Annotated in this window: 89 protein-coding genes (2 of these 89 cut by a window edge); 14 read left to right on the top strand and 75 right to left on the bottom strand. The window is 42.2% G+C overall.

Annotated elements, in window-relative coordinates; translation table 11 throughout:
• Positions 1 to 843 carry the 3' portion of a zinc-binding alcohol dehydrogenase family protein gene (locus AB4027_RS05205; protein ID WP_368646280.1) on the top strand. Its footprint begins 186 nt before the window's first position, so 843 of the gene's 1,029 nt are visible here — the last part of the coding sequence; its start codon lies off the left edge, out of view; its stop codon occupies positions 841 to 843.
• A gap of 277 nt (positions 844 to 1,120) precedes the next feature.
• Here the strand turns inward: AB4027_RS05205 and AB4027_RS05200 are convergent, their stop codons facing one another.
• The 8 genes from AB4027_RS05200 to AB4027_RS05165 all read right to left on the bottom strand — a co-directional run bounded on the left by AB4027_RS05200 (position 1,121) and on the right by AB4027_RS05165 (position 8,379).
• Positions 1,121 to 2,089 carry a permease prefix domain 1-containing protein gene (locus AB4027_RS05200; protein ID WP_368646279.1) on the bottom strand — a complete coding sequence of 323 codons (969 nt, stop codon included), beginning with the start codon at positions 2,087 to 2,089 and terminating at the stop codon, positions 1,121 to 1,123.
• Positions 2,086 to 2,418 (bottom strand): PadR family transcriptional regulator, encoded by a 333-nt coding sequence (locus tag AB4027_RS05195; RefSeq protein ID WP_368646278.1) that lies wholly within the window; start codon positions 2,416 to 2,418, stop codon positions 2,086 to 2,088. Before AB4027_RS05195 ends, AB4027_RS05200 begins: the two co-directional genes overlap by 4 nt.
• 261 nt (positions 2,419 to 2,679) lie before the next feature.
• On the bottom strand, positions 2,680 to 3,183 hold the full coding sequence (locus AB4027_RS05190; protein WP_368646277.1) for a hypothetical protein: 504 nt from the start codon (positions 3,181 to 3,183) through the stop codon (positions 2,680 to 2,682).
• A 457-nt stretch (positions 3,184 to 3,640) separates the two neighbouring features.
• Entirely contained in the window at positions 3,641 to 5,236 is a 1,596-nt protein-coding gene (locus AB4027_RS05185; protein WP_368646276.1) for an ABC transporter permease, read from the bottom strand.
• Positions 5,237 to 6,136 carry an ATP-binding cassette domain-containing protein gene (locus AB4027_RS05180; RefSeq protein WP_368646275.1) on the bottom strand — a complete coding sequence of 300 codons (900 nt, stop codon included), beginning with the start codon at positions 6,134 to 6,136 and terminating at the stop codon, positions 5,237 to 5,239. It lies immediately after the preceding gene.
• A 38-nt stretch (positions 6,137 to 6,174) separates the two neighbouring features.
• Entirely contained in the window at positions 6,175 to 7,035 is an 861-nt protein-coding gene (locus AB4027_RS05175) for an SDR family NAD(P)-dependent oxidoreductase (protein WP_368646274.1), read from the bottom strand.
• 3 nt (positions 7,036 to 7,038) lie between these two features.
• Positions 7,039 to 7,725: a TetR/AcrR family transcriptional regulator gene (locus AB4027_RS05170; protein WP_368646273.1), complete on the bottom strand. Its 687-nt coding sequence runs from the start codon at positions 7,723 to 7,725 to the stop codon at positions 7,039 to 7,041.
• A gap of 117 nt (positions 7,726 to 7,842) precedes the next feature.
• Positions 7,843 to 8,379 (bottom strand): ABC transporter ATP-binding protein, encoded by a 537-nt coding sequence (locus AB4027_RS05165; protein ID WP_368646272.1) that lies wholly within the window; start codon positions 8,377 to 8,379, stop codon positions 7,843 to 7,845.
• A 381-nt stretch (positions 8,380 to 8,760) separates the two neighbouring features.
• On the opposite strand from AB4027_RS05165, the gene AB4027_RS05160 reads away from it, so the two are divergent.
• Both AB4027_RS05160 and AB4027_RS05155 read left to right on the top strand, forming a co-directional pair.
• Positions 8,761 to 9,633: a competence protein ComK gene (locus tag AB4027_RS05160; protein WP_368646271.1), complete on the top strand. Its 873-nt coding sequence runs from the start codon at positions 8,761 to 8,763 to the stop codon at positions 9,631 to 9,633.
• Positions 9,634 to 9,825: 192 nt separating this feature from the next.
• Positions 9,826 to 10,347 carry a hypothetical protein gene (locus tag AB4027_RS05155; RefSeq protein WP_368646270.1) on the top strand — a complete coding sequence of 174 codons (522 nt, stop codon included), beginning with the start codon at positions 9,826 to 9,828 and terminating at the stop codon, positions 10,345 to 10,347.
• A gap of 68 nt (positions 10,348 to 10,415) precedes the next feature.
• Here the strand turns inward: AB4027_RS05155 and AB4027_RS05150 are convergent, their stop codons facing one another.
• The 6 genes from AB4027_RS05150 to AB4027_RS05125 all read right to left on the bottom strand — a co-directional run bounded on the left by AB4027_RS05150 (position 10,416) and on the right by AB4027_RS05125 (position 16,154).
• A complete protein-coding gene (locus tag AB4027_RS05150) occupies positions 10,416 to 10,964 on the bottom strand; it encodes a cysteine hydrolase family protein (protein WP_368646269.1) in 549 nt (182 codons plus the stop codon).
• An 18-nt stretch (positions 10,965 to 10,982) separates the two neighbouring features.
• Positions 10,983 to 11,393: a GtrA family protein gene (locus tag AB4027_RS05145; protein WP_091487897.1), complete on the bottom strand. Its 411-nt coding sequence runs from the start codon at positions 11,391 to 11,393 to the stop codon at positions 10,983 to 10,985.
• A 58-nt stretch (positions 11,394 to 11,451) separates the two neighbouring features.
• Entirely contained in the window at positions 11,452 to 12,561 is a 1,110-nt protein-coding gene (locus AB4027_RS05140) for an NADH-dependent flavin oxidoreductase (protein WP_368646268.1), read from the bottom strand.
• Between the two features lie 117 nt (positions 12,562 to 12,678).
• On the bottom strand, positions 12,679 to 13,164 hold the full coding sequence (locus tag AB4027_RS05135) for a hypothetical protein (RefSeq protein ID WP_091487894.1): 486 nt from the start codon (positions 13,162 to 13,164) through the stop codon (positions 12,679 to 12,681).
• A 600-nt stretch (positions 13,165 to 13,764) separates the two neighbouring features.
• Entirely contained in the window at positions 13,765 to 14,502 is a 738-nt protein-coding gene (locus AB4027_RS05130) for an SDR family NAD(P)-dependent oxidoreductase (protein WP_368646267.1), read from the bottom strand.
• 299 nt (positions 14,503 to 14,801) lie between these two features.
• On the bottom strand, positions 14,802 to 16,154 hold the full coding sequence (locus AB4027_RS05125) for a diguanylate cyclase (RefSeq protein WP_368646266.1): 1,353 nt from the start codon (positions 16,152 to 16,154) through the stop codon (positions 14,802 to 14,804).
• A 666-nt stretch (positions 16,155 to 16,820) separates the two neighbouring features.
• Here AB4027_RS05125 and AB4027_RS05120 point away from each other — a divergent pair.
• Together AB4027_RS05120 and AB4027_RS05115 are read left to right on the top strand one after the other, a co-directional pair.
• Positions 16,821 to 18,587: a DUF4153 domain-containing protein gene (locus tag AB4027_RS05120; RefSeq protein WP_368646265.1), complete on the top strand. Its 1,767-nt coding sequence runs from the start codon at positions 16,821 to 16,823 to the stop codon at positions 18,585 to 18,587.
• Positions 18,588 to 18,667: 80 nt separating this feature from the next.
• Positions 18,668 to 19,480 (top strand): aldo/keto reductase, encoded by an 813-nt coding sequence (locus tag AB4027_RS05115; RefSeq protein WP_368646264.1) that lies wholly within the window; start codon positions 18,668 to 18,670, stop codon positions 19,478 to 19,480.
• A gap of 378 nt (positions 19,481 to 19,858) precedes the next feature.
• On the opposite strand, the gene AB4027_RS05110 is transcribed toward AB4027_RS05115, so the two are convergent.
• Positions 19,859 to 20,539 carry an N-acetylmannosamine-6-phosphate 2-epimerase gene (locus AB4027_RS05110; RefSeq protein WP_368646263.1) on the bottom strand — a complete coding sequence of 227 codons (681 nt, stop codon included), beginning with the start codon at positions 20,537 to 20,539 and terminating at the stop codon, positions 19,859 to 19,861.
• A 177-nt stretch (positions 20,540 to 20,716) separates the two neighbouring features.
• Between AB4027_RS05110 and AB4027_RS05105 the strand changes: the two genes are divergently transcribed.
• Positions 20,717 to 21,433, top strand: coding sequence for a GntR family transcriptional regulator (locus AB4027_RS05105; protein WP_368646262.1), 717 nt, complete (start codon positions 20,717 to 20,719; stop codon positions 21,431 to 21,433).
• A 59-nt stretch (positions 21,434 to 21,492) separates the two neighbouring features.
• Here AB4027_RS05105 and AB4027_RS05100 read toward each other — a convergent pair whose 3' ends face one another.
• The 10 genes from AB4027_RS05100 to AB4027_RS05055 all read right to left on the bottom strand — a co-directional run bounded on the left by AB4027_RS05100 (position 21,493) and on the right by AB4027_RS05055 (position 35,240).
• Entirely contained in the window at positions 21,493 to 22,566 is a 1,074-nt protein-coding gene (locus tag AB4027_RS05100) for a glycosyltransferase (RefSeq protein ID WP_368646261.1), read from the bottom strand.
• 175 nt (positions 22,567 to 22,741) lie between these two features.
• Positions 22,742 to 23,890, bottom strand: coding sequence for a plasmid pRiA4b ORF-3 family protein (locus AB4027_RS05095; protein ID WP_368646260.1), 1,149 nt, complete (start codon positions 23,888 to 23,890; stop codon positions 22,742 to 22,744).
• Positions 23,891 to 23,988: 98 nt separating this feature from the next.
• Positions 23,989 to 24,681 carry a nuclease-related domain-containing protein gene (locus AB4027_RS05090; protein WP_368646259.1) on the bottom strand — a complete coding sequence of 231 codons (693 nt, stop codon included), beginning with the start codon at positions 24,679 to 24,681 and terminating at the stop codon, positions 23,989 to 23,991.
• 118 nt (positions 24,682 to 24,799) lie between these two features.
• Complete coding sequence (locus AB4027_RS05085) at positions 24,800 to 25,351, bottom strand: GNAT family N-acetyltransferase (protein WP_368646258.1); 552 nt, start codon at positions 25,349 to 25,351, stop codon at positions 24,800 to 24,802.
• 583 nt (positions 25,352 to 25,934) lie between these two features.
• Entirely contained in the window at positions 25,935 to 28,619 is a 2,685-nt protein-coding gene (locus AB4027_RS05080; protein ID WP_368646257.1) for an HAD-IC family P-type ATPase, read from the bottom strand.
• Positions 28,620 to 28,747: 128 nt separating this feature from the next.
• Positions 28,748 to 29,596 carry an aldo/keto reductase gene (locus AB4027_RS05075; protein WP_368646256.1) on the bottom strand — a complete coding sequence of 283 codons (849 nt, stop codon included), beginning with the start codon at positions 29,594 to 29,596 and terminating at the stop codon, positions 28,748 to 28,750.
• Between the two features lie 71 nt (positions 29,597 to 29,667).
• Positions 29,668 to 31,074 carry a M24 family metallopeptidase gene (locus tag AB4027_RS05070; RefSeq protein ID WP_368646255.1) on the bottom strand — a complete coding sequence of 469 codons (1,407 nt, stop codon included), beginning with the start codon at positions 31,072 to 31,074 and terminating at the stop codon, positions 29,668 to 29,670.
• 91 nt (positions 31,075 to 31,165) lie between these two features.
• Positions 31,166 to 32,413, bottom strand: coding sequence for an MFS transporter (locus AB4027_RS05065; RefSeq protein ID WP_368646254.1), 1,248 nt, complete (start codon positions 32,411 to 32,413; stop codon positions 31,166 to 31,168).
• A gap of 110 nt (positions 32,414 to 32,523) precedes the next feature.
• The gene (locus AB4027_RS05060; protein ID WP_368646253.1) at positions 32,524 to 33,381 is read right to left on the bottom strand and encodes a metallophosphoesterase; all 858 of its coding nucleotides are present in this window, start codon (positions 33,379 to 33,381) and stop codon (positions 32,524 to 32,526) included.
• 818 nt (positions 33,382 to 34,199) lie between these two features.
• On the bottom strand, positions 34,200 to 35,240 hold the full coding sequence (locus tag AB4027_RS05055) for a hypothetical protein (protein WP_368646252.1): 1,041 nt from the start codon (positions 35,238 to 35,240) through the stop codon (positions 34,200 to 34,202).
• 282 nt (positions 35,241 to 35,522) lie between these two features.
• Here AB4027_RS05055 and AB4027_RS05050 point away from each other — a divergent pair, with 282 nt between their 5' ends.
• Complete coding sequence (locus AB4027_RS05050; RefSeq protein WP_368646251.1) at positions 35,523 to 36,221, top strand: SDR family oxidoreductase; 699 nt, start codon at positions 35,523 to 35,525, stop codon at positions 36,219 to 36,221.
• A gap of 194 nt (positions 36,222 to 36,415) precedes the next feature.
• Here AB4027_RS05050 and AB4027_RS05045 read toward each other — a convergent pair whose 3' ends face one another.
• The 10 genes from AB4027_RS05045 to AB4027_RS05000 all read right to left on the bottom strand — a co-directional run bounded on the left by AB4027_RS05045 (position 36,416) and on the right by AB4027_RS05000 (position 55,540).
• Entirely contained in the window at positions 36,416 to 38,713 is a 2,298-nt protein-coding gene (locus AB4027_RS05045) for a glycoside hydrolase family 65 protein (RefSeq protein WP_368646250.1), read from the bottom strand.
• A 143-nt stretch (positions 38,714 to 38,856) separates the two neighbouring features.
• Positions 38,857 to 39,753 carry a nuclease-related domain-containing protein gene (locus AB4027_RS05040; protein WP_368646249.1) on the bottom strand — a complete coding sequence of 299 codons (897 nt, stop codon included), beginning with the start codon at positions 39,751 to 39,753 and terminating at the stop codon, positions 38,857 to 38,859.
• Between the two features lie 450 nt (positions 39,754 to 40,203).
• A complete protein-coding gene (locus AB4027_RS05035) occupies positions 40,204 to 42,525 on the bottom strand; it encodes a TIM-barrel domain-containing protein (RefSeq protein WP_368646248.1) in 2,322 nt (773 codons plus the stop codon).
• A gap of 200 nt (positions 42,526 to 42,725) precedes the next feature.
• Complete coding sequence (locus AB4027_RS05030; RefSeq protein WP_368646247.1) at positions 42,726 to 44,465, bottom strand: beta-galactosidase family protein; 1,740 nt, start codon at positions 44,463 to 44,465, stop codon at positions 42,726 to 42,728.
• Positions 44,466 to 44,497: 32 nt separating this feature from the next.
• Positions 44,498 to 46,381 carry a beta-N-acetylhexosaminidase gene (locus AB4027_RS05025; protein WP_368646246.1) on the bottom strand — a complete coding sequence of 628 codons (1,884 nt, stop codon included), beginning with the start codon at positions 46,379 to 46,381 and terminating at the stop codon, positions 44,498 to 44,500.
• A gap of 322 nt (positions 46,382 to 46,703) precedes the next feature.
• Entirely contained in the window at positions 46,704 to 47,537 is an 834-nt protein-coding gene (locus AB4027_RS05020; RefSeq protein ID WP_368646245.1) for a carbohydrate ABC transporter permease, read from the bottom strand.
• Positions 47,534 to 48,409 (bottom strand): carbohydrate ABC transporter permease, encoded by an 876-nt coding sequence (locus AB4027_RS05015; protein ID WP_368646405.1) that lies wholly within the window; start codon positions 48,407 to 48,409, stop codon positions 47,534 to 47,536. The genes AB4027_RS05020 and AB4027_RS05015 overlap by 4 nt, the downstream gene beginning before the upstream one ends.
• A gap of 116 nt (positions 48,410 to 48,525) precedes the next feature.
• Positions 48,526 to 49,833 (bottom strand): ABC transporter substrate-binding protein, encoded by a 1,308-nt coding sequence (locus AB4027_RS05010; protein ID WP_368646244.1) that lies wholly within the window; start codon positions 49,831 to 49,833, stop codon positions 48,526 to 48,528.
• A 34-nt stretch (positions 49,834 to 49,867) separates the two neighbouring features.
• Entirely contained in the window at positions 49,868 to 52,921 is a 3,054-nt protein-coding gene (locus AB4027_RS05005) for a glycoside hydrolase family 2 TIM barrel-domain containing protein (protein ID WP_368646243.1), read from the bottom strand.
• Between the two features lie 285 nt (positions 52,922 to 53,206).
• Complete coding sequence (locus tag AB4027_RS05000; RefSeq protein WP_368646242.1) at positions 53,207 to 55,540, bottom strand: TIM-barrel domain-containing protein; 2,334 nt, start codon at positions 55,538 to 55,540, stop codon at positions 53,207 to 53,209.
• A 364-nt stretch (positions 55,541 to 55,904) separates the two neighbouring features.
• Between AB4027_RS05000 and AB4027_RS04995 the strand changes: the two genes are divergently transcribed.
• Positions 55,905 to 57,092 (top strand): hypothetical protein, encoded by a 1,188-nt coding sequence (locus tag AB4027_RS04995; protein WP_368646241.1) that lies wholly within the window; start codon positions 55,905 to 55,907, stop codon positions 57,090 to 57,092.
• Positions 57,093 to 57,182: 90 nt separating this feature from the next.
• On the opposite strand, the gene AB4027_RS04990 is transcribed toward AB4027_RS04995, so the two are convergent.
• From AB4027_RS04990 to AB4027_RS04950, 9 genes are read right to left on the bottom strand one after another with little or no spacing between them, the layout of a single operon-like run.
• On the bottom strand, positions 57,183 to 58,889 hold the full coding sequence (locus tag AB4027_RS04990; protein ID WP_368646240.1) for a phospho-sugar mutase: 1,707 nt from the start codon (positions 58,887 to 58,889) through the stop codon (positions 57,183 to 57,185).
• Positions 58,889 to 59,956, bottom strand: coding sequence for a glycoside hydrolase family 130 protein (locus AB4027_RS04985; protein ID WP_368646239.1), 1,068 nt, complete (start codon positions 59,954 to 59,956; stop codon positions 58,889 to 58,891). The genes AB4027_RS04990 and AB4027_RS04985 overlap by 1 nt, the downstream gene beginning before the upstream one ends.
• Before the next feature lie 18 nt (positions 59,957 to 59,974).
• Positions 59,975 to 60,886, bottom strand: coding sequence for a DUF1861 family protein (locus AB4027_RS04980; protein ID WP_368646238.1), 912 nt, complete (start codon positions 60,884 to 60,886; stop codon positions 59,975 to 59,977).
• A 5-nt stretch (positions 60,887 to 60,891) separates the two neighbouring features.
• Positions 60,892 to 62,445, bottom strand: coding sequence for an alpha-amylase family glycosyl hydrolase (locus AB4027_RS04975; protein ID WP_368646237.1), 1,554 nt, complete (start codon positions 62,443 to 62,445; stop codon positions 60,892 to 60,894).
• Between the two features lie 11 nt (positions 62,446 to 62,456).
• A complete protein-coding gene (locus AB4027_RS04970; protein ID WP_368646236.1) occupies positions 62,457 to 63,290 on the bottom strand; it encodes a carbohydrate ABC transporter permease in 834 nt (277 codons plus the stop codon).
• Complete coding sequence (locus AB4027_RS04965; protein ID WP_368646235.1) at positions 63,277 to 64,158, bottom strand: carbohydrate ABC transporter permease; 882 nt, start codon at positions 64,156 to 64,158, stop codon at positions 63,277 to 63,279. The genes AB4027_RS04970 and AB4027_RS04965 overlap by 14 nt, the downstream gene beginning before the upstream one ends.
• Positions 64,155 to 65,672, bottom strand: coding sequence for an extracellular solute-binding protein (locus AB4027_RS04960; protein WP_368646234.1), 1,518 nt, complete (start codon positions 65,670 to 65,672; stop codon positions 64,155 to 64,157). The genes AB4027_RS04965 and AB4027_RS04960 overlap by 4 nt, the downstream gene beginning before the upstream one ends.
• Before the next feature lie 50 nt (positions 65,673 to 65,722).
• Positions 65,723 to 66,682 (bottom strand): phosphotransferase, encoded by a 960-nt coding sequence (locus AB4027_RS04955; RefSeq protein ID WP_368646233.1) that lies wholly within the window; start codon positions 66,680 to 66,682, stop codon positions 65,723 to 65,725.
• 49 nt (positions 66,683 to 66,731) lie between these two features.
• Positions 66,732 to 67,754: a LacI family DNA-binding transcriptional regulator gene (locus AB4027_RS04950; RefSeq protein ID WP_368646232.1), complete on the bottom strand. Its 1,023-nt coding sequence runs from the start codon at positions 67,752 to 67,754 to the stop codon at positions 66,732 to 66,734.
• Positions 67,755 to 67,900: 146 nt separating this feature from the next.
• Between AB4027_RS04950 and AB4027_RS04945 the strand changes: the two genes are divergently transcribed.
• Positions 67,901 to 68,116, top strand: a complete 216-nt coding sequence (locus AB4027_RS04945) for a hypothetical protein (RefSeq protein WP_368646231.1) — start codon at positions 67,901 to 67,903, stop codon at positions 68,114 to 68,116.
• 68 nt (positions 68,117 to 68,184) lie between these two features.
• Here AB4027_RS04945 and nhaC read toward each other — a convergent pair whose 3' ends face one another.
• The 8 genes from nhaC to AB4027_RS04905 all read right to left on the bottom strand — a co-directional run bounded on the left by nhaC (position 68,185) and on the right by AB4027_RS04905 (position 82,213).
• Positions 68,185 to 69,606 carry a Na+/H+ antiporter NhaC gene (gene nhaC, locus AB4027_RS04940; protein WP_368646230.1) on the bottom strand — a complete coding sequence of 474 codons (1,422 nt, stop codon included), beginning with the start codon at positions 69,604 to 69,606 and terminating at the stop codon, positions 68,185 to 68,187.
• A 955-nt stretch (positions 69,607 to 70,561) separates the two neighbouring features.
• Positions 70,562 to 71,869 (bottom strand): TIGR02679 family protein, encoded by a 1,308-nt coding sequence (locus tag AB4027_RS04935; RefSeq protein WP_368646229.1) that lies wholly within the window; start codon positions 71,867 to 71,869, stop codon positions 70,562 to 70,564.
• A gap of 7 nt (positions 71,870 to 71,876) precedes the next feature.
• The gene (locus AB4027_RS04930) at positions 71,877 to 76,007 is read right to left on the bottom strand and encodes a TIGR02680 family protein (protein WP_368646228.1); all 4,131 of its coding nucleotides are present in this window, start codon (positions 76,005 to 76,007) and stop codon (positions 71,877 to 71,879) included.
• Positions 76,004 to 77,173: a TIGR02678 family protein gene (locus AB4027_RS04925; protein ID WP_368646227.1), complete on the bottom strand. Its 1,170-nt coding sequence runs from the start codon at positions 77,171 to 77,173 to the stop codon at positions 76,004 to 76,006. Before AB4027_RS04925 ends, AB4027_RS04930 begins: the two co-directional genes overlap by 4 nt.
• Positions 77,166 to 78,665 carry a TIGR02677 family protein gene (locus tag AB4027_RS04920; protein WP_368646226.1) on the bottom strand — a complete coding sequence of 500 codons (1,500 nt, stop codon included), beginning with the start codon at positions 78,663 to 78,665 and terminating at the stop codon, positions 77,166 to 77,168. The genes AB4027_RS04925 and AB4027_RS04920 overlap by 8 nt, the downstream gene beginning before the upstream one ends.
• A 1,035-nt stretch (positions 78,666 to 79,700) precedes the next feature.
• Positions 79,701 to 79,955, bottom strand: a complete 255-nt coding sequence (locus tag AB4027_RS04915; RefSeq protein WP_368646225.1) for a hypothetical protein — start codon at positions 79,953 to 79,955, stop codon at positions 79,701 to 79,703.
• 97 nt (positions 79,956 to 80,052) lie between these two features.
• Positions 80,053 to 81,489 (bottom strand): amidase family protein, encoded by a 1,437-nt coding sequence (locus AB4027_RS04910; RefSeq protein ID WP_368646224.1) that lies wholly within the window; start codon positions 81,487 to 81,489, stop codon positions 80,053 to 80,055.
• Between the two features lie 28 nt (positions 81,490 to 81,517).
• Complete coding sequence (locus tag AB4027_RS04905; RefSeq protein WP_368646223.1) at positions 81,518 to 82,213, bottom strand: nuclease-related domain-containing protein; 696 nt, start codon at positions 82,211 to 82,213, stop codon at positions 81,518 to 81,520.
• A 379-nt stretch (positions 82,214 to 82,592) separates the two neighbouring features.
• Between AB4027_RS04905 and AB4027_RS04900 the strand changes: the two genes are divergently transcribed.
• Positions 82,593 to 83,165, top strand: a complete 573-nt coding sequence (locus tag AB4027_RS04900) for a TetR/AcrR family transcriptional regulator (protein ID WP_368646222.1) — start codon at positions 82,593 to 82,595, stop codon at positions 83,163 to 83,165.
• 27 nt (positions 83,166 to 83,192) lie between these two features.
• Complete coding sequence (locus tag AB4027_RS04895; RefSeq protein ID WP_368646221.1) at positions 83,193 to 84,644, top strand: MATE family efflux transporter; 1,452 nt, start codon at positions 83,193 to 83,195, stop codon at positions 84,642 to 84,644.
• A gap of 224 nt (positions 84,645 to 84,868) precedes the next feature.
• On the opposite strand, the gene AB4027_RS04890 is transcribed toward AB4027_RS04895, so the two are convergent.
• From AB4027_RS04890 to AB4027_RS04860, 7 genes are all read right to left on the bottom strand, one after another.
• Positions 84,869 to 85,138: a barstar family protein gene (locus tag AB4027_RS04890; protein ID WP_368646220.1), complete on the bottom strand. Its 270-nt coding sequence runs from the start codon at positions 85,136 to 85,138 to the stop codon at positions 84,869 to 84,871.
• Positions 85,139 to 85,630 (bottom strand): ribonuclease domain-containing protein, encoded by a 492-nt coding sequence (locus AB4027_RS04885; protein WP_368646219.1) that lies wholly within the window; start codon positions 85,628 to 85,630, stop codon positions 85,139 to 85,141.
• A 117-nt stretch (positions 85,631 to 85,747) separates the two neighbouring features.
• Entirely contained in the window at positions 85,748 to 87,007 is a 1,260-nt protein-coding gene (locus AB4027_RS04880; RefSeq protein WP_368646218.1) for a hypothetical protein, read from the bottom strand.
• A gap of 669 nt (positions 87,008 to 87,676) precedes the next feature.
• Positions 87,677 to 87,907 carry an AbrB family transcriptional regulator gene (locus tag AB4027_RS04875; RefSeq protein WP_368646217.1) on the bottom strand — a complete coding sequence of 77 codons (231 nt, stop codon included), beginning with the start codon at positions 87,905 to 87,907 and terminating at the stop codon, positions 87,677 to 87,679.
• Positions 87,908 to 88,978: 1,071 nt separating this feature from the next.
• A complete protein-coding gene (gene istB, locus AB4027_RS04870; protein ID WP_368646216.1) occupies positions 88,979 to 89,707 on the bottom strand; it encodes an IS21-like element helper ATPase IstB in 729 nt (242 codons plus the stop codon).
• Between the two features lie 3 nt (positions 89,708 to 89,710).
• The gene (istA, locus tag AB4027_RS04865) at positions 89,711 to 91,132 is read right to left on the bottom strand and encodes an IS21 family transposase (protein ID WP_368646215.1); all 1,422 of its coding nucleotides are present in this window, start codon (positions 91,130 to 91,132) and stop codon (positions 89,711 to 89,713) included.
• A 1,153-nt stretch (positions 91,133 to 92,285) separates the two neighbouring features.
• The gene (locus tag AB4027_RS04860; RefSeq protein WP_368646404.1) at positions 92,286 to 93,401 is read right to left on the bottom strand and encodes a glycoside hydrolase family 5 protein; all 1,116 of its coding nucleotides are present in this window, start codon (positions 93,399 to 93,401) and stop codon (positions 92,286 to 92,288) included.
• A 482-nt stretch (positions 93,402 to 93,883) separates the two neighbouring features.
• Here AB4027_RS04860 and AB4027_RS04855 point away from each other — a divergent pair, with 482 nt between their 5' ends.
• The gene (locus AB4027_RS04855) at positions 93,884 to 94,963 is read left to right on the top strand and encodes an IS30 family transposase (RefSeq protein ID WP_368646214.1); all 1,080 of its coding nucleotides are present in this window, start codon (positions 93,884 to 93,886) and stop codon (positions 94,961 to 94,963) included.
• Between the two features lie 244 nt (positions 94,964 to 95,207).
• Here the strand turns inward: AB4027_RS04855 and alsE are convergent, their stop codons facing one another.
• The 9 genes from alsE to AB4027_RS04810 form a co-directional block, all read right to left on the bottom strand.
• Entirely contained in the window at positions 95,208 to 95,897 is a 690-nt protein-coding gene (gene alsE / locus AB4027_RS04850) for a D-allulose 6-phosphate 3-epimerase (protein WP_368646213.1), read from the bottom strand.
• Between the two features lie 145 nt (positions 95,898 to 96,042).
• The gene (locus AB4027_RS04845) at positions 96,043 to 97,146 is read right to left on the bottom strand and encodes a PTS fructose transporter subunit IIC (protein WP_368646212.1); all 1,104 of its coding nucleotides are present in this window, start codon (positions 97,144 to 97,146) and stop codon (positions 96,043 to 96,045) included.
• Positions 97,147 to 97,161: 15 nt separating this feature from the next.
• Positions 97,162 to 97,488: a PTS fructose transporter subunit IIB gene (locus tag AB4027_RS04840; protein ID WP_368646211.1), complete on the bottom strand. Its 327-nt coding sequence runs from the start codon at positions 97,486 to 97,488 to the stop codon at positions 97,162 to 97,164.
• A gap of 21 nt (positions 97,489 to 97,509) precedes the next feature.
• Positions 97,510 to 97,962 (bottom strand): PTS sugar transporter subunit IIA, encoded by a 453-nt coding sequence (locus tag AB4027_RS04835; RefSeq protein ID WP_368646210.1) that lies wholly within the window; start codon positions 97,960 to 97,962, stop codon positions 97,510 to 97,512.
• 27 nt (positions 97,963 to 97,989) lie between these two features.
• On the bottom strand, positions 97,990 to 98,421 hold the full coding sequence (locus AB4027_RS04830; RefSeq protein ID WP_368646209.1) for a PTS sugar transporter subunit IIA: 432 nt from the start codon (positions 98,419 to 98,421) through the stop codon (positions 97,990 to 97,992).
• On the bottom strand, positions 98,399 to 99,901 hold the full coding sequence (locus tag AB4027_RS04825; protein WP_368646208.1) for a transcription antiterminator: 1,503 nt from the start codon (positions 99,899 to 99,901) through the stop codon (positions 98,399 to 98,401). The genes AB4027_RS04830 and AB4027_RS04825 overlap by 23 nt, the downstream gene beginning before the upstream one ends.
• Before the next feature lie 374 nt (positions 99,902 to 100,275).
• Positions 100,276 to 101,715, bottom strand: coding sequence for a 6-phospho-beta-glucosidase (locus AB4027_RS04820; RefSeq protein WP_368646403.1), 1,440 nt, complete (start codon positions 101,713 to 101,715; stop codon positions 100,276 to 100,278).
• 37 nt (positions 101,716 to 101,752) lie between these two features.
• On the bottom strand, positions 101,753 to 102,661 hold the full coding sequence (locus tag AB4027_RS04815; RefSeq protein ID WP_368646207.1) for an ROK family protein: 909 nt from the start codon (positions 102,659 to 102,661) through the stop codon (positions 101,753 to 101,755).
• A gap of 164 nt (positions 102,662 to 102,825) precedes the next feature.
• The gene (locus AB4027_RS04810; protein WP_368646206.1) at positions 102,826 to 103,086 is read right to left on the bottom strand and encodes a DUF4282 domain-containing protein; all 261 of its coding nucleotides are present in this window, start codon (positions 103,084 to 103,086) and stop codon (positions 102,826 to 102,828) included.
• A gap of 551 nt (positions 103,087 to 103,637) precedes the next feature.
• Here AB4027_RS04810 and AB4027_RS04805 point away from each other — a divergent pair.
• Positions 103,638 to 104,851 (top strand): IS3 family transposase gene (locus tag AB4027_RS04805; RefSeq protein WP_245746652.1). Its coding sequence is split into 2 segments (ribosomal slippage): positions 103,638 to 103,923 and positions 103,923 to 104,851, totalling 1,215 coding nucleotides; the frame shifts between segments, so codons are not numbered across the junction.
• Between the two features lie 120 nt (positions 104,852 to 104,971).
• On the opposite strand, the gene AB4027_RS04800 is transcribed toward AB4027_RS04805, so the two are convergent.
• The 7 genes from AB4027_RS04800 to AB4027_RS04770 all read right to left on the bottom strand — a co-directional run bounded on the left by AB4027_RS04800 (position 104,972) and on the right by AB4027_RS04770 (position 113,845).
• A complete protein-coding gene (locus AB4027_RS04800; protein WP_368646205.1) occupies positions 104,972 to 105,757 on the bottom strand; it encodes a hypothetical protein in 786 nt (261 codons plus the stop codon).
• A 43-nt stretch (positions 105,758 to 105,800) separates the two neighbouring features.
• Entirely contained in the window at positions 105,801 to 106,889 is a 1,089-nt protein-coding gene (locus AB4027_RS04795) for an SAP domain-containing protein (protein WP_368646204.1), read from the bottom strand.
• A 694-nt stretch (positions 106,890 to 107,583) separates the two neighbouring features.
• Entirely contained in the window at positions 107,584 to 109,290 is a 1,707-nt protein-coding gene (locus AB4027_RS04790; protein ID WP_368646203.1) for a class I mannose-6-phosphate isomerase, read from the bottom strand.
• Between the two features lie 4 nt (positions 109,291 to 109,294).
• Positions 109,295 to 109,792: a PTS sugar transporter subunit IIA gene (locus AB4027_RS04785; protein ID WP_368646202.1), complete on the bottom strand. Its 498-nt coding sequence runs from the start codon at positions 109,790 to 109,792 to the stop codon at positions 109,295 to 109,297.
• A 2-nt stretch (positions 109,793 to 109,794) separates the two neighbouring features.
• Positions 109,795 to 110,850: a PTS fructose transporter subunit IIC gene (locus AB4027_RS04780; protein ID WP_368646201.1), complete on the bottom strand. Its 1,056-nt coding sequence runs from the start codon at positions 110,848 to 110,850 to the stop codon at positions 109,795 to 109,797.
• A gap of 12 nt (positions 110,851 to 110,862) precedes the next feature.
• Positions 110,863 to 111,180 carry a PTS fructose transporter subunit IIB gene (locus AB4027_RS04775; protein ID WP_368646200.1) on the bottom strand — a complete coding sequence of 106 codons (318 nt, stop codon included), beginning with the start codon at positions 111,178 to 111,180 and terminating at the stop codon, positions 110,863 to 110,865.
• A 1-nt stretch (position 111,181) separates the two neighbouring features.
• The gene (locus tag AB4027_RS04770) at positions 111,182 to 113,845 is read right to left on the bottom strand and encodes a hypothetical protein (RefSeq protein ID WP_368646199.1); all 2,664 of its coding nucleotides are present in this window, start codon (positions 113,843 to 113,845) and stop codon (positions 111,182 to 111,184) included.
• Positions 113,846 to 114,041: 196 nt separating this feature from the next.
• Here AB4027_RS04770 and AB4027_RS04765 point away from each other — a divergent pair, with 196 nt between their 5' ends.
• Positions 114,042 to 115,343: the 5' portion of a transcription antiterminator gene (locus tag AB4027_RS04765; protein WP_368646198.1), read on the top strand. Its footprint extends 627 nt past the window's final position; the window shows 1,302 of its 1,929 coding nt (coding positions 1–1,302); the start codon lies at positions 114,042 to 114,044; its stop codon lies off the right edge, out of view.

Raw genomic sequence — 115,343 nt, 5'->3', positions numbered from 1 at the left:
TCCTTTACTATATTAGGACGGGATATTTCCGGAAAAGTCGTTGAGGTCGGTGAAGAAGTTAAACTGTTCAAAAAAGGGGATGACGTGTTTTACCCTGGTTCGAGTAATGTTCAAGGTGCACAGGCCGATTATCACCTCATCGATGAACGCATGGTAGCCCTTAAGCCGAAGAATCTGACCTATAGCGAAGCGGCAGCACTGCCTCTCACGTCCCTCACCTCTTATGAAGTGATGCATGACCGTCTGGATCTGTTTTCACTATCCGAAAATCCCAGTGACGTCACTTTGCTGATCGTTGGAGCAGCCGGTGGTGTAGGCTCAGTCGCCTGCCAGATCGCTTTAAATTACGGTTTCAATGTCATAGGCACGGCTTCCCGTGAAGAAAGCAGAAGTTACATCAAGGAATTGGGCGTTAAACACATCATCGACCATACACAACCATACAAAAATCAGCTCGAAGAATTGGGCATCAAGCAAGTGGACGCTGTTTTCCTCGCGGCCAAAGCTGATGAAAATATCCGCGAAGTCGGTAAAGTCATTGCGCCGCAGGGTCGTGTCTGTTCCCTTCTGCCGCTTCAGAATCCGTTGCCTGGAAGTTTCTTCGGAAAGAGTATCACGTTCAGTTATGAACTGATGTATACACGTTCCGTTTACGAAACACAGGACTGGATCAAGCAGCACGAATACCTGACCGAGCTGAAAAATCAGGTCGAGCAGGGATTTATCGTGTCTAATCTGGAAACACTGTTCAGCGAAATGAATGAAGAGACGATCAGAAAAGCTTATGAACAGTTGCAGACAGAACACACAATAGGCAAGATCGTACTGGCACATGACAGCTGAATACCCATTACTTCCAGACACACGAAAAGCCACTGAACGGTATCACTCCGTTCCGTGGCTTTTTTTTATCCAACTTATGCAAAGGAATGAACGTAAAGCAGCAGACAAAGAGACACATCAGGAAGCTTGCGAGCGAACAGCCCACATCCAGCAAAAGCGTTGTATGAAATGTGTCCTGAAAACGTTCGGTGCTGCAGAACGCAGAGACAATAAAGATAAAAAAGCGAGAAATATATGCTCCCGCTTTCTTTTGATCACGTCTATTTTAACAAATCATCTAGTTCTTGTCCCAGTTCCCCGCTAATGACTTGATCGTACTTTCCAAAGCCCCTGCCAGAACGAAAATGATCCACGACCACGCCCATGTCCCCTGAGTGAAACTGAAGACAAAATAGATGACCACGATGATAGGCCAGTAAATCTCGTCGATCATATAATCCACTTTCTTGTTTCGCTTATGTTTGACCGTTTCTTCTTCGATCACTTCCACAAATTTACCGTTCTGCTTGATGCTTTCATATGCACTCCATATATTGCCGCTATAGGTAAAGAAGATGATCCCGACACCGATAAGCAGCAGAGAAAAAGCAACTCCGACAAGGACCGGCAGTACAGAGGTCAACGCGCCGACCAGTATAGGGGTGATCGACATGATGCACAGCGACACCCCGGCTACGATACTGAAAATAAACGACCGCTTATAGTCTTTCTGTTCAGAGACGAACTGTTCTTTATCACCTGGGAGAATGATATAAGGCGAAGAAAAGCGTTCAAGTTCTCCTGCTTTCATTCCTTCAATAATAAACAGGCCGATGCCGATCACTGAAAAGCCGACTAGAAAGAGCAGACCGATATAAAGCGCCCCAGGCAGCACAGACTGGAAAGCCAGAAACAGCAACAGTCCGGCTATTCCTGTCAGACAGGCTAAAACGCCCAGTCCGATGTTCCATCCCATCTTTCCTTTTGCCTGAATATACTGCCTCAAGTCAGATTCACTCATCGTCTCATATTGTTTAGTGACCTGTTCATCAACGCGGTTTATTCCGAATTCTTCCAGCAGCTCATCGATGTCACCAAACTCAGCGATCACCGTGCCGATCGCTTCATGTTCGGATGCGCCGCTTTCTTTTAATGCCGTGTATTTATCCTCCAGATTCGCCAGGATATCCGCTTTTAATTGAGCTGTCTCTTCTGTCACCGGAACCCCTCTGAACATCTGCTCGATATATTCTCTGATCGTATTCATTTATTTTCCCCTCCAACTAATTTATCGACCACTTCTTTGGTGATGCGCCATTCCTGTCTTTTTTCCTTTAAATAGTTTCTTCCTTTTTCAGTTATAGAATAGTACGTCCGTTTTTTTCCCTGTGTAACAGTCCCGGGATAAGAGGTGATGTAGCCATTCTTTTTCAAGCGTGCAAAGGCGGAATACATCGTTGTTTCCTTGATGATATAGGCATCATCCGTGAGTTCCCTGATTTGTCTGGACAGGTCATACCCGTAGGAATCCCCTTTTGTTAATAAGGACAGGAGAAACGTATCATTATAGCCTCTGATGACATCACTGCTGATCACTGGTTCTCTCCTCCTTCTCATAGACTCTTGTCGTATGTAAACGTGTTTATTTTAACTCGGGACAAAAAGTACTTCATCTGTCGTTGTACTCAGTTTATCACTATCCTGCGAAAATTACTACACTTAACGTAGTAAACTTTAAAATTGCTTACTGCTGATCTTAAATAGGTGGGATTCGGCTGAGACCGAATCCAGACCTTATCAGATCTTGTCTTGCTGAGTATGTCATAGGGCATTGTGAGGAACGCCTCATTCGTGCTGCTAAATACCAGTTTTGATGCGAGTACGTCGAATGATCGCCTCATTGACATTGCTCAAACCATTTTCTGTGCGAGTACGTCGAATGATCGTCTCATTGACATTGCTCAAACTAGTTTCGAGGTGAGTACGTCGAATGATTGCCTCATTGGCATTGCTCAAATCCTTTTCTGTGCGAGTACGTCGAATGATCGCTTCATCGGCATTACTCAAATCTTTTTCGATGCGAGTACGTCGAATGATCGCTTCATTGGCATTGCTCAAATCTTTTTTGATGCGAGTACGTCGAATGATCGCTTCATTGGCATTGCTCAAATCTTTTTTGATGCGAGTACGTCGAATGATCGCCTCATTGGCATTACTCAAATCTTTTGCGATGCGAGTACGTCGAATGAACGTTTCATTAGCATTACTCAAATCTTTTGCGATGCGAGTACGTCGAATGAACGTTTCATTAGCATTACTCAAACTAGTTTCGAGGTGAGCAGGTCTATTGTAATGCTGCATTAAATATTCCGCGTCTAAAGTCTGTCTTATTCAGCAACTAGAAAGAACTGATCACTACCTACCTGTCGAAGTCGCTTGTCTTCGGTAAGTTAAGCAAGCATATCGAAACGTACTTACCGAACTTGGCAGGTGTTCGGTAGTTAGAAAGCCCTGATCTACTCGTACCTACCGAAGGGGATATCTATTCGGTAGGTTAAAAGTAGTGTTCAACATGTACCTACCGAAGTGCCTAAATATTCGGTAGGTTGAGAGACCTTTTCGCAATGTACGTGTCGAATAGGGGCAAGTTCGGTAAGTACTGTAAAAATCGCTCGCCGAACGTGTCGAAGTTAGTCACAAAATAATTTCCAATGCCTCTTTATAAGCAATCGGACAATCAATATTCAGAAAAAAACAGACGTTGAGCTGATCGCCCAACGTCTGTCCAATCATCTAAATCAGTTATCCAGTTTTCCAGTTAATATATGTCGCGTCGTCTGAATCCGATGAATCCGATCACCGATAGGACGATCGCTGCGCCGGTCAGTGACAAAAAGACCGTCCAGCTCCAGTCTTCGATCGGTATTTCCGGCACGTAGTGAAAAGCTGACAAGTTACTGAGCCATTCCGGGAAATCGAACAACTCACCGAAATACAGATTGATAAACACAAAGCCCAGATACAGCCAGGCCATAGAAGTCAGTTTTGGCAACCAGCCGACCAGCAGCGTGCCCAGACCGATCATCACGAATATGGCCGGAACATAACCCATACCTGCGAGCAGAACGTCGACGAAATCAACATCAAAGTCCATCGCCACCGCGGCGCCTCCAAAGGTAAGCGACGTCACCAGCTGCATGAAGACGGCAATGAGTGCACTCAGGATGAAGAAGGTGCCTAAAATGACATAGCGCGAATGGGTCCCGGCGATCAGTTTGTCCAGCCGTCCTTTCTTCTCTTCGCCATGCACGCGGTAAAGAAACTGTACTGCAGGAATCGAAGAGATGATTCCTAAAACACCAAGGATCATAGCCATGAACTGTTCGGACATACTAATGCCTTCCTGACCGGCGATGATCTCACTGACGACTTCATTCCCTTCCAGCAGACTATCCACGTCACCGATCACCGAGCCGTAAGAAATCCCCAGCAAGGCCATCGATGCTGTCCAGACGATCAGCGGCGTTTTGATGAGGTCAAAGACGAAGCCAACAGGGTTTTTTAAGAAGGCAGAAGCGTGACGTTTTCCGTCCCTGTCCGGCAGCAGTCCTGAGCCCATGTCGCGTTTCTGTTTCAAATATAAAGCTAAAACGATCAACAGCAGGCTGATGCCTAGGCTGATAAATACCGGATACCAGTAGTTGTTGACGAACGGTTCAGTGTTATAGAGCAGCCCTAGTGGTGAGAACCAGCTGAGAAACGGCATGCTGCCGTCACCGATGATCCGGATGACGTACGATATACCCAAGACGCCAAAGGCCAGCATCATGACTCCTCTTGCATTGGACGATAGCTGAGCGGTAACCAGCGTCACAGCCCCGAAGAAAATCCCGAGACTGGCATAAATCGTTCCAGTGAGAAGCGCTCCTTCCACCGTCATGCTGCTGTCTCCAAAAGTGAGTAGAACACCCGCCGAAATGATCAGAACGAGGATATTCGTGGTGACCAGCAATAGAATAGCTGCTGTTGTGTGCGCCACTCTTCCCGTGGGTTGAGCCTGGATCAGTTCGAGGATACCGTCCTCTTCTTCAGATCGGGTATTTCTGACGACCAGTAATATCGACATAATAGCTAATAATACAAAGGTCATGATCGTCATCATATGCGTATACATCGCACCGATCGTATAATTGTTCTCACCCACAGCACGTCCAAACAATGCTTCCATCGCCGGGTTCTGCATCGCAAAAGCCATGGCTTCCCTCTCTGCTGGATCACCGTAGACTTCTACAAAGGCAAAGACACCTACAAAGACGAAAAAGGCAGCACCTAAGAGCCATAAAAAGATTTTCAACCAGTCTTTCTTTAAAGAAAAACGAAACAGCCGTCCCGTCTGCGCGAATGCTTGAGCCACTTAGACCCCTCCTCTCGTCGATTCATAATGACGCATGAACAGGTCTTCGAGTTTAGGAGGTGCACTCTCAAGTTTAGTGACGCGATACGGTTCGATATAGCTTAAAAATTCAGGCATCTTTTCACTGTCCAGCTGGAAAATGATTTCGCCTTTTTCACGCACGACATCGTGAGCAAAAGCCTGTTTTTCAAGCGCCGGTACGTCTTCTTCTGTTCTCAAGATGATCTGCGTCCGGGTCAAGTGTCTCAGTTCATCCAGAGAACCGGCTTCCACGATCTCGCCCTGGCGGATGATCGCAACGGTGTCACAGAGCTGTTCGACTTCTGACAAGATATGACTGGATAAAAGAACACTGGCGCCCCGCTTTTGTGCCTGGCGGGCTTGTTCCTGGAAGACACGCTCCTGCAGAGGATCCAGTCCGGCTGTCGGTTCATCAAAAATGTAGACATCGGCATCGGCCGCAAACGCTGCGATCAGCGCCACTTTCTGACGGTTCCCTTTTGAGTAGCTGCGGCATTTTTTCGTCGGGTCGAATTCAAAATGGCGGATCAGTTCTTCCTTGCGCTGCTTGTCCACTTTCTGTCCACGCATGCTGAGGAACAGATCAATGACTTCTCCGCCAGTCAGATTCGGCCATAAATTGACATCCCCGGGTACATAGGCGACACGTTTATGGATATCTACAGCCTCATCCCAGACATCTTTTCCAAAAATCGACGCGTCACCGCCGTCTGCTTTGATCAATCCAAGCAGTATTCTTATCGTCGTGGACTTGCCTGCCCCGTTCGGTCCGATAAAGCCGACGATTTCACCTTTAGTTACATCAAAACTTACATCCGACAAGGCTTGTGTTTTCCCGAAAGCCTTCTTCAGTCCTTTGATCTCGATCACTTTTTCCATTCGTCCATCACTCCTCCAGCTGATTCTTGCATCTTTTTTTAAATATACTTCAATGTCAGGTCCATGACCTGGCTGATATTATCCTTATCCTGGCTATACTTGGATGACGGGACTGTTTGCCTTTTTTCATCGAAGTATTTCCCCGACACAGTGTTCATTTCAGGCGAAAGGGCCAGATACGTATACGTTTCAGCCATCTCTTCCGGTGAAATCGAGAATCTGCTCTTCACTGCATACATACGTTTCATGATTGCTGACAGATCAGGATACCTGTCCAGATCGACTTTAACGTTCGTCACGCGTATGGCGTTGACTGTAATGGGTGTGTCCTTCAATTTATCAGCCAGCCAGTACGTGTACATGACTTGAGCCAGTTTCGACTGATAATAAGCTTTCTCCACGCTATACTTGCTCTCCCTGAGTTCAGGATCCTCCAGATCGACTTTTAAAAAAGGATGCATGACCAGTCCCTGAGACGACACAGTGAGTACGCGTCCCTGTTCGCTCCGCTTAAGTTCATCCATCAATAAGTCCGTCAGCAATACTGGGCCGATATGATTCGTTGCCCAGACCATTTCGACATCTTCTTTTGAAAACTTCGGCTTTTTTCTGCTGATATCGAAATCGGCGGCATTATGGATCAGGATATCCAGGACGGGATGTCTCAGTTTGACTGTCTCTGCGGCCTTTTTGATGGATGCCTGTGAACTCATATCGATGAGCAGCAATTCGACCTCTTCGCTGCCGCTCTTCGCTCTAATATCTTCCAGTGCCGTGCGGCCTCTTTCTTCATTCCGGCAGCCGATAATGACCGTGACTCCTGCCTCAACCAACTGGATCGCAGCTGCTTTACCGATACCTGAATTTCCACCTGTAATCAGACATACTTTCTTTTTCATGGGTCATTCACTCCCGTCTTCACTCAACGTCTTGAGGTTTTTTTCATCCTTAGAGTTTTTGTAATAGATTTTTTTCAGATGATCCAGATGTTCATAAAACTCATCATAGAAAGGCTTCAGGTTTTCATTCGTATAGTCCTGGAAATCTGCCTGTTTAAAACGCTGTTCCAGTTCGGTCCGGAAACCTTCGATCGTCCAGCGTATGAATTTAAGTGACGTTTCTTTAGGGATGTCTTCTCTGAATTTTGAAAAGTCGATATTTCGGGTCAGCAGACTGCCCCAGATTTCTTCAGCCTTCTGCCGCTTCTCAACGAGATCCTCCGGCAAAACATAGTTCTCCGAGTGCATCAGGATATGCGCCATAAAGCTGAGCGCCTGTTCGTAACGGGCATAGACTTGCCACTTCAATACACTCATTTCCTCTATACGATTGAAAAAATCCGTTTCATCAAAATCGATCCGACTCAAATATTCCCTGTAGGCAATCTCAAAAGCTTCGTTGATCAGATAATTAAAAAGTGTTTCTTTGTTGCCGAAATAATAGAACAGTGTCCCTTTACCTATGCCTGCATCTTTAGCTATCTGATTTGTCGACGCCTGTTTATAACCTTTTTCACTGAACTCTTTAAAAGCCGCATTCAGGATCCTTTCCTGTTTCTCCTTTTCCAGAGATTGAAAAGCATCATCCATAATCTCCCCCCTCGCTGATACATCTTCGACCAGTGCGGTCAGTTTACCTTAAAAAAAATCGACCACTCTGTTTATACGCTTACAGTACCATATCTGACCAGAGTGGTCAATCATCTTCTACCACCGGCGGATCATTTCAAGAATATAATTCCGTGACTGCGGATCGATCCCGACAGTCGGCTCATCCATGATCAGCACGCGCGGTTCATGCAGCAGCGTCACCCCGATATTGATGCGCCGCTTCATGCCCCCGGAATAAGTCTCGACCCGGTCCTTGCTTCTTTCGGTCAAACCGATCATATCCAGGACTTCTTTGATGCGCTTTTCTAACCTTGCACCCTTTAACCCGTAAATACGCCCGAAAAACTTCATATTCTCATACGCCGTCAGTTCCTCATACAAAGCGATCTCCTGGGGTACCACACCTAATACACGTCTTAATTCCTGCGGTTTATCCAGGACATCGACCCCGTTATATCGGACCTCGCCGGAAGTCGGCAGAAGCAACGTCGACATCATGGAAATCGTCGTGGACTTCCCGGCACCATTCGGACCGAGCAGACCAACAGATTCCCCTTCTTCCAAATACAGGCTGACATTGGAGACCGCTTCAAAGGACTTGAATTTTTTTGTCAATGCTTTCGTTTCCAGCATAAGTGACCCTTCTTTCCTGATCTATAGAGTAAGTATACAAAAAATCGAGACGGCTACCTACTGTTATTACTCCCTATTTTTCGGTTCGTCAAAGTGACCTAAGCCTTGGACGCACAACGATTTACGATAAGGAGAATCCCTATGTTCAATGACGGATCGACTAGTTTTATTTTTGGAAGAACTACCGTATGAACTTCGGAAAACAGAACTATCTTTTAATATAAGTAAATATAACTTTTTATCACCAACTTTTAATGCAAATAGACTGTAATCATCATTTAGTGAAACATGTGATATGATAAACTATTTCTATCGGTTAGTCGTCGCAGTCATTTGTAAGCGCTAACTTAATTTGAGATGTTCAATGAAGGAGTCCACGTTATGGTCCAGTTTCAAAAAGATGATGCAATCCATATTTATAAAGATTTAACGGCCTTTTATACAAATAGTCTTCTGCACGACGAATCTCCGCCATATGCCATACATAGCAACACTTATAAATCCAGACGCACGCTGGAAATCAATACAGAGACACTGACCCGTTCACTGAACGAAGCTATCGAGCAGTCTCAGCTGCTTATTTCAAGGCATTCCTTTTATATTTATGATTTATCGTCTAATACAGAAAGTGAATACAATACCCTTGTTTTCCAGTTGTCGGGTGAAATATTGAAATCCAAAGAAACCACATCTCAGATCATGAAAAGGTATTTTGATTATCGGGAAGTCGACTATGCCTTTATCAAACATTTCGGCAAAACTTTAGGCATAACTCAGCGGTGTCCCTATGTCGTTGGAGAAACCATGTTTGCACCGGATAAAGGCACGGCTAAGAATCATTCCAGCTGGATCGCTTTTCATCATGTCCTTTACTATGAAGAACGTGCATCCAGTCAGTTGACCTGCTTAAAAATCAGAGAGCTTCATGAACTGACTCTCCCCTTTCCAAGAAAGAAAGTGGATGATATGTTTATGAAAACATCCAGACTTTACCATACGACCAAGGCTCTATCGACAGATCTTCAGAACATGTTTGCTCCTTTTTATGAAGAAAACCGGTATGAGGATCTTAATATTGTAAAAAAAGAGCTGACCTCCCTGACTGCCGGTCAGACACCTCTTTCGCTGGTGAAAGTTTTTGACTATATGTCGTTACATAGAGCAAACGAGATACTGCAGACGGTTTTAGGCGAAGACAATCCCTATCTGGATGAGATAAAAGCACTGTTTCCTTATTCCATAATTTTTAAATAAATGAACCAGATCAAAGGATAAATGTTTTATTCCTTATTACTTCTTAACTAAAAGCTATCTCTGACGATAATAAGAGTAAGACATTATATTTGAAATCAGTTTCTATATTCGATAGGATAAAATAGCGGTAGTTTTACCTGTCGCTTCAACAAACGTTATTTTTCGTTATTTTTATTGAGAGGGGGATATGTCTTGAGCTTTTATGACCGATTAAAATACTTTGTGAAAAATCATTCCACTCAATCGATCGATTTTTTAGGCATGAATACGGTAAAAAGATCCAGTGATGTCTTATCTATTCAAAGCAAACATTATCTCCAGGCCAGCGAGTTGACTGCTGATCAGGAAACAATAGATAAAATAGTTAAAGTGATTATAAAAAAAGATAGAACGCATCGGTATTACATCGGAAAAAAAGATAACAATATAAAAGAAGCAAATAAGGAAATTTATAAGTATGAAAGTCTCTGTACGCATAACGTAACGATCACCCCGAATTCTGAAGGGAATTTTGATCTCTATTTAGAAGGGATCCCGCTGGGGCAGATACCGGAAAAGTTCAATCCGGATGTCAGACATTATCTGCAGACGACCATCTTAATGGCCTTTGCCTATGTAAAAGGTGGTCCCTATAAATATTACGATACAGAATCCCAGCGTGTTCAGGAAAAAAATGAACCGTTCGATTTAAGTATCTATATACAGTTCAGCTAAAAAAAGAGCCGCTGCTTTCTCCTGAATATCGGGATGAGAAAGCAGAGGTTCTTTTTTAACGTCTTTGACTAGATGACTTTAGCTCCGAGTGTTTCCTGGAAATGGCCAAGTGCCCACTCGTGACCCATCTGATTGAAACTGGCAACAGCATCTTTATGAACGACAATGGAGAAACCTTTATTATAAGCATCCACAGCGGTGTGCAGCACGCAAATATCAGTACACACACCGACAAGATGTACTTCAGTGATATCACGTTCTCTCAACTTCGTCTCCAGATCCGTGCCATGAAAAGCACTATAGCGCGTCTTGTCCGTATAGTAAACGGTTTTGGCCTCTTTTATTTCCTGATAATAGGCTTCCAGCTCGCCATAGAGATGGCGTCCTGCTGTTCCGTCAATATTGTGCGGCGGAAACAGGCCGGTTTCAGGATGATACGGATCATTTTCCGTATGCTTGTCTATCGTAAAGGCCACAAACTCTCCTGCTTCAAAAAATTCTTTTGTCAAGGCAAGCACTTTATCATGAACAGCCTGTCCCGGCTCCCCGCAAGTCAGCGCCCCTTCTTCAGCAACGAAATCGTTGGTGTAGTCAATGTTGATCAATGCTTTCTTCATGCATCTCTTCCTTTCCGGTTAGTGGTGATGTTTAAAAATGAGCTTTCGGCTTATGAGGTAGCTCGTGGAAGCAATGATAATCTCGACAATGATCTTTGCCCAGGTCGGATTCAAACTTATAAAACTGACCAGCACGAACAGACCAAGCATATTCAGCAATGATGCAGTGATCCTTACGGAAACGAACAGGCTAAATTCTCTGAATAGTTTCTTTCTAGATCGGGTTTTTGTTTTAAAAACGAAGCGTTTGTTTACGATATAGGAAAAGAGGATCGCTGTGATCACAGATACGGCGTTGGCTATCAGATACTGCCAGCCGACCCATTCATTCAACACATAAAAAACAGTGATAGCTATGACTGCCGTAGCCAGACCAAACAGGAAGTAATCGATAAACTGTTCAAACTTGATATACAGTTTTTTTATCATACATTCACATCCTTGAGGTCAGCTTTTCGAGCAAAATCTTAATCTTGCACTTAAATCCTTATCTTAAACGATCCGGCATCATGCCCTGCATGAATCCCCAGACACCATTTGTCAGAGCAAGAACATCCCGCTCTTCTTCTGCGACATTATATCTGATCATCTCTTCTTTTTCAGCCATTACTTTTGATACCCAGTTCGGGTCTGACAAGAGGACACGTCCTAAGGCAACAAACTCACTGTGTTTCAAGGCTGCTTCAGCATCTTCCCCTGTTCTGATATCTCCCACTGAAATAAACGGAATTCGCCCATCGATCTGTTCGTTAAGGTAAGCGACCATTGGTTTGTCCTGATAGGCATCCAGCTCAGATACCTGGCTGTAGTTTCTTAGCGAGACATGCAGATAGTCGAGTGGTTTCTGACACAGCTGCTCGACAAGATACAGTGTTTCATTGAAACGGATACCTGGTGTTTCGATCTCCTCTGGTGAGAACCGGTAGCCGACGATAAAGGGTTCTGTGGCCGCCTCGTCAACACCTGCAGTAACGGCATCCACCAGCTTGTCGATGAAGGTGAACCGTTTTTCCATACTGCCGCCCCACTGATCCGAGCGTCTGTTTGAGTGAGGTGAAAAGAACTGCTGAATAAGATACGTATTCGCACCGTGCAGTTCGACACCATCGAACCCAGCTTTGACTGCTCGAATGGCTGCTTCTTTATAGTCGTCAATGATCTGATAGATTTCTTTTTCTTCCAATTCTCTCGGTACTTCTGAATTAGGACGGAGCGCTTTGACAGAACTAGGCGCTACCGGCTGCAGCCCTTTAAGAACAGACGATTGAGTGATACGGCCACCATGATAAAGCTGCAGAAAAGCTTTTGTGCCGTTGACTTTGATGGAAGACGCTAGATCACTTAGACCGGCGATATGTTTGTCGTCATAGACACCGAGCTCCCCTTCCCAGCCTTTTCCGTTCTCAGACACATTTGCCGCCGCAGTGATCACAGCACCGACTTCTTTACTTCGCATATGATAATACCGTTTTTCGTCTTCTGTGATCACACCATCGTAAAAACTCATTTTAGTCGTCATCGGTGCCATCACGAAGCGATTTTTCAAAGTCAGTCCATTTTTAAACGTAAAGGACTGAGCATATTTTTTATTAGTCATCATTTTCCTCCTTCTTCTCTTCAGTTCCATTGTACCGATTGGTTAAATGAAAAACAATTTTTAAGCAAAAAAAACAGCCAGATGGGGGTATCCATCTGGCTGAGGTAAGGGAACACATTAAGAATGAGCAGCACGCAACTGCGGGTACATATCTTTAACATTTTTCATTGGATCGATCACAATATAAAGCGTTTCGTTCATGACTGCAGAAGTCTGGTGCGCATTGTCATGACCATCAGTGTCGAGAGCTTTATACGGGAAATAAATCGTGTCTTTTTCAACATCCATGCGTTTTTCGCCATTTTTGGTGTCACGATAGAGGATGTCCATTTTTTCGATATCCTGGAACTGTGTCACACGGGCAAACATACCGGCTTCCAGTCCGCCTTTATTGATATCATCGGAATTCACGTGATCTGCTTCTTTTAAAATTTCGATTTTCAGAGATTCGCAGGGATGGATTTCTTCAAATTCTCCATCGCCGATCCGACCGAAGCTCGTCGTTACCTGTTTGATCCATAAGTCACCGATTTGGTCGCGTTTAACAGTCCAAGTTTCGCCATTTCTAAATACAAAGCGTAAAGCACACATAATTTTTTTCATTTTTTATCTCTCCTAATTTGTTCTATGTGAATAGTTTAACAAATAATATTAGAAAAATAAAGCTTTATTTACTGATGTTATCATAATTTTTTATAAATATTGTGTTTGTGTGAACATGATGTTCATAAATAGTGATACGGTGCTTATTTTCTGAAAATAAGTTATCTAGATAGTCAGAAATTCATAGGATAATCTGCAGGAAAAGCAATTATTATTTCATCAAGTGTTTCAGTTCCTGCTGCAAGATCGTTAATTGATGCTTAAAGAGATATTGCGACTAGTTTTGCTCCTCTTGTCTTCAGAAAGGTGTTCCAATAGCCGGATTGCGACTGGTTTTGCTCCTCATGTCTCCAGAAAGTTGTTCCAATAGCCGGATTAAGACTAGTTTTGCTCCTCATGACTCCAGAAAGTTGTTCCAATATACGGATTAGAACCAGTTTTGCTTCTCATGACTCCAGAAAGTTGTTCCAATAGCCGGATTAAGACTAGTTTTGCTCCTCCTCCCTCCAGAAAGTTGTTCTAATCACATTTATTGACCGTAGAGTACTATAAGGATAGAGGCTGGACACGCGTCCAGCCTCACCCTATTTAAAACAAACATTATCTTCCTGTGACCCAGCCGCCGTCCATCGTAACGGTGGATCCGTGCATGTAACTGGAATCGTCGGAAGCTAAAAAGACAGCCAGAGCGGCAACTTCTTCCGGTTTTCCAGCACGCTTAGCCGGGATGTCTTTCAACCGTTCATCTTCGATCCCTTCAGTCATCGGTGTATCAATAAAGCCGGGAGCGATCAGATTGGCTTTGATCCCTTTTTCTCCAAAGTCATAAGCCAGCTGTTTGGTGAACCCTTCTATTGCATGCTTGGATGTGACGTAAGCGGATCCGCCGGGGCCAGCCACGTGTGTTGCCTGGGACCCGACATTGATGATCGTGCCGCTCCCTCTTTCTAGAAAGTGAGGAATGACAGCCCTGGAAGCGAGATATGGAGCCTTGACGTTTACCGCCATCAGTTTGTCGTATTCATCTTCTTCCACTTCTACTGCCGTCTTGTACTTGTCATGGATGCCGGCACCGTTATACAGGATATCGATGTGATCATACGTTTCGATGGCTTTGTCAATTACCTGCTTCACTTCAGTGGCATCGGTAGCATCTGCTCTAACGAATATGGCTTCCATATTTTTCTCAGTGATCTCGTTAACGATACGATTCCCATCTTCCTCATCACGTCCAGTGACGACGACTTTTGCCCCTTCGTCAGCATAGGCTTTTGCAGTCGCTTCACCGATTCCGGATGTGCCGCCAAAAACGACGGCTACTTTATCTTTCAACTTCATTCTATTGCTCCTTTCGATAATTTTTCTACATATATAGATTACCTAGAAAGGAGTGACTTTTCAAAAAATAGAACTGAAAAGACCTCATCAGAAGAACTGACGAGGTCAATGGTTTAAATTTTTCCAACAATCACTTTGAGATGATCTTGCTTTTCGACGATGTCGCTGACAAAAGTCGTCGATACCCTGCTGGTCAATGTCATAACTGAATAAAAAACACAGTCGACCCAGGTCCACTCAGTTAAATAGGGCGAAAACCTATTCAGCGAATAAGTTAAGTCCGTGATTTTAAGTGTGTCTTAAGAGTCCTGTTCCGATAATCGGTAAGACACAGGTTTCCCGCCCTTCTTGATCGTTTTATGTCTGTACATTTTTTTATCGACGATATCATAAAGCTGTTCAAAAGGAAGCCACTGACTGACTAGGGTCTGTCCGACAGATATGGACGGGCTGATCATATTACCATTTAATAGAATAGGTTTTTCGATATGCTGGATAACACGGTCTTTAATTGATTCTAGTGTTTGAACATCGATATCCTTTATAAGAATCATCATTTCATCTCCACCGATACGTCCGATCAGATCTTCTTTCTTCAAGCAATGTATGAGACGCTCAGCTGCAATAGTCAATACTTGATCTCCAATCAAATGACCATGTGTATCATTGATGCTCTTAAAATCATTAAAATCGATCAGAAGCAGACCGTTATGTTTGGAAGAGCGCTTCAGCACCTTTTTAGCGGAGATTTCAAAGGTCTTTTTATTCAACAGGCGAGTCAGTGCATCCATCCTAGACAATTCTCGTTTCTTATAATACTGAAGAACGAAAATAAAGACAAGAAAGAATATAATAAGGATAAAGAAGTAGAAAACAACGGTCTCTATACTATGGACCGAGCGATTATTATTCCATCCGGTTGAAGGAACGAGCGCGATCGTCCATTTATTTTCCGGTAAAAGAATAGAAGCTGTCACAGCATCTGCTTCAAAGACATCTGCATCTCCAAAAATCACAGGCTGAGCTCCTTTTGATTCTATTTCGATTGCGTAGTTAAACGCATGTGATTCATCCGGTAATAAACTACTACTGATCAGGTCATCAAAATCGATCGTCACATTGGCAAAACCCCAGACCACTTCTGTACTGATTTTTTCAATAAAGACGGGCTTCCTGTTAAAAATCTTCGTCCCGCCTTGAAGCGCTTGTATCGGTCCCTGAGCGACAGCTTTTCTTTTATCTATTGCTTCTTCTAAAAAGCGTTTCCTGTCAGGGTCTTCCATTAGGTTGAAACCAATAACTTCTTCATTACCTTCAAGAGGATAAACAAAGTGAATAATACCATCTTTAGCCAGACTGACACTATCTACAAGAGGATTGCGCTCGACAATAAATGCACCATATTCACGGAGTTCACTTTCAGATATATCCGGGTTCTGGCTCACGAGCATTTCAAAAAAGTCAGCATAAAACAAACTGCTGTCCAGACGAGCTTGAATGTCATCGCGGATGATATTCAAGCGTTCACTTGTATTTGTTCGCTGTTCTTCATACAACTTATTATTGTACTCAATATGTAAATCATTAACGGGAACATATAAAATAAGCGCTGCCAGAAAGGCTATAAAGAAAGATATGACCCATTTTTTCACATTACTCCCCCGCTTTATGTTGTTTATAGGTATAGTCATTATACACTATTTATCTAATAAATGTATATTAAAATAGTGTTTTTTCACAAGTTAATACGAATTTGTATTAAAAGTTATGTGAGTTGTGAATATAATCGTTTAAAGTTACACTTAGTACAACCTTAACAACATTAAGAAAAGAGCTGGACTAATGACTAAATATTCCATACATGATCAAGTGAAAAAATATAAACCCCTGGCTCTTTTCCTCTCGCCGGTGCTCCTTCCAGTTACGAAAAGGACAGATAAGTTGGAGAGATTGGACATCACGTCCAATCTCTTTCATTTATATAAAAGACTTGTTTAAACGTTTCTGTCATATTTATAAAAGACCAAACGACATGCATTAAGCGGTCATCTTTTGCTCAGATAGTCCTGATGTGAAGGGTACGCAATCTCATTTTTCGTGACGTTCGACATCCCTTTTCTATCGCAAAGGGCACGCATTAAATTTTCTCAACCTTTCACCACTCCTGAAATCTACTCATTTCCTATCAAGAAGGGTTTTAAAACTGATCATTCTTAATTTCTGTTTCTCATATTTATTCCCGCCGATTTAATTGCTAAATCCGTCATATAGTCGTAAAATTAGGTTAATATAAAGGTTCACAATTGGAGGAGATCAACATGTCTGTAAAAAGCTGGTTTATGAAAAGGAAGACGCAGTGGCTGGTAACCTTCTCGCGTTTTCCGCTCGCAACAAGTCTGCTTGCCCTTATCGTGCTGTTCACCATCATGACGATATACTCAGAAGGTGATTCGGATTATATGAATCAGGCCTTGAGTGCTGGCTTAGGCGTTCTCATACTCGTTTCGATTCAGCTTTTTTCTGAAATCAAACCACTCAATAAACTCGTCACCTGGATAATCAAAGGAAGCAGCCTTATTCTACCGCTCTTATACTACTTTTATCTGCGTCAGGCACCGAGGGGCTACAACCAGTCGGGTCAGATCCGGACAATGGTTCTCTACTTTACCTTAGCCGTTCTTTTAATAACTGTACCGACGCTCCACCGCAGGCTTTCATTCAGTGACTCACTTATCCTGACCATTAAAGCCTTTTTCTCCAGTTTACTGATCTCCGTTATTCTCTTCATCGGTATCAGTGCCATCTTCAGTGCCTATACGACACTTATTTATGAACTGGATTATCGCTGGTTCGCGTATAGTGCAGCCATCGTTTTTCAGTTCATTGCGCCGGTTTATTTCCTGTCGCGGCTTCCACTTTTCAAAGAGACCGAACATACCGAAGCTCTCGATGAAGCAAAGAGTATCCCCTCTCTGCTTGAAATACTGATCGCCTATATTATTATCCCGGTCCTGCTTGTTTTCAGTGCCATACTCATTGCCTATATACTGACCAATATTTCCGGAGACTTCTGGCAGGACAACTTGATGGAACCCATGCTGATCAGTTATACGATCGTTGGTATCGTGACGCTGTTCCTCGCTGAAAATGTGGACAAGAAAATCGCTCGTCTATTCAGCCGTTTCTATCCTTATCTGCTTCTGGTCATAGCAATTTTCCAGACCGTTTCATCCAGTCTGAAAACGGCCGACTTCGGGCTGACGCACGGCCGCTATTTCGTTTTACTGTTTGGGATTTTCTCCATAGTCAGTGTGCTTATTTACAGCTTCCTGACTTCTAAAAAGTTCTTTATCCCCTTTTTTCTTATCGGCTTAGGTGTCCTATCCATTCTGCCGGTGATCGATGCTGTATCGATCGGGGTAAGGAATCAGGTCAACACGATCAATGATTTGGTCGCTCCTTATATTGAGGACGACAGTGTCGCAACGCCTTTGGACAGTGAACTGACCAATGAAGAAAAGGCGCGTTTCAGTTACAGTATGAATTATCTGAACCAGCAGGAACAGCTCGATCGTCTGGACTGGCTGCCTGAAGGCTTCAGTTATTATCAAGATTTTGAGACTGTCTTCGGCTTTGATTCCAGCTATCATTACTACTATGCTGACGAGCGTGAAATGCCTGGTCCATCCGGTCCGCGCTATGCCTTCATTTCGCTGGATACGACGGAGCCGATTGTCTTTTCAACTGAAGGTATCGACGAAGTGGTAGAAGTCGCCACTTTTCAGGTGAGTGACCGTGATATCCAGCTGAATCAGGAGCCTTACCGGATAGAAATGAACACAGAAAATGAAAATCTGACCATTGCTCTATTGGAAAATGATACAGTGCTGCTGGAACAGGACCTGTCTGAGCTGATCGATACTGCCTGGGAGCAAAGCGGCACGAATCCGGAACGGCCTCTTTCAGAGATGCAGCTGACCACAGAGGATGAAAATTACCGTCTGACGATCATCGTTAAACGCCTTGAGATTCAGGAAAATGAATTTATGGATGGCGAATTTATCCTCCTGATCAGTTATGACTAATTTTATAAACAAAAAGTAAGCATTTTCATAAGATTTGCGTTATAATTATTAAGGATCAAAATTTAGGAGGAATAATTTATATGAAGAAAGACACATTTACATTTCACAACGGCGTTAAGATTCCAAGCATCGGATTCGGTACTTGGCAGATCCCGAACGAAGAAGCTTACGACTCAGTGACTATGGCTTTAAAAAACGGCTATACGCACATTGATACAGCTCTAGCTTATAAGAATGAAGAAAATGTGGGTAAAGCGATTCGTGAATTCGCTACGCCTAGAGAAGACATTTTCATTACAAGCAAGCTCCCCGCTGAAATCAAAGGGTACGACGAAACACTTGAAGCCTTCAATGAAACGATCACCAATTTAGGCGTCGACTATCTTGACCTATATCTTATCCATGCCCCATGGCCTTGGAGCGATCAGGGTAAAGACTGTACAGAAGGAAATGTTCAGTCCTGGAAAGCAATGGAGAAATTATACAACGACGGCAAGATCAAAGCGATCGGTGTATCAAACTTCCAGATCGAACACCTGCAGCCGATTTTAGATGAATGTGATATTGTCCCAATGGCCAATCAGATTCCATTCTATGTTGGTAAAGATCAGGAAGAACTGCTGTCATTCTGTAAAGACCATGACATAGTAGTCGAAGCTTATTCTCCACTGGCGACAGGTCAGGTCCTGGATATGCCTGAACTGAAAGAGATGGCTGAGAAATACGATGTAACAGTTGCACAATTGTCAATCCGTTACTGTCTGGAAAAAGATACGCTTCCTCTTCCAAAATCAACACACGAAAGCCGTATCATCGAAAACAAACAGCTGGATTTTGAAATTTCTGATAAAGATATCAAAATACTTGAACAGATCAGAGATGTCCGCGACTAAGTATTAAGTCATAGATACCTATAAAACCCGTTAACTGACTGAGTATTTCTCAGCGTTAACGGGTTTTTCCATTCTATCTAACGACTTGAATGGTTTATCGGTTTAAATCAAACGGCTTTTGCGTAATATTTAACACACGATATTACTCATCTATCCTACCTGTAAATATCCATGCGGTGTCTCCTTCTCCCCTATCGTCTTTGACCCTTACATCGGATATTCAATTAAAAAGTTTAGAAACATATCATTAGGGAAACTGTATATATTTTTATATAATAGGTAAAAGGAAGCGTCTATTGCTTTATGTTGGCTAAAAGACCCCTGCACCATCGCCTTCATGTGATTTCTGTAAGAGATCTGCTATTCTTTAGTATATGTTCAGCTGTTCATCGTATCGACGAATCGTTTGGTGATCACCTGTGGACGGGTGATGGCACTGCCAACAACGACAGAATAGACACCATGATCCAAACAAGCTTTTGCTTTTTCGGGTGTATCCACGTTTCCTTCAGCAATGACCGGTATCGACACTTTTTCAAGATATTCTTTCAGCATCGCGTAATCATCTTCAAAAATAGACTGACCTTTGGTATAACTTGTATACCCGACAAGCGTTGTAGACACCACATCACAGCCCAGTCGCTCAGCTTCCACACCTTCCTCCACTGTCGACGTATCCGCCATGATCAGGACATCTTCATATTTCTCACGAATAGCACGAATAAATTCTTCTAGCGTCTCACCTTCAGGCCTTTCCTGCTTAGTCGCATCCACGGCGATCATGTCACACCCCGCATCCATCAGTTCATCCACTTCTTTCATTGTAACCGTAATGTATACCTTGACATCCGGATAATGGCGTTTCACCAGACCAATGATCGGTAGAGAGGTCTGTTTCTTGATTTCAGAAATGTCTTCCTTTGAATTTGCACGTATCCCCACAGCGCCCCCTTCCGTTGCCGCTTTAGCCATACGTCCCATGATGAATGAACTATGTAATGGTTCATCCGACAACGCCTGACATGAAACAATCAATCCATCTTTAACTTTTCTTAACATATTAGCCCCTCCAAGTGCTTGATTTTTACTTTTAATAAGTATATCATAACAAATATATGTCATGTTATTTAATTAATATGTCAAATGTATACTTATCATGTAATGGTACATTGTTCTATTCGCTGATGTGTTATACTCAAAAAAGTGAGTCAACTATAAAAGAAAGTTTGGTGCGTTATGAAAAAATATGAAGAAATATATACCGACATTAAAGGTAAAATTATTAATGGGGATTACACTGCCACTGAACAGCTTCCTTATGAAAAGGACTTATGCGAAGCTTACAACACGAGCAAGATGACAGTCAAGCGCGCATTGGATCTACTGGTTGACGAGGGATTGATCATCAAACGCCGCGGGTCGGGAACGTTTGTCAAAGACTTGAGTCAAAAAGAAATCAAGCGCATCACTCAATCCAATCAGCTCAGCGGATTCACTGCTTATCACCGCAAGAGCGGCCGTAAAGTCACAAATAAGATCCTGGCCTTTGAAGTCATACAGGCTGACGACATCGTGCAGGACAAGCTGAATCTGAAACCAGGAAGCTTCGTTTACAACATTCACCGTGTACGGTATGTGGACGGCAAACCTATTTTGATAGAAAAAACAGCAATGCCTATCGAACGCGTCCCGGGATTAGAAAGAACCCATTTAGAGACCTCTATCTATCATTATATCAAAGATGAGCTCGGATTAAACATACAAAGTGCACATCGTCGTGTTACGGTGAAGAAAGCCGACGAAGAAGAGGCGCTTCATCTGGAAATCGATAAAGATGATCCGATCGGTGTCACAGAACAAATCACCTATCTGGATACGGGTGATACAATAGAATACGGTGTCACGAAGCACCGTGCTGATTCTTTCGCCTCAGAGAATATCGTAAGTAATTAATTGAAAATAAATTGAGTGTGCGTCTTCCTTCTATAGCATGGGAAGATGCGCACTCATTTTTATTTTTCATGAGACTTGAAGATCAGTAATTTCTGGATACGGTAACTGATCATAAAGAGGATGGCATCAACAAATACTTTAAGTATCACTTCTTTTATCCCAGTCAGCTGGAACAGCCAGTAGACACTCACCCCTGAAATAAGCGCCTGGACAGCAACAAGTCCATAATAACTAAAAAGTGTCTGATTCCACCGTTTCTTGCTTTCAAAGACCCACTTGTGGCTGATCGAAAAATTAAAGAGACTGGACACGGCCCGTGCCAGTATAGTCGCTGTAATAATTTCTCGCCCCACCGTCATAAACCCGAGTATAAACAGAAAAAGTTGAAAGAATGAAATATCGATCAAAAATGAAGTGAAAGATACACTCATGAATTTAAAAAAGTTCTTAAATAGCAGCACATATATTTCAATAGAATCTTTCACTGGATTAAAGTGACTTTCCTCGTTATCTTTGATATAAACGGTAGCAATCGGGACTTCTTTCAACCTAAGACCTTTATGAACGGCGACGATCAGCATATTGGTTTCGTAACTGTACCGCTCTCCCTCTATCGCGGTGAAGTCCGGCAATACATCAGTCGATATCCCTCGGAGGCCCGTCTGGGTGTCGTTCAGTCCTTTACCATATAAAAGTCTGAACAGATGTCTGGTGATGGTATTCCCCATCCGACTCGTCCATGGCACATTCTCTTCCTGAAAATGTCTGACTCCAAGTAGAAGGCTGGAAGATTTTTCCTCTAATTCACTGCAAAGTTTAAGTACATCACTTACTTTATGCTGCCCGTCACCATCGACCGTGATGACACCATGCTGTGTCGCTAAATCGGAATCATTTAATATGTAATTGAACGCATTCTTGAGTGCCCGGCCTTTGCCCATGTTGACGGCATGAGTCAGCACGGTCACTTCCGGCAGTTCATCAAGCTTTTCAAAGATCTGGGTCTTTTCATTGGAACTTCCGTCATTGACAATAATGATAGACTTAAAATCTTCACAGATAAGCTGTTTAACGTATGGGGTGAACGCGTCATTGGGATCTAATACAGGAATAACGATAATACAATTTTTCATAGACATTCCTCACTGAGTCATATTTATGATAAATTCATAGATTCATCATACTAAAGTCACTTTCTATCATACCATATATACAGTTTTTTATAATCTGATACATATCATTATAAGAAAATCCTTATGCTGCCGGGATGAAAAGATATCATTCACAGCAGCATAAGGATGCTTTAGTTTATATATGCATGGTTTTCAGGTCATGATTAAAGTGATTCACGTCGTTGAACAGATTCAAGCGGGAAAGATAATCATTTGCCCATTCTTTTATAACACTGTGTTCGTCATGTGTCGGATCGTTGATGACTTCCAGAAAATAGGCATAGCCCGGGGGTCCTCCTATGTTTTCTGGGACTGGATCTCCAGACATCAAGCTGAGCTTAGGAAACACCTGTCTGTTCTCAGAATAAAATGTTCTGACCCGGACAGCGTGTATCCAGTCGTCACCGAAGTCGTACACATAGGTGAAGACCCCGTTTGTTTCCGGTGTGATGATGTCTGCCAGTTTCAGCTGACTCCCCGCATAAGCCTCTTCTTCTCCGCCCATCTGATAACGTTCCATATTCACTTTCTGCTGGGCGCCGATAATGGTCGAGCCATCTTCCATAATAAACTGATGCAGATGCGCATCCTGCCACATAAACACCTTCTGGATGACCCGGTGCAGATCTTCGAAGGTAAGCTGCATGGGCATCTGGATGATACGGATCACATCAGGTAGACCGCCCATTTTCAATCGGACCTCGATTTCAGCCATATCGACGTGATAGTTTACTGGTCCAATGACTTTTTCATATTCACTGATGAACTGTTTGAATGGCCGGTATTCCTGCTTAAGCGACCGGTTCAAATGACTTATCTGATACTGCCAGTAGCTTTGAATCGTATATTCATTTTCCTGATAATGATCCAGCTGTCTGATCAGATTCACTGCTGACGAATTGCGTCCGATCTTCTTGAGATCCGTCGCTTTGCTGACAGTCAGATTCGGTCCCTTTGAATAGGTGAGATACTCTTGGATACTTTTATGAGTAAAGCCCAGTTTCCCCAGCAGATCATAGACCGCTTCTTCAAACCAGTCGTAAAAATCGAGTAATTCTTCTGCATCCGTATTCAGAAAAAGCAAAGTCAGCCCCGACAGATCATGTGTCAGAACGAGTAGATCCTCCTGATTTATCTTGACACTGTTTATATGCCACTCAAATAGTTCCTCTTCTTCGGGTGAACCACTGTCTGCCAGGATCTCGATATTTTCTATAGACCCTCCAGCCATCTTCTCGGCTTTTTTAAAAGCCTGCAGGACTTTCCTGGTTGCAAAAATGTGCATGATTCCTCCTCCATCCCTCATCGCTTTGTAAAATAAGTATACCATTGATTGCATCGATACACTAAAATTTACTCAGTAGTAAGGCAATGAAGACTCACCTAATTTTTTATCTGTTTCTGTTTGACCCTGGCAATATGCTGGTCTCTGATTTCACCGGACACTTGAGCCAAAGGTTTGAGATTAACATAGATGTTGTCCATATCTTTTTCCGTCAAAAGGACGGGTAAAGTGGCATAGTCCCGGGTCAGTTTTTTCCTGAGTTGATGTCGCTTAAGGATGGGCACCGAGGCCTGCCAAAGCTCTTCCGACTTTAAAGTAGCATTCTCTCCAAAAATGATGATGGAATGAAAGTAAACATCTTCTATCCCCATATAGGCTTTCAGTGCACGGATGTGTCCTTTGTTTTGCATGATCGGATTATAGAAGGAATGTTTTGTTTTATTCGGAAAAGTCTGGGTCCAGTATCTGCGCTTTTCTGACCCGTAGATCCAGCCGCCGTAGTTTTTGGATTCAAAAACGTAGATACCTGTTTTGGCAATAAAAAGCAGATCGATTTCAGAAGTGGTCCCGTCCTTTTTCGGAACATACACATTCGGCAGGACTTTTGCGTTATCATCCAGTTTCATAAGTTCCTGGTATAGACGGTATTCTCCCAGCCTGCCTTTATCAAAATAAACCTCAATATAACTGTGCTGACTGATTTCCTTGTAGCCCGACTGATCGTATTTCTTTTTTGATGACTTTAAAATCAGGATCCCTAAAAGCACCAGACCTATAACTATCCCGTCCATCTCTTCCCTCCTCAAAATACTGTCTACTGTTATTATTGTGATTTTAAATAAAAACTGACGTAAAAAGTTGATACAAAAATGAAAAGGATAGGATCCGCGTCCTATCCTCCCGGCATTATTAGTCTGACACTTTTTGCCACTCATCTTCCAATAAACCATAAATGACCATCGTGAGATACTTTCCACCGATCAGTTCATCATCCCGACGCGTGCCTTCCTGCACAAAACCAAGCCGTTCTGGGATCCTCCGACTTTTAACATTTTCCTCTGCCGCCCAGATTTCCACCTTATGCAAGTCTAATTCAAAGAAGGCATAGTCCAGCATATATTTGACCGCCCGAGTCATGATGCCTTTCCCGGTATAGGCACTACCCAGCCAGTACCCGATCTCAGCCGACTTAATGGACCAGTTGATCTCTTTCAAGCTGATATCTCCGGCTACTTCACCTTTATAGAGGATCACAAAATGCATCGCTTGCTTTTGTACGAATTGCAGCAGCTGACGGCGCGTGACTTTATCAACATCTTCCGGTGACTGCACCTCATCCACCCATGTCATCCACTGTTTCAGCTGATCCCGAGATGCGTCGATCAACTCGAACACTTTTTGGGAATCCTGATACTCTTTCAGTTTCAATGCTATTTCTTCATCGATTTGTTGTGTGAACATACCTGTCGCCTCTTTCTACATTACTATTATATCAAGTATAGCATCAGAACAGCGGGAAAGGGACGCTTTTGTCTTTTATAAGGAGATTTAAACACTGGTTCATTGCTCGTTTAGTGTGGGTAAAGCGAAAAAGATATCGGGTTCGGTCGTTTCCTGATCCACTTTTGCTGGTACATGTCGAAGTTGCTGAAGTTCGGTCGTTAGGACAGAGGACTAGGTTTGTAATAGCCGAAGTTCCGGAAGTTCGGTCATTAGGATATGGTTGCCCGGTTGTACACGCCGAAGTTGCCCCGACTTCGGTTGATAGAAAAGAACGAACCCAACCTAATTACCGAACCTGGCCTACTTCGGTAATTAGGAGAGACTTGAATAAATCTAACGACCGAACCTCCCCCAACTTCGGTCGATACGATGAGAATCCCTCAACGTATCTACCGAAATCAGCCAAGTTCGGCAGGTACGGTCAAGAACTTAATCTGTAACTGTCGAAGTTGTCTTAAAAACCATTAACGTGTTAACTACGCCCATTCATCCCGTAAAAAAAGAGAGTTCGTGAGTAACGAACTCTCTCCTCTCCATTCAGTTATTCATCTTTATGCAGGACTTTCAGCCGGATCAGTTTGTCTGCTTCAGTAACGATCAAGACAATGAGACCGACACCCACCGCGATCATCCATTCCAGCAGGTCCAGACCTTCTGTATAGAAGTAACGCTGCATGAACGGGACATAAGTCAGGATCAGCTGCAGCACGAGCATGATCCCTATAATGACAATGGCCATCTTATTGCTGAAGAAGTCTTTTGAGAAAGCCGGTTTACGTGTACGGATATTGAACAGATAGAATATCTTACTCATGACCATGATATTCACGACTGTCGTACTAGCCGTTGCCTGATCGACTCCATATGAGGAGGTGAGCCAATTATAAGCAAGCAAACTCAGCCCTGCCATCAGAATCGAGACATAAGCAATCTCGAAAGCCTGACGCTTACCTATAAAGGGCTTTGTCGTGTCTCTTGGGGGACGTTCCATCGTTCCCTCTTCTGCCGGTTCGAATATAAAGGCAAACTGGATCGTGATGGCCGAAACCATATTGATCCACAGCATTTGTGTGGCTTGAAGCGGCAAATCGTTCTGCAGCAGCAGGGTGATCGCAATGATCAGCCCTTCGGCAAAACTGGTCGGCAAAAGATACAAAATACTCTTTTTGATGTTGTCATAAATGCGTCGACCTTCATGGATGGCCGTTTCCATGGTGGAGAAGTCATCATTCGCCAGCACCATATTCGCTGAATCTTTCGATACATCCGTCCCTTTCTGTCCCATTGCGACACCGATATCGGACGTTTTCAGAGCCGGTGCATCGTTCACACCGTCGCCGACCATGGCAATGACTTTTCCGCTTCGCTTATAGGCTTTGACGATTTTCAGCTTATTGTCCGGTGTCGTACGGGCAAAGACGTGATAATCATTGATTTTTTCAGTCAACTCGTCTTCGCTCATCTCTTCCAGCTCAAGACCTGTGATGGCATTGACCTCATCTGCCAGTCCAAGCTGTTCGGCAATGGCTTTTGCTGTACTTGGGTGGTCACCCGTGATCATTTTCACTGCCACGCCGGCTTTACGCATGGTTCTAATGGAATCGATCACTTCATCCCGCGGCGGATCCATGATGCCGACGATGCCTAAGAAGGTGACGCCGTCTTCCATGTCCGGATGATCGATATCTTTCTTCTTCTGATCCAGTTTCTTGACACCAACAGCGACCACCCGCTGCCCTTTGGACGACAACTCTTCCACTTTATCCTGCCAGTGTGACAAGTCGAAATCCGGATCCGACCCTTCTGACATTTCAAAAATCTTGTCCGGCGATCCTTTGACATAGATTTTCTGATCCCCAGTCTCTTTATGCTGTGAGAGTGAGGCAATGTAACGGTAGTCTGAATCAAAAGGAATACGGTCGATTTCTTCGTAATCCGACTCTTCCGTTCCATGACTTTTCTGATACAGCGTCAGGAAGGACCCGTCAGTCGGTTCGCCGTTGATGACCCACTTATCTTCTTCCTGTTCCAGAGTCGTTTCATTGGCTTCATAGCCTGACTGGATCAGTTCCTTCAAGATGTCCAGTTCATCGATATCAACTGGTTCGTCATCTTTCAGTATATACCCTTCTGGAGAATAACCGACACCTGTCACTTCATACGTGTCTGCTGCCGTCACGATCGTCTGCACGGCCATTTCATTACGTGTCAGGGTGCCAGTCTTGTCTGTCGCAATAACATCCACTGAACCGAGCGTTTCAGCTGCAGGCAGAGTTTTGACGATCGTGTTCTTTTTATTCGCCAAGTTGCGGACACCTATGGCCAGAACTACCGACGTTGTTGCCGGCAGGCCTTCAGGGATCGAGCCGACGATCATCGTGATGACCGCAAGCGACAACGCTCCCAGTGTATAATCGCCAATAAACAAACCCAAAGCAAACAGAAGCGCAGCCACGCCTAAAATCACATACGAGATGTTTTTACCTAATCCGTCGATTTCTCTCATTAAAGGCGTTTTCTGATGCGACTGTTCACTGACGGCCGAACTGATTTTACCGATCTCGGTTTCTTCGGCAGTGGCTATAACGACACCTGTTCCGTTACCGTTGGTGACAGATGTCGAAGAAAAAGCCATATTGCTCTGGTCTCCCGTCGACTTTTTCCCTTCCAGAAGTTCCGCTTCCTTGCTCACCGAACCGGATTCGCCTGTTAATGAAGATTCCTGCACTTTCAGGTTCTCGGCTTCTATCAGACGCAAATCGGCCGGTATATTGTCTCCTGCCTCGATATAGACCAGATCACCTTTGACGACTTCTTCGGCCGGTATATCGACACGTTTACCGTCTCTGATGACCGTTGCCTGCGTGGATAGCATATCTTTGATTTTCTCGAGCGCATTGGATGCATTCACTTCCTGGTAGTAACCGATAAAAGTGTTGGCAATGATGACCAGTCCGATAACGACAGCATCTGAATATTGTCCCATGCCCAAGGTCAGCGCGACCGCTGCGATAAGTATGTAGATCACGACATTATTCAGTTGTCTGATGAGGATCGTCCATTTTGACACTTCTTCATGTTCGATCTCATTGGGCCCATCTTTTTCTAATCGCTTCTGTGCTTCATCGGAAGTTAAGCCTTCTGTCGCATCTGTATCAAATTCCTTTTCCACATCTTCATTCTCATACTGATAATACGTTTGTTCCGTTCCATTATCTTTAGGCATTATCATCATCCTTTTTCAGCAAGCTGTGATGTCTTAATAATAATATAAAAGTAGTTATTTCATAAACAAAAACGCTCAGTGATAAGTTCACTGAGCGTTTTTGAATCACTGTTTCTGGACTGGTGATCCTAATCGAACTCTTCGTATTCGTTCGGATGCTGCCCTTCCACTCTTCCCGGTTCGCCTTTGTCCAGTGCATTGATCTTTTCGATTTCCTCAGACGTCAGTGAGAAATCGAACACATCCAGATTGGCTCGCTGATTTTCCGGGGAGGCCGACTTAGCCACCGTCAGCACATCATTATCGATGTTCCATCTTAAAACGACCTGTGCGGAAGACTTGCCGTACTTCTCACCGATCTCTTTCAGGATATCGATTCCTAGAACATCCACCTTGTCTCTGCCAAAGGGACTCCAGCCTTCTGTGAGGATGCCGCGTTCTTTGTTAACTCGGACCAGTTCGTTGTTGTTGAAGTAAGGATGACGCTCGATCTGGTTCGTCGCAGGCACCACATCCGTCTCTTCAATGATCCGGTCCAGATGTTCTTCCAGGAAGTTAGAGACACCGATCGATTTGATAAGACCGAATTTCTGTGCATCCACTAAGGCCTGCCACGCTTCCACATATTTGTCCTGCTTCGGCAGCGGCCAGTGGATCAGGTACTTGTCAAAGTAATCCAGACCCATGCGGTAGAGCGATTCCTGGATCATCATGATGGCTTTATCGTAGGCATGCGCCTCTCCGGGAAGTTTGGAACTGATGATAAATTCTTCCCGAGGAACAGAGCTTCGGCGGATCGCTTCTCCCACCATGCCTTCATTGTTATAGTTGGTCGATGTATCGATCAGGCGGTAGCCGTTTTGGATGGCCGAAAGTGTGCTCTGGACCCCTTTGGCCCCTTTGATGTAAACCGTGCCTAATCCGATTTTCGGCAGACGCGCCCCGTCATTCGTTTCAAAATAATGTTCCATCGTCATAATTGTTGACCCCTTTCCATCTATCTTTTCTCATTATATAAAAAGTAACACCTGAAATCTAAAGTAACGTGTCAGCTGGATATTTTTCCGTGCCAGACCATGGCTTTTCCCTGGTTCAAAGCAAAAGGACGCAGATACGGCGTGGCATTGCCCGTTAATAAAATATCTTTATTGAGATCGATCCCCAAAACATTTTTCACATAATCTCTTCGAGTTTTCATACGCGCCCAGACATCGGGGTAGGATTTTTGGATGTCAGCCTGCAGAGCCTCATCAGCTAAAACGATCCCGCCCTCAGCGCTCACACCCGGATAGCCTTTCACAGACGGAATGATATCGACCTGAAACAGCATCCCGCTCTTGAGTTCTGCTTCAGACGTATCTTTGACGGGTGAAGCCATCCACTCTTCGTCAGCCGTTAAATGTCCCGGATTCAGCTCCCAGCCGAAGTCTGCTTTGGGCAGGACCTTGTCGATCAATGCATAAAGATCCCTGCCTTTCATGCCGATGTGGACCTGTTCCAGCCAGGCCGTCACTGCAGCAAAGTAAGGTTTCACGACCTGATCCAGATAGTCTTTATGCTGTTCCGGTAGATCGTTTTCGTCTCGGACAGCGATCGGCCCCCGGCTCTGAAGACCACCTTTAAAGCCGACAGTCAGCGACAGCTTATCACCCAGCTTGACCATTTTTTCTGATGGATACAGATTCGCCTTCTCAAATCGCTGACCCGTCGCGGCAATGGTCACCACACTGTTCGGCTGGCCGTAAGCATTCAAGATCCCGCCCAGTTCCCATTCCGTTTTGCCAAGTTCAATGGCATCCAAGGTTTTCAGCATACGCTGGGACGCCAGGGCTGCACCGAATTCGTAATGCGCTACTTCATTGGCGTTGTTTGTCGTCCGCACCCCTTCAGGTCCGATGAACAGGTCGGTTGCATTGACAACATTTTCTCTGCCAGAAACGTTGATAAGCTGCTCGACGATATAATGCGGGACATCAAACAGCGTATCGACAGCATCCTGTTTACCAGTGAACAGTTTCCAGCCGACCACGCCGACTTTCTTGTCAGTCTTGATCACTTTCTTATTCAGTAAGTCACTGAAAGGTTTCTCAGGTTCCATCGGCTGATCCGGGAGTGAAAAATGCGGCACATGGACCAGCTCGCCTTTCAGTCGTGCGTGTTCGATAAGTTTAAGGTTCTCGTTGCCCAATAAATAGTAGACCTTCCCGTCATCATGAAGAACAAGCAACCCTTCTTCAAAACGGGTCAGAAAACCGGTCAGGTATTCAAAGTTCGAGCCATGCTCTAGATCCTCGTAAATCACAAGGGTCGAAAAACCGTTCTCTTTCATCTTCTCAACGACCTTATCATGGCGTTCGTGCATCGTATCATCTGTTAATACGACCTGTTTCAGCCCCTCTTCCGGAAGTGGCGCAGGGACCTTTTCGTATACAGCATTCTGATAGGGATAGTTCATTGATGATCCTCCTAATTAGTCATTACATCAATCATAGCATACTGGAAAAGAAAAAGCCGGTGCTCAAAGCACCGACTTAAGAAATCCTTTTTTATTTACTTTGCTTTTTATCCGGACGACGTTTAGACACCCGACTGGAGATGATGAATAAAATGATGATATTCAACACGTTGATACCTAAAGCAACAGCAAAGGCCGGAGCATAGGAACCGGTGAAGTCATAAATGAATCCGACTGCCGCCAGCGATATTGCGCCTCCAAGACTCGTTGAAAAAGCCAGTATCGGGAACAAACGCGAAAAATTATACCTTCCAAAAAACTCCTTCGTCAGCAGTGTGACACTGACCGATGGAATGGAAAAAGCTGCGCCAAACAGGAATGCACCGGCATAAAGCATCGGAACAATGTCGAAAGTCAGCAGAATGGCGCTGGAAAGTCCGATCAGCGTCAAGATGCTGACGGTACTTTTCACCGGTCCAAAGTGATCACTGACATAACCTAAGCCGAGCTTGAATCCGATACTGCTGACCATCGCAATGGACAGCATGGTCGCTCCGATATCCGAAGAATAATCCAGCGATTGGGCAAACCCGGGGAAGTGCTGCGGCACACCTATGAGCAGAGTCTGGAACAAAGTGAAGAGGAATAAAAGTCCGAATATGAACATGGACACATCCCTCTGGCCATCCCGTTTGATTACAGCCCGTTCCTTGGCTTGGCCTTCTTCAGAATCATCCGTTCCGTAAGGCAGATAACCGCTCTCTCTAGGGTCCAAAGTATATGGAATAAGTATGGCGGGTAACGCAAACAGGACGATCAAAATCCCCATAATACGATAGGATTGTTCCCAGCCTAAAGAGTCGATCAGATTTGAAAACACAGGAGAGAAAATCGCTCCGGTAATACTGCTGAAACTCAATACGATACTTGTGACCAGTCCATGCTTAGCATTAAACCATTCATTGATGACGAGGGTCAGTGGCACCCAGGCCAATAGACCCGTACCGATCCCGCGCAGGGTACCCAGAATATTAAAGAGCCACAGGGCGCCTACCCAGCCCAGCAGGTAGTTGGACAAACCTGTCAGAAAAACGCCTGTGATGATGGTACGTTTAAATCCAAATCGCTGGATCAGTCTTGGTACATACAAGGACATGACCGCCTTCATCAACAATGTCAGCGTATTATGCATGGCGACAGATCCGCGGTAAACATCCAGACTGTCAGCAATAGGTGTAATGAATACCCCATTTGTCATCACTGGCAAGCCAACGGCACTGATCGCCAGACCACTCATTGCCACAGCTACGACCCAGTGCATTCTACTTCTATTCTGCACACCATCTCTCCTCACTTTTCAATCAATACTGTCTATTATACGTGAAGCTGCTCAGAGAGGTAAGAACCACTGTTCATTTCTCATTAAAAGATTACTTCCTTTCCTCTTGTTTAGTCGCTTTCTAAGGTAACCACGACTAATTCGGGACGATTAAAGACACGGAGAGGAAAAATACTGTTACCGAGACCGCGACTAAGGATCATGGTCGTTTGGTCTTCAATATATTTGCCATTTGTATATTCCGGTAAGAATCCCTGCGTCGGTGCATACAGACCGCCGATGAAAGGCAGTCTTATCTGTCCGCCATGGGCATGACCGGTCAAAACAAGATCTATGCCAGTATCTTTGTATACATCAAACAGTTCAGGACGATGGGATAAAAGCAGATCGAACTGATTCGGATCATCAGTTGAAATATCTTCGATCGTGTTCTTTATGACACCTGCTTCTGATCCTTCTTCAATGACTTCATCCAGTTGAAGAGTGAGAGGATCCGCCAATCCAAGCAGATTGATTTGGTCATTATCCTGCGTCAGGACCAGGCTGTCGTTATCAAGATTTGTGACACCAGTCTGATCGACGATCTCCTGAAGCTCGTTATACTTGCCGGATGCAACTTCATGGTTGCCGGATACAAAATACACGGGTGCTATAGCCATGGCCTCTTCAAGAAAATCCTCTGCAACAGCCAGATCTGTCCGGTTTCTATCTATGAGATCTCCGGTCACCACGATGATGTCCGGGTCAGCCTTTTCTATTTTAGGGATCAGTTCGCCATGGAAATCCATATTGTGCAGATCAGATACCTGCACGATCGTGTAGCCGTCAAAACTGTCTGGGATCTTTTCATTCGTATAGTCGAAATGCGTCGTTTCTATTGCGTTGTTTCCCCAGTAAAAATAATAAGCACTACCAAGGATCAGGATCAAAACCAGCATCGCTTTACGTAAGTTTCGTTTATGATTCATTATAATCTCCTTAAGGAATTCACTAGATTCTGTCTTTTTCTTTATATAAAGGATCATCTATTCAGTATAGAACTTATGGGTTGGCATCTGCAACTATACTGTTTGAGCATTCTTGAATTAAATAAAAAAATTCCCATTAAAGTAGTGCAGGTTCAAACTCATTCTACTATATACTTTATTGGGGAATATAAAAGCTGTTTTAGCGTTTATTTCGATCAGTAGACTGATTATTAGAAATGATTTACTGATTCCATTACTAACTTCTTTTAACTGCCTTTTTCAGATAGCTTTGGCCGACCAAAGCTTCCTTTTAAGCTCCATGGTCACACACTCGTTAGTTCTACACTTTTGTTATGAAAGGAAGACTCTGACTCATCGTATCGTTCGGTTTCGATGTTTTGAATCATAAGTGCTGACTCAGTCTGTCGGGTTCATTTAAGTACGACATAATGAGTTGGAATATGTCCACTCGTTGATCAACTTATGATTGACTGCGACAATATTGGAGCTAAAGTGTTCACTCATCCTAGACTATCCTCATGAGCACGACATTTCGGCAAGTAAACTGTCCACTCGCCTTAGCTCCCTTTGATGAGTACGACAATTTTAGATGAAATCTGTTCACTCATGCTATCTTGTCTTGATGAGCACGACACTTTGACCAAAGACCTGTTCACTGGCTTTGCAGTACTGAACTGAGCGGTACACAGTTGCTGCCAAAGTCTCTTGGGCTCGTCTCATAATACATCCTCATTCCATAAAAATAGCCTCTGAAGGCTTTTTTTGCCTTCAGAGACCTCACTTATAACTCGATCAGTTTAAAGTTTATCCAGATTCCTTAAATAGAAATCCAATACAGGATTGGCCATGTCCCGCTGCTTGCCTTCCCAGTGAAACATGCTCATGGGTCCAGGACTGAATTCCACTTCTGTGACGACGTACTCGTCTTTTCCCGGTTCTTGCGTAATGTCATTGGTGATGATATCGACTCCACCGTAATGAAAGCCGGGAATAGCCTGTATCGCTCTTACGGCAATGTCCTTGAACGTGTCATGGGCAGTGTCTGTAAAGTCGATACCGTCTCCACCGCTGGCTATGTTGGATTCATCGCGAATAACTACTCTTTCTCCCTCACCAGGAACAGTTTCAAGTGTTCGGCCCTCTCTGTAAAGACGCTCCAGTTTCTTTTTGTCAGTGGGGATAAGGAAGTGTTTTAGATCCCTATCCTTGGCCCGGAGCCTGTTTTTTTCTTCGATGAGTTCCAGAACAGTGTGCTGACCATCGCCGGTGACATTTGCGCGCGCCCGTTTGGAAGCTGCAAGCACTTTCCCGTCCACGAAAAAAAAGCGGTAATCATCGCCATTGAACTGTTTTTCGATCAGGATGCGTTCATACTCATTGCCTATGAGCTCAACGATGATATCAAGGTGCTCCATGAGTGCCGCTTCGTCATTGATATTGGTATAAACCCCTTCCCCCCTCGAGAGATCGTTTGGTTTCAGCACGACCGGATACCCGATTTTGTCAGCAAATGCTTTGATCTTATCCCGTTCATGAATTCGTAAGTAGGTTGATTCGGGAACTGTGATGTTCTGCCTTTTGATCAGGGAACGCGCACGGTATTTGTCATCCACGATACGCATCATCGCTGCCGATGACAACGGCCCGTTCATATCACGAAACAGCAGATTCTTTCCTTCAAGCGTGAGGATCATGGTGTCAAAGCCAAGACGTTCGACTGCGTAGCCTCGTTTAGTTGCTGCTTCCTCTAAGAGGGTTGACTTCAACCCTTCCTTTAGTTCAAAATCTGCTTCTTCTCGTTCGATGCTTTCCAGATCGTTCTTTTCAACGCTTACCATGTTACATTCCCCCCAAACCGTATAATGGAAACTTTACTTATCTTTATTCTTATTATATCAATTCTAACATATGTGAGGCGTAATTTATGTTTTTAAGAATCTGAAGCGTGGCATAGTGATGCTCTATATCATGTAAGATATATCATTTGTTTTAAGTTATTCATACACGCCTTCTTTCCATCTGATTATCTCCATTCTGAGTCGTCCACCGTAATCGTTGCCAAAAAAGGATTTATCTGGTACTTTGATAGTATGAAAGATACTGTGAAGGAGGAAGTAGTAATGGAAACAAAACATGTCGTGATCACTGGTGCCGGGAGTGGTTTAGGTGCGTCGCTGGCTTTAAAATATTCTGAAATGGGCTATCATGTCACCCTTCTCGGACGGACGTACAGCAAATTGAGATATGTGGCAGATAAAATGAAGTCAGACAGCGTGTCTGCTTATACTCTGGATGTGTCATCTGCCGAAGAAGTCGACCGCGTCTTTTCAGAGATCAAAGAAGAAAGTGGACAGATCGACATTTTAGTGAATAATGCGGGTGTCGGGGTTTTCGATGATGCGGAAAAGATTACCTCGGACTCTGTGGATCAGATGATCGACATCAATCTGAAAGGCACCATCTTCTGCACTCAAGCCGTTTTAACTGAAATGAAAGAACGCAACGAAGGAACCATTATTCAAGTCATTTCTACCGCCGGTCTGGAGGGCAAAGCCTCAGAATCAGTTTACTGTGCCAGCAAGTTCGGGGCCCGCGGTTTTACAGAAAGCATCGTCAAAGAACTGGCCGATACAGACATCCATGTCCTGGCAGCCTATATGGGCGGCATGAAGACCAGCTTCTGGGACGATATCTACTCGAAAGAAGAAATCCAGCACCTCATGGATCCCGATGACGTGGCAGACATCATCCTGGCCAATGTTAAAGCACGCAAGAACCTGACAGTTCCTGAGATCGTCATCAAAAATCATTTGACTTGATATGGACTTAATATGGAGAGCCTTCGAATCGAAGGCTTTCTTTTTTTGTAATGGATTTTGAGTGCTTTTAATGACCGGTGGAACGATGTCATCATCTCAGTGGGCATAAGTAGAAATCGTTCGAATAACCGATTCTCATTATATACATGAAAAAGGTGCCGACCGGTTAAAGTCAGCACCCTTTTTAGTTTAATCTATTTCAACTGCTTCTCTTCATCAAAGTGTCTGATAACGAGCGGTTTGCCTTTGATCAGCGTGTAGTCGGTGTCGTCTTTGCTGATCGCAACTTTGATCACGCGATGACGGAACTGAACTTTAAAGGTAACGCTGGTCCAGTCTTTTGGCAGGCGTGGTCTGAAGTGCAGCGTATCATCCACGAGTTGCATACCTCCAAAACCGTAAACCATGCTCATCCAAGTGCCGCCCATATTGGCCGCATGCACCCCGTCTTTCGTGTTGCTCTGCAAGTCAGTGATATCCATCAAAGCTGTGTCCATGAAATAACCATACGCTTTTTCCAGATCGCCAAGGTCACTGGCCATCATCCCGAACACCGAACGGGATAAGGATGAATCGTGCGTCGTGACAGATTCATAGTAATCGTAGTCTCTGGCTTTCTGTTCCTGTGAGAACTCATCCGAGAACAGGAACTGGGCAAGCACCGTATCCGCCTGCTTGTTGACCTGATAGCGATAGATCGTCAGCGGATGATAATGCAGCAGCAGCGGGAAGTTCTCTTTCGGTGTGTTCTCGATATCCCACACTTCTTTATGGAAGAAACTGTCATCCTGCATCGTCAGCTTCTGCTCGTCATCATATGGCAGGAACATTTTTTCAGAGGCTTTTTTCCAGTTCTCCAGTTCTGATTTCTCAAAACCGATGCGCTCAAGCACTGCCAGTCCGTCTTCATCATTGGACTCCAGAACGGCTTCCACCATCTCAGCGGCATACTTGAAATTATGCTTGGCCATAAGGTTCGTGTAATAGTTGTTATTGACAATCGCCGTATATTCATCCGGTCCGGTCACATCATTCAGGACGAAAGCACCGTTTCGCTTCTCGTCATAATGTCCCCAACCGGCGTAAAAGCGGGCAGTCTCCACAAGGATCTCTAGGCCTTCATGCATACCAAAGCGTTTGTCCCCTGTCGCCTTAACATACGTATGAACGGCATGAGCGATGTCCCCATTGATATGGATCTGAGCTGTCCCTGCCGGATAGTACGGACTAGCTTCTTTCCCGTTGATCGTACGCCAGGCAAAGAGCGCGCCCTTATCAACTGCCATTTCCCGTGCTCTATTCCGGGCTTCCTCAAGGATCGTATACCGGTAATTCAGCAGATGCTTGGCTATCTTCGGTTGGGTATACAAGAAAAACGGCAGCATATACATCTCTGTGTCCCAGAAATAATGCCCTTCATACCCTTCTCCCGTCAGTCCTTTGGCGGACATGTTCCGCTTGCCGTCACGTCCAGCTGCCTGATAAAGATGGAACAGATTGAAGCGCAACCCCACCTGCAGTTCGTCGTCTCCTTCGATTTCTATATCAGAAAGGTCCCAGAATTCTTTCATATGCTCGATATGTTTTTCTTTGAGCCCTTCAAAACCGATCGCTGATGCTTCGTTTAGAATGGTTGACGTTTTCTGTGCTTTGTCTTCTTTTTGAGATGCGTCCTTAAAAATGTTGCTGTAGGCAACTAATCGTTCAAGTGCGATCGTTTCACCTTTTTTCGTAGTCAGTTCCCAGCTTTCTGCACCATCTTCAAATCGGGACTGAACGGATGGATCCAACAGCTGATTCTTTTCTCCCACGATCATGTGCAAGCCAGTACTGTTAGTTTCTATATGCAACAGCTGATTGTCGAAGTCTTCTAACCGTTCTGACTGGAAGCGTCTTTCCTTTTGCGCCTTGATCCGAGGATCGTTGCTCTCTTCTTTAGAAATGCTTCCCATTTCCTTTAAGTCATCAAGCGTTGCAACGATCTGCAGGTCACACCCATCGTCATGGGGCGTGATTTCAATGTTCTGTGCCAGCAGCTCAGGATAATCATAAGAGACGAATCGTTCGATCTTGACGTCCAGTTTATGTCCCTGCGTATTTTCCCAAGTAAACGAACGGGTAAGCAGTCCTTTTTTTAGATCGAGCTGACGTTTGTGGTCCGTAGTTTTCCCCGTTGTCAGATCAAACAGGTCATTATCCAGTTTAATAGCCAGTTTCTTCCCATTGGGGACAGGGATGACCGTCTGGTGCTCTTTGGCATAACCGTAGGCCCATTCCCCATACTGGATCGGTTCGCTGTCGTAGTAAGCATTCACCAGCGTCGCCTCGCTATGGCTGTACTCCTTTGTCCGCTCCGCTTCTTCCAGACTGCCGCGTGTTCCGATATGACCGTTGGACAGCGCAAACAAGGTCTCATTCTGTCTGATCGTTTCCGGTTCTGTACCTTCTTCTGTCAAAATCCATTTTGAGTCTTTAGATATCAGTGAATTCATAATGATCTCCTTTCATAAAATCAAGCAGTAAAGTCTTTACTTACCTTTATTATAGAATAGATACACGGCGAAATACCAAAGATACGGCTAGTTAAAGTACGTTGGGAAGGGATATGTCCGTTGATTTCACTGAACAAGTATATCTAGACTCCAGTATGACTCTCAGATCTGACGTCTTTGATACCTGCACGGATGGTATACGCAGAAGGGACGTGACCACACCAGTTTCTTATCGCAGAAAGCGTCACTTTTCTTTGCGGAAACAGTCGAATGTACTCTTTTATATGACTCCTAACACTTAGCCGAGAAGTTTCCTTATAGTGACACACCGGACAAATGACCAAACGACCCGTGAATTGTTGAATAGATGCATGACATTGGGAGCACAGGATGCCCTTAGTGAGTTCCTCATAAGTATACTCGGGGAGATCCAGATACGGTGTAATGTCCAGTTGTTCATTATATAAATATGAAGCCCAGTCACGGTGGCGTTGAGCTAACTTTTTTCTGTTCCTTCCAAGCATATTTAGATGCGCATCGATCATCGAGGGCAGTATAAAGGGATATTGATTAGACGATAACTGGTATAACGTAAAGTGACTGTTGATATAAACGACATACGCTTCTAACGTTAAGTCTATTTCAAACTTATCCAGTAGCTGCCTCAACAGCGTTGCACTTCTTTCAAGCTGGATCGTCGGATTCAGTACTTCTTTCTTTGATGTGCACTGGATCAGTCTATTATTCTCCATCATATACTCGCCCTCGTAGTTTTTCACTTCATACAGATAAAGGGTTTCGTTTGTGATCAGTAGCGTATCGATCTGAAACACTGTCCCGCTGACTTTAAAGAGCAAGTCTTTTAGGATGATATGGTCGCAGGGGATTTTTTCAAGCAACGTGTCGAACTGTTTCTCACCCTCCCATCCTTTTTTCAGACTGGCATAGTACTTCTCTTGAATCCTTGAAAGTGATGAACGATGATTCAAATATTCCATGATAAGCAGGCTATACGGTTTATCGCGTTCTGCATTTTTCATCAGCGCATTCTCCTCAATAGTAAGTTATATACTATATATTATGCAAAGCAGCATAAAGTAACGAAAAATCTCCATGCAATATTCTGTATCTACTGTAGAAACATCCAATCAGTCGCCATAGTGCGATAATGAATGAATCTGGCCGGGCCAGATTGCACCAATTCATAATCTAAATGTTGAGTTCAGCCTATCGTTTTTAGTCTGAACTTTACCTTTTGTATGGAAAGTGAAGTTCAGCTGGAAATATTAAAGCTCAACTCAATCTATTCAGGAAATCGTTAAGTTCAGACGATTATTTCCGTGCTGAACTTAACTTTTCTCGAAATATGTTCAGTTCAGCTCATCAGTCGCTTGCTGAGCTGCATCCTTTAAGCAAATAAACTGAAAAAGGATGCCCACACAAACCATGCGGGCATCCTTTACTATCTTTTCGTTTACTTTGAGTCGATCTTAACTGTTCTTGATATAAAGCAACTCAAACAGCGACTGACTGAGCTGTTCTTCTTCCAGTTCATTCAATAATGAAAGCAGACTGAAGTCGGACAAGTCGCTGTTAAAGGAATTGAGCAGGTCGTCTTTCAGGAAATAGCCGACTTGGGCTTTGTCCAGACGCTTGAATAGTTCCATACTGATGTCCTGGTTTTCGATAATTCTGAATTTCGAATATTTCACGATCATCTCTTTGTCATTATCCGGGAGGAAGGTGACTGTCGTTCTGTTGATGTCGTTATCGACAACCTTGTCCAGTACTTTTCCGTTTTCCACATCCAGGATGGTCACTTCTTCAGACGCATTAAAATGAATGATATGTCTGCGATTTTCTGGCAGCACGTTATGCTTGTCTTCGATCCGCAAGGTCAGCGACTGTTCCAGTTCATTCAATTCGAAGGTGGTTACTGCTCTGCCCTCTTCTCTGTCTTCGATCAGCTCGAACGAATTGCTTCTATCCGGATAGATGAGCCATTCGATATCTACAGGAAGCTTGTGGGCATCCGTTTCTGTCGGTGTCGGATCAAGCGGAATGATGCTCCCTTCTTTAGCAAAGACCGGAATTGTGGTTTCATCTCTGAACACTTTCAGTTCGGTCTGACCTTTATACCTGAAGTTGGAGAACACATCGAACCAGTGTCCGTCAGGGAAATAGAAGACTTCACTGCCATAGACTGTTTCTTCGTCTTTCTTGCTCGTTATCGGCAGAACGAGCAGTTCACTTCCAAAAAAGTACTCATTTTTGATAGCGTAAGCTGACTCTTCATGCGGATACTTATAGTACACCGGCTGAATCACTGGGATCCCCTTCTCGCTGTTCAACACGTTCATCGTATAGAGATAGGGAATCAGTGCGTGACGCAGTCTCAGGAACGTCGTCATATCATCCCGGATATTGACGCTATACTTCCAGGGCTCTTTACTTGAAAAGGCGCTGTTTGAGCTGTGCAGACGGTTGATCGGACTGAATACACCGAACTGGAACCACCGTAGCGTCAGCTCCTCATCTTTATACCCTTTGAAATGCCCACCGATATCATGACTCCACCAGGTGTAGCCGATATTGGAAGACGTGGCCGTGAGATAAGGCTGGAAACGCAGGGAAGCCCACGTTATGATCGCATCACCTGAAAACCCGACGGGATAGCGGTGACTCCCCGGACCGCCGTAACGCGACAGGATCAGACCGTCCTCACCGCGCTCTTTCATATCCTTGAAGTGATAGTGATTCAAAAGCCACAAGGGATCGATGTCGCTGCTGCTGAATTCGCCCTGCTGCCAGTCGATCCACCAGAAGTCGACTCCTTGATCTTCTAAAGGATGGTGGACATCTTCAAAATAAACCTTTCTGAAGTCTTCATCCATCAAGTCAAAATGAGCCGGTTCTTCGATCTCTGTGTTAAGATCCAGCTTTTCAGCAATGACCTCATACTGTTCTTCAAAAGCCCTTATCCCATCTGCGGGATGCACATTCAGCGTGACCGCGAGTCCCTTATCCTGAAGTTTATTTAAGAACCGTTCAGGATCAGGGAACAATTCCTTGTTCCAGGTATAGCCTGTCCAGCCGCTGCCGTATTTCGACGGCACATCAGTCAGGTGCCAGTCCATGTCGATGACACTGACGGCAAGCGGGATGTCGTCCTCTTCGAACTTGTCGATCAGTTTCATATAGGACTGTTCGGTGTATTTCCAATAACGGCTCCACCAGTTGCCTAAAGCGTAACGCGGCAATAGCGGCGGATGGCCGGATAAGCGGTAAAAATCCTGAACGGCTTTCAAATACTCCCGTCCATAAGCAAAGAAATAGACATCGGTCTGCTTTTCGTTCTTCACTTTGATATCTTCGTTTTCATCAAAAACGAATGATTTGGAATCATCCAAAGTGGCATAGCCATATTTCGACACGATACTTTCTTCCAGAGGTGCTTCTCCGTCAACACGGTCGACGGTCCTTAAAGCTCCTTTCAGTGTCGGGATATATTGGCCGTAATACCATCTGTTGGTATAATTCGTATAGTTGTATCTGACATCGATCGACAGATTCTTCGGAGAGAACTCTTTCTCTTTCATGTAGCGGAGGTGAAAGGAATCCGTGATGATTTCGAGCATCTGATGGGTTTCCTTTACCTCAAAATCCACCTCACCGAGATCACGGTTCTTGATAATCTGCGTCGGGCGGTCTTCAAAGATGCCTTTCTTAGAATACTCCATCCGTACTAGTTTGTTGGTCAGCACGGTAAAACGATAGGTGTTTCCTTTGATGATGTTTTTTAATTGGTTCATACAATACTCCTTTCAGAAGGTGGAGTGACTTTATTTTTATACTAAGTGTCACGATGAATCATGCTCCTATTATAACCAATACAGGAAGCAGGATACAAAAATATGAACGGGCAAGGCTAAGTAATTTGGGATATAACCTTTATCAGTTAAAAAAGGCAATGCTCAAATGAACGTTGCCTTTTCTTGAAATTTAACAGTATTTAGTACGGCGGTTTATCTGTAAACGCCAGTTCTTCCTTAACTTTTCCTTCTGTTTCAAACACCACGATTTGGTTATCACCTTCTTTTAATAATGGTGCCGGGACGTAAAGTTTATACTGCGGACCGACTTCCCAGAAGCGCCCAAGGTTAAAGCCATTCACAAAGACAGCTCCTTTGCCCCAGCCAGTCATATCGATGAAGGTGTCCACTTTCTCGTCGATCTCCAGTTCGAACAGTGAGAAGCTTGGTGTATTCTCTTTATGAGGTTTCGTGAAATCGACGTCTTCTATGTTATCCAGTGGCAGCGGGTAATGTGTCCAGCCACTGCGATAAGCCCCGTTCAAAAACACACCGTCTGTTATTCCCTTGGACTGCTGTTTGAGCCGTGGTCCATAGTTGACCCGCCCCATGTTTTCGACAAGGATAGCCATGGTCATATCATCTTCGGTCAATTCAAAGGTTTCTTTCTGCCCGATTTCCTTGTCGTACTGGGTCAGTTCCAGCGCTTCGTTCAGGAAGACTTGAGCTCGGTCGCTGGTTCCAAGCAGACGGAAATCTTCAACTTTCCGTTTGTTTCCACTATTTTGACGGTACAGGACATAGCCATAGTCCTGATCCAGCTCTTCCATGGAAAGCGTATAGGGACTCGTTACCTTTTCACTTATATTGTCCAAATTCTCAAATAAAGATGTCCGAGATTTTAAGGGTACGTTTCCGTAGTCTGTTTTTTTGACAGGATCAGGTAAAGTCGGCAGTTCTTCTGAAGTGAACTCCTGGATCACTTCACGAAACGCCTTGTACTTCTCAGTAATGTCCCCCCACTCAGATAAAGGTGCATCATAATCGTAAGACGTGATATCCGGTGTCAGTTCATCGTAGTAATTGGCGCCGTTCGTGAAACCAAAGTTCGTCCCACCATGGAACATGTAGAAGTTGACATGCCCTTTATTCAGAATATTCCGCAGCTCTTCTGCCTGCTCTTGATAGTCTGTCCGGTTATATTTCTCATTCCCCCAGGCAGTGAACCAGCCAATCCAGAACTCCATCACCATCAAGGGAGAATCTTTACCGATGAAGTGTTCGAGTTTACCAAAGTGATCAGCAACGTCCGATCCGAAGTTGACGGTAGGATGGGCTTTTTCTGGAACGGTTCCGTTTTCCAGCATGTCCAGCCAAGTCCCATCACTGGTGACCAGCGGAACATCCACGCCGTGTTTCTTCATCATATCAATGAGCACTTTCAGATAATCTTTGTCGTTGTTATAACTTCCATACTCATTTTCTACCTGCATCATGATGATCGGTCCGCCATGTGTAGCTTGCAGTGGGATGAGTTCTTTGAATAACACCTCAAAGTACCGGTCGATCTTGTCTAAAAACGGTTCGTAATACGTCCGCAGTTTCATGTCCTTATCCTTTAAAAGCCAGCTTGGCAGACCGCCGAATTCCCACTCGGCACAGATATATGAAGCCGGCCGGACGATGACGAACAGATCCAGCGACTGAGCTGTTTCAATGAACTTTGTCACATCATGCATCTCGTCAAAATCATACTGCCCTTCTTTCGGTTCATGAAAGTTCCACGGAATATACGTTTCGACTGTGTTGCAGCCCATCGCTTTCAACTTCCTAAGGCGGTCCTCCCAGTATTCGGGGACCACTCTGAAATAATGGATGGCACCGGATATTATCTTGATCGGTTTGCCGTTCCAGTAAAAATCCTCTCTGATTTCAAACATTGCTGTAACACTCCTTGTAATTTGACTGTTTTTTACACGCCTGACAGTTTACTCGTACTGGCCATATCTCTATAGAAGCCTCTGCCTAATCCATTACTTTTTGATGTTGGATCGAGCAGTTTCTCTTCTTCCAGTTCTTCAAGCGCTGATAATTCACCTTTCAAGTAGGCATTTAAGCGACTTGTCACTGTTTTCATTCGTGCCACCGCTCCGCCATACCGGATATCCAAGACTTCCCATCCAAAAGGTTTGTTGTAAGTCATCCAGACCCTTTGATGAGCCAGCCGAAGGGTTTCAAGGTCTACTGTCAATTCTGAAGCAACATCCGCCAGTTCACTCAATGATTTTAAGTTCTTGGTGTCATATGCCGTCTTCAGCCGGATGCCAAATTCAGCTTTTTTTGACAGGACATGCGCCAGCAGCGCGTAAAAAGCAAACAGCTCTTTAAATGATTTAGTCTCGTCAGTGATCCGATTCATCTGTTCAGCTAACTCTTCATAATAAGTAGTCAAATCAAGTCCTTCGATTCTCTTGTCGAAACGGCCCAGCAGAGGATCCTGCCATAAAAGCACCTTGGAGCCGGCCGATGTTTCCAGATTGTGACGATCCACTCCTGGTGTTTCGTCCAACCGGTTCAACAGATAAAAAGCATCGAACGGTATCCCGAAATTACTTTCAAAAACGACAGCCATCTCTTCCTGATCCACTGTTTCTCTGTAACACAGATCCGCAAAGTATTGAAGTCCCGGCAAAGCAGCTATGGCTGGCGTTTCTGCCCCATCGTCTCCCCACATCGTTGCGAAGACTTCTCTGATATCAAGCGCCTTGCACACCGGTAATGCCGCTTTCGTCGTTTCCAGTGACTTGCCGTAGTTCGGTGCGATGCCATTCCACGTCCAGATACCTCCAGCAAATATCACTTTCTGCTTCATTTCGATATGCTTCATTAAAAAATGTCTGTACGCTTCAGGCTTATCATGATAATAATCCCAGAAAACCATGTTCACCTCGGGGATCTCCTTGATGATCGCTTCTGGAACCTCTGCATTCTGATCATAGTAATCGCCCGTTTTGGAACCTGCCCGAAAATACATATCACTCCACATCATCGCTTCGAGCCCCAGTTCTTCTGTGATCTCAACGACTTTCTGGACATGCTCAGTCATGATAGCGAAAGTGTCTCGGACGCCGTTTTTCTGTTTATAGCGTCCAGTACCAACACCAAAGGCTTCATCCATGCCGATATGTACCCGTTTGGAGCGAAAAGGCGCTGTGGTATTTGTTATAAGTTTTTCAATAAAAGCATAAGTTTCCGGTTCACCGACCAGAAGAACATCCGACGTGTCCTGGATTTCTGCATGGGTGCCATACTGCAGAACCTGATATAAATGGCCCAGTGTCTGTATGCATGGGATCATCTCGATGCCAAGGTCATAAGCGTAGTCGTCAAGTGCTTTGAGTTCCTCTTTGGAATACCGTCCCCTGAGATACCCGAAATAAGGACGGCCTTCCACCTCGTAAGTATCTTCTGTGTAAAGCATGGCCTGATTGAATCCCATTTTGGCCATGTGTCGAAGAAGTTCCTTGGCTCCTTCAAGGTTCAGGACGGCGTTTCGAGACACATCGATCATAGTCCCGACCTTGTCAAAGTAAACTGTTTCTTCTTTATAAAAGGTTTTTTCATCATTATAAAAAGCTAGCCAGCGACTCAATTGACGAAAGAAGGTGTTCCTCGTTGTATACTGGATCGATCCTTCCTTTCCATCGAACCCGACAGCTAAAGTGGCAGAATTTGGGACGTGTTGGAGTTGAATGACAATACCATCTGAACTTATCTCGAATCCAAATTCGTCTTTTAAGTGATCGATCCCCTGCTTGAGATCGGTAGTGTTACCTTTTAAATGTAACTGAAGCACATTCTGACCTCCAATTCTTTATGATCTGTTATTGTCTTACTTCTCACCTTGTATTTATAAACTGAGACGGTAAATAATCTGCTTGGCTTACTCACTCATCTGCTTCATACTACCCGAGTTTGCAGGCCATTCGTGTTGCTTACCGGTCAGTACAGTACTCTTTTAACGAGATGATAAGCAATCAGTGTTGCCTGCATACTTAACCACTATCTTCTGCTGAGTTGGTAAGAGATTTGCTTACCTTATACTTTCCATAAGAGAAAACACCCAAAAAGGATACGCACATCTTTTCGGGTGTCTCTATACTAAACGTATTAAAAAGTTATTTGATCGAGCCGACCATACCCTGTACGAAGTATTTCTGCAGGACAAAGAAGATAATAGCTGTCGGGATCGTCGTGATGAAGATGGCGATCATGACGGAGCCGTAGTCGATCGTGTAGCCGGAGCCCATAGCCGAAATGACCAGTGGCACCGTGTAGTTCTCTGGTGACTGCAGTACGATCAGAGGCCACAGGTAGTTGTTCCATGAGTTCATGAACGTGACGATACCGGCTGCAGCATAAGTCGTTTTCATAGTCGGAATAAAGATTTTGACAAAGATCCCTAATTCAGACAAACCGTCGATACGGCCCGCTTCAATGAGTTCTTTCGGGAACATCTTGGTGTTCTGTCTGAAGAAGAAAACCAGGAAGGCCGTAGAAACGTAAGGTAAAACAACGCCAAACAGGGTATCGATACCCAAAGCCGGTGCGATACCGGAAATGGTTCCGAACAGTCGGAACAGCGGAACCATCAGCGCGGCGAACGGGATCATCATGGATAAAAGAATGATGTTATACACGACTTCCTTGCCGCGGCTGGGGTGGACTTCAAAGCCGTAGCCTGCCAGAGACGAGACGAAGATGGAAATAATCGTCTGACCGACAGACACTAAAGCCGAGTTCCAGATCGACAGACTGATCGGGGTTGTTTCGATCATCGTTTTGAAGTTCTCAATGAGGTGACTGCCTGGAAGCAGCTTTCCTCTTGTAATATCGATCGACGGATTGCTAATACTGACGATCAGGAAATAGAACGGGAAGAAGAAAATGAGCGAAACTAGTATTAAAAAGACATAGGTCGCAATGCGTTTAGTCCGTTTTTCATTTTTCATTTTCTTTCCCTCCCTACTCTAAACTGAATGGCCGAAAGTATCAGTACAAAGACCACGATACTGTACGAGACTGCTGCTGCGTAACCGAAGTTCGGCGTGTATTCGAATGACAAATTATAAATATACTGTGAGATGGTTGTCGTGGCATTCCCCGGTCCCCCACCGGTCAAGTTCATCGGTTCATCGAAGAGCTGCAGGGTCCCGATGGTCGATGTGATCGATGTAAACAGGATGACCGGACGCAGCATCGGAATCGTGATCTTGAAGAACTGCTGAACGGCACTTGCCCCGTCGATACGGGCCGCTTCATAGATCCCAGGGTCGATATTTTGCAGCGCAGATAAGTAAAAAATCATATTATACCCTGTCCAGCGCCAAGTGATCGCGATGATGATCAGTACTTTGGCCCAGAAAGGATCCCCCAGCCAGAATATCGGATCATCTATGAAGTTAAAGAACATCAGGATCTGATTGACCACTCCATCATTTGAGAACAAGTACCTGAAGATCAGTGAATAGGCAACCAGTGAAGTGATCGCCGGCAGGAAAACCAGTGTCCTGAATACGCCTTTGAAATGCAGCGTCTTCTGATTCAACAGCACCGAGAAGAACAATGCCAGAATGATCATCAGTGGTATCTGAAAAATGAAGAAAATAAACGTATTCTTGACAGCCGTTATAAATGCCTGATCATTGAATAATCGTCGGTAGTTATCCAGTCCGGTAAAGTCCAGATTGACCCCAGTTCCTGTGTGGAGTGAGATCCAAAAGGCCTGGATCATTGGATAAAAGTAAAACGTGATAATAAATAAAGTCGGAATAAGGACAAAGGTCCAGCTCATCCAGACACGGTTACGCTGGAGTTTTCCCATTTTTTTCTTTTTGACTTTCTTTTTTTTGTCAGACAACTTAAATCCCCCTTTTCAAACTAGAATTAAAGACTCTTTCAAAAACAGATTGAAAGAGTCTTTAACAGTCTAACTAAAAATTACATGTTTGACTCTGCCTGTTCCTGGGCATTCTGGAGGACTTCATCCAAGTCAGCACCATTCAAATATTCTTGAAGAGCAACAGCCAAGATGTCCTGGATTTCATAAGTTCTTTGACCGAAATCAACTTCAGGGATCTCCTGAGTCCATTCTGATAGGTCCTGGAAGATCTGCTGTCCGCCATAGAATTCACTTTCTTGTTCATAGGCTTCCCCTTCAGTTGCCGGTTCGTACGCTCCCAGAGCATTGATCTCTGTGACCAAGTCCTGATAGAAATCAACATCTGAACCGAATGTTGCAGCTAAGAATTCAGCTGCCGCTTCCTGTCCTTCTCCCTGGAGAACATAGATGGACGAGCCGCCTAAGTTAGAAGCGTTGACTGAACCTTCGATATTCTGTCTTGGGATCGGAGCAATTCCCCATTTACCTGACTGATCTTCAGCCTGCATGATGGAAGCTGAGATCCAGTTACCCGTTGGGACCGTCACCACATCACCATTATTGAATGTCTGAATGAACTGATCCCATTCGTTATGGACATTCATGATACCTGAATCGTTCATTTCCTTGTAATCTTCAAATGCTTCTTTTAATGCCATGTTGTCAGCAATGTAAGGTGTCGTCCCGTCTTCTTCTGTCCACCATACCCCAGAGGATTGAAGCATGACACGCATGATGCCTAAGTCTCCATGGTCATTAGTCAGCCACTTGATACCCGTCTGATCATATACATCTTTCCCGATTTCGATATATTCGTCCCAAGTGATGTCTTCCAGATCTTCCAGAGTGTAGCCCGCATCTTCCAGATAATCTGTACGGACATAAAGTCCAGTTACCCCAGTATCGAATGGAATATTATAGACATTGTCATCAACTGATCCAGCTGCAACTTTGTAGTCAGCGAATTCATCGGTGTTGTAGTAGTCACCTAGTGGATAGAATGCCTCGTCATAAGAATTCAGGAAACTTGGTGCACGGTAGTCTTCAATAAAGACGATCTGCGGAAGCCCTGTATCTACACCGGAGCTTAAGCTGGTATTCAGTTTTTGAACCACATCTTCCTGAGCATTTTCAATGATATTGAGTGAGAAATCCGGATTTTCTTCCTGGTAACGTTCTTCCGCCATTTCCAAAGCTTTAACGTTGAAGTTTGGATCCCAGGTCCAAACGGTTAGTTCGTTCATCTCCCCACTGGTTTCCTCCGATGTTCCTTCCCCAGTATCTCCTGTTTCGTCATCTCCGTTACCACAAGCTGCGAGTAATAATACGGCTGAAGCACTTAAAAATAAATGTTTTTTGCTGAACATGTAAAACCCTCCATTTTTATTTTTATTTGACTGCTTATCTTGTGTATGGTTCCAGACTTAATTGATACTGATAGCTCTCATTCGTCAGTTTGTACTTATCCAACACCCCCGGTCCACAACTCGAAGACCCGATGCCGTTCAGTTTATAGTCGACATTCAATTCCCATGCGTCTTCTTTGACAAGTTCATAGATATGTTTTGCGTCATCCAATGTTTCCGTGCTGTACTCCCTCAGACTGAAGTTCAAGTCTTTTCCTTTTATCAGGAAGCCCGTTCCGTCGCTGTGTGTAAAGCTCACCCAGTCGACAGCACTGCGGTTCCCGTTTTCCTGAGGCATAATATAAGGTGTTTCCAGTTCGTCACTCTTCAGTGACCAGACATCTTTTCTGGTGGCGAACTGAATGTCCGGATAAGATTCTCCCGGACCGTTTCCATACCATGTCACCTGGTCGAGCCATTTGGAGATGTTCATCTGCAGGCCGATCTTCGGTAAAGTCAGCGGGCCATTCCCGAATTTCTCTCCTTTGACATCTATTTTAATAACGCCGTTCGGTCTGACCGTATACGTAACGGTCGAGCGGAAGCCCCAGTTGAGGACGGGAGGGGCCAGTGTGCTTTTCACTTCAATGATGAAGTCGTCACCGTCCAGATCGACCGAAACCTCTTCGATCCGTTCCTGGAAGTGATCCACACCGTACTGTTTCCACGTGTCTTTGTTGGGAAGCGTGTTGAAGTCGTCGTGTCCGATGCTGTCGTTGTCAGTCATGGCACGCCAGAAATTATTTCCCGGTCCTTCTTCGATGAGAAGATCACCATTGACCCTATACGTTTTGATTTTTCCTTCAAAGGTGTCAAAGACCAGTTCGAACTGTCCGTTTTTCAAAAAGAGCAAGTCCCCGTCTTCCATGACTGCGATCGGTTCATCTGTAGCGTGTCGTTCCGGCCAGGTCACTCCCTTGCCGACCGTAAACTGGTCCCAAGCCACGAGATGACCGGAATCACTCCAGCGTTCAGTGTTTTTCGTGTGGCATTCGACCAGCAGCTGGGATTCTTTCGTGATCTCTGACACGTCAAGCGGCAAATCAAACGTTTCAGACTCCTGAGCTTTGATGCCGGTGACATCCAAGTCGCCCTGATCCAGGATCCTGCCGTTCTGTTTCAGCACCCAGTTGGCTTTCAGCTTGCTTAAATCGATAAAGTCATAGCGGTTGGTGATCGTCAGCTGATTCCCTTCCAGCTCGGCTTTCACCGGCTGGATCGCCCGCTTGTAGTCAAGTAGTGCCGGTGATGGGGTACGGTCAGGGAAAATCAGGCCGTCGATGACGAAGTTGCCGTCATGCGGGTGTTCCCCGAAGTCACCGCCGTATGCATAAAACAAGTCACTATCTTCAGTTATCGCTTTGATGCCATGATCGATCCATTCCCAGACAAAGCCGCCCTGAAGACGCGGGTATGTGTTGAACAAGTCGGTATATTCCTTGAAGCCGCCGGGTCCATTCCCCATCGCATGGGCAAACTCACATAAAACATGCGGTTGCTCCAGATGCGTCTGTTTACCCAGTTTTTCCAGACGACCGACATCTGTGTACATCGTTGAGTAGAAGTCGGCACTTTGATTCAGTGTTTTGGGTTCATAATTTGATTCGTCTAAAATACGGATCGTTTCGCCTTCATAATGCAGCAGGCGAGTCTCGTCACGACCTCTCGCCCACTCAGCCATTGCCAGATGATTCTGACCGAATCCTGACTCATTACCGAGAGACCAGATGATCACAGCCGGATGATTTTTGTCCCGTTCCACCATGCGCTGGATACGGTCGATATAATTCTTCTGCCAGTCTTTGTTGTCGCTCAGCTGATCCAGATCATTGATCAAGGTAAAGCCGTGCGTTTCCAGGTCTGTTTCATCGATCACGTAAAAGCCGTATTCATCGCACAAGTCATAAAAACGCGGATCGCTTGGGTAATGCGAGGTCCGGACCGCATTGATGTTGTGCTGCTTCATCAGTTTCAGGTCCTGTTCCATCACGTCTAGAGGAACGGCCCGTCCGTGTTCCGGATGAAATTCGTGCCGGTTCACACCTTTGAATAAAATCCGTTCACCGTTCACCTTGATCAGTCCGTCTTTGAGTTCCACTTGCCTGAAGCCGATTCGCTGTGGCACGACCTCTAAAACGTTTCCATTATCTTCAATAGTAAACAGCAAGTGATAAAGCGTCGGGTCTTCTGCCGACCACTTAACAGGTGCTTCAACTATTGTTTTTAAATCAACGGTTTCTTTATCGAGCGATACGGTCTCTTCAAAGACTCTGTTATGGTTAGTATCGAAGAGTTCGATCTTCACGTCTTTGCCGATCGTTTCTTCCGTCACATCCAGTGACAGATTTAGTTCGGCATCCTTATAGTCTTTGTCAAAGATCGTCTTTACAAAGTAGTCTTTTATGCCAGTGGTTTCTTTAGACAGGAGATAAACATCTCTGAAAATACCTGACAGCCACCACATGTCCTGATCTTCCAGATAACTCTGCGCTGACCATTTATACACTTTGACCGCCAGTGTGTTGTGTCCTTCGATCAGTAGATCCGAAATATCGAATTCAGCTGCGATCCGACTGCCGGTCGAGTAACCGATATATTCACCGTTCAGCCATAGATCAAAGGCACTGTCGACGCCCTCGAACCGGATCACTGAACGTTCTTTCACTTCGCTTAAGTAGAAGGTTTTCCGGTAGGTTCCCGTCGGATTGTCTGACGGAATATGCGGCGGATCGACCGGAAATGGGTACTGCACGTTTGTATAATGAGGTTTACCATAGCCTTTCATTTCCCAGTGGGATGGAACATGAAGCGATTCCCACGCTGCATCATTGAATTCTTTCTTGAAAAAATCGTCGTCTACATCGTTCGGATGCCTGCCGTAATGAAACTTCCAGGCGCCGTTCAGTAAGGTAAAGCCTTGTGAATATGACCGATCATAGCTGAGGGCACTTTCTTTATCTTTATAGGAGAAAAAGTAAGCATGTTCAGGCTGACGGTTCACTTCCAGGCAATCCTGCTTCAAATAATTCGTAGAGATGATGATTACCACCTTCCTTCAATAATTATGAACAGAAATCTTAATGTAACCCCTTTCTTATATTGTTGTAATAATCATATAAAAAATTGCTAAAGAATGCAAGCGTTTACGAAATGTTTTAGTAAAATTAGTAAATGTTTTTGTTTTCTAAATCTAAGTGCTATACTTTAATAATAAACGATATCGAAAAACTTCAGAACTGACTAGTAAAAAAAGACTTACAGAAAAGCCTGCCGGCCAACTGTAAGTCTTCATTTTATGCATTAGTTTTTCCTCTGCTAGGATTGTTTCTATTAGTCAGCTGTTCTTGATATACAGCAGTTCGAATAGGGATTCGCTCAAATACTCTTCTTCTATCTGATCCACGAGGGCGAGCAGGCTGAAGTCGGTCAGATCACTGTCAAAGCTGCTTAAAAGATCATTTTTCAGATAATGTCTTACCTGTGCCCGATGCAGTCGTTTGTATAATTCACTGCTGATATCCTGCTTTTTGATTATTTTGAAGTGATCGAATCTGATGGTCGTGTGATCGGCATTTTGAGGAATGATCGTAACCGATGTCCGATTCAAGTCTTCTGAAAATCTTGCAATCTCCACTTTCCCATTCTCAAAGCTTGTGACTTCAACTTTTTTTGAGGCGTTGAATTGGATGATATGCTTACGATTTTGAGGCAGGATCTTTCCCGGATCCTCTGTTTTGATGGTCAAACGCTGATCTAAAACATTCAACTCCAACGTTGTAATGGACCGAACACCATTTTGATCTTCCACTAAATCAAAGGCATTGCTTTGGCCGGGATAGATCAGCCACTCGATCTCTTCCGGCAGATCACTGGCTCTGGTTTCAGTCGGTTTATGATCCAAAGGGATGATGCACCCAGCTCGTGCGAAGGCAGGGATCATTGACTCATCGCGATAGATCTTCATTTCAACTTTGCCTCCGTACCGTAAATTGGTGAAAATATCGAACCACATCCCTTCAGGCAGGTAGACACGCTCGCTGCCGTAAAGCGTTTCTTCATCTCTTTTATGCGTGATCGGCAGAACGAGCAGCTGATCACCGAAGAAGTACTCGTTCTTATTGTTATAGCCGGCTTCATCCATCGCACAATTGTAATAAAGCGGCTGGATAACTGGGATTCCTTCTTCACTGTTGCGGACATTCAACGTATACAGATACGGGATCAAGGCATGACGAAGCCTCAAAAATTTTACCATTTGTTTTCTTATATTATCCGTATAGTTCCACGGTTCTTTGCTCGTAAAGGCGCTCTTTGAACTGTGGAGCCGGTTGATGGGACTAAATACGCCAAACTGAACCCATCTCAGTATCAGTTCTTCATCTCTATGCCCTTTATTGTTTCCTCCAATATCATGACTCCACCAGGTAAAGCCGATATTGGAAGAGGTCGCGGTCAAATAAGGCTGGAACCGCAGAGATTCCCAGGAAATCACCGAATCACCGGAAAAACCGACGGGATAACGTTGACTGCCGGGCCCCGCATATCGTGACAAGATCAGCGCATCATTTTCACGTTTTTTTAGATCTTCATAATAATAGTGATTGAGCAGCCAGAGCGGATCGACGATGCTGCGGCTGTACTCGCCCTGCTGCCAGTCGATCCACCAGAAATCGACCCCCTGTTCTTCCAACGGATGATTCACATCTTCAAAATAGGTTTCTCGAAAAGTCTCATTCATCAGGTCGAAACTGGCCGGCTCTTCCATCTGTTTATTCAGATCCAATTTATCAGCCACAATATCATACTGTTCCTCAAAGCCTCTGATACCGTCAGCCGGATGCACGTTCAAGGTCACGGAAAATCCCCGGTCATGAAGCTTTGTCAAAAAAGATTCTGGATCAGGAAAGATTTCCTTGTTCCAGGTGTACCCTGTCCAGCCGCTCCCGTATTTAGATGGAATATCAGTCAAATGCCAGTCCATATCCAGGACGGCCACTGAAAAAGGAATGTCTTCCACTTCGAAACGGTCTATCAGTGCCAGATACGACTGTTCTGAATAGGTCCAGTATCGGCTCCACCAGTTACCCAAAGCATAGCGCGGCAACAGTGGCGGATGTCCGGACAGCCGGTAAAAGTCCTTGATCGCTTTCAGATAGTCTCTCCCATATGCAAAAAAATAGATATCTTTCTGCTGGTGTCCTCTTGGACTGATCGTATCATCTTGATTAAAAATAAAGGAATTGGAATCATCCAGTACCGCATACCCGGCTTTGGATATGATACTCTCCTCTAGCTCCGCCTCGCCATCCACTTCATCCACTGTTCGAAGGGATCCTTTTAAAGTGGGAATGTACTGGCCATAATACCAGCGGTTCGAATACTCGGTAAACCGGTACCTTGCATCAACGAATAAATTATGTGGAGCGAACGCTTCCTCTTTCATATAGCAAAGATGGAAGGCATCCGTCAGAATCTCTACCATGTTCTCAGAGTCCTTCACTTCAAAATCCACGTCGTCAGTAAACCGGTTGATGACGATCTGAGTGGATCGGTCCTCAAAAATCCCTTCTTCAGAAAATTCCATTCGTATCAGTTTGTCTGTGATCACGGTGAAGCGGTACCTTTCTCCCTGAACGATCGACTTATCGATGATTTCTGGTTGCTTCATGAGGACCGGCTCCTTTTCTGTAAGCTTTTCCAAATAGTCAGTTTGCTTAGCTTCATTATAACTAAAGTTATCGCTTTTACACAAAGATAAGAGACAGGATTGTTTTTTACACTTCCGGTTTTTTCTATTATGAAAAGGATCGTTATCACTAACGACTTTTTTCACATAGTGGTAGAATAGATTCAAGAAAGATAGTCACGATGGCTTTCTGTCCGCTACCTTCTCACCCGTTTATTCCATCATCTACTTCCGCTCAGTAATCCCTGTCTCGATCACGTTACTTTTACTTACCAAGAGAGGTGTCCTTTATATGAAGATTAAATAGCTGCCAGTTCAGTTTTTCAAAAAAAGGAGGTCAATTATAATGAAGCAAATCAGTAATAAACCAAGCAAGCGAAAACTTTCAGTCATCATTTTTTTCTTACTCTCACTCGTTGTTATGGCCGGTACCGTCTCAGCACAGCCACACGTGTTCAACCGCGAGGCCAGGCATACGCATCAGGAAGGAGAAACGATCGACGGCCCCGGATTCTTTGCGGGAGACACAGTCCAGATCGATGGTGACATCAACGGGACGACGTTTGCATCCGGCGATCAAATCGAAGTCAACGGCGACATCAATGGGGCCCTTTTCGTCATCGGCGAATCGGTCAGGGTAAACGGTGAAGTCAATGGTAACATCTACGGACTCGGCCAGAAAATCCGCTTCAGTGGTCAAAATGACGGAGAAGTCTTCCTTGCCGGAGAAACAGTCACGATCGATCAAGAAGCTCAAACAGGTCGTGATCTTTTTGTAGCCGGTGTGGATGTACTGATATATGGTGAAGTCCCGCGTCACCTCTTTTCAGCAGGGGAATCAATCACCCTCAACAGTATGATCGGTGGGGACGCCAATGTGACCGGTGAAGACATCACCTTGAATGACTCGGCTTCTATCGAAGGAGATTTCATTTACGAAAGCCCTAACGAAGCGAATATGTCTCAAAATGCAACGGTAGCCGGACAGACGGATTACACCGAAAGAGAACCCTGGGACAACATGAGAATGACGTTCAGTCAGCAGGAAAGATGGCTGTTCAGAATTTTGTATGCTATATGGTACTTCCTGTCAGCTCTTGTCATCTGGCTGGTCATCCGTCTTGTGCGTCCTCATTACTGGACGGACAACTCACGTCCTATCGCCACCATGCCGCTTAAAACGATGGGCTTCGGTTTACTGACAATTATCGCCACGCCCTTTGTGATACTGCTCTTAATGGTCACCATTATAGGGATCCCGATGGGCATCATTCTGGCTTTGCTCTACGGCATCGCCATTGCTTTCTCAAAAATCGTCGTGGCAACGTTTATTGGATCATACATTTTTAAAGCTTCTGACCAGGAAAGCTTCGGCAAGGAATTCCTGATCGTTTTAACCGGTCTTCTGATTTTGGACCTGCTGATCCTGATTCCTTATCTCGGCTGGGTCGTCAGTTTCTTCGTAGGTATAACTGGTGTCGGTGCCTTGGTTTTATTCAGGCGGGAACCTAAAGAGACCGATCCAGCGTATTGATTATTGTTGAAAGGTTTCATTGAGATTAAGTAATTTAAGTATGTTGAAACAGAAAAACATGCTCCCAATATAAGGGTGCATGTTTTTCTGTTAAAGTAATATTTTGAATAAATTATCTTTTAGATTTTCAAGTTTAGTTGTAGCTTTTTCCATTGTTACCTCTTTTGCCGAGAAATAGAATTTGTATTTGGGCTCTGTACCAGAAGGACGAATAGCTATCCATGATTGGTCATCAAAAATTAATTTAAGTACATCAGATTTAGGTAGGTCAATAGTCGTCGTACTTCCAGATAGTACTACTCTTTCACTAGTAGAATAATCTTCAAGAATAGATAATTTAAAGTCGCCAAATCCTTCTTTTAAATTCTCTTGAAATTCTGAAATATTTTTTTTGATAGATTCTTTTTGCTCATCACTGTCCAATTTAACTGTCACAAGATCCTCAGCGTAATAACCAAATTCTTTGTACAAATTATCCAGTACTTCTATTAGCGAGATATTTTTATTATGATAATACAATGCAGCCTCGAGTAATAAGACTACAGCCTGAATCGCATCTTTATCTCTTACTATTGAACTGAAAAGATAACCGTAGCTCTCTTCATAACCAAATAGAAAGTCCTTTTCTTCACTTTTTTCCATTCTGGTAATTACTTCACCGATATACTTAAATCCGGTTAATGTATTGATAACCTCAACATCATTTCTTCTTGCGATTTCTGCTCCAAGCTCAGACGTTACTATTGTCTTGATTAATACCGAGTCCTTCAAAGCTCCATTATTACTATTCTCTATTAAATAGGATAAAAGTATAGCTCCTAGCTGGTTCCCAGTTAAATACGTATAATGGTCATTTTCAAAAACAGCGACACCTAATCGATCAGCATCAGGATCAGTGGCCATAATAACATTGGCTTGTTGCTTCTTACCTAAAATCTCTGCATACGCAAAAGCCTCTTTATCTTCAGGGTTAGGGGAATTAACTGTTTCAAAAGTTCCATCAACTGTCAGCTGCTCCTGTACAAGGGAATAATTTTTGAATTTGAGAGACTCAAAAGCCTTTTTAATAATGCCCAGTCCTGCTCCATGTAATGGAGTATAAACGACGTTGAAGTCAGTAGCCTCTTTAAAAAGTTCAGGCTCTTTTAGATCTTTTTCTAGTTCTTTTAAATAAGCGTCATCCAGTTCATCACTAACAAGTGTCACATTCCCATCAGAAATAACCGATTCAAATGAACCGTTTTCTAATTGAAGTTCATTAGTGACTTCACTCAGTTCCTCAACAATTGCATCAGCCATCGTTTCGGTCATTTGACCACCCGTATAGTCATAAATTTTATAACCATTGTAATTTGGCGGATTATGACTAGCTGTTATCATGACTCCGCCAGCAGTTTTATACTTTCTGACCATATATGAGAGTAATGGAGTCGGTCTAGTTTCATCAGAAAGATATACATTGAAACCCTGCGAAGCTGCCAGATAAGCAACATTCTCTGCAAATTCTTTTGAATAATGACGCGTATCGTAACTGATTGCTATCCCTTTACTTTTTGAATCTTTGACATACTTAATTAAATAATTTAAAAAACCCTGAGTAATTCGTCGGACAGTGTAGTGGTTGATACGATTGATTCCCGCGCCGAAAGTGCCTCTTGCACCACCTGTTCCGAACGCCAAATGTTTTCCGAATCGATCCTGAGCTTCTTCCTTAGTTAATCCGTTCAGATCGTCCGTAATGTAAGAATGATCATGTACAACAGACTGCCATTCGTTGTATTTTCTTTCCCAATCCATTACTTTGACTCCTTTAAATGAGTTATTATCTCCTGAATAGAGATGTCACAACCAGCAATGGACGTATCTGCCACGCCGTAATACATTGTCAAGCTGTCATCATCTTTTTGAGTAGCACCACAGCCGAAAACCACTTCATTGAAGAAGCCATTTTTCTCATAGTCTTCTTCTGGTTCCATGAAAGGTGCTTCTGAACGAGCAAGTACTCTGGTTGGATCTTCCAAGTCAAGAAGCAAGGCACCCATGCAGTAACGTGATTGATGTGAAGCGCCGTGATATAAGACGACCCAACCCTCGGATGTTTTAACAGGTGTCAGCCCTGCACCGATACGTTCTTCATCCCAATTTCCTTCTCGCACACCTGCCAAATGCTGGTGATTTCCCCAGTGTTTCGTATCAGGTGATTCTGCGATCCAAATATCATAATTTCCAATACTTTTTAGAACCGGTCTATGCAGGGCATAGTAAAGTCCATTGATTTTTTCCGGGAAAAGCACGACATCTTTGTTTTCTGGTGCAAAGATAATACCCTGGTCCGTGAATGACTCAAAGTCTTTAGTTGTCACGAGGGACACGGCGACACCTTTTTCTGAAACAGACGTAAAATCGATATAGTATGTATCGTCGATTTTAGTCACGCGTGGGTCTTCGATTCCAAAAGTCTGATAGTCATTGTACGGGTACAAGAATGGCTCATCATCTATTGAAAATTCTATACCACCCTTACTTCTTGCTATTCTGACATAAGAGAGTGACGTTAAATATGATAGACCTTCTAGTTTATCTTGTCTGCGTACAACTCTGGGATCATCAAAATTATATTCATCATCTTCTATGCTAAAGTTTTTAATAGTTATTTCTCTTGTTTCAGGATCAACGACAGGAACTTTAACTATCGATGGATCATCTACAATCGGACGCTCTGCTACACGCATTAAGAGAAGTGTTTCTCCATTGTACTCAGCCACACCAGCATTAAATGCTCCAATCACTTCGAATCCTTCGTGATATGGCTTGACGTCTTCGGGAGTTATAATCGGGTTTTCTTTAAATCGTTTAATAGTCATACACTAACTTCTCCTTTTTTATCTAAATGGATCTAGAATTGTTACTTTCTGTGCCCGGGCATCACTGATACCTGAATACAAGGTCGCTTCGTTTCCAGAACGTACTAAACCTCCACTGAATATTACATCTTGCAGATCCAGTCGTTTTGTAGGGCCCTCTAGAAAATCATTACGCTCTGCAATAATTTTTAACTCACTTGGCGTCATGGTCTCGATATCTAAAGTAAAGGCCATTGAGTAATAGTGACGATCCCCAGATTTATCAAATTTGGCAATATGTCCTAGCACACCTACAGTTTTATTGTCTAGCAGATGCACTTCGTTGGCTCCGCCCCATTCATCTTCTGGATACATATCATCAAAAAGGCTGGCAGAATTGATAACCTCAACACTCAAATCATTTAATGAAGCTACCACTACTGCTCCAATCGTACCTCTACCGCCAGGGTTCCCTTGAGGACGAGTCATGACCAGTATTCTTCCATCGTGCAGTTCTTTTAATCGTAAGTCTTTCATCCCCATAGGACCTTCAAATATTCGTTCCAGACTTTGCAGCGTTTCACCTTTGTAAAATACTGTACGCCATTTAAAAATCCCAGGCTCTTCTTTGGATTCGAATATTTCTACCCCGCCGAAGACTAATTCATCCTCAACAAATGTAACGAACGGATCCTGAAGTTCAAAAACAGGTGCTTCATCATCTACTGTCCAAACATTCATATTGTTCTTGAAAAAGTAGACTTTTGAATGTTCGCTATCTCGTTTTTCCACTCTGCCAGCAATGTATTTAGTATTATTGATGATGAAAGGAGCAGTAACGTTGTATACATCAAACCCTTTCACACCTTCAAATATAATATGTTCAGGATTTTTAGTTTGTTCTTTTAATGTTTCTCTGTACGTACCCAATAATTTATCTACAGTATTCAAAAGTTTCACTCTCTTTCATTAAGTTTTATAACAACTGAACTATAGCTGCTTAATTTTATTTGATCATTTTCGATTATTACATCACCGGTCTCAGACAAGACGTGGAAATATTTGGTCGAGCATGGAAACGTCCTCATTTTCTCGCCAAAATGTAAATATACGCGTATGTTCTTTCGTTGGAAAACCAGAGAGCCTTTAGCAGTTTCAAATAGATTGTAGTCACTTGAACCTAAGTCTAAATCAGCTCGTATCTTGATCATTTTCTTATAGAAATCCATGATCACCATTTTAAATGGATTATCTTCGCTTTTTTTGATCCAGTACTGCTTGTCAGATTCTTGCTCATCGTCCCAAGACATTGGAGTCCTTCCCCCATCTCTCGTGTTTCTCTGTGCTTTTTTTAATGCTTCTGATTCTGACTTTCCTTTGCTTATCGCATCGTAATAAGCGTTTAAGCCCTGAACATCTCTAAAATCGGATAGTTTCTCCGGTACGGAATTACGCATACCAAACTCTTCACCAAAATAAATAAAAGGAACACCTTTGGCCAAGAGTAAAAATGTCAGAAGCATTTTGTAGGTGTTCAAATGATTAGCTGCTAACCTGTCCCAGCTACGTTTTAGATCGTGACTACCAAAAAATAAAGTTGGTATCTTTTCTCCAATATAGAACTCGTTCATCTTATTCAGTTCAGAAAAAAAGACAGACAAATCTAACTTTTCTAAACTCCCAATATTGAAGTTAAAAGTTAAATCAAAGAGTCCGTCTTGAGCATAATGAGAGATGAAATCTAAATCATCAGAACTTATTTCTCCTACGAGTAACACATCTGAATTAATTGATTTGATATGTGTTACCAAATCAGACAGAACAGCATCTAACCCTTCCTGATCTTTATCATATGAATGCAGCTGTTCTTCCTGTGAATCGTATGGGTTGTCTTCAAAATTCAGCTCAACAGTAAGATTGTTAATAACATCTAATCTAAATCCGTCGACACCTTTACCCAACCAGAATTCCAGCATCTTATAAATTTCTCTCTTAACTTCTGAGTTAGACCAGTTTAAATCTGCCTGCTCTTTTGCAAAACTGTGATAATAATATTGTTTTGTGGTTTCATCATATTCCCAGGCACTTCCACCAAAATATGATTCCCAGTTGTTAGGCTTATCTTTCCAAATATACCAATCTCTCTTGGACGAACTAATAGAGGATTTCGATTCTTGAAACCATTCGTGATTTGTTGACGTATGATTGATCACAATATCGATGATGACTTTAATGTCTCGCTTTTTAGCTTCTTGAATAAAACATTCAAAATCTTCCATCGTACCATACTGCGGATCTACTGCGGTGTAGTCACTAATATCGTAACCATTATCTATTTTAGGAGAAGGATAAAAAGGAGTAAGCCAAACTCCTTTAACACCTAGCTCTTCAAGGTGGCTGAGTTTTTCAGTGATCCCTTTGAAATCACCGATGCCATCTTGATTTCCATCTCTAAATGAAGGTATATAAATTTGATAAAAAACGGTCTCGTTCCACCACTGTTTATTCACTGATATTCTCCTTATTTATTCGTGTCTTGGAACCCTTCTTGGAATCTTCTCGAAAAGAGCAAGAAAAGCACAATCAAAGGTAGTGTTAATAATACAGATGCGGCATACATAGGTCCTGGATACGATCCATAAGGACCAAACATCTGAGAAATAAGAACGTTTAACGTTACATTATCACTACTACCTGCAACAATCATATCCCATAAAAGATTTGTCCATCTCTCTGTATATAAGAACAAAAACACGACAGAAGTAATCGATTTTGACATGGGTATGACAATTTGGAATAAAATTTTCATATCGGACGCACCATCCAATTTGGCAGCTTCGATCAATGAATCAGGAATTCCTTTAAAAAAGTTAGTATACATAAATATTGCCCATAAACTAACCATAGTAGGTACGATCATACCGCTAAAAGTATTGATCAATCCTACTTCAGCTACCATTAAAAATTGAGGAATTAAAAGTATGACAGCTGGGAAAAACATTTGAAAAAGTATGAAGTTGTTGACGAATTTTTTACCTTTAAAGTCGACTTTTGCTAGTGCATAAGCGACCATAACAGCAAATAAAACCATCAGTACGGTTGTCACAGTAGTTACGAAGAATGTATTAGCAAAAGCTCTTAACCAAGGTGCCCTTACAGATACTTCTGATCCTCCTAGCAGAAACTGCCATGATCTTAGTGTAAACTCAGTTGGAATTAAACTTCTATCTACTTGATCCCAGGCCGCAAAAGAATGCATAACTAAATATATATAAGGAAAAATCATCGCTAGTAATATAAAAGTTGTAAAAATATATAGCCAGGTTGTTCTTCCCTTTTCATTATGTCCAACCATTGCTTTCGCCCCATTTCTGAATAAATTTTCTGAATACTCCAACAGTCATAAATGTAATGACCGAACTAATCAATGAAATCGCAGAAGCATAACCAGATTGCAGACTTACAAAAGCTTCTTTGTAGATTTCCATCTGCCACGTATTAGTTGCATTGTTGGGACCGCCGCCTGTTAATTGATAAACCTCAGTAAAGATACCGAATGTGATACCTACAGCTAAAATCATAACAGTGATCAGAGCTGGGTATAGCATTGGAATCGTAATTTGGAAAAACATGTTTTTCCTTGTTGCACCATCAATAGCTGCTGCCTCATACAATGTTTTGTTAATATTTTCTAATCCCGAGTGTAAAATCAGGGCATAATAACCGGACATTTTCCAAGCAATCATTAAGGAAATAATAACCAGAGCTGTGTTCGGATTTCCTAACCAGTCAATTTGAAGACCGAATTGATTTCTCAAAAACCTATTAAACGTCCCATTGTAAGAGAGCAAACCGTTAACAATCAACGAAGTTACAACGCCACTAGATAGATAAGGCAGGAAAAATGCAACGAGATACAAACCTTTAAATTTTGGTAAGGCATTAACGAGCACCGCAATTAACATAGATAGTGCCAACACAAGCGGAACGAATACAATTAGAAACTTATATGTGACAAAGAATGCAGCGTGTACACCTGTACTTTGAGCGGCTTCAATGAAATTATCGAAGCCGACAAAATTAATAGTGGGTGACATCATATCCCAGTCTGTAAATGACAACCATAAAGCAAAGCCTAAGGGTATCAGAAATATGAATACCGTGAATATCAAGTACGGGCTGGTTAGTAACCAGCCCAATTTGTTATTTTTTTTGTTTATCATTCTAACTCTCCTTGTAACGCTTCAACCATATCCTCCCATGCTCCTTGTGCTTCTTTATCTCCTCTAACCACTGGATTCCATGCTTCTTCTCCTATAATTTCCATCAGACTGTTGAAATCAGCATTGTCCATTGGCGGAACTGCATTTGGAACATTCTCAGCATAAACCATCATTTGAGGATTTTCTTCGAAATATTCAGCAAACTCCTCACTCTCAGCAGCATCATCACGAGCTGGTATTAAACTGGTTGTTTCGAGCCAATCTAGATCATTTTCTATATCGGAAAACACATATTCTAGAAAGACCATTGCTGCATTTCGTTCTTCTTCTGTTGCCTGTTCATATACGACTACACCTTTAGCATCTGCAAAGGTATAAGCCCCTTCATTTGTTTCCATACTATCAGGAACGACTGGCGGAGTTACTTCATAGTTTTCACCGTAAACTAATTCCGGGTATTGTTCGGACCAATTTGGAAATGCCCAAGGTCCTAAGTCAGCCATGACGCTTGTTCCATTTTCAAAAGGATCTGTATCAGGCGATGTTAATAAAGCATTATTTTCTCTTAAGGAATCCATCAATCCCAGTAACTCTGTACCAGCTTCTTCGTCAGCAATTAAATCGCTTCCTTCTATAAAGCCATTCCCTTCACTTGCAGCGTTGTACATTGGGAAGAAGTCAAAGTATCTCATCCAGCCAGTTGAATCACTCAAATCAGCTTTAGCCCAGACAACTCGATTAGAGTCCTCCGATAATAATTCAGCTACTTCTATAAGATCAGAATAAGTTTGAGGCACTTCGTTCACACCAATTTCTTCAAGCAAATCAGTTCTCCATCCAAATAATATAGGGTTAGAGTATACCGGCATAATGTATTGGTTTCCATCGGCAAATGACCACGTTTCGATTGTATTTGTCATTGCTCTATTTTCTATTAACTCGTCAAATCCTTCCAACTCATTTAAAGGAATAACAACTTCACTATTGACAAGCTGTGCTCCAAAGCTTCGCGTAATATTTTCTGATATCGTTGGGGCTGTATTTGATGCGACAGCTGATTGAATTGTTGCTTCGGAAGATGGACTTTCCTGCATCTGGCTAACTTCCACCACAATATCTTCATTCTCAGCCATGAAGTCCTCAGCCTGTTGCTGCCAAAAGCGCTCTTGGGTTGGGTTAGGAGCCGCCCAGAATGTTATCGTAGTCTGCTCTTCATTTCCTTCTCCATTATTTGCAGTATCAGTATCTTCATTATTACCACATGCAGCTAGTAACATTGTTGTTGCCATAAAACCCGCACTATACATTGCCTTTTTTCTTAGATTCATTATTATTCCTCCTGTTTTTATGGATACGCTAGTATCCGCTTTCATTACATCCTTATAATATATCATTACGTTACACGTGTCAACATAAATAATGATTATTATAAAATAATAATGTAACGTTACAATTTCCAATATTATATTATTCATATTTTTATCAAAAAAAATGACCTTAAGATAAGAATACATCTAGCAGGTCATCCTTGAACTAATGCTGATTTTACATAAAAATTTATTTATTATTCCTTAAATAGTTTTGAATAGAAAGCTTCTCTACCTAATAGATTTAAGGACTCAATCTTTCTTCGTTCATAAAAATCATAATACTCCCCTCGCTCAAAGTACCATAAACAATCAATTAAAGTTATGAATTTTAACAAATCATATAAGTGGACTTTATCTACTTCGTTTATCCCGAAAAGTTTATCATAAAGCCTAATGTAATCTTTTGCATCAGTTAAGTTTAAGATATCTTCCTTTTCAAAATCCTTCCAATTATTATGATTAAACGAGGGTTCAAAAAAGTTAATAAATGATACTACATCATAACAGCGATACGTATAATTAGCATCGTCAAAATCGATCAATGCCTCAAACTCATCTTTTATAAAGAAGATGTTTAAGGGATTATAATCAGTATGACAAATACTTCTTCTCATCTCATCCGGCAATATTAATTTTTCAAATTCTTTAAGCCACCAGCTGTATTTTTTTTTTGCATTCTCTGTGTTGATAGTATTCACTTTCTCTTTCACGAGTGTAGATATCTCATGAGGTGTATACGTGAGTCTGTTTTTCACATGTTTAAACTCGACAGATTCAGTAAGTTCGTGAAGAAGACCCATTTTTTTGATAACCTGCTGGATGTGTTTCTTAGATGGATTAATTATATGTTCTCCTTCGATATACTTAAAAATAATATATGGATGTCCCTTATGCTTCTGTAAAGACTTATTCTCTGATGATACTATTGACGCTGTTGGGAAGTTATTCTCTACTAGATAATGAATGAGTGAATATTCGAAAAGTACTTCCTCATAGTTTCTGTTGATATAGTATTTTAATATAAAAGTTCCATTTGTTGTGTTCAATTTTAAGTTAAACTGAACGGTACCCTCTAATAATAAAGTGTAATTTATTAACTCCCCTATGTCATAATTTGTTAACATTGTTTGTATATCTTCTTTTAGAAGTTTCAATTAACTCACCTCCATTCGATTAAATGCTCTTGTTATTAATCACAAAAAACTAATCAGTATGACTCTTCAGAACCGATGCACGCTCGTAAAATTCAGGTAAAATCCTAATCTCTGTATACGATTCTTCCGGATTGAGCAATCTATACCCCATACGACTATATGAAATTTTAGCCAATAACTTTAAATCGGTTCCTACACATGTTATTGGCGGAGATGACTGGCGTGAGAAATCAGTATCATCAAAACAAACAATCGATACATCTTCTGGCACACTAAATCCTTTAGAATGGAGATACGTGTTAAGTATGAACGCTAAACCAGAATTAACACAGAACCATGATTCTGGCATTTTATCCAAATTAGAGATCCTCTCAAATAGAGCTTTCTGTTCTTCCTGTATATCTGAAATCACATATGAAGAATCAAATGCAAGAGAATGATCCTCCAACGCTTGGCGATAACCAATGTAACGTTCTCTATAACTTGGGGAGAGACTAGTGTTACCTATAAAACCGATTTCTTTAATACCTTGTTTTATTAAATAGTCAACTAAGTCATACGTTCCGAACTCATTTTGACTAACTACAGAATCAGTTTTCAGTTTAGGTGAATGGTGATCAATTAAAACTGTGGGGTATTTTAAATTAATAATATTCTCAATAAATTCATTCGTTATATGACTCAATATAAATATTCCTGTCAACTCGCTAGTGTATTTTTTTATTTTAGATAATATTAGTGTCTGTTGTTCAATGTTATCTCGAGGAATCTCTATAACTTCGATAGTGTCTTTATTCTCTTTCACTATATCCTTCAATTCTTCTATAATAATCCCAAAAAATCCTGTTTGAGTTATCGCAAAAGAAGATACTAGTAATATAAAATGCTTACTTCCACTTTTGGCTTCTTCAACTTTGTCTTTATTATAGATATAGCCTATTCTTTCAGCTATTGCTTTAACCTCTCTTTTCGTTTGTTCACTCACACCATTCTTGTTTCTTAACGCACGCGATATTGTGTTTCTGGATACATTCAACTCATCAGCTATATCTTGCATCGTGGGTTTTTTCATTCAAATTTCTCCTTAATGTATTATGTCAGTGACGATAAACGTTACAATAACGTTATGTAACGTTACTAATTTATTTTATACTAAACTGCATACGATTACAACTTACTTCTTTAATTTCTTTCTTGTTCTATATCTCCAAGATCATAGTGGCGCTGTTCATCGGCTCTTTGATCTTGAAAGCCTACGTCAGGGAAAGCTTGGGCAAGGAACTCCTGCTGGTACTTCTAGGCCTGTTCATTCTGGAGCTGCTGATGCTGATCCCTTACCTCGGCTGGCTCATCAGATTGCTTGTGGTCATCACAGGACTCGGTGCACTGCTCGTGTTCAGGCGCGAACCTGATGAAACGGATCCTGCGTACTAATCATTAATATATAAAGAAGAGCGACGACCTTATAAACAGGCTCGTCGCTCTTCTATTTCATTATTCGATTAAACAGTGCCGTCTTCTGCCATAGTAGTCTTCTCTTCTTCTGTCATATAAGCAACTGTTGTGCCCACGTAAGTTAGAAGGATCACCACGACCGGTGTCAGCAAGTTGAATACGGCATAAGGCGCATACTCTAAAGTTGGCACACCCAAAGCTGTCGCCATAAAGACGCCGCACGTCGACCAGGGGATCAGTGGAGAGGATATGGTCCCTGAACTTTCCAATGCATTCGACAGGGTCTTTGGATGAAGACCTCTTTCCGTATAAGCCTTTTTGAACATGCGGCCAGGAATGATGATCGAAATATACTGTTCCGGCATCGTCACATTACTGAACAGACTCGATAACATCGTGGCGCTGATCAAGCCGATCGTCGACTGAACGTTTTTCAGGATAACGCCTAAAAGGACTTTCAGCATCCCCGTACTTTCTGCGATCCCTCCGAACATCATGGCGATGACGGTCAGCGAGACCGCGTACATCATCGCTTCCAGACCGCCGTTGGTCAGCAGTTCGTCGATATTTGCGATGCCGGTGTCACTGACGTAGCCTGACATCCCTGATGCGATCAGTTCACCCAGAGTATTGCCCTGGATGAGCATACCCAATCCAGCTGCACTCAAAATGCCCAAAACGATCCCAGGGATAGCCGGTATCTTCATAGCGATCCCAACGATAACGAGCACCGGCGGCAGGATCAGCCACGGACTCACGGAAAAGTTGATGGCGATCCCTGACTGAATCTCCTGTATAACGGATAGATTCGTCTCTCCTCCCCCGTATGGCTGTCCCATAAAGTAAAAGATGACAAGACTGGTGACATAGGTGATGACCGTCGGCAGCGTCATGAACTTCACGTGCGTAAAGACGTCTGTTCCAGCCATTGCCGGCGCCAGGTTCGTGGTATCTGACAGCGGAGACATCTTGTCGCCCAAGTAAGCGCCCGATATGATCGCACCGGCGGTCATCGGTGCCGGTATCCCAAGCCCTGCGGCGATGCCCATCAAGGCGATCTCCATCGTTCCGGCCGTCCCCCAAGATGAACCGGTCGCAAGGGCCGTAATGGATGTGATCAGTACCGTTGCCGGCAGGAAAAAGCCCGGTGACAAGATACTCAAGCCGTAAGAAATCATCGTAGGTACGACGCCTGAAACGATCCAGACGCCGATCAGTATCCCAATAACGATCAGAATGATCAGTGACTGCATCGCCTGGTTGATCCCGTCGATCATGAACTTTTCGATCGTACTCCACTTGTAGCCGATACGCAGTGACACGAGCGTCGCGATGATCACACCTAAAAACATCGGGATATGCGGATCAGCGCCGTAAGCCACGATCGACACAGCCATTATTAGGATAAGCGTCCCAAATACGACCAGCGCTTCCCATAGATTTGCTTCTCTTATAGATTCTTTATTCATCCAATTCTCCTAAACGCATTTTTTTAAGGTAGACACAAAAAAAGACTGACTGCTCAGTCTTTTAGTCATACTGACTTATTCTAGTATATTTTGCATCGGACTACAATGGTGATTCAGGAATTTAGCCCTTGAAATTCCTGAATCCATCCACTTTCGAGGTTTCAAATGCTCGCTCGAGCAGAGTGACGTTCCTGAGTGAGCACTTTAGTGAGTGGAATGTCGATGTCGTTTGTATGAGTGATCGTGAGTGAGCACTTTTAGAAACTATTTGTCGCAGTCACTGAATATTTCAATCTGGGTGAACACTTTTCAGAACCAAATGTCGTACTGATGGAGCGAGCGATGTACCAGCCGACATTTTTTCACGCAAAATGTCGCACTCATCGGATAAAAAAATGCTGGGTCAGCATTTTTCCTTCTGAAATGTCTTGCTCACTTCGATTTACTCACACGAGTGAACACTTTCTAGCTTGGGATGTCGTTCTCGCTGCATAAACCTTGAACGAGTCAGCACTTGTCCCTTTCCCAATGTCAAAAATGACGAACTCAGCTATCATATTTTCTGACCTGGTCATCTATGGAACGAAACGGCAAAGTCATGAGAGTTAGATTCACGACTTTGCCATTTTCATCCAGAAATGACAGAGTCACAGGTATGGCAAGTGTTCAGCATGTCATCCGTGCCTGTAAAAGGTCAACTCACCCACACAAACCCATTTGACTCTGTCATTTTCATTTTATAATGACCAGCTCGCTTACCAAAATTTACTGACCCTGTCATTTCAGTGGCAAAACGACAAGGTCAGACATTTGGTCACCACGAGTCTGTCATCTTCTATTAATAACGACACACTCGGAAAACTCTTTTCAACCAGTCTGTCATCAAGCCCTTCAACGACCCCTTAAAATACGAAAAAGTGACATCAGCGAGCCACTACTCGCTGATGTCACTTCTTTAAATTTCTTCTTTTAGTTCACTGACCATTTCATCAAGTAAGGCTTCCTGATAGCCTGGAGATTTTTTATGCAGCATTGCTTTCTTTAAACTATCCAGAGATGGATGCTCGATGATATTAAGTTGATTAAGGCGATTGTCAGATAGATTTTCATCTTCGGAAACGGCTTTATCATAAGACTCGACATCCATTTTCCATAACTTGACAGAGTTCGGATATCGCATCAGCAAACGATATGACATACCGAGACCTTCGGGATCAAGATCACTGGCATAATGTAACAGACACCCTTCCGCAACTAAGAGATCAAAACTTTTCCAGGCTGATAATTTGAACTGACCGTGCGTACATACGAGAGGAATATTAGGCACTTCATCTAGTAGGCTCGAAAATATCCCAGAATTTTCCACGATCCAGACATCCGTAGCCGCCTCATCTTTCCCGTTATTAGGATATAAGGCTTGGACGTCAAGAAGTTCTCGGATCGGCACGTTTAAAACTGAGTGCGTCGCACACGCCACTTTCCAAACTTTCTCTTTATCACTCGTAGTTTCAGCTAGAATATTTGCCATCGTCACATAATTCGTTATATCATCCCGAAGAATATTATAAGTAAGCAGCAGCTCAGTAATGTCTTCGCTGGTTGACGGCACCTGCAACGGTTCTTTTAAAGGCAGACTCTGTTTATAAGCCAGCAGATGGATCAGCAGCCGTCCAAGTTCTTTATTCCTGTCGAATGCATGAGGCTGCCCTGTAATCTTCTGGGCAAAAACAGGCAATCTGATCGGGGTATCAGGTAATGATTCAATGGAACGGTTTAATGATGCAGTATAAGCCTTAAATGTTTCATATGAAGTATCCATCAAGCGGTGGATCCAGTAAGTATCCGACGATTTAACCTCAAGATAGTTTAACCAGTCGGTGATCCACGGATTATCTGATAAGAGCTCGACAAAAAAAGCCTGTTTATTTTCTGCTTCATTCTCCAATCGTTCCTTATTTGATATCATCGGCTCATCGAAATAGGCTTCCAATAAAGTCTTCAAGTCATCGACTTCGAATTTGTATTTTAGCAGCTGTTTTTCAAATTGAGTCAAGGTGACATGTCTTTTTTCCAGCATTTTATCTGAACGCATCCCGAGAAAAGTGGCTAGTTCAAAAAGCTCCTCTTCTGAATAAGAAGCAAGCGAGACTCCGCCTCCTACTCGGCCGAGCGACTCGTACTTTTTCTTGAAAGAACGAAATAACTTTCCGTAAACTTTATTTGATTTAAAAAACTTTACGGCATCTTTGAGTGTTTTCTTCATAGCTTTCTTACCCTTCTTCATTTGTGATCAGACGACGTTTGCTGCCATCCCAAACATACCGGATCACAGCGACATGATCGGCGTTCTGTGGACGGAACAGTTCGCTGATCGCCAGTTCAGAGACTGTTGCATAGTCTCCCCAAAGACCTTGAGAATTGATGATATAGTTGAAACCGAGTTCTTCCAGTACTTCAAACAAATCGGCGATGTTGTGATCATCCACACCCGCAAAAGCTTCATCCATAGACAAGATGAAAGGCGCCTCGTCACTGGCTTCCAAGTATCTAGAATAGGAGGCAATAAACAAAGGAATATACATAGCTCGAGCTTTTTCGCCGCCACTGAATTTATAAAACTGGTTGTCGGTCAACTGCCGTTTCCGGTCATCGCCTGTCCGCTGATAACTCAGTTCAAATGAGAACCAGTTCCTATAATCTAGTACTTGTTTCAGCACTTGAAGCAATGTCTGCATTTCAGTCCCCTCTTTCATCAATGCTTTCGCCCGGCTGATCTTCGTCCGGAAATGCGTGGTGACCTTTGCAATATCCTCTTCACTCAACAGTTCAGCGTTTTGACGCAGAAGGCTCAAGAGATCCTTCGTATCCATTTCATCTTCAGTCTCAGCCGTTCTAGGCTTCCAGCGGATCGAAAAAAGCAGTCCGGAAGAATCATTTCGCGATTCCATGAGTGCCTTCATCTCTTCCACCCAGCGTTCAGCCCGACCGATCCTGGCGCGAAGTTTATTCCCCACCGACTGAAACAGGATCTCTTCATAAAGTTTTCTGTCCTGTTCATCGAGGTAGACCTGCTGGCGCTCCCTTTCACTTTTCAGATGATCTGCTACTAGATACGGACTGACACGTTTCCCCTGCAGATGAAGTTCCACGAGTTCTCTCGACCGTGCATTTTTCCATCCTTCCACATAGATGGCCTGACTGCCAGAGATAGCTTCGTTCATCCAATCAGGCATTTCTGAATAAACTGTTCGCTGGACTGGCCTATATTCGATCAAATTATCCTGATGATCATTTCGTTTCCGTGATAATGACCCTGAAAGCTGAGAAATTTCTTGTTTAGATAAGTGATTTAGGCCTGAAATGATAGCGTCAGCGTCTTCTTCTAAGGATCGATCGAGACGTTCGAGCGAATGCACGTTCCGCTTGCTCTCTTCACTGAATGTCTGCGCCCAAGCAGTTTTCATATTATTCCAGAAAGCCTGCTGACTTTCTTTTTCATCGATCTGGTCTGATGTGAAAGAGAGCTCTGTTTCTTTCCTAGTCCGCTCATCTCGTTTGGTTTTCAAAAGCTCATCCAGGTCCGAAAGCTTTTTCATTATAGCCTGGATCTGTCTTTTAATATTCTGGACACCTTCTTTAGCCATCTGTTCTTCGATATGCTCAATATCTTTTTCCATAAGAGCGATATCTCTCTGGTAAGTAGCTGTCTCATCTTTTATATCCAGCAGCGTCTCTTCTAGTTCTAGCAGCTTTTCAGTTGAATCTTTCTGTTTCTCGTATTGATTGATCAGTTGCTGATGCGTCCCTTTGAGTGCAGCCAGATCCTTTTCATAAAGGCGCATCGTGTCCAAGGCTTCCACATATACTGGCAAGTCTAGTCGAAGGCCATCACTGTTTGTCTGTCTGTCCAGCTTCACTTTCAAAGACCTTATAGCTGCAGAAATCGCCTTGAGCGTCTCAGACAGATCGTTAACAATTTCATTCAATCGTTCGATACGCAGCTGAACACTCTGAAGATTCGAATAGCCCTCGGACAGATCTTCATCATTAGGGAAATCAAGAAGGTGATGCTTCGCTTGATCCATTGCCGATCTATGTTCACGCATCGTTCTATCAAGCTCATCTAACCTTGTCTGGCTATCTTCAAGTTCCTCTTGAAGACGAATGATCTGTTCTTTTCGGTAACGTTCCCTGGCATGGCTGCCGATAAACCGGACAGATTCTACAGGGACCGCGTGCCCAACGAGCGGTCCAATAGTATAACGCCCGTCTTTTGAAAGCGACAAGACCTTGCTGTTCGAATCGTCGATCAGGATACTTCTTAAAATATCATCCACCTGAGTTTCTGTAATCTCAGACGCTGCATCAAGATCAGGCTTGAGTAAGTCTGCCAATGTATAAGCCATCATTTGAGGAGCAGGTTGGAGTACACGGTCATGTTCGATTTCGATTCCTTCTGCCGTGATCAGCGCATCAAGCAGACCCGTTTCGATCAAGGCTGCTTCCAGTCTTTTCTGTGTCGTTTCGGACACACCTTCGTGAAATTCCACAGTGTTATATAACGGAACAGCTGCCACTCCCTGGTCTTTTAATTTTTTCCGCGCTTCCTTGGTCAACGGATGCGTATTGGGATCAGGATCTTTCTTGTTTTTCCACTCGCTAAGCTCACGTTCTCTTTCATTTTTCAGTTGCTGTTCAGCGTTTTTTCTTGTTTCCAGTTCAGCTAATGTACGTAAATTTTCACTCTCAAATGCTGAAACGGCCTCACGAATCGGAGCTTCCACCTGTTCATACCTTGTATCCACATAAAGACGATCCAGAGCACGCGAAACATGCTGGATTTTATCTTCTGACAAATTAAGATAATCTGCCTCAGCCAGCCACTCATGAATAGCATTCAACTGCTTCTGTTTTTCTTCATTCAGCCAGCTTTCCCAATCCTTCTCCTCATCTCGCTTTCGGTCCAGCTCCAGTTTTACTTTCCCTAGGTCACTGTCTTTTTCAGTATGCTGCTTTTTGAGATCTTCAAATTCTCTTAACTCTTTCACTATTTCCTGTAAATAGCTGTAATGTTTTTCAGCTTGATGCATCCAGGCTGAAAACTGAAAAGGTGATCCGGCATTGGCTTTAAAGTCTTCTTCATTGACGCTATGCATTTGTGAAAAACCGGCTTTCAAAGCATCATCCGATAAAGTATCGAGCTTATCTTCCAACGATTCTTTGATCCGTTTAATGCTGAGCTCCGTCTGGTCCAGCAGTTCACGGGTCACCCGTTCTTTTTTCTGCTCACCACTGAAGCGCTTGTTAAGGTTTTCCAGTCTATCTGTCAACCGTTGCAGTTTCTCAAGATCATTCTTTTTTTCTTTTTCAAGGTTCCATATTTTATGCTGACTTAATCGTTCACGCTGTTTTTCTGCTGTGGTTTTTTCATCCTCATGGTTTGATATCTCTTGATCCAGATGACTGATATGTTCTTTCAATTCAGCTGTTTTAGTCAATATGGCTAGTCGTTCTGATTCTGCCTGTTCAAGATTAGACACCGCTTCTCTATATCCTTTGGCCTGATCGTAAAGGACTTTTTGATTATAGGCGGTGTACGCTTTATTAATAGCATTGACCGCTTCGCTCTCACGTTCTGACTGTTCCAGCTGCTGTTTTGTCTGATCCATATGCTCGATCGTATCCGAAAGATAGCGAAGGTCTTCGTCTGAAAGCGGCGGCAGAGCTTCTTCAAGGATTTCAAAAATCACAGAAGGTTTAAATTCTTTAGATAATTTCGGACTGCGAAGCTGAATAAGCAGTTTGATCAGGTCTTCGTACTCTTCGATCGATTCATAGCCAAAAATATACTGATTGACCAGACTGGCATATTCCTTGCGCGTCTCGACCACATGGCCGCCTTCACCCATTTCATTACGCAGTTGGATTCTGGAAAGCGGGATTTTCTCTTCTTTCCCTTCATTTTTTTCTACTTTATATAAAAGGATATCCTTCCCGATCCTTCGGTTGTCAGTCAAAACAAAGCCCCAGAAGTTAAGCGGCTTACCGCGTCTTGCATTTAAGCCGATACCGATCGTCATATACTGATCCGTTTCACTCTTTTTGAATTCCATATACAAGTACCCCGTCCGTTCGTCCAGACCGGATACCTCTTTTTCACCTAACAAATAGTCTTCCATACGACGTGCTCTTGAATTGAAAGGATCCAGCCGTTCTGGTCGAGTCGATCCGTCTAAAAGTACTGGAAGAAAACTCTGCATCGTTACGGACTTGCCCGCTCCGTTGTTTCCTCTTAATAGAAGCTTTCCGCCAGCGAAATCAAAGACCTCGTCTTCGTAGTACCAGTAGTTGAACAGCCCGGCACGGTTGATCTGCCATTTGTTTTTAGTCGTTTCCATCATGTTTGATCCTCGCTTTCAAAGTCTTTAGGATAATAGCCGCTCATCCGTCCAAAGGCGGGAAGCAAGACGATCAGATTCGTCTCTGCTTCAACTTTGGCAAATGACCAGTCTAAAAGATGCAGCAGAATTTCCTCAGATGTCTTTTTAAGCCCGCTTTTCTCCCGATATTCAATGCTCCAGCCGACTTTATAGTTTTCTCTCACCTGCTGGATAAGCTGTTCAAACTGGGCATGTGTCAAATGAATCTGTCCGAACGCATCGATGGTGTACTTGTTGATATGCTCCCTTACAAATGCCTGAACATGCAGTACAATAGTCGACAATGCTTTCCTGTCCGGGAACGACTCATACAGCTGTTTCTGTTCCGGCAAGGTCAGCATGGCTGAATTCTTTGTTACTTGTAAGGCGAAAGGAGTATGAGACTCGATATCTTCACGTAGACTGTTACGGTAATGTCTAATATAGTCAAAGTCCAAATCGTCCTCACTTTCCCGGTAAACGACTGGCTCATACATCAGTTTTCGGTAGACGCGTTTTCGTCTTAAGTCTTCCTGATTGCGTTCCCAGTCCATATCCAAAATATCTGCAAGAGATTCGCATCGACGTATATCATGCAGGTGATTGCGCATAAAGTATCTTGAATAGATCGTTCCTTTATAAAGAACTTCCTGCTCTTCTGAATAGGCAAAGCCTTCGACACCTCCAGAATAGCTGTCAACTTCATGAATACAGTCCAGCTCCACTAACTTCTTCAATACACGAACGAGCGACTTACGGTGCTGATAATTCGTCCAGTCCAACGCTATTACACCGGGATACATCTCTTTTAGTCCGTTAGCAAACTCCGATAAAAGAAAATGATCTTCTACCGAATGATTCTCTAGATACGCTAGACCGCAGGCAAACAACGCATAGTCTCTGGGTTCCTGAAAGGACGCTATGCCCATCCATTTTTCAGGTTTTAACGGTACTTTTTCAAGTTTTATAAAATCTTTATGGACGATCAGCGAGAGCCCAAACTTTTCGATGATATAGCGTCTCAATGCGCGTTCATTTTCACGAATAAGCTGATAAGTTTCTGGTTCTTTGTCCCTTAAGATCCAGAAATTTTCAAAAAGAGCGCCTAAAGCATCCTGCTGTTGTTCATTGAATCCAATCTCAGGCATGACCAGTCACTCCTTTATCCTCTAAAAGTTCAAATGTCACGTTTGGCATATTAAGATCTCCATCAATAGAACGCAGAACGATACGCTCCTCTTTCATGATCACTTTGACACGCATGCCGAATTCAGTCTGAATAATCTGATCTTCCTGTCCCATCGCCTTGCCGATCCACGATAAGAAGATTTGTCGAACGTTCGGCTCAATGTTCTCTACCTTATCCAGTTCGATCAACCGGTCGCACATATGTCTTTCTATCCCTTCGCGTTCAAGCTGTTTCTCTTTTAAATAGAGTTCACGTGCGATTTTCCGTTTTTCTGATCGGTCGATCACTGCTCCTGGCGTACTTCGCTGACGGTAGGTACGGAGCATAGGTTTCGTTTCAAATGTCATCGGCTCACATTCCCAAGTAGCCGTATAAATATTATCAGTCGGATTCTGATCAATGAAAAAATGTCGCGTATGATCCATCCCGAAAGCCGCAGAATATAACTTGTGTGCGTCATCTATCGTTTCCAGACTGCTGAACCATTCGGCTAAGTATAGATACTCTTCGCGTCGACTGCGAAAATTCTGATTCCGCTCACCCATACGCTGCACAACCTGAGTGATTTTCCTGATCGCCTCGGTCGTCCGGTCAAGCAAGATCTCTGATTCACTCTTGCTGAATGACTGAGAACTTCTGAACCACTTCTGCAATGTCCGCCATCGCTCGATGTACTCAAGAACCACTTCTGATTCATTAAAATCAGAGGTCTCCTCCAGCAAGGATTTAGATTTATGCGTATGTACTTGCCGGAAGAACTCAGTCATTTTCTTTTCGGATAAGACCGCAAGCAGTGACTTGATTTGTTCAGAAGTTGACTGCATGGCCCGGATAAATTCCCTGAGGTAACGTGTAAAGCGGTCCTTGTACGCTAAAAAAGCCTCAGTTTTCATGCGCTCCTCGACTTCCTCACTACTGATGTAGGCAATATATCCAGACGTACTTTCAACGATCTGACGGAAATGATTCTGCAGATCATCCCATAAACGGCTCGCCTTTTCATCACTGATCGTTTGCTCCTTTATAACGACCCCTTCGAGTTCCTGCAATAGATGGTAGACTCGGTCGAACTGAGTACGTTCCAGAGCACCTCCGAATGATTCGTTCCTGTTTTCCATTTCACTAAGCAGTCGTTCAAATTCGATTGTATAAGGTGTTGGCTGATAACGAAATCGTTTCTTCTTGTACTCTTCAATCGTACGCGGGCTGCCCATTTCCTGTCTGGGTATTAAGTTGCCCCACCTGACAAGCTGATCCAGATCCAAGTACAGACTGTCCTCTTCAAACTCAGAAAAATCGCCCGTAGATTTCAAATAGTTATAGATTTCTTCAGGATAGATGTATTCCTGCATGCGTTCATGCTGTATAAAAAAATAGCGCAAAATCGCCCGATATCGCTGGTGATTTTCCGCTGTAAGGTACGCCGCCTCTTTGACCTTCTTTAATCCCATCTCTCACAGTCCTTTAGTAAACGTTTTAGTTCCTATAATCTTAGCATATTGCTTGGTGTGTATAAAGAACCATAATGAAATCCTACAAAATAAAAGCTACATAAGACTTTTATAAAGAATTGTTGCACTCAGCCCAAATTTATTTAACGAGTGACCACTTTGGTGAGTCGAATGTCGCAGTCGCTGGTATGAAAGTCGGTGAGTGAGCACTTTTTGGAAGGAGATGTCTCAGTCGCTGAATATTTCAATCTGGGTGACCACTTTTCAGACCCAAATGTCGTACTGGTGGAGTGATTGATGCACCAGTCGACATTTTCTTCCACTAAATGTCGCACTCGTGAAGCGATCCTTGTGCCAGTCGACATTTTTAAATGCAAAATGTCGCACTCATCGGATAAAAAATGCTGGCTCAGCATTTTTCCTTCTGAAATGTCTTGCTCACTTCTATTTACTTACACAAGTGAACATTTTCAAGCTTGGGATGTCGTACTCGCTGACCATACCTTTAGTGAGTCAGCACTTGTCCCCTTCCCCATGTCAGAAATGACGAACTCAGCTATCATACTTTTCTGACCTGGTTATCTAGGGATCAGAATGACTAACTCAGCTACTAAATTTTTCTGTCCTGGCCATCTACGGATCAAAATGACAAAGTCGCGAAATAATCAGGTATGGCTTTGCCGTTTTTATTCAGAAATGACAGAGTCACAGCTTTGGTAAGCGGTCAGTCTGTCATCCGCATCCGTAAAAGGTCAACTCACCCACTTCATCGACCTTGACTCTGTCATTTTCCTTGTAGAATGACCAACTCATAGTCAAAATTTTTGTAAGCTTGTCATTTCGCGAAGAAAAGGACAAGGTCAGACGCCAGTTCTTTGCCAGTCTGTCTTTACTGCCTCAAAACGACAAACCCACCCCACTTCTTTCGTTGAGTCTGTCGTAAACCCTGCGCAAACCAACAAAAATCCCTCACATACGAAGAAGTGGCATCAGCGAGCTTACACTCACCGATGCCACTTCTTTAAATCATAAGGTTTAGCCTTTGTACTTCAGTTTCTCAGGGTAGAAATAAGTGATTTCCTGACTGCCTTCGGGACGATCCAGGAAGGCTTTCTTGCCGGAATCATCGTCTGAACGCAGTTCGAGTTTTCCTTCATCGAAAAGTTTTTCTACGTCGTCGATGATCTCGCCATCTGGAAAAGCCGGTTTCAGTTCAGCGATCTTTTCGTTGATCCCGTCATCACTCTTGTAAATTTCCAATATACGGTCTCTTAATACATTCTCTGCCACAATAATTCCTCCTGTCTTAGTTCTTCACTATCTTAATTATAGCAATTGACGAAATAGACATCAAAGCATACGGTTTAGCTACAAAGATGAGCTGTTTTCATGATTTTAGATGCTGTTCATAAGCATACGCCCATTCAAGAAGTGTCATGTCCTGATCTGCTTTGCCGATAAAAGTCACCCCGACCGGTTCGCCACTCAAGCGTTTGTGCCCAGGTAGTGTTACCGCCGGATAGCCCGCCGCAGCGTACAGCACTGTCGCATAGTTGCTCAAAGTAACTATAAGATCGACAGATTCAAATGCTTTATCCAAGGCTTTCCTGGCCGATCGTTGGTTCTGTCTTATCGTTTCCGCCATTTCCTCATCGGTGTAGGTTTCTTCGATTGATTGGCGGATCAGCTCCTGGTTGTATGGTGCAAAGTCCTCTTCATTCTGCTGGTTGAAAGCCAGAACGTTATCTAAAGTAAAGGCACTGGACTCAAAATAGGATGCAACCCCCAAGTTGAATTCATATTTTAGAATGTTGAGGTAATTGACGTTGAACCCTTCTTCATCGATTTCTATAGAAGAAACATCTGCCCCTGCTTCATTCAATTCACCTTTGACTTTGGATAATATTTCTTCATCTTCAGACCGGTATACGGCTTTTACGGTCTCGTTGTCTATGATGCCAACTTTGACACCGGATAAACTTTCAGCATCCCAGTCAGCTGTTTCTTCCAAATCAGTCATCGACTGGAGTAAAACTGCCGCATCCTTGACAGTACGTGTGATGGGTCCCGACGTATCGTGTGTTTCTGAAATCGGGATGATCCCGTCTTGAGAAACCAGCCTCAATGACGGTTTGAGTCCCACCACACCATTCTGACTCGCCGGATAGATGATGGATCCCGATGTTTCTGAACCGATCGTGACTGGTGCCATGCCAAGAGCGGCAGCCACCGAACTTCCAGAACTTGAGCCGCCCACATCAAACTCGCCGTATGCATTTTTTGTCTGTCCGCCGATGGCTGAATACCCGTTCGAGCTGTCGGTCGACATGAAGTTGGCCCACTCGGATAAATTGGTCTTGCCCAAGATCAGCGCCCCTTTATCTCTCAGCCGCTTGATGATTTCGGCATCTTTTTCTGGCTGATAGTCTTTCAGTACAGCTGCACCGGCAGTCGTGGGCATATCTTTTGTAGCGATATTGTCCTTGACCAATACAGGCATACCGTACATCAAGTCGTTAGCTTCATCATAAGTTAAGGCCTCTACCTGTTTCACCATGTCGTGATTCAAGGCGATCACAGCATTATACTCTTTATATTTTAAAACCTGGTTCCAATAACACTTGGCGATATCAGCATAAGTCGCTTCCCCGTCGCGAACGAATGACTGCAGCGTTTCGATATCACTATCAGTGACTTTTTCCATCAGCGTCTCATCCACTTCAAACGGTTCATAGTCCAGTGTCTGTTTCACCGACGATTCTTTCGGATCACGGTACTGCTTGGTGATCTGCCCCTTTAAGTAGTCATCATTGTTAAATCCCATCGTTTTCTCCCCTTTATAATCTATTAAATTATTTATTATGAATAGCTTTCAGCTTTTCAACATGAAGTGCTTTTGTTGCATCATCTGCCAATTGATATCTTTTTAAATTAGCATAGATCGTATCAACTTGCTGATATGTAAGTATAGATGGCATGGACTTTAAATCCCTAATTAAGTATGGTGTCATCTGACTTTGCTTAATGACTTTGACTTCATTAGACAGAACAGTGACATCTTTTAAAGTACAGTCGTCACCAAATACGATATAAGAGTAATAATAATTTGAATTCTCTAAACCGCTTGCTGTCATTAAGGCTTTAACGTGTCCCTTATTCTGCCATATCGGATTGAAAAACTGATTTTTGATGCCATTCCTAAACGTCTGCATCCACTGTTTACGGTTTTCAGCTCCAAATATCCAACCACTATAATTCTTTGACTCAAAAACAAAAATCCCTCTCTGGTTGATCATAATCAAATCGACTTCAGTCGTATGACCTTTTTCAGTTGGTATATAAAGATTTGTCATCAAGTATTTTTTTATCTGAATAGTTTCCAGCTTAGCATATATCTTAAATTCTCCCCAATTTCCTTTATTTGAAAATGTTTCAAAAAAACTGTTCCCACTCGCTTTTTCATATGAAGTATTTATAAATTTCAAATAACTTGGTAATAATATGATGGTGACTGCCAAAAGAACAATCATTAGTGGTATTAAAAGCATTGATCTCCCTCTTCTATTAAAAAATGTCTTGATTGATAAACACAAATTACGTATATGTCTTCGAATAAGTATATATACTCTAGTATACTTTTAATCTCGATTCATTTCATTAATATTTACAATATTATGGGACAAGTGTAACAGTTAATTGCTACTACTTGTGCTGTATAACATTTTCGGTACAAGTAGATTAAAAGTATTCGGTCAGTTGTTCTGTTTAATTCTATTCGGCACAAGTGACTCGCTATATTCATCAAACATGTTCCGAATACTATAATTTCAGGTCGTTTTCAGAAAACCAGTTGCTTTCATTTTTGTTTTCATTTAAAATGAATTTATATTCATAATAAACCCAACAAAAATTAGGTGGTGCTTTTTTATGCCCAAAATTATTAAAGATGTTGAACAGTTAGTATTAAAAGCCGTTATGGCGGTCATGACGACTGACGGTATCGATCAGCTTAATATGAAGCGAATCGCCAAGGACAGCGGAATAGCCGTCGGAACACTATACAACTACTTTCCAGACCGGGAGGAACTGATTTCCAAAGCGATCCAGTACAGCTGGAGTCAGTCTTTTCAAGTATTGGACGATGTTTTAAATGGATCTCAGGACAGTTTAACCAAGTGGCTGGCCTTTCACGATACGCTGTATTCTGAAATGAGCCAACGAAAAGCTGTTGGTCATGAACTGATCCGTCAGAAAGTCATCAGAGATGACGTGAATCAGAAAATAGTGAACGGTCTATTCTCGCGCTATGATGCGCTCTTTAAAGAACTCTCTGGCGAAACCGACAAGTCTTACAGCGAACAGACTCGACGACGGATCCAGGAAACACTAGTTAGTACCATTCTACGGCTGACGATTTCCTTCCCTGAAGATAATCAGGCTAACCGAGACTACTTAAATCAGTTCGCTCGACTGATACTAAACATCGAAGACAACAACTAAATAATTGATTTAAAGGAGAACGATTAAATGAAGATGTCAAATACTGAAGAGCGTCTGCGTACAGAAAACGTCGGGAAATTGCTCTTAACCTTATCTATCCCGAACATCGTCGCTCAGCTCATCAACATGCTTTACAATGTGGTCGACCGCATGTTTATCGGCCATATCCCGGAAGTCGGCTCCTTGGCTTTGACCGGTGTCGGTGTCGCCTTCCCGATCGTCATGCTCATCATGGCGTTCAGTTACTTCATCGGTATGGGCGGCGCACCTTTAGCTTCTATTAAAATGGGACAAGGCAACAAGAAAGACGGCGAACGAATTTTAGGCACCAGTGTTGTGATGCTGGTTTTGATTTCCATCACGCTAACGGTACTGTTCCTAGCATTCGGTGAACAGCTCCTGGTCCTCTTCGGTGCCAGTGCTGAGACACTGCCTTTTGCCTGGGACTACATGAAGCTTTATACACTGGGAACAATCTTTGTCCAGCTTGCTCTAGGCTTGACGCCTTTCATCTCGGCTCAAGGCTTTGCTAAAGAAAGTATGCTCGCTGTACTGATCGGAGCGGTCTTCAACATCGTCCTCGACCCGCTCCTGATTTATGGCTTCGATATGGGCGTGCAAGGTGCAGCGATCGCTACAGTTATCTCGCAAATGATGTCGGCCATTTATGTCCTACACTTCCTGTTAGGCAAAAAGACGACTTTGAAAATCAAAAAGGAACATCTGAAAGTCAATAAAGGCTTTGCGATCGGTGTATTGAGTCTAGGGATTTCGCCCTTCATCATGCAGAGTACCGAGAGTTTACTCAACATTTCATTCAATACGGCCCTGTCAACTTATGGTGGTGACATCAACGTCGGCGCCATGACGATCATCGCCAGCCTTATGCAGGCTTTGATGCTGCCACTCATGGGACTCACGCAGGGGGCGCAGCCGATCATCAGCTATAATTATGGGGCTCAAAATAACGAGCGCGTCAAAAAAGCCTTCACCTGGCTGTTGGGATTGTCCATGGGCTATTCGACATTGTTCTGGCTGGTCATGAAACTGACCCCACGCTTCTTGATCCGGTTCTTTACAACTGACCCTGTATTGATGGAAACAACGATCGCCTCCATCAATGTGTATATGGCCGTCGTCTTTGTCTTAGGTGCTCAAATCGCCACCCAGCAGACCCTGATCGCATTAGGGCAGGCACGCCAGTCATTGATTCTTGCCCTGCTCAGAAAGATCATACTGCTGATTCCACTGATTTATATCCTTCCGCAGTTCATGGAGAATAAAGTCTTTGCGGTCCTCCTGTCTGAACCGATCGCTGACTTTTTGTCCGTCACGATCACCGTTATCGTCTTCTTTATCACATTTAAGAAGCTGCTGGCTAAGAATCATACGGAGATACCTATTCATCCGGATGCTGTAGAGGAAGGTTCTCCTCAAGTATCAAGTAATGCAGACGCAGTGACTGATAATAGGTACTAAGACAGTTGTTTAATCACCACAAAGTTAATTCTAAGTGGATATTTTGTCAGGCGACTGACAAGATAAACATCATATCAGAGCTTTTTCTGCTGTATCTTAAGAAGTGGCCTGAACAAATACAGAAACTCCTGAAGATCAGCACTGATCTTCAGGAGTTTTCGTGTAATTAGTATTAACTTCTTTAATTAAGTTGCTATTTTTCGCCCGGCGAAAAATTTCATCTCTTAAATCACCTTAAACCCAACGTTCCGATTCACTTTCTCGACATCCACAAAAGTCTGAATCAGTCGTTCGGCGTATGGACCCAGGTGCTCCATGAGTTCGGGTCTGTTGATCAGTATGATCGACAAATCTTTGTCATAAACACTCAAGGCATCATATAAGGCATCGAGGTTGTAGCCGAAGTAACTGGGGATATCAAGCTGTTCCTGGATATAGCGATGGGTAGCTTCTCTGTTTGTCATGCGCTCACCGTCTAATTTTACTGTTCTCATCTATTCGTCCTCCCCATATAGCTGCTGGAAACTGTCGTAATGATCATCGGTATAGTATATCAGACCGTCGTTGGAATATACGAGACGCTCGGCTCCGCGGTAGCCGCCTTCATAATTGACATCAGCTTCGAAGTAGTCCCGTCCCTCTTCTTCAGGAAGCAGACCTTCGCGGTTCCCAAACTCATCCCCGCCGATCAGCATCTCGTCGGTCACTTCCCACAGATTCCCTTCACTCGCTTCCCAGCCCAGATCACGTGCTTCTTCTTTAGTCAGGTAATTGTCCGGCAATTCATCGTATGTATGGATATATAAAGCCACGTCTTCCGGAGAACTGTAATAGCCGTCTTCATCGATTGTCTCGTTCCTGATTTCGTCGGTCGTCTGGGACAGTTCCTCTTCAATGACATCATCCAGTATCGGCTCCACCTGACTGCACCCTGACAGCATCAGACCGGCCCCCAGCACAAGTCCAGTGAGTATCTTTTTTTCCATAATATTCTCTCCTTATATCCGTTCGTGTATGTGTGAGTTATCTAAAAGTATAGCACATCTGTCACCCTATGTATGAAAAGAAGGCCCCATAGTTGAGGCCCTTTTCCTCTATTATCTTTATAAGTCATCTGCGGCATTATATAAGACGAGACCGTCTTCCAGCCACAACAGAATATAGTCATCGTCCAGTGGGTTCAGTAAGATGACGCCGACTTCGCTTGCTTCATAGACCACTTCGCTCAAATAGATAAAACTGTTGAGCATAAGCTCAAACTCTTCCTTGACTTCAGGCATATCCGAGAACACGAAGGCATCGGCGATCGCCGTATCATGCGGGGTGACGGCAACGGCCACCATATCTTCGTCGTAATGAATATCAGCCGTCTGACCTATTTCATCGTCCTGCAGGAATTCCACGATGACTTCCGGTTCTAGTATGTTTCCTTCGCCTATTCCTTCGATGCGCTCAGGCTCGACCATTTCGTCCTGGATCAATTCTTCCTCAGCTTCTTCGGTTTCCTCCACTTCAGCTTCGACAGGTTCCTCTGCAACTGCCTCTTCGGTTTCAGTGTCTGCTTCCTGATCATCATCCCCACGGTCGTCCCCTGCTTTTATATCAAAGAACACGGTGCTCTCTTCGGACCATTTGATCAGATACGGCTCGTCGACCGGTGCGATCGCAGCCTGCTTGCCGCTGGTCGTTCCGCCGTCAAACAAGTCGATGTAACCGAATTCATTATTCAGCGTGGCATAATGTCCGTCTGGCGATTCCGCGCCGCTTTCGGATACGGTCGAGATCGTCGGCATCGGCATATACGGTATGTTCTCGTCGCCTTCCAGCAAAGTGGCCTCGATATCGAACACGATCCATTCATAGCCTTCGGGTGCTTCTTCATTGAACTGATTTTCTTCCAGAAGGAACGCATAAGCGTCGTCTCCGGTCACGGGGTTGCTCAACGTCACTTCTAAAAGACCTTCCTCGGGGTTATACTCCTCCGCTTCATAATCAACGATTTGAACAGTGAACTGAATCGATTCATTTAATGGGACCGGGTTGGTTCGCTTACCCAACTCCGCTGTTGTTTCTTCCTCCGGTTCTGCTTCGGTCTCTGGCTCTTCAACTTCCGGTTCTTCTTCAACGTTCTCTTCTTCGTCCAGTTCTTCCGACGCTTCTTCCTCTTCTTCGACCACGGTTTCTTCGATTTGTTCGGTCTCTTCCGGCTCATTTTCTGCGGCCACTTCATCTACACGACTGACTTCTTCTACTATGTCTGCTTCGTCCTGCATCTCTTCTGCGCTACAGCCCGCCATTGCAAATACTAAAGGTGACATGACCATCAGAAGAGGCGCTTTATTATGAATAAACTTTCCTGACATTATTCTTTTCACCTCCTAACTTTTGTCCTTATTTAACTTGATATTACCACTATAAGGTTTAAATGTTCAAATGAAACGAATCACAATGAGACACCTTTTTGAAAGACTACTCGTATTTAATTAAAGTCAAAGAAACTGCTCAAGATACTTATATTGATTGAGCAGTTTCATCATTATTCAGTTTGTTCTAGAAAGAGTGCAATACAAGTCTTCCTATCTAGTCTATTCGGGTATTAAAAATGTTTTGATTAGATGATTTTGTCAGCTCACCTGCCAAAATCTACTTTCCTAATAAGCTTTTTGTTCTTTTCGGTACAAGTGAAGGATAAATAATCATCAACTTGTTCCGAATAAGCAGTCTCGGTACAAATGACGAGATAATCTGCATCCACTTGTCCCGCAAATCGGTATTCGGCACAAGTGAGCTTCATTTATTTTGTCACTTGTACCGAATACCGTCTTTTTTAGATCAATGCAGTTATTTTTCGCCGGGCGAAAAATCTCATATCAATCTTTAAGTGGAAAAAAGTTGGAGGTATTGGCAGCTCAGCTGCCAATACCTCCTTTCTTTATGTCTTTTCATTAAACATGCATTTTCTCGTAGAATAAACCAGTATTTTTAGTTGAGATACTAGCACCTTTGCATAGAATATACTTAATGCCTGAAATCTACCCTATTTCTTTTCCAGTCGGTTTCCTAGCTTCCCATATATCCTCTTCATAATATTCTCCAGGCTTCGCATTTTTGAATGGATTGTCAAGTTTAGGAATCAACATAATAATCCCGTGTTCATCCTTTTTAACGATGTATTCTGAGTTTATATCAATTCCCTTTACTTCAGAAGCTGGTATCGTCACAACAACTGATCTGCCTTGCTTGCGTAGCTTAGCTGTCTCCATAATAATCACTCCTCGTCTTTAAGTATACTGAGCAGTCCCGATTAATACAATGATCGTACCACAGTATTATTTATAATCTACATATGAACATTCTGGGTCAAGGTATTTCAGTTGAGGTACAAGTGATATCAGAATCCCTGTCCAGTTGTTCCGAATAAGCAGTCTTGGTACAAGTAACCCTGAGTTAAAACAGCTACTTGTACCGTAAACCACTTTGCAAGATAAGTGAGCTAACTTTCTTTTACCACTTGTTCCAAATAAGACTACGTTGGTAACAATGTTGATAATTTTGTCAGCTCAGCTGCCAAAATCTTCTCAAAAATACCTTCCAATCAAATTAATAATGCACTAAAAAACCCGCTCTGAGACGTGGATGCGGGTATTTTAGTGCATATACTTATTCATATTTTCTTATATTAGCTTTCCAATTTTTTGAAAATGTTTCTTTATTTACCATCGCTTGAAAAGGTGGATCGATATAGGCAGTCTCGGCACAAGTGAGCTGAATTTTATTGCGTATTTGTACCAAATTCGTTTTTCTCAAGATTAATGCAGTGATTTTTAGCTTGTCGAAAAATGCCATCTCTCTTTAAATACAAGGCTGTAAATTTTGTCAGCTAGGCTTCCAAAATCGTTCTATTTTAATGGTCTTCTGACACTATTTCTATCAAACATAAAAATCGATCCAACTATTTTCGTGAGTTTTTGATTCGTTTGCATATATTAATAGTAACAACTTATAAAGGAGCTAAACGAATTGATACTTAAAGAACGCACGAAATCTGTCAGTCACCGTGTTTTAGAATCGCTTAATGCTCGAACAGTTTTATCTTCGAACGAGAAACTTCAATACGATAACCAGCTCAAAGGTTATACTGGCGAACTCCAATTTGATAAAGAGTTGAAAGAGGATTCAGTTCCGGGGATCGTCATCACCGATTTGCTGCTGAGTACCCGAGATACCCACTACCAGATCGATGCACTTTTAATCACAGATGTATTTTGCAAGACTTTTCTACACAACATTGCAGCGATAAACTACACAATTTTGCACCTGAAAGATTCTTTTAGTTATTTTTGTTTGGATAATGCATTCTTTAGTCGAAAACTCTCACCGGTAAAGCTTAATATATGAGCGTGGTGAATCAGTCGATCAACCAATGCGGCTGTCAGACGAGCGTCAATGAAGACTTTATTCCATTGACTAAATTCTAGATTACTAGTAATAATGACGCTTTTCGTCTCGTACCAATCGCTAATCAGCTGAAATAGAAGTTCCGCTCCTTCTTTCGTAAACGGAACATACCCCATTTCATCTAAAATAATCAGTTTAACCTTGTCAAAACGCTTTTTAAAAGTATCTAGTGTGTTATTTTTCCATTGACGTTCTAGCTCACTGACTAGGTCAGATACGCGCCAGAAGCGTGTATCTATACCGTTTTCTGTAGCTAATGTGCCTAAGGCACATGCTAAGTGAGTTTTTCCTGTGCCAGGTGTTCCTACAAAAACAGCATTTTCACATTGTTTGATAAAAGACAGACTAGTCAGTTCTTCTTTTGTCGTCGGGCTAGGAAGCGAAATCTGACGATGCCATTCATAAGTGGATAGCGTCCGCCTGTTTGGTAACTTAGATTGTTTATAGAGGCGAATCGTTTTCGCTTCTTCACGACTTTGAAGTTCATTTTTCAAGAGGAAAAGTAACCAATCCTCTTTTGAATCAAATCCATCCGTATCAACGACTTTTGGTATATGAGAGAGCCGGAGGCTTTTACACAGTTCTTCTAAGTAAGCGTGATCCATTACTTATACTACCTCCTTGGGAAAAATTCCTAACGCATCATAACTGTTCCAATCCACATTGTAAGAATCGGAACTCGGTTCAACCCCTATTAATTCATAGAATCTTTCGTTGATTTGTTTCATATCTTTAGTAACGAGTAAATTAATAAGTATATCGACACGTTCGGCTTGTACCTTCCAGTCATTATGAGTTAAGTATAATTTGATCCGCTCCGGTAGATATTTCCAGTAACGTGAGTACTCCATTGAACGAAGTTTTTTACGCCAGTCCAATAAGATGGAAACCCAGTCAATCGGTCGTTTTTTAAACATATAAGGGCGATCACCTTCAGCTATTATGTCACCAGAACCACTGTAAAATGTGTAAGTCTCAGCTGTTAAAACAGCATATATTTTAGTGTGATTTCGTGCCTTAGGCACGTGAATGAGTGTTTGATCGAGTTTGATTTCGTTATACTTGTTTGCCTTGCATTCGATCTCTTTAAAGACGGGATAAGGCACATCAGGAAGAGCCAGTAGTTCAGTTTTTTCTTCTTCCCATAACTCACTGATGGAGACGTTTTTTTCATAATGATTTCGATCTCTGTCTTCAATTAATTGGATCCTCAGTTTCTCATTCAAAGAAGCAAAATCTTTCATTGACGGGCTTGTAGGGAAAAAGTTATAACGTATATAACCCACTTTGTTTTCAACACTTCCTTTTTCATTTCCGCTGCGTGGATTACATACTTGCGTGTTGAAACGGTAATGAGTGGCGAAGCGAAGATAAGCATCGGTTAATACAGCAGGTTTGTATTTTGATTTTCTCTCCGTAACAGCAGTGGACATATTATCGATTCGAATGACTTTCGGCACACCGCCAATTTGATGAAACAATTGAGTCATGCCTTCAAATAAACATTCCTGATTCTCTGCAGGTAACGCAACCGCAAAACCCACATTACTAAACGGGAAGGTCATTACCAACGTTTTTACATCTTTAAATGATCCTTCATGTTCGACTTCCATTGTTCCAAAGTCTAGCTGTGCATCTGCTGGGGGATGTTCCAGACGTTCAAATCCTTTATCTACAGCCCCCTTATCATTGTGAGTAGAACGCCAGTCTTGGACAAATACACAAACAGTCCGATAGGACCCAGGGAAATCAAGTTCTTTCAATTCACGGTGATAAGCTACGTTTGTACGTCGTTTTTTCTTCGGTAACTTGGCATCTTCGACAAGCCATAGCGTTAAAATATCTCCCCATTTTTCTTCATACATCATGCCTGTTTTCTCTATTTTTTTCTTCTTTGGAAAATTATTACCATCGGCGTATTTTTTAGCAGTGCGCCAATTCACTCCAAGTTCTTTTCTTATGTGATCAATCGATTTATCGTGATTATTTCTTAAATTTTTGATAGTATTAATATCAGTCATTGCGAGCATACCTTTCAATACCTCCAGTTAAAGTGTAGGAACTCTAACTTTAGAGGATTTTCAGGTGCCTCGCAATGGCTTTTTATTTTGCATTTTGCCATCTGCAGAGTTGTGTACTTTCACCCTACAATCTTATGTATTTTTATCTTGCCATAAACAACAGATACTCAACTCTATCTTTACGAAGTAAAAAACTACTCAGGTTCATACTTCTATAGAGATGGTGATATCTGTTCTGAAACGGGTCATCTGCTTCAGAATCCCGTGAGTCAGGTGCACGCAAACGGTCCTATCTTCACAATTATCTGTTAAATAGCGGCTACAAAGTCGGAATTATCCCCTATGTTGTCTATATCAACCCGGGCTTCTATATTTATGACTTACCTAAACATCCAGCCATTCTATTCGCCGGTCAGCTGGACAGGCATCTGGCAACCATATCCTGCAAAGAAGAAACCAGCAATTTGGAATTAGCAAACACACTAATCGCTCAACACAACGCTTCGTACCGACCGACGAACTTACCGGACTATTCGGACAAAGATTTAAAGAAAGGAATCATGTGCAGCGAATGCTTTTCCTTTAAGTACACGACATCACGACAATGCAGGACCTGCACCGAGTGTGGTCATCGAGAAAATTCTGCGGATGCTATTCACCGAAGTATCGAAGAGTTTCGCCTGCTTTTTCCAGCCGTTCCTGTAACTAAAAAAGGAATTTATGAGTGGTGCGGAAAAGATTTTTCCCAAGCAAGAATCAAAAGTGTTTTGAAGAAGCATTACAATCTACACTCCAGTAGCAGAACCAGTTACTATGACTAAATGCTTTAAATAATATGTAGTTATTTTTCGCCCGGCGAAAAATTTCATCTCTAGCTTTTATGTGATGTTGATTTTGGCAGCCTGCCTGCCAAAATCTACCTTCTTGAAGATCTTTGGTGCTTTACAAGGACAAGTGACGTTCAGATTTCGAGCCACTTGTCCCGAATAAGGCGTTGCGGTAGAAGTGAAGACTGAGCTCGTGTGTCGCTTGTCCCGCAAATTGGTTCTCGGAACAAGTGACCTGGCCGTCCCTGCTCCACTTGTTCCAAAACCACTTTTTCACTAAAAAAGAGCCACGTTTGACTGGACATTCAGTCAAACGTGGCTCTTTACAATTCCTTTTAAACTTCCGCCCATCCACGAGCAATAGCTCTGCTGACGTCCCAGGCGTCCTTGCCGATTTTGTCTGGGGTGTTCACGGTATCGATCAATAGTTTGTAGGTCCAGTAGAAGTAGCCGTCGCCTTTGTTCCAGGCATCGACGGAGGCTTGCCATAAGGCATTGTAGAAGGCTTTGATTTCGTCACCGGTCATGTTCGGTTGGTTTTTGGCGACATGCTGGTTGAAGAGACACCACTCGCCGGTGACTAAAGGCACGTACTTTGAGACCTTTTCGATCTGTTCGCCGATTCGGTTCAGATGCGCTTGATAATACTCGAGGTTCTCCTTGTCAGGATCATCTCCGAACATTAAATAATGGTGGGTATCGAGCATCACGTTGTCAAACTCTCGCTCCTTGAAAAACCCTTCCCACTTCAACAAATCAAAGCCGTCATGGAAGACGATGGTCTTGTCTGACGGCAGGATCTCACGCAGCCGGTCGTAGGCCTCCTGGTAAAAGTCATACAGGAAAGCAAAGGGTACCGGTGCACTCCCTTCGGCCATTTCTTTGTCGCGCGGTTGATACTGGTCCTGGGGATCGATGATGTCCCACATCTCAGGGGTCAATGGTTCGTTCAGCACTTCGATGCCAAAGAGTGCCTCATCTGCTTTGTAGCGTTCGGCCAGTCGCGTCAGCACATCCAGGACGAACTCCACTTCTTCGGGATGCTGGGCCCACTTGCAGACGCCGGAGATCCCGCCGTTATCGAAAGCATTCTGGCTATAAGGCGCCGTGTGCAGGTCGATCAGCACTTCAAGCCCGTATGCCCGCGCCCAGTTGAATGCCCGGTCCAGTTCATCCAGACAGCCGATAAAGGGCTCGCGGTCACCGAAGATAAAATACGGCACCGGGATGCGCACGACATTGAAGCCGGCCGCAGCGATTTTGACGAAATCGCCTTCGGTAATAAACGTCGCCCGGTGGGTCTTGATTTTTTCTTCGTAAGCTGCTGCATCCATGTCATGCGCTAAGTAATATTCATCCGCTGAAGGTGTCCGGTCGAACAGCCGTGGCGTCATCCACTTCTCCAGCACTAGCCAGGCGCCAAGATTCACGCCTTTGATTTTTTCTTCCATCAATCCATCGTCTCCTTTTCCAGTAAAAATCTTATCCTACTATTTGTTACATCTTATCATAAGCACCCATCCTGTTTTCAACGATAAAAAGATGCATACCGTATTATTTGCGAAGAATATTCTCCTATAAATTCTCTGCAAAATATTAATTTTAAGTAAGCGTTCACTATTCATACTTCATAAAAATATTACTGTAGTACAAAAGAGTCAAGCACGAAGATTAAAATCCTGTGCTTGACTCTAATTTTATATTATTCTGTTTCAAATTACACTATCAAATGTCAATAAAAACATTTGATTCGAGTTATTTCACCTAGGTATATAAATCCTCATATACTAAAAACTTATTAAATCAGAATACCATTTTTTAAAGCTGGATTTTATAATGAAGTTAGCCACCTAGGCTAATATGAAAAAACGCCATGTGAATTTCATGTTATATTGAAGTTACCACTAACTCTCAATAGACAGGATGAATTCACATGACGCACTCTAACGATACCACATTAGCACGTAAAGGAAAACACTTATCATATGCAGAGAGGGTTCAAATTGCTGTTTTGAAAAAGGAAGATTACTCCAACAGACGCATCGCTGACGTCATCGGGCGAGTTCCTCAGACCATCAATAACGAGATTCATCGTGGGGAAATCAACCAGCTCAAACGTCAAAAGCAAAATGGTAAGATTTATGATTACTACCACAAAGTCTATGATGCCGATGCTGCTCAAGCCAACTATGATAAACAGCGATTGAACTGTGGCCGGCGGCCAAAATGGGCCGATACAGATGCGTTCATTGAATGGGCTGATGAGAAAATGCTGGATGATAAATGGTCCCCTGATACGGTGGTAGGTTTTGCTAAAAGACATGAATTGTTCGATGCTTCAATTATCCCTTGTACAACCACGCTTTATGGCTGGATAGATAGAGGGATTATGCGAACGAAAAACATTGATTTGCTGGAAAAGTTATCTCGGAAACCAAAGGTTTCTGCTCAAAAGAAACGGCCAAACAAACGCGTTCTCGGCCCATCGATTGATCGTCGACCAAAAGAAATCGATACCCGTGAATCGTTTGGTCACTGGGAAATTGATACAGTTGTAGGTAATAAAGAAAAGACCGATGCTGTACTGCTCACTTTGGCTGAACGACAGACCCGATTTGAAATCATCTTAAAAATAAACGGAAAAGATCAGGAATCGGTTAATCAGGCGATTCGTAACCTTCAAAAACGATCAGGTCATACATTCTCCACACTATTTAGAACGATAACGTCTGATAATGGTTCTGAGTTCGCGGGACTTTATGAGGCCTTAAAGGATACTTTAGACATCTATTTTAGTCATCCCTATGCATCGTTTGAACGGGGAACAAGTGAGAACCAGCATAAATTCATTCGTCGTTTCATTCCCAAAGGGAAGCCGATTGGTCGAGTCTCAGAAGCACAATGCTTGCGTATACAACAATGGATGAATGATTATCCTAGAAAAATATTGGATTACAGAACGCCACATGAAAGCTTCGTCAATGCACTACGATCAGAGCGTCAGGCTGCTTAACCCGTGAGGGCTTGACAACGAGCCTCCTTCGGCATGACTTGAAAGCTGTGAAGCTGGCCTAGGCCAGCTTGTCAAAAAAACTATCATGCCTCAGCTCATTATCAAGCCCTCTCTACAAGGAAAATGAACGCAAAATTTCACATGAAAATTATTTTTAACAAGTGGCTAACTTAAACTTGAAATTTACAACCATTTTTTAAATTTCAATTCTAAACATCAAAGTACTTTTAGCATTATAAAATTTTTATACCAGAACTTTACCCGTTGCTTCCTGATAGTCTCGATTCATGATTTCCCAAGACTTTTCGATGTCTTCAGCAAGTCCAAACAGACCACTTCTACCAATAATATATACATCAGGTCCAGCTGCGTCGATTCGTTTAAATGATTTTCTATTTGAAGAACCATCCATTTCAATAACATAATTGTAATTCATTTTTTCTCTAAGCTCTCTAAGCTGTACTATTTTATCCAGGGCACCTTCTATAAAACGCTGACCAGCGAATCCAGGATCCACAGTCATAATAGTCACTTTATCAACAATATCTATATAAGGGAAAATAGTATCGATCGGCGTTTCTGGATTCAAAACAACTCCTGCTTTCAAACCCGCATCATGAATTTGATCAATCAATCGGAAAGCAAGTCCATCCAGAACCTCGACATGCATACAGATCCATTCACAATTAATATCTATTAACTTCTCTACCCAAGGTGCAGGATCAGTCACCATAAGATGGGCTGATACAGGTAATGTACTAATTTTTCGTACTTCTTGAATAAACCAGGGAGATAAAGTGATGTTTGGAACATAATGTCCGTCCATAATATCTACATGAAAGGAATCAGCATGATCATTGAGAAAAGTGATCTGTTCTTTAAACTTGTTTAAGTCCATCGTCATTAACGAGGGAGAGAATTCTACCTTTTTCATTATTAACACTCCTGAATCTATTATTTCCAAGTGAATAGCAAGGAAGTCTTACTACCCGCAATAATCATGTTTACTTTATATTTATTGCCTGTGGTCTCCTTGCTAAAACTTAGAGTGAAACTCTTGACTGATCATTATATACTTTTTAGATAATTTGAATTTCTTCCATATCTAAATCATCTTCTTCCGTATCGTTAACTTTAAGAGCTTCATCTTCAACTGACACATGTTTCTTGATAAGAGCCAATGTTAATCCTGTAGCAAGTATATTAGCCAGCAAAGCTAAAACACCGGCCCATGGACGTGACATTGTTGGAATCATAAGTACTCCCCCAAATGGCACTGTAGCATCTGCACCTAATGTTAAAGAAACGGCACCACCAATTGCACCCCCAACAGCTGTTGCAAATATACCACGAGCTAGATCGTTCAATACCAAGGGAATAACGCCTTCTACAATGTTAATGAAACCCATTGGGACAGCAGATTTTAATGTCTCCACTTCAACCTGTGAATAGATTCTTTTATTGAAAAACTTAGCAATAAAATAGGCTAGCCCGAAGCCAATCGGAGTTGCAGTATTCACTAACTGTAAAGCCGTGATCGGTCCATTTACACCTTCCGCCTGTAGAGTCAATACGAAGGCAAATACCGTTTTATTAATAGGACCGCCATAATCGATTCCACTTAACAAACCGATTATCCCACCGAATAGCACTCTTGATGTAGACCCTAATCCATTTAACAAATCAGTTAATAGTCCAGTCAATCCCATTATAGGTGCTCCGATGACATAAACCATTATTAATCCACCAAAAAATGAGGCAAGTAATGGAACGATTAGCATAGGCATTAATCCTTTTGCCCATGAAGGTACTTTAAGGTATTTAATTAAAGAAATTGCAAGATATCCGGAAATAAACCCGCCGAGAATCCCTCCTATAAATCCTGCTCCTACAGCATTGGCAGTTAGTCCAACAATGAACCCAGGAGCAATACCTGGTTTATCTGCGATAGAATAAGCAATACCTGTAGAAATAATGACAGGGAGCAATCCCAAGCCTGCTGCACCCATTACAGCCATAGTATCCCAGAGCGTATGTTCTGAGGCAATGAGATCTAGACCAGGATCGCCTCCAAAAGCCATACCGATTGCAATAAGAAAACCAGCGCCACAAACAATGGGTATCAAATATGAGATAGCAGTTAATAAATGACCTTTAAGATTTAGTTGTCTAATTTTTTTCATTTTAACTCTCTCCTTTTATTTTACTCCTACTTGTTGATCAACGACTTCTTGAGCTTTTTGAATCAATTTATTAGGTGATTTAATTGCTACGTCAGTAGGGACTTGAATGATTCGTTTTCCTTCAAATCTCTCACGGTTTCCTATTTTTACATCGACAGCCAAAATGACGATATCTGCTTCTTTAATTCGTTCTGCAGATAGCTCATTTTCTCTACCAATTGTCCCTTGCGTTTCTACTTGAATATCATGACCGGCTTTTTTTGCTGCTGTCTCCAATTTCTCCTGAGCGATATAAGTGTGTGCTATCCCTACAGTACACGCGCATACTCCTACAATTTTCATCATTATTCCTCCTAAATTTTTTTATATTTCAAATGCATTGATTACTTCACTTGTATTTTTAGCATTCAGTAGCGAGCTGACTACATCGTCGTTACCCAACTTACGGGCAAACAAGGATAAAAGTTTTAAGTGCTGATTTGCTCCTTCAGAATCATTTCCTACCGCAAACAAGACGATCCCTTTTACTCCTTTTCCATCCAGCGTTTCCCAGGAAATTTCCTCATTTAATGTACCTATGGCAACTCCTATTTCATTAACATGTTGGCTTTTACCATGAGGTATAGCTATAAAGTTTCCTATTCCCGTCATACCTTCTTCTTCTCGCTCGTACACATCTTTCAAATAACCTTCAATACTACTGATATAACCTGCCTCTTTAAGCAGCGTTGCTAATTGATTTAATGCATCCTCTTTATTATTAGCCTGCATATTGGTTTTTATTACTTTAGGATCCATCACTGATATACCTTCCATTTTTACACCTTCTCTTAATATTGATAGTTAAAATAACTTATTTACTATTTTCTGATTCCCATTTAACAACCCTGCTATCACCGTTTCATCCGCTAGCATTTTCATAATTTCACGAATTTCTACCAAGTTTTCTGTGGTTTCTCCTTTTTTCAGGACCAGGAATAACACACCTTTTACAAACTGGTCTTTATGATTCCATTCAACAATTGGTTCATCTAATCGAATTAAGATCACAGCACTTTTTATGACGTTGGAACTTTCAACATGGGGAAGAGCGAACCCTTCATCTATTAATGAGCTTCCTTGAGATTCTCGCTGGAAAAGTTCCTCCAACAGTATTCCGGAAGAATGTACTATATCGTGAGTTTGACAATAATCAGCAAACTTTCGGAATAGCTCGTTTTGGCTTTCAATAGTCCAGCTGCTCAGATGTTTTTTAAACAATTGATTTTTTATCATACCTAATCCCTTCAATCATATCTGCAAGTCTCTCCTGGTCATCAAGGGTAAACATTGCACTGACCAACAGGTGGGGAACTTTTATATAATCAGATGTTCTAATAGTTGAAATGACCAAATCAATATCCGTCTGACTTTGCAGAATCTCATTGATATTTTGGGTGGAAACCACATCGACCACTTCGACTTCAGGGAATTTCCTTTCAACCTTCACTCTTAAAAGTTCTGAAGTGCCTACACCAGTCGTACACATAATCAAAGTCTTTACTTTATGTGGAAATCGTTCAATTATCTGAGCAAAATACAGAGTTAAAAATCCAGTTTCATCTTCATTAATATCAGGAAGATGGAAGTTTTTGCTGACAAGTACAGAGACCTCTGATACTTTATTAAAGATTTCAGTATACTCAAGTTTAATTTGTTCCAAAAGATTATTCTTCATCGAGATACCGTGATTCAAGCGATTGATCATAGGTTTAATATGCTTAGCCAAGCTATGAAACAATGCAGTTCTATCAATATTAACGCCTAGTCGAAACATCATCTCATCAATATAAAAATTTGTTATGCTTTCAACTTCTTCATCAATTGTTTCATCTTCACTCGTTTCCTTCTGCATTCTTGATGAAACGAGATACTGATATAGATAGTAAACTTCCATTTCTGGGAGTTCTGCTTGTAGATAACGATTTATATTGTTGATTATTTTTTCTGCCATTACAAAAATCTCTGGGTTTTCTTTAGCAGCCTCTCGATCTTTCACGCTCAATTGCTGGCTCTTCCTGTATAGTTTAGTACCAACTTTTCTAAAACGGCTTAGCACAATATAAAGATGGGAGAAAATATTGACATTGTAAGGATATGGAAGTGTAATATTCATTTTGCTTTCAATAGTCTTTATCTGACTAAAGATAAACTGAGCATCGTAGCGGTTGAATTCACTGTCGGGAGCTAAATGCAGTGCATCCATGTTCCCGATCTTATTATCTTGAACTAACTCTTTAATGGCTTTTCGAATATCTTCTTCTTTTCCCAGCACTTTTATCATTTGATTGTGACGCTCTAACTTTAAATTGTATCTTTTAAAGTTGTTTGCTATTATCTTTTCATCTGAGGAAATGACTGTATCGCTTACATAATATTTTTCATATATTTCTGAGATATTTTTCGCGACTGGAGAAATAAACAGAAGTTCTTCTATAACATTGTTTCTTCTCTCAATCGGTGAGATATTCATTTTAGGTGTTTCTTTTATGTAGCCTCCTTCAATATATTTTTTATAATCTAACTTGTAGCCTCGTCCTCTTTCAGACTTGATCAATAGTCCATCTGTAGATTCATCATTTAGTTGCTTAACTAATCGATAGATGGTTTTCTCAGATGTATCTAAGACCTGTGACAGATCCTTGGCAGTCACAAAATCTTTCTTATTCGACAAATAGAGTATCAATGTTTTTTTTCTTTTGCTTATGAGACTCATCAATGTTCCCCCTCGCTACATTTATATAATATCAACAATTTAGAAAGCGTTTTACTAAAGTATGTCCATTGCAACGGACATACTTTACGCAACTATAAGAATTCACTATTATTTATCATGCGTTTGTTAGTGATTATCCACGTATGTACACATACTCATTAATATATCACATAATTTATTGTTTAAGTAGAACATCTCAATCGATCCTACTATGCTATGCTACAACACATCTTCAGATATTGTTTTAATCATAAAGTACAGCAGCCTTTCTTTTTCACACAAAAACCGAGCTATCCTCTAAAGAGTTAGCTCGGCTCAGTGTTTTAATATGTCTAATAGATGGATTTTTAACTATTATTTATAATTCAAATCAATTACTTATTAAGCCCATTTTCTTCAATCACCTTCTGATACCAGGCAAAGGATTCCTTCTTCCGGCGCTCCAAGGTACCGTTGCCCTGGTTGTCTTTGTCAACATAGATGAAGCCGTAGCGTTTCTCCATTTCACCGGAGCCGAAACTCACGATGTCGATGACTCCCCATGGTGTATAACCCATGACGTCAACGCCGTCAATAGCGATTGCTTCATGCATGGCTTTGATGTGCGCTTCAAGGTAGTCGACCCGGTAGTCGTCATGGATCTTGCCGTCGTCATCTATCTTGTCATAAGCGCCCATCCCGTTTTCAACGATAAATAAAGGCTTGTTGTAGCGCTGATAGACCGTATTCAATGTGTAGCGCAACCCGTCCGGGTCGATCTGCCAGCCCCAGTCGTTGGCCTCGAGATACGGGTTCCCGACCACTTTCGCCTCCGGAAAGTCTCTGATCGGCTGGCCGTCTTTTTCGTCAAGCGTCGTGACTGCTGTGGACATATAGTAGCTGAACCCGATATAATCCACGGTCCCTTCTTTGAGGGTCACTAGATCCTCTTCCGTATACTCCAGCTCGAACCCTTCTGCCTCCCAGCGCTTCAGGGCGTAGCTTGGGATCTCGCCGCGCACGTGCACGTCACTGTAAAAGAAGCGCCGCTCCATCATCTTGCTGGCCGCCAGCATATCTTTCGGGTGGCACGCATAGGGATAGACCGGCACGTAAGCCATCATGCAGCCGATCTGAAAATTAGGATTGATGTTTTTACCGATCTTGACCGCTTTGGCACTGGCGATCAGTTCGTTCAGGCTCGCCTGCAAAGTGACTTCTTCTTTATTATCCCCTTCTTCAAATAAAACTGCCGAGTTCGTCCAGGTGTGCAGCTCGTCAAAGGTGTCGAGCTGATTGTTGATCTCATTGAACGTCATCCAGTATTTGACTTTATCCTTATACCGGCGCATGACCGTTTCCGCATACCAGGCAAAAAAGGTGATCAGCTTCTTGTTCCTGAACCCGCCGTAGTTCTCGTAAAGCGCGTAGGGGATCTCAAAATGGGACAAGGTCACAACCGGTTCGATCCCGTTTCTAAGCAATTCGTCAAACAAGTCGTCGTAGAACTTGAGGCCTGCTTCATTCGGTACACTGTCGTCCCCATTTGGAAAGATCCGGGACCAGTTGATGGACGTCCGGAAGGCTTTCAGCCCCAGTTCCTTGAACAGTTGGATGTCTTCTTTATAGTGATGGTAAAAATCGATCGCTTCATGGTTCGGATAGTACTGGTCGCTTAAAACGCCTTGGGTGATTTGTCTCGGCGTTTTCTGGTTACCCGACGTCAAAACGTCCGCTGTCGACAGGCCTTTCCCGTCAACGTCATACGCCCCTTCGATCTGGTGCGCAGCGACCGCTCCTCCCCATAAGAAGTCTTTGGGGAAAGCATCGTTCATCTGTGTCATCATTAAATCTCCATTCTTTTAATTCGTTTTAAACTTCTTCCTGCATGCTGGCATAAACGGCGCCTAGGATATTGGAATTGTTCTTGAAGGCGCAGGTATCGAAAGCAAGCGGTTCAAAAACTTGTCCGAAAATGGGCGACACCTTTCTCAGCTCCGCATACTGCCGCTTAAGCTCATCCAGCACGATCGGCTGCTCGCTGATTCCGCCGCCGATGAGGACTTTCTCCATGTTCAAAATGGCCTGCAGGTTCACGATAAGGTTCAGGAGTCGTTTTATGTAAGCAGCGAACATGGCATTCAACGTGGGGTTATCCTTCTTGCATATCTCTTCAAAGACCCTTTCGCCGTCATAAGGTTTCTCCAGCTTCAGCATGACTCCGCACTTCGCAATGAAGTCGACGGCCGACAGCTGATAGCCGATGAGGTTTTCTCTATCCGGGTTAAACGGATCCTGCGTGATGAAACTCAGCTCCCCGGCCTGAAAAGTGTTGCCCTGATGCAGCTTGCCGTCGATGATGATGCCTCCGCCGACTCCTGTTCCCAGAGTGATAGCGAGCCCGTCTTTCACCCCTTTCAGGTTCCCAAGCCAGAGTTCACATAAAGCCGCTGCTTTCCCGTCATTGATGATCGTGCAGCGTTTGCCGTACGCTTCTCTGAAATGCTTTTTAAAATCGAAGTGGTGCAGATACTTCACTGATCCACCGAAATAGACGATCCCTTTGTTTGAATCGACTTTCCCCGGCAGACTGATTGCGACAGCCTCGACCTTTTCAGAATCGAACTGCTTAAAAATCTCATCTATCTGGTTTAAAAATCCCTCAAGTGTTTCTGGTGTATTGACTTTCTGTTTCTTATCCAGTGTCCCATCAGCAAACACCCGTGCAAATTTGATATTCGTTCCGCCGACATCGATGCCTAGCGTACAGGTTTGGTTCATATTATCCCTCCAGCTACGTAAAATTTCTAATTTTAGTCATGATATAAGTATAACGCTTACAGTACCTTTTTTCTATTTATATTCGACTATTCAAAACAAATGATGTCATTACGTACAAAAAACTTCTAAAGACTATCCACCCCTTTAGAAGTTTTTCAAACCTATTATCTATACCGCATATCCTGCAGTGCTTCATGAATTTTAAAGATAACAATGACGAGTTCACAGTTCACTCGAATCACCAAAGGACCTATTACTAAAATAGCTAATCCTAAAAAAACTGAGTCTCCACTAAACATCGTCGTCAACCCCGATACTACACTTATGGCAAGTCCTATATAAAATATGATTTGTATGATTTTCGGTGTGATCATGGTGTCAAAATTAAAGAACGAATCTTTTTGATTTTCAACATTATAATTCATTAGTCCACTCCAATCCATTACATATTAATTACACTTTTTTTTAACAGGTACTAGAATTCCAAATAATAATTTATTTATCACTATTTTTACATTTTTTTTGAATAAATGTTTAAAAGATGATATTAATTTGTGCTGTCTTAAATACGCATGGGTTAATATAAAACTTAAATATACTAGTTGATATTAATAAAACTAAAATCATTAGTTTCCTGACCAATTTCTGTTAATATATCCTCTTCGAATTTTACCCGATATGGACTAGAAATTTTAAAACTCTTTGCTAGTTTTGAACAATACTTAGTATCTTTTTGCTCACCACTTACGGGAAATACATAGTTATATCCTCTCTCAGAGTTTTTTATTGAGTTAGAAGAAAAATATCTTATACCATAAAGATTGTTATTAATGTCGTTCTCTTGTTTTCTCAACCATTGCATAACTAACTGAGGGATTATGTACTCTGATGCAAATAAATTTTGGATAGGTTACACTGAGTTGGACAGAAAAGATAAGGTGTGTATACTAAAAGAAACACACTGGAGGAATCTATTATGTCAACGCGTAGAAAGAGACGCAATTACTCAGATGAATTTAAACATCAAATCGTAGACCTGCACAAAGCAGGAAAACCTAGAAATGAAATCATTTCAGAATACGAACTCACTCCTTCCACTTTTGACCGCTGGGTCCGCGAAAATACTAACTCTGGTTCTTTCAAAGCACAGGATAATTTGACCCCTGAACAAAAGGAACTGAGAGAGTTAAAGAAGCGAAATGCTCAACTAGAAATGGAAAATGATATTTTAAAGCAAGCGGCGCTGATATTCGGGCGAAGGTCGAAGTAATTAAAGCAAATAAACATAAGTATTCTATATCAGCGATGTGCCGTGCCCTTAAAATCAACAGAGGATCTTATTATTATGAAGCCAAAAAGAAAGAAAGTGAGTCAGAACTCGAACAAGCAATCATTGAAGAATTCGCAAGAAGTAATAATGCCTTCGGCACGCGAAAATTGAAGCCTGTACTTGAAAAGAGAGGATTTACTGTCTCTCGCCGTCGTATCGGTCGTATAATGAGAAAATTTCATCTCGTCTCAAAATATAATCACCCCTCGTACAAACCCCAGAGAACCGGTGTTAATCAAGCTAGAATAGAAAACATCCTGAACCGTGAGTTCTCTCAAGAAGAACCGATGAAAGTAATCGTCACAGATTTGACCTACGTCAAAGTCGCAACCAGCTGGTTTTATGTGTGTTTCATCCTGGATTTATTTAATCGTGAAATCATTGGTTATTCCGCTGGACCGCATAAGACCGCTGAATTAGTCATGCAGGCCATGGCGACAGTTAAGGGCGATCTACATATGGTGAACACTTTTCATACCGATCGAGGAAAAGAGTTTGATAACCATACGATTGATGAATTATTGGATACCTTTGATATTGAACGCTCGTTAAGTAGAAAAGGAAACCCGTATGATAATGCCGTAGCGGAATCGACATATAAATCGTTTAAGTTTGAATTTGTCTACGACAACCGATTCGATACACTCTATGAACTGCAGGTCCAACTTATGGACTACGTCCATTGGTGGAATAATTTTCGTCCGCATGGCGCACTAAACTACGAATCTCCCATAGACTATCGTAAAACTTGGGAAGAAGAACAGTCTGAAAATGGAAAATCTAAGTCATTCGTCTATCGGTCGGCCACTGAGTCAAAACAGTATGGGACCAGGACGGAAAGGGTGGTCTTGCCCTTGTAGTCGTGGACACAGACTGTTACATTAATTAGCCGATCGATTGAACGAAAGGCTTCCGCCATTCGGTTGAGAGAGGCAAAAGGAACGTGAACTTAATTATCTTTTACACTTTATATTTTCTGTTCAATAATGTGTTGACATTCCATTTAATTCTTTGTCTCTTTCGGGTCTTATAAAAGAACAAGCAGCTATTAGGGGATACCAGAATACATAATTCTTCCTTATTTCTGTTGATTTAATATCAGTATTAGTCCATTTTCTGATTTCTTTTATTTTTTCATCACTAAGGAAATCAGAAGGTTTTATAGCAAAATCATATATTACTATTCTAGGTCTTCCTGGATTCCTATAAGATTCTGAGAACTGATACTTAGATACTAAACCAGACGATAAATTAATCTCTGAAGCACATAACTCTTTACTTGTTCCTAAATATAAACTAGGATATCCCGCAATACTATACCTACAAGATGAAGCATATTTTCTTGATTTATAAGGTAAATGAAATAAATTCTTTTTAGAGTATTCCTCTCCTTCCTTCTTAAAAGGCTTAGTCATCCTATAAAGTGGTGTCATTCCTTCTTGAGTGGCATATATTAATTTTGAGTTCATTTTTTCTAATTTTCCTAAGGGAATCTTATCTAATTTATCCATCAAATTACTCACTTTTTTATACGCTTCCGAAGGAAAACCGTTATAATATTCGTTGACTGCCTCATTCAATTTATTACAAATAAAATTTAATTCTGTCCTTTCATCGTAATCTAAAATATGTTTAATATCGTTTTGGTAATCTTCAAGTAAGTTTTCCAACTTATCTTCATAAGCTAACTCAGATGGTTCAATAGGAAGATTATAAGTCAAGTTAGACATAATTCCCAAAAAGTCATTATTATTCCATGAAACCAAATAAACCGCCTCTTTCTATATTTATACAATACAACATTCAACTTCACTCCACCCCATGCAACCCTTCAAACCGCTTCTGCGCTTTCCGGTAAATCCTCTCCAGTCCGTCTATATCCCCATCTATCTCCATGACCACGATGTCTGCGGCTTCTTCGACGGTGAATAGGCTGAATGGGAGCTGGAGGCGGTTCATGAGGTCGATGAGTTTGGTCTTCAGTTCGTCGTCGGACAGGTCTTTTTCTTTCTGATATGTTCTGATCTTATCCGTTATCCCCGGAGCCAACTTGACCTCAGATGTGCTGTACGGGAAGAAGCTGTCCGCGTACGTTTCCATGTAGTCCATGCTGAAGCCGTTAGAGACGCCGCTCAGGTCGATGCGCACGACTTCTGCCAGATAGATAAAGGCCGAGTCGTCTTTACCTTCTTCTTCGAGGAACTCGGCCATCGACAGGCGGCAGTTGCGGTACAGGCCAAAGTCCGAGTGCTTATAGTATTTCAGGCTTTTCTTGTTCATGTATTCCCAGACGATATCTCTATAGGAATAGCCCGGACTCGCCTTTACTTTCTCGTTCAATGACCAGATGTCCAGATCCTCTATGCTGTGTCGGTGGATATATGGGATGTGTTCTTCCGCCGCCAGGACCGCTCTCCCCTTGTCAGTCAATTCATACGTCCGGTCACGGAACAAGGTGTTCAGTTCGTCTTCCGGAACACTGTCCAGAAGGCGCTGCACGAGTTCAGCCTTATTACCTGAGACCTTAAGATCATGTGCGCGCAAAATATCCTTCAGATCTTCCGCTGTTTCATTCCGGATAGCCGATTCAATCGACCCTACTTTAAGAAAGCCTCTCTTTTTCAGGGACTTCAGCCATTTATCGACATGTTTTACGCCGTATCGGTACCACCAGAATTTTGGATAGGTGTTCTTTTCTATGTAGTAGCTGGGCGCATAGGAAAGCAGCAGGATCTCATGCGGGTATAAGCCGTCTTCATTGGATTTCATGCGTTTGATCCGTTTCTTGACGGGAAGGATGTCCGGTGCTGTCCGCCGTTCGGTCCTGCTCGCTTCTCCTCTGTGGTTACTGTGCCGTGCCTTCCTTTTCTTCCTTTGTGAAAAATTAAAAATCCCCATATGCTCTCACCTTCCATAATCTATACCACTTTTTAGTTGAATATCTGAAATCGAATTCAAAAAATTTCCAATTATACTGAGTATACCGTTACAATAACCCACGTTATAAAATATATACATAAATTTATCTTTAATTAGAAGTATACCTGTTTCCACACCTCATTACAACGATTTTCACAAGCATATACTAAAAAGACTTTTGACATCCTTATCATCCACTCCTTACCAAATGTCTTTGATCATCATTTCAGCGTGTTTTTTCACTGACTGCATTTCGATATTTCGGCAAGAACTTGTTCTGATACCAGTCGGTGGACTGCTGAATTTTCCATCGGAACTGACCATTAAGATGGATTATCTGCTTAAACGTGACTATATGTCTAATACTCATATTAATCTGAATAACTCGTAGTTAAATGAGAGGATATCTGTTTAACTTAAGAGAACAAGAGAAAAATTACCCTCTATATTATTTTTTAGTCGATGAAAACTACAATAAAATACGTTTTAATTCAAAAAGTCAGTGTTTACATAACTATATTGATATATTTTTGCCAGGTTCTAATTGCAATATGCTTTTTGCATTTTTCAGCTAAATGACCAATCTGAATTACTCAAAACAACAAAAACCTGCAAACTAACTCTTAAGAGTATAGTATGTAGGTTTTTGTTGTTTTTATCTCATTCATTCTTGTTATCTAATAAAAGCCTTCATGACGATAGCCTCATGATTTCCTATGGGTACTAATTCATAGTCTTTAACATTCTCAGGAATAATAAAGGTCTCTCCATAGTAGATATCAAAAGGAGAAAATTCATTAGTTGGTGATTTAACTTGGATATGCTCTCCTTCTACCAAATTAAGCATATTCACACTTTTTTCAGTATACTGCATTACTTTCTCTGAGAAAATAATACGATGTGTTTCAATGCTTTCCAGTTCATGTAATCCTGTTTTCTCAATTATAAAATTCTTTTCTTCTAAGGTTTCAACATTATTATACAATTCATCTCGAGCAAATGACTCGTTAAATTCGGTATTGATTACATGTTTACCATGATGTATTGAAATAGGTCTAGGTTGACCATTTAAATCCAATCTCCCCCAATCCCATAATTTGAATGTATAACGGTTTGGCGTAGCACTGATTTCAAGCACCACACAATCACTACCACTCGAATGAACTGTTCCGGCAGGGATCAGTAAATGATCGTGTTTCTTTACAGGTATACTATTGATATACTGCTCTTCTTCAAAAACTCCCGTGTGTTCAGCCAGCTCTAATTCTGAAACTAATGTATTTAATTTCACATTTTCTTTCACACCAAGATAGACCTTAGCATTCTCTTTACAATCAAGAATATAGTAACTCTCATCTTGTGTATATTTAGCCCCAAATTTTCTATGCGCATAATCCAACGTGGGATGAACTTGAAGACTTAAATTTTGCCCTCCCATGGTATCCAAAAAGTCGAAGCGTATGGGAAAATCTTTACCGTATCTACCGAACACCTTATTACCTAAAAGCTCCTCAGGATATAATGAGACTAAGTTTTGCGCCGGCATTTCAATTTCAACACCCTGAGTCATAAAAATTATACTATTTTCTTCAGGGACTCCATCAAAACACCAGGCCAAATTAACTTCGTCTTTACCCACTTCAAACTTCTCCTGCATCCAGTGTCCACCCCAAACTCCAGGTTCAAAAAACGGGACTAGTCGAAAGGGTTGTTGAATAAACTGATATAAACTTTTCCGCATATCAGAACCATTAATCATCTTTGGCGTATTGTCTACAGACATATCAATAAAGTAGTCGCATACTGGTAAAACTTGTTCTTTTTTTTCTAAACCCGCAGGCCATTCGAAGTAATTTGCTCTCTTAAGCTTCTTACTGAAATCCTCTTCCTTATATCCTTTCCAGTTTGATAATCCCTTTTTATATCGCTTTTGAATTTCACGGCGGGGAATATCTAAATAGACTATCAGGTCTGGAGATATTATGTCTGATGCACAAACCCCGATTGTAATGACTAGTCCATTATATTTATTTATCTTCTTCTTGGCTATTTCCAATGCTTCTGGTGAAAGAAATTCAGAGAATCTACGATGAGAGTACCTTCCAAAAACTGGATCAGGAGTTAAGTCTTCTTTAAGCTCTTGATAAATATTCTCCGGAGAATAGAATAGTGACTCAGTCTCAGTAATTAATGCATCAGGGAATACTTTTTCAACTTTTTCCTGGAACTCTCTTAACTCAATACCAGGATATGATTCGATTGCGATATGATGAAAGTGATTCTTTTCTATCCTTTTTCTTAATTTTCTGCTTATTTCTTCATATCCTACTGTGACTTCTACAGGTTCTTTCAGCTCTAAGCTTGGCCGTAACCGATACATATGACTATCCCCTCTTCTCCTCATTTAAGACCGTTGCAGTCACTTCCTCATTTGTTATTGTTTTATTCAATGAGTCTAATAATAGTTTGCAGTTTGCTTTAGATTTCGTATTCAATAACTTTTCACGGAACTCAGGGTCCATTAATTTTCTAGCCAATTGTGCTAGGATTTTTAAATGTTCATTATCAGTATTTTTCACAGGAATAAAAATACCGAATACCATCATTATATTATCATCAGTATCCCAATTTATTTTATTTTTAAGCCTTAGAAAAACGACAGAGGGTTTTATTACTGCTGCAGACTTAGCATGGGGCAAAGCCACGCTAAGCCCCATCGAAGTTGACGTTTCCTCTTCTCTTAAATAGATATCTTCTATTAATTTTTCCTTATCAGTGATTCGGTCATGTTGATTCATCAGGTTAACAAGATGATTAATGACCGCTTCTTTACCTTCCAGATCAACGTCTAATTGAATCATATCTTTTGTGATTATTTCCATGATTATGCCTCATTTCCAGCTAACTCATAACTCTCATCTGTTCTTGTGGCAAAGTATATGATTGTTACAGAGACCGCTGTTCCTACTGCAAATGATAATAGATAAAGTGGAATATTACTCACCAGAGGCAGAGTTTCTAATCCCCCTATCGGAGCAGAAAGCGTAATACCCATTGCTGCTGTCAGAGCCCCAGTAACACCTGCCCCAATACATAGTGCAGGAAGAATTTTTTTAGGTTTTGCTATAACATAAGGAATTGCTCCCTCAACAAAGAATGCAAGTCCCATGATATATGCTCCAGTCCTGGCAGCTCGAAGTGCTGGACTAAATTTGTCTGGGAATAACGTTGCAGACACAGCACAGGAAGTACTGATAACCATAGCACTACTTCCACATGCAGCCATAATAACACTGGGTACTGGATTACCTGATGCATCGGTCAATGTAGCAACTGCAAAAAGGTAAGCTGTTTTGTTAATTGGACCTCCCAAATCTAATGCTAGCATGACGCCAATTACAGCTCCCATTAATATAGCGCTTGTATCGCTTAAGCTTGCCAACATATTTGTCAATCCAATATTAATTGGTGCAACAACCATATTAACAATAAGCATAGCTAATGAAGCCAGTAACAATCCTCCGATTGGATAGACGAGTAATGATTTAATGCCTTCCATTGAACGAGGAAGCTTTTGCATAGATTTTTTGAGTAAGAGTATGATATAGCCACTGATGAAACCGGCAGCAATCGCTCCTAAGAATCCTGATTCACCGTCTCGGGCTAACATTCCTGCTATGATCCCTGGTAAAATAGCGGGTTTATCACCAATTGAGAATGCAACATAACCAGCCAATATAGGGAACATCATTCCCATTGCTAGTCCACCTATTTGAAGAAGCCAAGCAGTCAGTTCAGTAGATGCTCCGAATGTTGGTGAAGCTGCGTTCCCCACATCTAACAGGAATGCAAGAGCAGTAATTATTCCACCACCGATAACAAACGGTAGGAAGTAAGATACGCCGGTCATTAGATGTTGATAGATTTTTTTTCTATTCATTATTTTCTCCTCCTAGTATTCACTTAAATTATTTTGTTTCGCTTCATTGAAAATATAATCAGCTTTACGAATGGCATCCGTTACAGAAACTTCTATTAATTTTTTACCTCTAAATCGTTCCATTTCTACACGCGTATCTGCTGCTACAACAACAAAATCTGCTTCTGAAATATCTTCTTCAGTCAATGGATTTTCAACACCAGAAGATCCATTTGTTTCTATCTTAGCTTCATAACCGTTTTGTTTTGCTACATTTTCCAAATTTTCAGCCGCCAAGTATGTGTGAGCAATACCCGCTGGACATGCACAAACGCCAACTACTTTTTTCATATTAAAACTCTCCTTTTTTCATTTTTATTATTTTTAATTCTCCTGGTTTGAAAACATTTAATCCTTTTACTTTTTCTTCAAAACTCTCTCTCAAGTCTGTCGCATACAAATTATCTTCTGAAATGACTCCTTTAATACTTCCAATATTTACTTCATTTAAACTTGCATTGAAGATTCTTAACAAATAGGCATCAGATTTTCCAGACTTCACTATACTTCCAAAGACTCCTTCGCCTTCTTCAATTTCCATAAAATCATAATTTAATGGTAATTTTTCTTTCAATGGATTGGTAGGGAAGTAATCTATAGGGTTGATAGATTTATCATATGTTTGCTTGTGATATACCGATGAATCCGTCGCAAAATCTACGTATCGCTTAAATACAGTATTTTCATCGAATTCTTTCATATAGCTTAAACCTAATTCAAACTGGTTCTCTCCTTTCATTTGACAACTTGGCGTCTTAAATACTCGGTAATCTAAGCCACTGGGACGACCTGGACGTCTGTTTAAATCAGGATAACCAAGAGCTCCATATGCTCTGAAAATCGTTACACCTATATCTTTAAATTCTTCTCCAACAAACTCATATTCTTTGCTGCTTCTAGTGTAAACGGTCATAACTCGGTTTTTGTTTACTGCAGAAACATGGTTTAACAGAGGATAGATTGGACTAGGTTCTTCAAAATAGTTCTTTTCTTTCCAGACATTAAGCTCCTCACTCACTGTCTTTCTTTTAATAACACTGTATTGTGTTCCTGCAAAGGAACAAGTGTTGGATTTATTTCCAGTAAAAATCAATCTCACTCTGTGTTGCTCTGATTCATTAGTAAAAGATCCTGATACTTTTATAACAGGTGAATCTTTTTCTAATATAAGCTGAATTTTATAGTTTAAGACTTTATCTGCTCTTTTTTGTTTTCTTTTCTTTAAATCATATGGTATCTGCATCTGCCCTTTAATATCCATCTTCTGCTGGAGTGGTGAGGTTGAATAGCGTACATCTGCGTTCTCCAAGTAATCTAAAATTTTCCAGTCATGGGGTGGATAGGAGTAATCGAAGCTGTCTCCTTCATCACCAGCGTCTTCAAGCACTATAGCTCTTTCATATACTGCATTTGTTTTTTTATCTAAGATACCTACCCCTTTCTCATTTTGATATATTTGATAATACTCATTCTCGATAGAGTGATTAGATTCCAAGAAAAGACTAAAACTTGATTCTTTTTCTTCTTTTACAAAATAGGTCCTGTACGAAAGCCCTTTCATATCAGCGGCTTGTAACAGTATATCTGTTTCATAGTAATAATTATCCTCATTTATTAAAAGAGGCTCTTTTCTTAATACACCATTATTTTTTTGGGTCTTATTCAATATGGTATAACTTATTTTTTCCCCATTATAATATAGGTTAAAATGTTCAGACTTGGAAAATACTTTTGTCTTCACTATTTCACTACGCATGTGAGGGAGTGTATTCATTACGATCAGAGGTGTTCCTTCTGTTCCTTCTAAATTTAACGATATGGACATTAGTTTTAATAAATACAATTTATGTGATTGAGCTAAATTCAAGGCATTCTTTGTTTCTCTTTCAATATAATCATTTGTTTCATCAGTTAGGTTTGCCGATGAATGAGTTTGGCATAAAATAAGGGTTTCCCATGCCTTATCCAGTAAGCCATGGCTGTATTCAATACCTAAACTATCTAAAAGAGACATCATGGGTTGTAACTCATAAGTCAGTATTCGTTCACACTTATCCTGAAGCCCTTTAACATCTGCACGTGCAGAATATATTGAACGGTGTACTCTGTGGTACTGTGTAGAAATCAACTCATGCTGGTGGGTCTTTATGTCTTTTCCTTCGTTTCGAATTTTATCAAAAAAATCTTTCCATGTGGTTTCTACAAATTCAATATCCTTTTGAATTGTATTGTAATACTTTATTTTATCCGTGATACCATGAATCATAGGGTTCTGATCAAACCCCAAAGGAAAAACAAACTGATCATCTATTGTAGAATAAGATAGAAGCCGATCGATTAGTTGGCGGACATCAATTTTATTATAATCTACCGCTTCTCCGGTAAATAACGTGCCTTCTTTGAACCCATAGCAACCGTAACCATAACCGGCAATCATAGTATAAACGAGGACTTCCGATCCGTCATTTGACTTTAAATAAAACTCACTGCCTAAACCATATTCATCCCCAACTCCCCTCGTGATAACAAAATCATTAATTCCGAACTGATTAAAAATTTTAGGGTAATCAATCGAGTGTCCAAAAGAATCTGGTAAATAAGCAATATTAGAGGTATTTCCTAATCGACTTGAAGTTTTAAACCCTAATCTAAGATTGTTAATAACGGATTCTCCACTCGTAATAAAACTATCCAGTTGTGAGTTGAAAGGTCCAATAATTAACTGCCCAGAAGAAACATACTTACTAATCCGTTCTCTTTCCTCTGGAAATAATCTTAGATAACTATCAATAGGAGCAGTTTGTCCATCAAGATAGAAGTTCTCCAACTCTTCCTTATCAAAAGCGTTTAATATTTCTTTGAAATTATAAGCAAATTGAACATCGGCATCTTGCACAGTAAAATACCATATCAAATCCCAATGGGTATGATGAATACAGTTCGCTATTTTCTTCATAAAATCCCCCTCTAATTTTGATTAGTAACTCTATATAAATCTTACCATTATATATATGCAACAATAAATCAGTAAAAGAAGAGATTAATTGCAACAATCGCTGGGAATACTGCAAAAATCTTAATGTACATCATGTAGATTGTTGATATAATAATATTGTAGCTATTTAAACTGTAAAAAGAAGGAGATACTAAATATGGCCAGAAACCAAAAAATAATAGACTTAATTGATCTTCTCATTGAACAAGAAGAACCAATCACAGTCAGAGAACTGGCTGAATCTATAAGTGTTTCGCCACGCACAATTCATAATTATTTAAATTCCAGAGAGTTTTCATCCCTTGTTCAATCGAATGAACTAGTAAAAGTTCCAAATGTAGGGGTAAGACTAGTATTAAGCAATACTAGAAAGATCCAATTACTGACCAAATTAAAAAGTTCTACTGTGTTATCTTATAATACTAATAATTTTGATGACTTCACATTTATCCTTATTCAATTATTTATAAAAAAGGATCATATCTCATTTAATTCTTTAGAACGAGATCTTTATAAATCAAAAACCAGCATTCAAAATATTATTCACGAACTCGATTCTTTTGCCTCTCGTTTTTCTTGCTCTATCAATCAGACTCGTGATAAGGGGATAAGATTAAAAGGTCAAGAGAATGATGTTCGAAGCCTGTTTTTGTTTGTGCTGACAAATTACATCACCTATTCAGTCACAGAATCATATGACTACCGAATAACATCTCAGACAGAATTTATTCTAAATACTTTCTTCGATACTGATGAAAAGACCCAACTTATTTCAGTAGTTGATGTTTATGAAAAAGCCATCCGTACTAATATCTGTGAAAATGACTACAATCTTCTCCTTCTATATCTATTAATTGTAATCATTCGGGTGAAAAATAAGTTTTATACCGAAACCTCTACTGATAATGGCCTTTCTAAAAGTGCTGACTTCCAATATGCTATTTTAATGAAGTACCATTTGGAACAAAACTTCCATGTTATTCTTCCAGACACTGAAATTGATTATCTGACAAGGATTTTAATGTCGACTAGGAAACAGACAAATGCAATAACTGACAATAATGAAAATAAAGTAATAAACCAATTCATTACCCAAGTAGGCTTTCAGCTAAATGTCGACTTGAGTAATGATAAAGAGTTAAGCGAAAACTTGTACACACATTTACGACCAGCAATCAATCGAATGAAACAAGGGATACCTTTTAGTAATCCGCTATTAGATTATGTTAAAAATGAATATACTGAAGTCTTTTTATCTGTATTAACCACCGTAGACGAACTGGAATCAAAAGATAATATTTTTTTCGATTCGAATGAAATCGGATACATCTGTCTTCATATTATAGCAGCTCTCAACCGTTCTAAAAATACACGTAAACTGACAACTGCTTTAGTTTGCAACGAAGGTCTTTCAATTGAATTGTTTATAACCGACAAGATAGAATCAAGTTTCAAAGAA

The sequence above is a fragment of the Alkalibacterium putridalgicola genome, assembly GCF_040959045.1.
In the GTDB taxonomy this organism is placed as follows: Bacteria; Bacillota; Bacilli; order Lactobacillales; family Carnobacteriaceae_A; genus Alkalibacterium; species Alkalibacterium putridalgicola.
This window is presented reverse-complemented; position numbering and strand designations above follow the sequence as displayed.

Excerpts from the sequence above, each read along its gene's own strand:
- AB4027_RS05090 (WP_368646259.1), bottom strand. The coding sequence starts at position 24,681 with ATGGACGGGATAGTTATAGGTCTGGTGCTTTTAGGGATCCTGATTTTA.
- AB4027_RS04970 (WP_368646236.1), bottom strand. The coding sequence starts at position 63,290 with ATGGTTGGACATAATGAAAAGGGAAGAACAACCTGGCTATATATTTTT.
- AB4027_RS05030 (WP_368646247.1), bottom strand. The coding sequence starts at position 44,465 with ATGTTTGAAATCAGAGAGGATTTTTACTGGAACGGCAAACCGATCAAG.
- AB4027_RS05180 (WP_368646275.1), bottom strand. The coding sequence starts at position 6,136 with ATGGAAAAAGTGATCGAGATCAAAGGACTGAAGAAGGCTTTCGGGAAA.
- AB4027_RS05105 (WP_368646262.1), top strand. The coding sequence starts at position 20,717 with ATGAAAAAATATGAAGAAATATATACCGACATTAAAGGTAAAATTATT.
- AB4027_RS05170 (WP_368646273.1), bottom strand. The coding sequence starts at position 7,725 with ATGGATGATGCTTTTCAATCTCTGGAAAAGGAGAAACAGGAAAGGATC.
- AB4027_RS04780 (WP_368646201.1), bottom strand. The coding sequence starts at position 110,850 with ATGAATAGAAAAAAAATCTATCAACATCTAATGACCGGCGTATCTTAC.
- AB4027_RS05070 (WP_368646255.1), bottom strand. The coding sequence starts at position 31,074 with ATGAACTATCCCTATCAGAATGCTGTATACGAAAAGGTCCCTGCGCCA.
- AB4027_RS05135 (WP_091487894.1), bottom strand. The coding sequence starts at position 13,164 with ATGAAAAAAATTATGTGTGCTTTACGCTTTGTATTTAGAAATGGCGAA.
- AB4027_RS05055 (WP_368646252.1), bottom strand. The coding sequence starts at position 35,240 with ATGGTAAGCGTTGAAAAGAACGATCTGGAAAGCATCGAACGAGAAGAA.
- AB4027_RS05130 (WP_368646267.1), bottom strand. The coding sequence starts at position 14,502 with ATGAAGTTGAAAGATAAAGTAGCCGTCGTTTTTGGCGGCACATCCGGA.
- AB4027_RS05050 (WP_368646251.1), top strand. The coding sequence starts at position 35,523 with ATGGAAACAAAACATGTCGTGATCACTGGTGCCGGGAGTGGTTTAGGT.
- nhaC (WP_368646230.1), bottom strand. The coding sequence starts at position 69,606 with ATGAATAAAGAATCTATAAGAGAAGCAAATCTATGGGAAGCGCTGGTC.
- AB4027_RS04880 (WP_368646218.1), bottom strand. The coding sequence starts at position 87,007 with ATGTCAGGAAAGTTTATTCATAATAAAGCGCCTCTTCTGATGGTCATG.
- AB4027_RS04960 (WP_368646234.1), bottom strand. The coding sequence starts at position 65,672 with ATGTATTCTTATCTTAAGGTCATTTTTTTTGATAAAAATATGAATAAT.
- AB4027_RS04935 (WP_368646229.1), bottom strand. The coding sequence starts at position 71,869 with ATGAAGAAAACACTCAAAGATGCCGTAAAGTTTTTTAAATCAAATAAA.
- AB4027_RS05015 (WP_368646405.1), bottom strand. The coding sequence starts at position 48,409 with ATGGGAAAACTCCAGCGTAACCGTGTCTGGATGAGCTGGACCTTTGTC.
- AB4027_RS04840 (WP_368646211.1), bottom strand. The coding sequence starts at position 97,488 with ATGAAAATTGTAGGAGTATGCGCGTGTACTGTAGGGATAGCACACACT.
- AB4027_RS04910 (WP_368646224.1), bottom strand. The coding sequence starts at position 81,489 with ATGGGATTTAACAATGATGACTACTTAAAGGGGCAGATCACCAAGCAG.
- AB4027_RS05165 (WP_368646272.1), bottom strand. The coding sequence starts at position 8,379 with ATGCTGGAAACGAAAGCATTGACAAAAAAATTCAAGTCCTTTGAAGCG.
- AB4027_RS05010 (WP_368646244.1), bottom strand. The coding sequence starts at position 49,833 with ATGTTCAGCAAAAAACATTTATTTTTAAGTGCTTCAGCCGTATTATTA.
- AB4027_RS04990 (WP_368646240.1), bottom strand. The coding sequence starts at position 58,889 with ATGGATTGGGAAAGAAAATACAACGAATGGCAGTCTGTTGTACATGAT.
- AB4027_RS05000 (WP_368646242.1), bottom strand. The coding sequence starts at position 55,540 with ATGAAGCAACCAGAAATCATCGATAAGTCGATCGTTCAGGGAGAAAGG.
- AB4027_RS05160 (WP_368646271.1), top strand. The coding sequence starts at position 8,761 with ATGGTCCAGTTTCAAAAAGATGATGCAATCCATATTTATAAAGATTTA.
- AB4027_RS05120 (WP_368646265.1), top strand. The coding sequence starts at position 16,821 with ATGTCTGTAAAAAGCTGGTTTATGAAAAGGAAGACGCAGTGGCTGGTA.
- AB4027_RS05140 (WP_368646268.1), bottom strand. The coding sequence starts at position 12,561 with ATGACTAATAAAAAATATGCTCAGTCCTTTACGTTTAAAAATGGACTG.
- AB4027_RS05175 (WP_368646274.1), bottom strand. The coding sequence starts at position 7,035 with ATGAAAAAGAAAGTATGTCTGATTACAGGTGGAAATTCAGGTATCGGT.
- AB4027_RS04900 (WP_368646222.1), top strand. The coding sequence starts at position 82,593 with ATGCCCAAAATTATTAAAGATGTTGAACAGTTAGTATTAAAAGCCGTT.
- AB4027_RS05115 (WP_368646264.1), top strand. The coding sequence starts at position 18,668 with ATGAAGAAAGACACATTTACATTTCACAACGGCGTTAAGATTCCAAGC.
- AB4027_RS04785 (WP_368646202.1), bottom strand. The coding sequence starts at position 109,792 with ATGGAAATAATCACAAAAGATATGATTCAATTAGACGTTGATCTGGAA.
- AB4027_RS05200 (WP_368646279.1), bottom strand. The coding sequence starts at position 2,089 with ATGAATACGATCAGAGAATATATCGAGCAGATGTTCAGAGGGGTTCCG.
- AB4027_RS05100 (WP_368646261.1), bottom strand. The coding sequence starts at position 22,566 with ATGAAAAATTGTATTATCGTTATTCCTGTATTAGATCCCAATGACGCG.
- AB4027_RS04985 (WP_368646239.1), bottom strand. The coding sequence starts at position 59,956 with ATGACTATTAAACGATTTAAAGAAAACCCGATTATAACTCCCGAAGAC.
- AB4027_RS05035 (WP_368646248.1), bottom strand. The coding sequence starts at position 42,525 with ATGAACCAATTAAAAAACATCATCAAAGGAAACACCTATCGTTTTACC.
- AB4027_RS05045 (WP_368646250.1), bottom strand. The coding sequence starts at position 38,713 with ATGAATTCACTGATATCTAAAGACTCAAAATGGATTTTGACAGAAGAA.
- AB4027_RS05150 (WP_368646269.1), bottom strand. The coding sequence starts at position 10,964 with ATGAAGAAAGCATTGATCAACATTGACTACACCAACGATTTCGTTGCT.
- AB4027_RS04885 (WP_368646219.1), bottom strand. The coding sequence starts at position 85,630 with ATGGAAAAAAAGATACTCACTGGACTTGTGCTGGGGGCCGGTCTGATG.
- AB4027_RS05095 (WP_368646260.1), bottom strand. The coding sequence starts at position 23,890 with ATGCACATTTTTGCAACCAGGAAAGTCCTGCAGGCTTTTAAAAAAGCC.
- AB4027_RS04810 (WP_368646206.1), bottom strand. The coding sequence starts at position 103,086 with ATGAATTATAATGTTGAAAATCAAAAAGATTCGTTCTTTAATTTTGAC.
- AB4027_RS04860 (WP_368646404.1), bottom strand. The coding sequence starts at position 93,401 with ATGGAAGAAAAAATCAAAGGCGTGAATCTTGGCGCCTGGCTAGTGCTG.
- AB4027_RS05075 (WP_368646256.1), bottom strand. The coding sequence starts at position 29,596 with ATGACGATGGAACATTATTTTGAAACGAATGACGGGGCGCGTCTGCCG.
- AB4027_RS04930 (WP_368646228.1), bottom strand. The coding sequence starts at position 76,007 with ATGATGGAAACGACTAAAAACAAATGGCAGATCAACCGTGCCGGGCTG.
- AB4027_RS04775 (WP_368646200.1), bottom strand. The coding sequence starts at position 111,180 with ATGAAAAAAGTAGTTGGCGTTTGTGCATGTCCAGCGGGTATTGCTCAC.
- AB4027_RS04825 (WP_368646208.1), bottom strand. The coding sequence starts at position 99,901 with ATGAGTCTCATAAGCAAAAGAAAAAAAACATTGATACTCTATTTGTCG.
- AB4027_RS04905 (WP_368646223.1), bottom strand. The coding sequence starts at position 82,213 with ATGCTTTTAATACCACTAATGATTGTTCTTTTGGCAGTCACCATCATA.
- istA (WP_368646215.1), bottom strand. The coding sequence starts at position 91,132 with ATGCTCGCAATGACTGATATTAATACTATCAAAAATTTAAGAAATAAT.
- AB4027_RS05080 (WP_368646257.1), bottom strand. The coding sequence starts at position 28,619 with ATGCCTAAAGATAATGGAACGGAACAAACGTATTATCAGTATGAGAAT.
- AB4027_RS04875 (WP_368646217.1), bottom strand. The coding sequence starts at position 87,907 with ATGGAGACAGCTAAGCTACGCAAGCAAGGCAGATCAGTTGTTGTGACG.
- AB4027_RS05040 (WP_368646249.1), bottom strand. The coding sequence starts at position 39,753 with ATGAAAAATGCAGAACGCGATAAACCGTATAGCCTGCTTATCATGGAA.
- AB4027_RS04920 (WP_368646226.1), bottom strand. The coding sequence starts at position 78,665 with ATGGGATTAAAGAAGGTCAAAGAGGCGGCGTACCTTACAGCGGAAAAT.
- AB4027_RS04845 (WP_368646212.1), bottom strand. The coding sequence starts at position 97,146 with ATGAAAAAAATTAGACAACTAAATCTTAAAGGTCATTTATTAACTGCT.
- AB4027_RS04770 (WP_368646199.1), bottom strand. The coding sequence starts at position 113,845 with ATGAAGAAAATAGCGAACTGTATTCATCATACCCATTGGGATTTGATA.
- AB4027_RS04925 (WP_368646227.1), bottom strand. The coding sequence starts at position 77,173 with ATGCCTGAGATTGGATTCAATGAACAACAGCAGGATGCTTTAGGCGCT.
- AB4027_RS05190 (WP_368646277.1), bottom strand. The coding sequence starts at position 3,183 with ATGCAGCATTACAATAGACCTGCTCACCTCGAAACTAGTTTGAGTAAT.
- AB4027_RS04830 (WP_368646209.1), bottom strand. The coding sequence starts at position 98,421 with ATGATAAAAAATCAATTGTTTAAAAAACATCTGAGCAGCTGGACTATT.
- AB4027_RS04820 (WP_368646403.1), bottom strand. The coding sequence starts at position 101,715 with ATGAACGATGCTTTCCCCAAAGACTTCTTATGGGGAGGAGCGGTCGCT.
- AB4027_RS05060 (WP_368646253.1), bottom strand. The coding sequence starts at position 33,381 with ATGAATCATAAACGAAACTTACGTAAAGCGATGCTGGTTTTGATCCTG.
- AB4027_RS04790 (WP_368646203.1), bottom strand. The coding sequence starts at position 109,290 with ATGTATCGGTTACGGCCAAGCTTAGAGCTGAAAGAACCTGTAGAAGTC.
- AB4027_RS04895 (WP_368646221.1), top strand. The coding sequence starts at position 83,193 with ATGAAGATGTCAAATACTGAAGAGCGTCTGCGTACAGAAAACGTCGGG.
- AB4027_RS04890 (WP_368646220.1), bottom strand. The coding sequence starts at position 85,138 with ATGAGAACAGTAAAATTAGACGGTGAGCGCATGACAAACAGAGAAGCT.
- istB (WP_368646216.1), bottom strand. The coding sequence starts at position 89,707 with ATGGATCACGCTTACTTAGAAGAACTGTGTAAAAGCCTCCGGCTCTCT.
- alsE (WP_368646213.1), bottom strand. The coding sequence starts at position 95,897 with ATGAAAAAGGTAGAATTCTCTCCCTCGTTAATGACGATGGACTTAAAC.
- AB4027_RS04795 (WP_368646204.1), bottom strand. The coding sequence starts at position 106,889 with ATGGGGATTTTTAATTTTTCACAAAGGAAGAAAAGGAAGGCACGGCAC.
- AB4027_RS05085 (WP_368646258.1), bottom strand. The coding sequence starts at position 25,351 with ATGTTCACACAACAAATCGATGAAGAAATAGCATTGAAACTGAAAGAG.
- AB4027_RS04835 (WP_368646210.1), bottom strand. The coding sequence starts at position 97,962 with ATGGAAGGTATATCAGTGATGGATCCTAAAGTAATAAAAACCAATATG.
- AB4027_RS04995 (WP_368646241.1), top strand. The coding sequence starts at position 55,905 with ATGAAGCAAATCAGTAATAAACCAAGCAAGCGAAAACTTTCAGTCATC.
- AB4027_RS04950 (WP_368646232.1), bottom strand. The coding sequence starts at position 67,754 with ATGAAAAAACCCACGATGCAAGATATAGCTGATGAGTTGAATGTATCC.
- AB4027_RS04965 (WP_368646235.1), bottom strand. The coding sequence starts at position 64,158 with ATGATAAACAAAAAAAATAACAAATTGGGCTGGTTACTAACCAGCCCG.
- AB4027_RS05110 (WP_368646263.1), bottom strand. The coding sequence starts at position 20,539 with ATGTTAAGAAAAGTTAAAGATGGATTGATTGTTTCATGTCAGGCGTTG.
- AB4027_RS04855 (WP_368646214.1), top strand. The coding sequence starts at position 93,884 with ATGACGCACTCTAACGATACCACATTAGCACGTAAAGGAAAACACTTA.
- AB4027_RS05145 (WP_091487897.1), bottom strand. The coding sequence starts at position 11,393 with ATGATAAAAAAACTGTATATCAAGTTTGAACAGTTTATCGATTACTTC.
- AB4027_RS04815 (WP_368646207.1), bottom strand. The coding sequence starts at position 102,661 with ATGAACCAAACCTGTACGCTAGGCATCGATGTCGGCGGAACGAATATC.
- AB4027_RS05020 (WP_368646245.1), bottom strand. The coding sequence starts at position 47,537 with ATGAAAAATGAAAAACGGACTAAACGCATTGCGACCTATGTCTTTTTA.